Genomic DNA, 110,849 nt, shown 5'->3' with positions numbered 1-110,849 from the left:
GAATTCGGCAAAGGACAGGATCAGCACGAAAAACGCCATCAACAGCGTGGCGATATCGGCAAAGGTCGCCATCCACGCCGGTGCGCCCTTGGGTGGGCATTTCGGGCACTCGTCCTCGGGGGCCTCAATGGGCACAGGCAGGGGAATGGGTTTGCGCGCCATGAGTCAGAGCACCTTGCTTAGGCTGCGAGCAGCTTGGTCTGCAGCTTGGGCGGCAGGACAGCGACCATCTGCTCTTGCACGTTGCGCCCGGATTCACCCTTGGCGATATTGCGCAACCCCGCCAGAACCATATCCCGATACGCGGCCTCGCTGGCAGTATACCCCTCTAGCTTGGACAGGACCGGGCCAAAAATTACGTTCGCGACAAAGGCCCCATAAAGCGTGGTCAACAGCGCCACCGCCATCGCGGGGCCGATTGCCTTGGGGTCGGCCATGTTGCCCAGCATCTGCACCAGACCGATCAGCGTGCCGATCATGCCCATAGCGGGGGCGATGTCGATCCAGCCACGCAACGCCTCGTGAACCTCGCCGTGGCGTACTTTCATAGCCTTGATCTCATCAGAGAGTTGCTTGACCAGCTTGGATTCGTCCGCGCCGTCCACCAGCATCTGCAATCCCTTGGAAAAGAACTTGTCCGGCACTTCCTGATTCTCCAGCGCCATCAACCCGCTTTTACGGGCGATGTCCGACAACTCGACCATCTTGGTGATCAGGCCTTCAGGACTTGGGGCCTTGGGCATGAACGCCTTGCCCATGGCCCCAAAACTACGCAGGAAAACCGGCATGGTGCATTTGTACATGACGGCAAAGAACGTCCCGCCGAACACGATCAGGATCGAAGCCACGTCAATGAACGGCCCCAGACCGCCCGCTGCCAGCATCGATCCGATCACCATTCCCACTGCACCGATCAAGCCGATGAGCGAAGCAATATCCATTGACGGGACTCCCTGAAAAGCGTGGCAACTGGCACTCTGCCAAGTCTCGAGAGAGAAGGGGCAAGAACCATACCAAGCCGACAAGGGCTGAACGCAAAAGTATTAATGCTTTTGTTTACAGGTACTTGCAACGATTTTGAGAAATCTCACTAAACATTTTCTGCCGCCGCCGTTGCTCTTGTCAAGCGCTGGACAGCGTATCCAACCCAAGCGCTGCCCACCGTAGAAAGTCAACCCAGGAGACTGAAAATGACCACGATCAATACCAATATGAGCGCGATCACGGCACAGGCCAACATGACACGCGTCAACGACGACATGAACGCGGCCATGAGCCGCCTGTCCTCGGGTCTGCGCATCAACGCCGCCAAGGACGACGCCGCCGGCATGGCCATCGCGGAAAAGATGACCTCGCAGATCACCGGCCTCAACCAGGCCGTCCGCAACGCCACCGACGGCAAGAACCTGTTGGATACGACCGAAGGCGCGCATGTCGAGGTTTCCAACATGCTCCAGCGTCTGCGCGAACTGGCCGTCCAGTCGTCGAACGACACCAACACCGCCTCTGACCGTTCGAACCTCGGGGCCGAAGCCAAGCAGCTCGTGACCGAGATCAACCGCGTCGCCAAGGACACCACCTTTAACGGTATGAACATCCTTGACGGGTCTTTCGCCGGCAAGCAGTTCCAAATCGGCGCTGACTCGGGCCAGGTGCTCAACATCAGCGTGGACAGCGCCGCTGCCACCGACATTGGCGCGCATACCGTCACCTCGAACGTGTCGCTGGCCGCAGGTGCAGGCACCGCCGACACCGGCATTGCTGCCGCCACGACCATTAACATCACCGGTTTTGCCGGTAGCGCAGAGCTGACCACAACCGCTGGCCAATCGGCCGAGGAAATGGCCTCCGCAATCAATGACGTCAGCGCCTCGACCGGCGTGACCGCTTCGGCCACAACCAACCTCGAGCTGTCGGGCTTCTCGGCCGCTGACACCGTCACCTTTGACGTCAACGGCGTAAACATCGGCACGGTGGCTATCTCTGACACATCCGATCTGCGCGGCATTGCCACCGCGATCAACAACCAGTCTGGCCGGACCGGCGTGACCGCGACCATGGGCGATGACAATTCCAGCATCAAACTGACCGATGCCACCGGCGCCGACATCCTGATCACGGATTTCACAACCGGCACCGGCGCCTCGACAATGGATGTGACGGCGCAGAATGCGGACGGCACGGCCTCTGGCGCCACCGCGGGCACCCATACCGCAACGCTGGATGACACCGACAACGACGTCGCAGTCAGCGGCCAGGTGGAACTGAGCTCGACCAAGCAATTCTCTGTCGGGACCGATGTCGTCACCGCTGGGACCGTGTTCTTCGAGGCCGCAGCCAATACCTCGGAACTGAGTTCGGTTGCTGAAATCGACCTGACGACCCTCGAAGGGGCCGCCGACGCGCTCAAGGTGATCGACGTCGCCCTGCAAAAGGTCAGCCAGGCACGTTCCGACCTCGGTGCCGTGTCCAACCGTCTCGACAGCACGATCTCGAACCTGACCAACATCACGGTCAACGTTCAGGCCGCCCGTTCGGGAGTTATGGATGCCGACTTTGCCAAGGAATCATCCGAGATGGCACGCTCGCAGATTCTGTCTCAGGCCAGCACTGCAATGCTCGCTCAGGCCAACCAGTCGGCTCAGGGGATGCTCTCGCTGCTCCGGTAAACGTCGAAATCTCGACAGTATCGAAAGAACCCCAGCGGTATCGTTGGGGTTTTTTCAATTTAATCAAAGCGACTTAGTGGATTTTCTTGTTACCGGATCGACAAGGCCCTTAACGTCGAATTCCGAGTCTTCAGTCTAACGGCAGGCCAGCTAGGTATTTAAGCACGAGATTGGAGAAAAAACGATGAACCTGCAAATTTCTCAGCGCGCTGCCCAAACACAGGGCCTTGTGATGACCGGCCACATGCAACAGGCGATTGCCTTGTTGCAACTGTCCAACACCGACCTGCAACGCTATATTGAGCAGGAAGCCGAAGAGAACCCGTTTATCGAAGTGGCCCGCTCTGACCGTGCCCTGCCCAGCCTGCCGCATGTCGGCGGGAGGGGAACGGATGCCGACGACGCCACAGGCCGGATCGCCGATCACCCGCTCTCGCTCTATGCCCATGTCGCGGCTCAGTTCGATCTGATGTTTCATTCCCCTCAGGACCGTCTCATCGCCGACCGCTTCCTCGAAGCGCTCGATGAAAACGGCTGGTTGGGCGAACCTCTGGAAGAAATCGCCTTTGCCTGCGGTCTCGACATGACCGAGGCAGAGCACATGCTGCATGCGGTGCAAGCCGTCGAGCCTGCGGGTCTCTTTGCACGCACCCTCGCGGAGTGTTTGGCCCTTCAAGCCGAGGATCAGGGGTTGATGACGCCTCTTTTCCGCGCGGTTCTCAACAATCTGCCGCGTCTTGCGGCGGCCGATCTTACCGGGTTGGCCCGCGTTTGCGCCTGTAGCATGGACGATCTGCGCGCCACGCTGAAACAACTGCGCAGCCTCAATCCCAAGCCCGGCGCCGATTTCCACATCGCCAATCTGTCCGAACGTGAGCCCGATCTGATCGTCAGCCGTGGGGCAACGGGTTGGAAGGTGGAACTCAACCGCTCGACCCTGCCTGCCGTGCTGGTAGACGAGGAGAGCGCCGCCGTAGCAACACAGGACAAGCGCGCCCGAGAGTATGTCGGTGAGCGACTTGGCGTCGCCCGTTGGCTGCGCCGCGCGGTCGAGCATCGCAATCAGACCGCCCTTGCCGTGGGTGCCGAAATCGCGCGCCGTCAGGCGGCATTTCTCGAGCATGGCCCAGCCAAGATCGCGCCCATGACGCTGGCCGATGTGGCGCAGGCAATCGGCGTGCACGAAAGCACTGTAAGCCGCGTGACCACCGGCATCCTGATGGTTACACCGCAAGGCACCATGGGCCTCAAGCGGTTCTTTAGCACCGCGCTTGCCGGGGATGCGGATGGCGAAGGCGGGGCCTCTGCCGCAGCCGTCCGTTACCGCATTCAAAAGATGGTCGCCGGGGAAGATCCCGCCAATCCTCTCAGCGATGATGCCATCGCCCAAATGATCAGCGCCGATGGCCCTGTCCTGGCCCGCCGCACGGTCGCGAAATACCGCGACATGCTGCATATCCCCTCGTCCTTTCAGCGCAAGCGTCAGGGCAAACTGAACGGCATGTAAAGCGCGGTCGAGGCGTTAGCGCGCCACGACCCGCTCGGGCAGCGACCGCATCGGCGCGTGAACGAACCGCATATCCGGTGCCAGCGTGGTCATCTGTCGGTGCAAGTCCCTCTCTGACTTCGCGGCAACCACCCGCCAAAGGCGAAAGCCGCGCGCCGTACGATCCGCGCGCACCAGCATCGGCGCAGCGCGCCAGAAATAAACGCAGATAAGCACCTGAAGCGCGGCACCCGCAATCCACCCTAACGGTATTGAGACCAGCATCAACGCCGCCCATAGGATCAGCGGCGTCCAAAGCCGCATCTGGATCATGAAAAGCGGCGGTAAAAGCGCTATTGTCGATGGCGTCCGCGGTTGTGCATCATAGCTCTCATCCGGGCCGATCATAACCTCAAAATTCTGCCAGCGGTCCGCTGGGCGATGCTCGGGCAGAGCGGCGATGCCCTCAGGCTTTGGCGTTACGCGCCACCGCCCAAGAATGGCGCTGCGCCCCAGTATCGGCCACACCTGCCCGTCACGGCAGATCCAAATCAGGCGCGCACGCTCAGGCTGATCCTTGAACAGGGCCTGGATATCCTTGGTCTTGCCGTCAACCAACTGCCCGTCCACACGGAGCAGGATGTCGCCAGACCGCAGGCCCAGCGATTTGCCCTGTGGATTGACCGAGGTCAGCGCGAGCGCGGTGGCGCGCGTCGATGGATCAGCGGGGCTCATGCGCCCACCCTCCTAGGGGAAACCAAAAGGATTGGGCTCGGCGCGGGCCTGCGGCTTCTTTCGCGCCGGTGCCTTGGCAACCGGCTTGGGTGCGGACGCAGCAGTTTGTGGTGCGGCCTTGGCAAGCACCTCGGCCCGCTCTGCCAACATCTTTGTCATCGCGAGTTGCAAGTCCGACAGCCCCTTGGCAAAGGCATCGCGCGTCTCGGCATGGCTGGCCTCGACCCGGTCCACCAAACCGCGCAGCATTTGCGGTGCGGCGGGGTCCTCGGCGCCGGACATGGCCTCGGCCAGCCGCGCGGTCTCGGCAGTCATCGCCGCTTCTAGCCGCTCGATCCCGGCAGCTTGCGCCGTTTCGAGCGCCGCGACCCGTTCGGACATATCGCCCAACGCCTCTAACTGCGCCTGCAAATCGCCCACGGATTTGGAAAATACAGTCAGCGCCTCGATCTGCGTGGCTGTTGCGGTGCGCATATCCGACAGGGTGCGCAGGTAAACCAACCCGGCCAATGCCACACAAAGAACCGCTGCAGCGACGACACCAAGCAAAAGCGGTTTCATGCCCTTGGCGAATTTATCAAGCCGTGCGGCGGCGGCCAATGTCTCTGTCGATACGCGCGCCACGTCCTCGGCGCTGTCATTGGCGGCGGTTGCTGCCTCGAGCGCAAGTTGAATACTGTTTTCCAGCTCGGTCGGGGGGGTGCTCATACGGGAATCCTTTGGGTTTTGCGGATTGCCGGAAGGTCCGGCCTTGGCCCTAGCCTGCAGGGTTCATGCCAAGTGGACAGCTAACATTCCAGCCGGCTCTGTCGTTGACAAACGCAGACCCGGACCCAGGATAGAGACCGCATATGCACAGCCAGACATTCATGACCGACACCGTTATCGCCCACGCAGAGGGCCGCCCCCGCTGCGCGAGCCATGGGCATGTCTGTAGCGCCAGTGCCCCCTTTGCGTTGCTTTCGCTGGGCGCGCGCAGCTATGAAATCGCCGAGGCCACCGGTGAGGGCGAGCGCCTTGCGTTTCGGGCGCAGGGCCAGCAGGAATGGTGCGCACTTGACCGCCGCATCGCCGATGGCTGGATTGAGGTGGGGTCAGATATTCTTTTGCTTGATCCCGATGTCCTCTTTGATTTTCTGATGACCCATGCGGTGCGGACACAGACTTCGCAGCAACCGCCCTATGACATGGCCTTTGATACGCTCGGCGTCAAATGGTCGGCCCGGCTGTTGCAAGACCGCGATGGCGAAGTGTGTTTCAGTGATGGCACATGGCAGCATGCGCGGCTTGGCCTCAAGGCACCGCAGGACGGGCGCGAACGCGCGATCATGGTCCTGATCGCCGCCCTGCCCGATGCCCGCCAGCGATTCGAACCGCATATCACCAACTGGGCGCGCCGTATCGCCCAGGGTGTGCGCGTCATGCCGATCATGTGACGTTACGTCGACCGCTCAAGTCTTAGGCACGGAAGTAAATACAGGAATAAAACTCACGTTCATGTGAGCCCTCCCCTGAACAGTGTGTGCGTTGATTTCGCTACACTTTTGTCAGGCGTTAGTATCTTTAGATATATCGATACCTTTAGATAGCGTCCCCTAATCCGAAAACTCTGTTAGAACGCAGAAGGCGACCCAGCCCTGTTCCTGTATCCAAATGAGACATACAATGAATCGTAGATTTTTTCTGACCCTCGCTGCTCTTGGCCTCTCCCTTGCCCAGACCATCGCAAGCCCAGCTTTCGCCGATGAGGTCATCCTGACCGTAAACGATTTGCGCAGCGGTGCGACCACGACATTCACCGAGGCGGATCTTCTCGCCCTGCCGCAACAGAGCTTTGAGACAACGACCATCTGGACCGACACGACGCCCAAGACCTTTTCTGGCCCCTCTCTGAAAACCGTGCTCGAGGCCGCGGGCAGCACGCCGGGTTCCATGCGGGTCTATGCCATCAACGACTACAATGTGACCTTCCCAGAGGCGCGCATGGAAGAGAACGTGCCGATCCTCGCCATCCGGATTGACGATGCGGCTTTTTCGGTGCGCGAAAAGGGACCGCTCTGGATGGTGTTTCCGTATGACTCGGACACCCGCTATCAGAGCGAAGAGTATTTCACCCTCAGTGTCTGGCAGTTGAACAAGATCGACATTCTCGCGGAATGACCCGTGCTTCCCCCCCCCTCCAAAGGCGCTGGTCCGGACAAGGTCTTTAATACGACCAAGCGCCTTTCGGCGCAAATTCTGCTGTTCCTTATGCTTGTGGCAAGCATCGCGCTGCTAGTCAGCGCGATGGCCTTTCAGCAGCGCCTCGAAGACATCCGATCGGCCAACACCGACAATGGCGGCTGGGTCGTGGCACAACTCGAGGTGGACCATCTCGGGTTGATGCAGACACTCGACACAGCGGTTCTTGTAACACGACCCGACATCACGGCACCGCTCACAGCGGACACGCTGGCCATGGTCAAGCGCGAGTTTGATATTTTTTACAGCCGCGTGGACATCTTTAGCTCGACCCTGCAACGCATGGAGGTATCCGAGGAGCTGCTGAATAGGGTTGAGCGGCTCAAGGTCGCGCGAGAACGGCTGGCCAATCGGATCGACGCCATCAAAGGCGATGACCCGGCGGCACTCGAGGCTTTTCGCAGCGCCGTCGAAGCGACCTATCCGATGGTCCGCGATATCACCGTGGCCGGGCTTCAGGAAATCACCGTCGAAACCTCACGCGCGCGCGCTGAAGAACAGCGCCTCTTCGTGCGCTTTTTCATTCAGTCGCTGTTGCTCTTTTGTCTGATGGCCATCGGCGCGGTTCTGGCAGTGCGCCTGTGGCGCGAGTTGGAGCGCCGGACAGCCGAAACAGGGCGAATCGCGGCCATGCTCTCGACCGCGTTCAATTCGACCATGAACGCAGTGATCGTGACTGATCCGCAGTCGCGTATCCTCTACAGCAACGCCCGCGCGCAACGCCTGCTGGGCTATACCGCCGATGACCTGCAGACCATGCGCGCCGAGGATATTTTGATCTTCGATCCCTCCGTGCCGCGCGATGCGGTCGAGGGTCTGGCACCCCGGGAAAAGGCCCCGTTTGTCGCCGCTTGCCGCAGCGCCGTTGGGCGCGAGATCCCGGTAGATTTCGCGATGGTCGAGGATCACGACATTTCCGGCAATCCCATTGTCATTCTTTTCATCCGCGACATCTCGGTGCAGGTCGAGGCCGAAACCAACCTGCGCGCGGCGCTTGTTCAGGCCGAACAGGCCGCCCGCGCCAAAAGCATGTTTCTGGCGACCATGAGTCATGAGATGCGCACGCCGCTGCATGGGTTGATGGCCTCGTTGTCGTTGATTAACGAATCCGACATGTATCCCGAAAATCGCGCCTTGCTCAAAACTGCGCGCGATTGCAGCGCCCGCGCATTGGTCCAGGTGGATGATGTGCTGGAACTAACCCGGCTGGGCGAGAGCACAGAAACGCCCGTGCCATTCAGCCCCGCGCGCATCGCCGCCGACATCGTGGACGAATTGCAACCCCTTGCCAAGAAAGCCAAGAACCGGATCGAGTTGATCACCCAAGGCGATTTTGACAGTCACCGGCTTGAAGGACTGCCCAACGCCTTTTCACGGGCGCTCTACAATCTTGCAGGCAACGCTGCAAAATTCACCAAGAACGGCGTCATTTCCATCCGACTCAGCCTCGGCGGCCACGCACCCGACAATCTTGATCTGACCGTCGAGGTCGAGGATACCGGCGTCGGCATCGCCCTGGAAGATCAGAAGCGCATTTTCGAGAGTTTCGAGACTGTCGGCCGTAGCGAGGTGAATTCCGCAATGGGCACCGGCCTCGGCCTGCCCATCGCCAAGCTTGCCATCGAGCGGCAGGGCGGCGAATTGGGGCTCTTTAGCACGCCGGGCGTCGGCAGCCGCTTTTTCTTCACGATCCCGCTGCGGCTGTCGCAGGCCGATCAGAAAGAGACTGCGCCTGTGGTTTCAGCTCTCTCACGCGAAACATCCGTAGTTTCCAAGCGCATCCTCGTGGTCGATGACAACGATATCAACCTGACCTTGATGACCGAAATGGTCCGGCGCATGGGCCACAAGCCCGAGACCGCCACGAACGGTCAAGAAGCGCTGGACAAGGCCGGGACCGAAGCCTTTGACGTGATCTTGATGGATTTTTCGATGCCGGTGATGGACGGGCCGACCGCGGCCAAGATGATCCGCGCCTCCGGTGGGCCATCGGCACGGGCGGTGATCATCGGCGTGACCGCCCTTATTGGCGCGCATACCGGAGACGAACAAGCGGTGGCGATGGACAATATCCTGACCAAACCCGTGGGCCAAGAACACCTCGCCCGTGCCATCCGTGACACGCGGCGCGATGAGACCGCAGAGATCACGCTCGAGGATCAGGACGAGAACGACGACGAGGATCTTCTAACCGAGAGTCGCGATGCCGCGACCATGCTGCATGATCTGGGCGAGATGGTGGGCCACGACACCGCATTGCGGCTGGTCAGCACCACGCTCAGCGATGCCGAGGCCGCCTTTGCGGCCATGACCGATCCGATGCTCTCGCTCGACGACAAGGTGTTGATCATCCACAAGGCGGTGGGATCGACTGGCTTTATCGGGCTGGAGGAACTGACAGAAACCTTATCAGAAGCGGAAACCCTGGCACGGGCGGGCACAGACCCCGGCACGAGCGATCTTGTCCCTGCCGCGCGGGCACTATTACAAGAGGCACGCAACGATTTTGCGCCGCTTCTGTCTGCACAAAACAGCAACGACACGTCCTCAGAGGCCGTCTGATTCCAGCCCCAACTTCTGCATGCGGCTGATGAGTGTGGTCCGCTTGAGCCGCAGCATCTCTGCGGCGCGAGTGACACGCCCCTCGCTCAGTTCCAGCGCGGATTGAATCACCTTGACCTCGACCCGTTGCAACATGGTGCGCAGGTCGAGGGTTCCGCTTCCGGCCAGCATAGCCTTGAGATCGGTCACGCCCTCCGGCACCGCATCAACCACCGGCTCGGCGACCGCAGGGGCACCTCCAACAAAGCTCAGGCGCGGTGCCAAGGCGATCCGCGCCTCGTCTTCGGCAATGGTGCGATTGCGGAACAGGATCTGCGCCCGATCATGGAAATTGCGCAATTCGCGCACGTTGCCCGGCCACTCCTGCGCCATCAGCAACGCCAGCGCACAGGGGGTTAGCTGCAGCGTGCTGCCGCCCCGGCTGCCCTGCTCCATTGACCGCAGGATCTGCGGAATATCCTCGGCATGTTCGCAAAGGGCAGGCACACAGAGGCTGAACACCTCGATCCGGAACAACAGGTCCTCGCGGAACCGCTTTTGGGCCACTTCCTGCTGCAAATCGCGATGCGTAGCACTCAGCAGACGGAAATTGACCGGGATCGGCGCGCCGCCCCCGACCCGTTGAATGGTCTGGGTTTCCAACGCGCGCAGCAACTTGACCTGCACATGCAATGGCGTCTCGCCTATCTCGTCAAGAAAGAGCGTGCCGCCCTCGGCCTGTTCGATCAGTCCAATGCGCTGCGCCGTGGCACCGGTGAAAGAGCCCTTTTCATGGCCAAAAAGCTCGGATTCCAGCAGGTCGGCGGGAATGGCCCCGCAATTGACCGGGATCATCGGCCCCGTGCGCCCGGACATGAGGTGCATCGCATTGGCAACCACTTCCTTGCCCGCGCCGGTTGGTCCGTTGATCAGGACCGGCACATCGCTCGGCGCGATGATGCTGATCGCCTGTTTCAACCGCCGCATCACCGGCGTATCTCCGACCAGCACTGCATCCAGACGCAGGTCGATGGGAAACTGTTCCGTGATAGAAGAGGTGGGCCAATAACTCGTCATGCGCTGCAATCCGGTATGCTTAAGGATATACATCCTCAATAGCAGCATCTCGGACGTTACCTATGCGTGCAAAAGGAGTCCGCCGATTATCTAAAGATAAGCATCGGGCCCTTGGCAACCACTCAACGGCGTGTCTTGTCGGGGGCCTTGCGTGCAGGCATCTGCGGTACCGTGCCCTCTGGCAGGGCCGCAGTCTCCCAATAGCGCACCTGCTGCACCTGGCTCACAAGCGGCTCCGATCCGGCAAAGCGCCGATCCTCGCGCGGCGCCGGCTCGGCAAGACGCGGGGCCTCGCGCGGCGGGATCATCGGCCCCGTCATCCCCATCGCGGCCCGTGCAACCTCGGTCTCCTGCGCCATCTCGGGGGAGGTCCCGACCGGCCCCAGCCGCGCCATAGCCTGACGCACCCGGCCCAGATAGGCCGCACCGCGCCGTGGATCACGGGAATGGTAATAGCGGGTTGCGGCATCCCAGCTCCCTGTTTCCGCGCGCAACTCGCTCAGGTAACGGGCGGCATACTCAGTGTTGCGGGCCGGGTCGATCATCTCGTCCAGATTGGCGAAATTGTCGCCATGCCACCGATAATTGAGCTGCATACAGCCCACGTCGAAGCCGCGCACACCACGCGCCACCAATTGCCGCAAATGCGTCAACGCCTCTTGCTTGCCGGAATAGTAATAGCCCTTGCCCCGCACATTCGAGGTCCAGGCCCAGGCCTGAGCGCCCGCCTTCCCCTGTGCGCGCCCTGATTCCGTGCGTGCAATCGCGCGCAAGAGGCCTTTGGGCAGGCCATGACGCTCGGCGGCCTGCGCTGCCAATGCCTCGCAATTCGCGGAGCTGGAGAGAGCGAGGGACGGCACCCAGAATAGTGTCACACAAAGAAGGATAACATATTTCATGCCCCCTCTTTGCAAGCCTCGGGCCAAGTTTGACCCAAGGCCCGAAAACCTCAGCGCAGAAAATCAAAAAGGCTCTGCTGCGTGATCCTCACATAGGCCTGTTGGGTGGCATCCCGCGTCAGCATGGATTGCTGAAGTTTGGTCAGCGCATTGGCAAGGTCCAGGTCCTCCAGCCCCGACACCGCTTGGCTCATCGCGAGCTTGCGGTTGTCGATCAAGTCCGAATGCCGCGCGGCATCCGCAGACAAGGCCCCCAGCTGTGTGCGTTGGTCGATCAAATGCTCGGACGCCCCGCGCAGCCGGTCGATCACCGCATCTCGCGTGCGGCCTTGTGGCACCAGCGCCTGTGTGCTCCCTTCGGCATCGCGCGCCACCATCAGCACCCCGCCCGCATCTGGCTGACGGGCGACATTCGAAACCGTAACAGGGCCCTCGGCCGTCAGGATCAGACCGCCAGTTTCGGGGTCAAAGGCTGCGCTGATGCCGGTGGCCGTGGTCTGGGCATTAATCGCCTCGACTGCGCCCGACATGGCCCCTTCGGCGGCAACAAACGGCACCTTCGCCGTTCCCAATGGCCCTTCAAGTGTCATCGTCCACTCTGCGGGTGCTCGGGTCAACGCCGGATCAAGGCTCAGTTGCCCAGCCCCCGTGGCACTGGCGCGCGGCGCACTGCTGGCCGTGGACAGGCTGCCCAGAAAATCGTCGATCACGGCAAAGACATCACCGCCTTCTGCCCCCATGGCAAAGACCGCATCCCCGCTTAGGCCTGTGGGCAAGCTCAGGGATTCCGACACTTGCAACCGCGATTGCCCGCCATCGCCCTGATAGACCACGCCCCCTGGGCCATCAAGAAACGGATCGGATTGCGTGCCATAACCGCCGAACAGCGCGCGACCGCTCTCGTCACGGGCATTGGCAAGGCCCAAAAGACTGTCACGCAGCGCGCGGACCTCGGTGCTGATACTGTCGCGCTCTGTCGCCGTCGCCGTGTCAGAGGCCGCGCGCAGCGCTAATTCGCCAATCCGGCGCATGACATTTCCCGCCTCAGACAGAACCGTATCGGCCTGATCCAGCCGCGCGCCGGCCCGCTCAAGATTGTTTGAATAGCGATCTAGCGCCTCTTGCTGCTCTTTCGCCGCCGACAAGCGCAGCGCGCGCACCGGATCGGCAGAGGGGCGCGGATCGTTCACACCAGAGGAAATTTGCCCCTGAAGATCGGAAATCCGCTCATTCACCTGCGACAGATTGCGCGTGGTGACGTTGTGAAAAAAACTGGTGCCGATACTCATTCAGAGCCTCATATTGCTTGCAGCAGGGTGTCGAAGAGGGACCGCGCCACGGAAAGAACCTGCGCATTGGCCTGATAAGCCTGTTGCTGTTGCATCAATTGCGCCGCCTCGGCATCGAGATCGACACCGCCCAATTCGGATTCGGCGCGTGCCGCACTCTCGGCCTCGGCCTCGGCGGTGGCGACCCGGCTTTCGCTGGCCGTGACCTGCGCACCCGCCCGCTGTTGCAGGCTGGCAAAGCCGGTGGCATAGCCGCCCCGCCCGGTCAGCCCATCGCGCTGCCGCAGGTTGGCCAGCGTCTCGATGCTGCGTCCGTCCCCGGCCCCGCCGCTGCTGGGCGACAAGAGGTATCGGTCGCCTGTCACGCGCCCGCCCCCCAATGTCACCTCGATATCGCCGAAACGCGTGGTGCCTGACGCATCCAGCGTGCGCGACGCCAGATGTGCGCCGCTCTCGCTGTCAAAGAGGCCGACAAGACCGGTGGTGGCATCCAGAACCCGCAGTTCGCGTGCGCGCTCAGTGGCGGGGGCGTCGCTGATCTCACCGGCAAGCCGCAAGGCCCCCGTGCCGCCCATGACCACGATCAGATCCTCGTCGGGAATGTCGTTGAGGCGCAGCACAGAGCCACCGCCGCTTGCGACGCTGTCGACCGCCAATACCCGGTCATCCGTGGCCGTCAGACGCAGCGCGCCGCCCTCTGTGAGTTCGGCGCGCAGGCCCAAGGTCTCGAAGCCCGCCGCCGCAGCCCCCGGCTGCGCGTCAATCAGCATCTCGCCGTCAAGGGCGCTGAACTGGATTTCAACCCGGCCAAAGGCGGTGTTGATATGGCCCGTGCCGGGGAAGGTCGCGGGCAGCACGACCGCCCCTGCAGACACGCTGACAAAATGCTCTTGCCCGTTGAGCTTGATGGTGAAACTCGAGGGCAGGCTCCCGGCATCGAACGGCTGGCCAATGACAGTTGTCACCGGCGCATTGCCCACCCCCATGCCAAAGCGTGCCGACTCGCCCGCATCGCCAGGCAGGTGCAGCGCGGAACCGTCTAGCGTGCCACCCTCGGTCTCGAGAACAAGGCGGTTGTTTTCGTCAAACCGCGCGGTTACGCGACCCTCTTCAGGGCCGCTCACCACCGGCACACCACCACTCATGCGGATGCCATAATCCTGCGTCCCAAGGCTCACGCGCATCTGCGCGCCCTCGGGCGGCAACGCGGTGAGCGCCGCGCCAGTGATCCGGCTGGCAGGGGCCGTCGCGCGCAGATCAGCGGCCAGCGCCCGCGCCATGGCCGCCCCCGTGCCTAGCGCCGGATCGGCCTCGGCCGTCACCACGCGGCCATCGGCCCCGGTTAAGCTGATCCGCCGCAGGCTCTGATCCCCCGGTCCCGGCTCGGCCGGGGTCAGGGTCACTTGCGCCCCCGCCGCGCTGGTCTGCCGCGCAATAAGACCATTGGCAAATCCATCAGGCTCCGCCGTCTGCAAGATACCATTCTCGGTCACGCCAAAGCCGGCACTGCCGCTCAGGCGCACCGTGCCGGAAATCCGCGCCGCATCTGGCCCACCGGCCCCAAGGCTTGCCGTGCCCAACGCCGCGCCATCCGGTGCCAGCCGTGTGAGCGTCACGGGCTCGGTCCCGGAATGGGTCACGCGGCTTATCGATATATCCGCACCACTCGCCTCGACCAGCACCAGCCGCCCGCCATTGGGGGCAAGTTCAGCACGGATGCCGGTCGCCCCCGACTGTGCATTGATGGCCGCTTGCAGCCCTGCTGCACCGACCGCGCCCAGATCGGCCTCGATCGCCAAGGGTGTCAGGTTCTGCCCGGCAAGCTGAAAGGACAGCACGCCACTTGTGGGCACATCCAGCGACAGACGGGTTTCCGCCTCGGCGCGCACCGGCAAAGCGGTTGTCAGTTCCTGCGCCGCCCAGGCCGCATTGGCCCCTTCGGGCACGCGCAGCGTGCTGGATTGTGTGGCCCCCTCATAGCCGATCTCTACGCTCGGATTGGCCGGGGCCGGGGCGGTGCCAGTCCAGGTGGCAATCCCGCCCGCCTGCCCCAAGAGTGCCACGTGATCGCCACTGACCGATTGCCGCGTCAGGCTCAGCCCGCCATAGGGTGCGGCCCCGTCGAGGTAATCGGCATTATAGGACGCATCGGGGAAGAATCCGTTTTCCGGCGTCAGCAGCGCCGCAGCCGCGCTCGTGCCCAGAGGGGGACCAGAGAGTTGCCGCCCGTCGCGGGTAAAGACCGACAGCGCCGCCGCTGGCGCCGCATCCGCGACCACCACGCCCGCCAGGCTGCCCAGATCAGTCGCAAGGCTGGCCGAGAGGGGCAACGCCCCATCGCGCGCCAAAAGACTCAGCGTGTCGCCCGCGCCCTCAGCCATGAGCCCAAAGGCGCTCAGGCTCTCGCCCTCGATGGTTTGCACAGCACCGGTGTTGAGCGCCGCCGCCAGCGCGTCGCTCGTCAGACCCGCAGGCAGCGCGAATTGCGCCACACCTTCAGGCGTGGTCAGGCTCAACACCTGTGGCGTCGCCCCTGCAAACGGCCCAAGCTCCATCGCCGCAAGGCGCGGCTGCACTGACAAAGCGGCCTCAGCATGGCCCGCCGGGATCACCCCGACCACGCCCGCACTCAGGAATTCGACTGGCTCAGCGCTTAAAATCCCCGACAGATCACGCGGCCCAGCGACCTGTGTGCTCAGCGACGTGGCGCTCAACGTGGCCGTACCGCGATTGCCCGGTACGGCGCTGACCGTCAACGTGCCTGCGGCGGCAATCCCCTGCGGGTCGTCCAGCACCATGGTCATATGCCGCGCTGAGGCATCCTGCCGCGTCAGCGTGATCCGATCGCCATCCTGCGGCACGCCGCTCATTTCGATCCGCAATCCCGGCAGGCTGAGGGTCTGTTCGCCTGTCGCCAGAATCTGCCCGGCCGTATCGCGCGCCTGCCACAAACCAGTAGGCGCATCCTGCACCAAGGTCAGCGGCCCTTCGGGCATGATACCCGCATCCGTGATTGTCACACTGGCTGCGCCCGTGCCACGCATCAGCGCGCCCGGCGCAGCCTCCCATCCTGACACGGAAAAGAGCGCGCCGCCGCGCCCGCCCGTGGGCGTCAGGCCTTGGGAATGCACCGCGTTGATTTCCTCGGCCATCCGGCTGGCCCAGAGGTCAAGATCAGAGGCCGCCTGCGCCATGGCTCCTGCCGCATCCGCCAGCCCACCCAGCATCCCGCCGCGCAGGCTGGTCTGCACCTCGACCGCCTTGGTATCGGCGGACGTGACAATGTAGCGCCCCGCCGTGCCCTGCTCGATCCGCCCGGCGCGGCCGCGCTCCAGAACCATCGGCCCGCTGCCATCGGCCCCAAGCCGCACCGTCGCGCGGCCTGCGTCATCCAAGTCGACATTTATCGACACAAGTTCCGCCAAATTGACCAAGAGCCGGTCGCGCTGATCCAACAGAGGATTGCGCGCGCGCTCATCGGTCACTTGCGCCAATTGTTCCTGAACCTCGGCCAAACCGCTCAATACGGTGTTGGCCCGCTCCACGGTCTGAGCGGTCTCTTCGCGCACGTTGCGCGTCAGCACGTCGATCCCTTCGGCCAAATCGGCCACCCCCCCGGCCAGCGCTGTACTTGCACTCAAAACCGCTTGCCGCAGCCCTTGATCCTCAGGCACCTGTGACAACCCGTCGAGCGCATCGAAAAATCCGTCCAGCAGATCGGGCAAGCCACCCTCACCCGGCAAAAGCCGATCTTCCAGCGCCTGCACATGGCTCAGATGGGTCTCTGCCGCTCCCAACGTGCTCTGGGCATCGCGGCTGCGCGCGGCCACCAGCCCGTCAAAGGCGCGGCGGATGTCCACCACGTCCACGCCACCGCCCACGCCCACTTCCTGCATCACCGCATCGCGGCGGCGATAGCCGGCCGTGTCGACATTGGCGATATTCTCGCCAGTCACACCAAGAGCCGTACGATAGGCCAGAACCCCGCCGCGCCCGATGTCCATGAGGTCGACCATGGTTTACTCCTGTACCCCGCCCAGATGGGCAGAAAACTGGCGATAGATTGCCTCGGACAGGCCCAGACCCGCGCGCCCGGCCCCCACCTCGGTCAGCGTACTGTCGAGCAAGGATTGGGCTGTCTGGGTCGCAGAACTTTCCGTCAACGAGTCTCCAAACGACGCGGCGCGCCCCGATTGTAGGATCTGGTTGAGAAAAAGTGCCTCGAACCCCTCCGCCGCGCCGCGCAGCCGGTCCGCGTCGCGCGTGGCCTTGGTGGCAATCTTGTCGTCGGACAGGCTAGAAGCCTGACGCGCGTCAAACGCTGTGGCAAGCGGCGGCAAGGTCATGGCGATGCGCTCCTCAGATCACGATCAATTCGGCGCGCAGCGCACCCGCCCGGTGCAGCGCCTCGAGAATGGCCACCAGATCGGCGGCACTCGCCCCTACGGCATTGATCGCATCGACCAGCGAGGCCAACGACACACCCGGATCAAAGACGAAGGCGGGGTTGTTTTCCTGCTGCACGTCAATCTGCGTATCCGGTGTCACCACGGCATTGCCCGGCACCACCACGCCGCCATCCTGGCCATTGACGACCGTTGCGGCCTGATCGACATTGAAATCCTCGTTCACCCGCACCGTGAGCGAGCCATGCGAGACGGCAGCGGGCGTCACCCGCACCATGCCACCAATGACCACCGTGCCGGTACGCGCATTGATGATGACCTGCGCCGGCGGCGCAGCGGGATCGACATCGATATCCTGCAAGAGCCCCATGAACGGCACGCGTGCTGCCGGATCGGCGGGCGCACGCACCCGCACCGAACTGCCGTCAAAGGCAACGGCCACGCCCTGGCCAAACTGCGCATTGATCGCATCGGCCACATTGCTCGCGGTCGAAAAATCCGGGCGGTTGAGATTCAGCACAAAATATTCAGTTTCGAGAAAGGATGTCTCGACCATCCGCTCGACCGTTGCACCACGCGGTACGCGGCCCACGGTGGGCACATTGACCACCACAGATGAGCCGTCACCGCCCTGAACCCCCAGACCACCGACCACCAGATTGCCTTGGGCAATGGCATAGACCTCGCCATCCGCCCCCATCAGCGGCGTCATCAGAAGGGTGCCACCCTGCAACGACTTGGCCTTGCCAGCAGTCGAAACCGTGACATCCAAAACCTGACCGGGCTTGAGAAAGGGCGGCAATTCCGCCGTCACCATCACCGCCGCCGCGTTCTTGGCATCCAGATCATTGGTCCCCACCTCGAGCCCGAGACGCGAGATGATGGATTGCATGGATTGCCGCGTCAGCCCCGAATTGCCATCGCCCGAACCATTGAGGCCCACGACAAGGCCATAACCCACCAAAGGGTTTGACCGCACCCCGGCCACATCGGCCAGATCCTTGAGCCGGTCGGCCAGCGCCGCCCCTGGCACAAGGCAGACAAGCAACAGCAAAAAGCGCAACATACCCGCGCCCATCATAGCGGCGACACGGTTTCAAAGGCGCGGCGCAGCCAGCCTTGCTTGGCGGTATCAGCCACGTCACCGGCACCCACATATTTGATCTCGGCATGAGCGATCCGGTCAGACCGCACGACGTTGTCGGCGGAAATATCCGTGGGCCGCACCACGCCGCGCAGGCGGATGTATTCCTGACCATTATTGAGCGTGAGTTGCTTTTGCCCAACGATTTCCAAATTGCCGCCGGGCAGCACCCGCACAACGGAAACCGACACACGGCCCGTCAGAGAATTGGACTGCGTGGCATTGCCCCGTCCGGCATAACTGCGGGTGGTGCCACTGGTCAGCCGCCCATCGTCAAAGCCGAAAGACAGAACGTCCGGCAGGTCCAGCTCGAAGCTGTCGGTCTTGCTAGAACCCGCCGCCTGCGACTTGCTGGCGGCAAACCGCTCGGAGAATTCGACCGTGAGAATGTCACCCACGGACCGCGCGCGCCGGTCGGCGACGAAGAGACCGTTGGAGTATCCGGCATAGATCGAGCCTGTCGGCATCAGGCGCGATTGCTGCACCTCTTCGACCGGGTAAACCGGTGCATAAAGCTCCGACTCCGCCTCTTCGATCTGGGTGGAACACCCGGCCAGCGCAACAATCGTGACAGCGGTGCAAGTAAGACGGCGCATCAAGGTCCCCTTCAGAGGTTATTGGCGAGATAGCTCATCATCTCGTCCGAGGCCGAGATGGAGCGCGAGTTGATTTCATAGGCGCGCTGCGCTTCGATCATGTCGACCAGCTCCTGCACCACATTTACATTCGAGGTTTCCAGCGTGCCCTGAAGCAAGGCCCCCATGCCGTCCTCGACAGGATTGCCCACGACCGGCGCGCCGCTGGCGGTGCTCTCGACCACAAAGGTTTCGCCCACCGGCTCTAGCCCACGTGGGTTGGCGAATTGCGCAAGGGTCAACTGCCCCACCTCTTCGGCCTCGACCGCATCGGGCAAGGTCACGCTGATAATTCCATCGCGGGAAATGCTGATGCTGGTGGCCTCGGGGGGGATCTGGATTTCGGGCTGCACGACATAGCCGCTCGACGTGGTCAGGACACCATCGGCATTCTGCGAAAACGTGCCGTTGCGGGTGTAACCGATCCGCCCGTCGGGCATCAGCACCTGAAAGAACCCCTTGCCGTCAATCGCCAGATCAAGCGCGTTGTCGGTCGTGGTCAGGCTACCTTGGGTATACATCTTTTCGGTGCTGACCAGCCGCACACCCGTGCCCAGCGTGGTGGGGGCAGTCTGCTCGGTCGCCTCGGACGTCTGCGCGCCCGCAGGCCGCAGCGTCTGATAGAGCAGCGTTTCGAAGTTGGCGCGGTCGCGCTTGAATCCGGTGGTGTTGACGTTGGCCAGGTTGTTGGAAATCACCTGAATACGGGCTTGCTGCGCATTCAGCCCGGTTTTGGCCACATGCATCACGTTCGAGGACATCGGCGCTGCCTTTCCTGAGGTCTCTGTTCGATCTCAGTGTGCAAACCGCGTGCCAGCCCGATCGGGTCTTACGACCAATGCCCCGGCAATTTTAGCCCCATGCCCGAAAAAGGAGAGGGCTCACCGCCTCAAGTCGCGCGCGCAGGTCTCGGGGCGGGCGTTTTGGGGCATCGCTGCGCACCACTTGGCAAACTCTGCCGCCGCGCGCTCCTGTACCGCCAGCCGCGCCTTGGGCTCCAACTCGGCCATCGACACCTCGCGCAGCGCGAAAGCGCCAGGCTCCTCGAACGCGGCCCCAAGAGTGAACCACAGCGCGGCTTCGTCCATCTTGGCGGGCAGGCGCAACTGCGCCTCCACCCGGCCAATCGCCGCAAACTGTCCCGGCATGCCATCCTCGGCCCGCGCGCTCAGATCTGCCCGCAACCGATCCGCCAGTCGCGCCCGCGCGGCTTCTGTCAGACGCTCCAATAGCAGATCACTCACCGCGATTGCCCGCGTCTCGCCCGCCAGACGTGCGCGCCAGGCCCAATAGGTCGCCGCCTGATCGTCCTGCGGCACGCCCTGTCCGCGCGCCAGCATCACCGCCAGATTGACCTGCGCCGCGCGGTGCCCGGCCTGCGCCAGATCGGCAAAGATCGCCACAGCCGCCCCGGCCTGCCCATCTTGTGCCAGGGCCACGGCCCGGCCGAAATCCGGCGTGGACCCGGCCATCGCCGCCGCACCGCAAACCCAGACCGCAGAAGCCAGCAGAAACCGCCGCATCTATTTGCCCGCCATCATCACCAGTTGCAGATACATCATGCGCCGCCGCTCACCATCGGGGCGCTGCTCATAAACCACTAGGCGATGCCGCTGCGTCGGCGTCATCTCGACATCAATACTGACCGCCTCGGGCAAATGAATATCATGCTGCGCCAAGAGCGCCTTGGGATCGGCCAAGAGTGCGGTGCTGAAAGCGCGGTCGATCCAGCTCCGCGCCAAGGCCCGCCCAAGGATTTCCGGCAAATGCCGCTCGACCAGCGAGATATCGTGCAGATTGGTGCTCCGCCGCACCAGAGGAAAGGCGTCGGGGGTCTGACCCGGCGCGGCCTGTCCTGCAGCCCGGCGCAACATCCTGAATTTCGACAAGGCGCCCGCCACTCTGCCCACTCCTTCTGGTTTCTCTGCGTCGCGCAGGCGACACGGTTCCACACACGTACAACGGCAAAAAACCGTGTCAGTTTAGCGCCGCTTGGCGCGGTCCTTGCATTTTGCCCTGCATGACCCGGATTTCATCCCGCCAACCGCTCATCATCTTTGCCCTGACAGCAAGTCTCGGGCCAATAGCGCTTGGGGCCGCAAGCCTCTGGATCCTGCGTCAGGTCCCCGCTGTGCCGCAGCTATCGGCCTCGCCTGCGCCCACGTCAGAGGCCCCCGCCGGGCCCGAGCCGCGCCGCTATCTGCCGCTCAGCCTGCCGGTGACGGTGACGCTGCCCGACGGCGGCGGCACGCTCAGCATCGGTTTGGGCATTGCCCTGCGCGAGGCGGGTAGTCTCGAACTCATGGCCCGGCTGTCCGACCGCCAACTCGAGGCACAGGCAGAATTGGCCGAGGTCGTGCTGCGCGCTGCCGAGAGTTATCCCGCCGACACCCGCCTCGCGGCGCTACGCAACAGCCTGCCCGAGACACTGAAAGAGGCGATGAACGCCCGGCTGATCGCCATGAGCGAGGAGCCTGCCATTCTAGAGGTTCTGATACTCGACTGGGCCCATGCGCCCTGATTGGCAGGCTTCTTGCAGCCCCGAAACAAATGCTAAGCCCGTGAAAGGAAATCCCATGATCGCTATGCGCCAGACCTTCATCCCCGCCCCCGGCACCGATCCGCACAAGATGGGCGTTGAACTCGTGCTCTGCGACGAAAATGGCGAACCGCGGCGTCAACATGTCTGGGGTCTGGTGCGTTTGCTGCGCCGCCTCTGCTGAGGTGAAGCAGCCTAGTACCATCAGCGACGCTGCCGCATATGGTCACGAAACCGCAGACCAAAGCCCAAGCCGCCCACGGCACAAATTCCCCAACCGATCATCAGCGGTGCCGGCATCAGCCCCGCCACCGCCGTTGCCCATCCGGGTTGCAGGTAAATCCCTGCGATCAACCCGCCCGCGATCGTCAGAAACATCCGCAGCCGCAGGCAGGTGGCGCAGGTCTGTTCCTGCCTGCCCGCCATCAGCGCGGCCCAGCCTTGCGATCGCAGTTCAGATAGACAAGATTGGCCCGGCCCCGCCCCGCGCGCTGCGCCGCCTTGGCCGAAAGCATATCGGCGGTGCGCCGCACGGCATCGAGCGCCTCGGCGAGGATCGTGATGCGGTCCTGTGCGCCATCCTCAGACAAGGACGCACCACCCACCAGCGCAATAACCGCGCAGCGCAGGGCATGATCAGCGCGCGACACCGCCGCCTGATCCCCCGTCTCTGCGGCTTCGATGAGCGCCTTCGTCAAGCTCCGTATCTGATCGCCAAGAAGGCTATAGGTCATCTGTTGCACCACACGTGTCATACCGCCTGCGCCTTGACCTGCGACCCGATTTGCTGCCAAGCGTCCAGAATATCGCCCATTGCGGCGGCAGCCTCTGCCAGGCGCGCGCCCTCTTCACCGCGCAACCCCTTGAGCACGTGGAACCGCGCGAATTCATAAAGCTGGAAAAGATCCCCCGCCAAATCGCCGCCCGCCTCGAAATCGAGGCTCGATTGCAGGATATAGATCGCGGTCAGAACCCGGTTGACGTGATCCGACGGCAACGGGCGCGCCTCTTGTTGGGTGCGCGCCAAGACACCGAGCGAGCGGTTGAGTTCCCGAAGCGTGACAAAAACGATGTCATAGGGATCGGTGGCTGATTCCTGCACGAGGGTCTCGGCCTGACGGTAACGGGAACGGGCGAAGGCGAAACTCATCGAAACTTCCTTTGACATGATTGCCAGATGTGTTTTTCAAAACGGCAAATCACGTCAGGATGTTAGCCCCGGCAGTATTCCTGCCGGGGCCTGGCCTCAGGCCGCGACGCTGGCCTTGCGCTCATCACCCGAAACCAAGGCGCTGACGGCCACAACCATGCCCACCTCGCCCCCCGAGAGGACAGCGATACCGCTCATGTCGCGCATCCCGGACAAAACGCCCTGCAAGGGACGCAGCATCACAAGCTGCTGACCCAAGAGCTCATCAACCGGGATTGCGATGCGCGTCTCATTGCTGCTTACCACCACATAGAGTCGCGCGCCGCGCGCCACCTCTGCGGTCTCGGGCATCAACGGATGCACCGGTACCAACGCACCCTCATCGATATTGAGCATCCGTGTTGCCCCAGAGGCCGACACCGGCAAGATGCGGTCGGTCTGAAGGATACGGTGAATCGCATCCACGGGCAGCACATAGCGCACATGCCCCACCCGCACCACCATACCATCAAGCACAATCATATGCTGCGGCACCCGCAGATGGAATCGCACCCCAGCCCCGGCAGGTAGGCTGACACGGCGCAGCGCGCCCTTCTTGCGAACCATCTCATCGGCCAGCGCGGCATAGGCAGGGGAAGCCGGAGCCTCGGGACTGTTATCGGTCAGCTCGACCCGCACGTGATCGCTCTCGGCCTCGACCGATATATGGAACCGCGATGCGGGATATTCCCCAGTCAGCCGCAGATTGACCAGAGTCTTGAGCGGCCCGCGCAATTCCTCGATCAACATCTGGTCGAGCATCGCGTCGCCGCCGACATAGGTGACAGAAGCATCGACACCGATCTTGCGCGCGCGCGTGGCCACATAGGCCTTGAGCGGGCGCAACAGCACTTCGGCAGGGCGCGACCGTTGCGCCACGCTTTCCTGTTGCAGATGCGACAACTCTGCCGAAAGCTGCGCGCCCGACTCGCTGATTTCCTGAAGTCGCAGATGGTGCTGGTCCAGCCGGTCGCGCAGGACCGAGCGCACGCGCTGCTCCAATTCGCCCACCCCAGCGGCGCGCAGCGCCTCCATCACATCCTGCACCAGATCGACCGAAGCAAGCTGTGTCAGCTCATGCTCCAACTGCGCGTGGCTGGCGGAGATAGCCCCCACCGCCTCGAGCAAGGCCAGACTGTCGCCCACATCCGACATCGGGATGAGATCAAACGTGTCGGGCTCTGCCGCTGCGGCCTCTGGTGCTTCGCGCACCTTGAGAGCCTGCGCCATCATCAGCCGCGTGCCTGTCGGATCCAGCATCGCGAGCCGCTCGACCATCCGGTCCTCTTCGAGGCTTGACGCCACGAGGAAATCAAACAGCGTGGCCTTGTCCAGAAACACCGTGACGTTGGTGATCATCCGCACGACGCCCGTGGTGATCCACTCAAGGAACCCCTGCGCCAGTGCATCATCGTCATTCAGGTCAGCCCGCAGCACGTAGAAATGCATGCCCTCCTTGATCGCCTCATGGGCGGTCTTGACGCTCTCCGGTGACATCACCCGGTGGAATTCCGGCGGCAGGCCCAATCGCGATTCGATGCTCTTGGCGGTCATCACGCCGCTGGCCACGAAACAGGCGTTGGTCGCCTCTTCGAACATCTTTTCAATCCGCGAGGTATCGGGCGTATCCCCCTGATCCAGCGCATCGAACACCAGTTCCATCGTGTCGACAAACCCGCGCCCCATCTGAAGCAGGATCACATCCGGGGCCTTCTGGTCGACGCGCACCCGCGCGAAGAGGTCGATCAGCGCCATCGTAAGTTGCGAGGCCGTGTCGATCCGGTAATTCAGACAGGCGAAATGCACCTGCCGCATCAATGTGTCAAACGCCGGGAACCAGTTGGCCCCCGCCTCGACGCTGCGCGCCTCCATTCCCTTGCGCAGGCTTTGCAGCGTCTCAAAGATATGTTCAACGCACCAAGCGCCCAAGAGCTTGCTTGGTGGCATCATCTCGGTATCGAACACCGACGCGGGTAAACTGCGCTCGACGCTGACCAATTCCTCATACAACGCCAGTTCAGCAGCGCGATACGCATGGCCCGCCGGCTCTTGTGACAGCCTGTGGGCGCTGTCAACCAACCGCACGTATCCGCGCGGCGCAGCCAGATCGGCAATACGCTCGGCCAGGTCGCGCCGCTCGTCCATTGTGCAGGGCGTATCGCCCCCCATCCGCGTGCCCTGATCGGCAATCAGCGGGTAAAGCTCTGCGACAGCTTGGAAAAAAGCCCGGCCATCGGCGGCCGGATCAATTGGGCCGCGCGTTTGCACCGGGGCGGCGTCAGCGCCGCCAAAATCTTGCGCTGCGCGCGCGCGCAACGCCGCAACATGGCCTTTTGCCGCGGCGTGGCCAATGCCCTTGGCCTCGGCCATCGGATCGAGCAGCGCGACCCAACCGGCCAGATCAAGCTGTTGCGCGGCATAGCGCAGACCATCGGCCTCCTTGCGCAGGGCGGCGGGGCTGGAGTCCTCCGACCAATTCGCGCAGAGCGCGTCCAGTTTTTCAAGCGTCTTGGCCACCATATCGGCAAAGATCTGGTGATAGGTCTGATCGGCCCGTAGCTTGCCCTCCGTGACCTCGACCACGGGCTTGGGCCGCGCCGCTGCCTTCTTGACCGGCGCGGCTTTGGCTTCCGCTTCGGGTTTCGGTGCGGGTTCGGGCTCTGCAACCGGCTCTGGGACCACATCGGCGGCGGGCTCTGGCATCGGCTGTGGTTCGGGGGCGGGCTCTTCGGCAACCTCAGGCGCGGCGCTCTCCCCGCTCAACAGGCGGCGGATCGCGGCACTCAGGTCGCGCGTTGCGGCGAGGTCCGGCGCATCTCCGCTCAGGACCGGCTCCAACAAGGCCAGCCAATCGGCAAAGTTCAGTTGCCCGGCGGCATAATGCAGGTTGTCCGCCTGCTTGCGCGCGGCGCTCGGGCCGGAGTCATCGGCCCAATCCGCGACCAGCGCATCGAGCGCGGCGCAGGTCTTTTCGGCCATTTCGTTGAAAATCTTGTGATGCTCCGGGTCGGGTGCCAAGAGCTTGCCCTCTGTCACCTCGGCCACGGTCTTGACCTGCGGCGCGGGTTCGGGTTCTGGCCCCGCCTCCGGCTCAACTTCGGGCGCTGAGGCCTCTTCGACTTCAGGCTCGGCTTCAGGCTCTGACTCGTCCTCCGGCTCGAACTCCAGCTCGTCATCATCGCCTTCGAATTCGTCAAAATCCGCGCCGTCGCCTCCGTCCAACTGATCCAGCAAACCAGCCAGTCCCATGTCAAAGACGGGGGCCTTGGCTTTGGGGGCTGATGCCGGTTCAGGTTCAGGTTTCGGTGCGGGCACTTCTTCGGCGGCATCCACCTGTGGGACAACTTCGTCCTGCGGCGCGGGCGCGACCGCGTCGGCCTCTCCCCCTGTCAAACGCCCGATCATCGTGCGCAAATCCTGCTTGAGCCCAGCTGTCGGGCCCGGCTCCACATCGGCTCGGGTGTCGGCTGTCTCTTCGAGCATGCCGCGCAGCGCATCGCCGGTGCGCATCAGAATATCGGTGATCTCAGCACTCAGCGGCACACCTTCGTCACGCACCAGCCCGATCAGATCCTCGGCCAGATGTGCCAAACCCTCGACCTGCGCCAATCCCAGCACGCGAGAGTTGCCCTTGAAGGTATGGACGGCCCGGAACAGCGCGCCGATATGCGCGCCCATGTCGCCTTTGCCCCCTTCGAGGGCATCGAGCGCCGCTTCCATTGCGTCAAGGGACTGCGCGCCGTCATCGGCATACAGCATCCAGATTTCGTCCATCTCATCCATCATGGTGTCACCCGCCCAGTGGGTTGCATTGTGGCCCTCAGGCCCCGACCAGCGCCCGCATCACGCGCGTCAACTCGTCTCCGGTCTTTTCCTCTAGGTCATGCGACACCGTGCCGGAGGGCTTGGAAACCACCCCATCCGCACCCAGTTCGCGTGCCTTGGCCGCCAGGGGCGAGCCTTGCACTGTAACCGACGACAGCATGCAGATCTTGGCCCGCGTCTTGAGCTTGGCGTGACGCAGAAACTCAAGCCCGTCCATCACCGGCATCTCGATGTCGAGCAGGATCAGGTCGAGGTCCGGCAGATCTGGCAACTTGTCCAGCGCCTCTTGCCCATTGGCGGCCTGTGCCACCAGCTTGAAATCCTTGCGCGATTTCAGAAAGCTGGAGATGTAGAGCCGCATCATTGCGGCATCGTCCACCACCATCACATTGTAAACCATTGTCTTTTCTCCGAATTATCTGGAACTGAACGAGCAGAAAGCGGCACCGCGCCGCCCCTGCCCCGCCCCATCAGAAGCCGTTAAAGCCGCGTGCGTCGAGATCGAGCGATCCACCGCCGTTGACACGCCCGTTGGGCTTGCCGCTCATCATCGCCTGAATCTGCGCCAACATCTCAGGCGTGAGGCCATTGAACCCGCTCATCGGCATGGCCGTAGCTGTACGACGCAGCTTGAAGCGACCGATTTCCTCTTTCATCTGCTGGGTCGCCGCGCTCATCTCGGCGGCTCCGGCGGCGAGTTCGTCTGCCTGCTGGCTGGTATCCAGTGCAGATTTGGCGATTTCGGACATGGCCATCGAAATCTGCGCAACACCGCGCGATTGCTCGGCCCCAGAGCGGTCGATCTCTTCGACGATTTCCTTGACCTGCGTGATCTGTTGGGAAATGCCGGTAAAGGCTTCGGAGGTTTCATCGGCGATCCGCACACCTGCATTAACCCGGTTCGACGCGTCCTCGATCAGATCCGAAGTTTCGCGCGCCGCCTTGGCGGACCGTCCCGCAAGGTTGCGCACCTCTTGTGCCACCACGGCAAAGCCGCGCCCGTGCTGTCCCGCCCGCGCCGCCTCGACCGCCGCGTTCAGCGCCAGAAGGTTGGTCTGGAAAGCGATTTCGTCAATCACCTTGATGATCTTGGCGATGTCCTGTGACGAGGTCTTGATGCCATGCATGGCTGTGACCATGTCCTTGATCTTGGCGGCACCCTGATCGGCCAGCCCCACGGCGCTGTTCACGTATTTCGACGCATTCTGTGTCGACTCGGCATTTGCGCGCACCTGCTGGTCGGTCTGGTTGACCGACGCAGACACCTCTTCGACCGAAGCCGAGGCGACTTGAGAATTGGTCGAGAGGGTCTGGCTCGAATGGGCCACCTGATTGACCGTGGTTGCGACCTGATCCACCTGCTCAGCAATGACCGCGAAGGCGCTGTTGAGGCTGCCAAAGGCCTGCTCGAAGGACTCGATCACGCTGCGGTATTCCCCTTTGAACTTGGACAGATCCGCCTGCACGTCAAGATTACCCGCAACGATGGAGTCCGACAGCGTGCGAATTTCATTCACAACGCCACGGAAATTACCGCGCACCTTCTCTATGATATGGTTGAGAAACACCTTCTTGCCCGGCATCTGCGGGAAGGGCACATCGAAATTACCTTCGCCAAACTCCTCGACCACATTCATCGCCAGTTTCTTGGTGTCGATATGGGCCTTCACCATGGCGTTGATCAGATTGGCCGCCTCGTGCACCTCCGGAAGCTGAAACAGATCAGCCGCGATCTTGACCTCAATATCGCCCTTGTTGTGTTCTTCGGCCATATGGGCGATCTGAGTCAGCAGCGTTTGGAACTGGCTCATGATAAGGTTCTGTTCAGCCCCCAAGCGTTGCTGTTCGCTGCGGTCTTGCAACTCCACAAGGAACGCCTCGGTTTTACCGGTCGCGCCGACTATTGGGACCGCAGAGAGCGCAAGCATAACCTCTTTCATTTCAATCTTGGAGAACATCGGCTCTGTCAGCCGCGCCAGCATTTGGCGTTGATGGCTTGGCTTGGCGTGGAATTCGTCAACGCAGGTGCCAATAATCGAATTGGCCCGAAAGTTCGGCATTTGCTCACGTATGATAGGCTCTAACGCCTCAAATGCAGAGATTGCTGCGCCATTTGCATAATGGATCACCAAGTCCGAGTCCGCAATCATGACAGGGTTTGTCAGTTGGTCATAAAACGCGGCAGCGCTCTGCCAAAACGGGACATCATTCGTTGTTTTGTTCATCTGGTCATTCCTGAGTGTATCGCCGGTGGGCTGGTCCGGTGCGGGCTGGGGGGAAGGTGTCTCGGTCGTCGGCGTTGATGCCGACCGAGACGTGAAAACGGGTTCCTGATCAGTATTCCGGGGATTGGACTTTGGGGTAGCCATGGATCAGGCCTCGGCCATCATCGGCGGGATGAGGGCGTCATCCTCGACCAGAAGGTTGACATTGAGCAGGATCGCCACTCGCTCCTCCAGACGACCCAACCCCAACACAAGGCTGCGGCCCTCGGAGCCCGAGAAACTATGTGTCCGGTCAATCTGGCTCGCCGGAATGTCGAGCACCTCGTTGACGCCATCAACAATCAGACCCACCGGCGCATCGCTCACTTGCAGCACAATCACCACAGTGCGGTCATCATAGGTCTTGTCCGGCATGCCAAAGCGCAGCCGCACATCCATCAGCGGGATCACCTTGCCCCGCAGGTTGATCACACCCTTGATGTAATGCGGCACGTCCGGCACGCTCATGATCCGTTGCAACCCGACTATCTCGGTCACAACTCCGATCGACACCCCGTAGAGTTCGGACCCGATCGGAAAGGTCAGATACATGGTGTCGATGGAATCCGACGGCTCGGCCTGGAGCTCGTTCTGTGGTGTCTGCGTATCGGCTAACGCGGTTTTAGTCATGGTCAGACTCCTCTATGGGTCAGTCGGGGGGCCGGGGCGGCAGTTGCCCGCTGGGTTGCAGATGTCGTGCCAACCGAAGCCAGCAGTTTCTCCGCCATCTGGTCGAGCGGCACTTGTGCCAGCGCCGCCCCTCTCTCCCACGCGCGCGCAGGCATGCCGTAGACCAGCGATGTGGCCTCGTCCTGAACAAAGGTCTGCGCCCCGGCGAGTCGCGCGGCCAGCAGTCCGTTGGCACCGTCGCTGCCCATACCGGTCAGCACAGCGGCACTCAGGCGCGGCGCAGCAACTTTAGCGGCCGATGTCAGCAGAACGTCGATCGACGGCGTCGAATAACAAACCGGATTGCCTGCCGTCACCTCGACCGCCAAGCCACCCGCAGCGGCACGGCGCAGGCGCATATGCCGCTCACCTCCCGGCGCAATGAGGGCCAGACCGGGGCTGAGCCGGTCGCCCTGTCGCGCCTCGCGCACCTCGATGGCACAGGTCGCATTGAGCCGTCGGGCAAAAGCCTCGGTAAAGCCGGCGGGCATGTGCTGAACAATGACGACAGGCGGGCAATCGACAGGCAACGCCTGCAAGACGGTGCCCAGCGCCTGCACCCCGCCCGTCGAGGCCCCAAGCGCGATCACCCACTCACGCGACAGCACAGGTGTCGCAAGGACTTGCGACGACACTGGCGCGGCAACCGCGACCGAGGTCTGCATCCGCTGCATATCGACCTGCGCCACCGCCCGCACACGCGCAGCTATGGTTGCCAGTGCGATCGTGTCCATCATGCCCGGTGCCACGCCTTGCGGCTTGGGCATCACATCGACCGCCCCGGCCTCCAGCGCCTCGATACTGCGCCGCGCCCCAAGCTGGGTTGTCGAGGACACCACGATGGTCGGGATACGCAGCCGCGCCGTGGTCTGACGCAGGAATTCCATACCGCCAAGCCCCGGCATTTCCAGATCGAGCGTGATTACATCCGGGCGGCGCACCATGACAAAGTCATACGCCTCTTCGGCGCTCGCGGCCTCGCCGATCACCTCGATACCAGGATCAGCACCAAGGGTCCGGGTCAAGAAACGCCGGAAGAAACTTGAATCATCGACAACAAGCACCGTTACGGGTGCAGCAGAGCGGGTCATTATGACCTCCTTCGGTAAAGACCGGTGGCGACAGGCTCCCAGAGGGTGCCCAGTTGGCGCACGGACTCCGTCACAGAGGTGATCAGCCAGCCACCCGGCTCGACCACGTCATAGAGGGCATTCACCGTGGCAACCTGATCGGCCCGGTCGAAATAATAGAGCACGTTGCGGCAGAAGACGGCCTGAAACGGGCGGTTGAACGGATAGGGAGTCGCCTTGAGGTTCATGCGTCGAAAGGTGCAAGCCCGGCGCAATTCAGGTGCCACCCGATATTGATCCAGCCCCGCAGGCGTGAACCAGCGCTTCACCCGCGCAGGGTCGGTCTGCGAAAACTGACGGGCGGAATAGATGCCCAACTCGGCCCGCTCGACCACCGGCTCGCTGATATCGGTGCCCAGAATATGCGTGCGGTTGAGCACGCCAGACCCCAACCGCTCGGCCAGCATGATCCCGAGCGTATAGGCCTCCTCCCCACTGGAACAGGCAGCCGACCAGAACCGGAATTCGGGGCGCTCCTTGAGTTCGGGCAAGGCCAGATCCATAAAATTGTCCAATACCTCGATCTCGCGGAAGAAATAGGTATGGTTGATTGAGGCCGCATGCAGCACCGCAAGCTGAAGGTCCTGCGCGCCTGCGCGGTCCAATTCACGCGCCAGATGGTTCAGATCAGGCAGTCCGAACCGCCGCAAAACGCGCTCCATTCGCTGCCGCAGCAAATTGGCCTTGGACGGGCCAAAGGTGATCCCGCAGCGGCGGCTCAACCAATCGCGCAGCTGCTCGAATCCGGCCTGATCCGCATGGACCTGCATCAACGCCCGCCTCCGTTAGCCAGCCGCTCGCAATCAAGCACCATCGCCACCTCGCCCGAGGACAAGAGCGCAAAGCCCCAGCTCGCGCGCACCCGCGTCAGCGTGCCCTCAAGCGGCTTCATCACCACCTGCTGACGATCAAGAATTTCATCGACCGGCACGGCAATCGGTCCAGAGGTCGACTCGAACACGATGAAGACCATTTCCGACAACGGCGGCAGTTCACTGCGCATGCCGTCGAAAAATTTTTCCAACCGGCAGACCGGAATGAACCGATCCCGCTGCCGCAGCATTTCGCACCCACCCTCGGCGGCCAAGGCCAGATGATCCCCAAAGCCGGGTTTGACGATCTCGGCAATGTCGTCGATCGGCACGCAATAGAGCTGCGTGCCCAGCCGCAGGATCACGCTATCTAAAAACGCCAGCGACACCGGAATATGCAACGACACGGTTGTGCCTTTGCCTTCTTCGCTCTGCACCCCGATGCGCCCGCGCAGGTCCTTCATCGTGGTATTGAGCACATCCATACCCACGCCGCGCCCCGACAGGGTCGTCACCGACTCGGCGGTTGAAAAGCCAGGTTCGAAGATCGCCTTCCAGACGGCGGCATCTTCGGGCTCTTCGGTCGGGCCAAACAGACCCCGCTCGCGCGCCTTGGACAAGATTTTATCCCGGTTCAGCCCGCGACCGTCGTCGATCACCTGAATCCGCACTTCGCTGCCCACCTGCGCGGCCGACAGGACAATACGCCCCGCAGGCGATTTGCCCGCCGCCTCGCGCTCGGCCGGCGGCTCCAGCCCATGATCGGCGGAATTGCGCACCACATGCAGCAGCGGATCGTAAAGTCGATCCGCCACCAGCTTGTCGATTGATGTATCCTCGCCACGCATCACGAGGTCGATCTGTTTTCCGGTCTCGCGCTGCAATTCGCGCACCATGCGCTTGAGCCTGCGAAACACCTCATCCACCGGCACCAACCGCAGTTCACTCGCGGCGTCCTGCACCTCGCCTACGATCATCGACAGGCGGTGCGCGGCCGCCTCGAACCCCACAAGGTCGAGATTGGCCAGTTCCGGCGCGTTGATAGTTTCGGATACCGACAGCGACAACTCTCCCACGAGGTCCATCAAGCGCCCGATCTTATCTGACGAAACGCGCAACAACGCGCCGCCCGAGGCCTGCTCGGGCACCTGCTCTGCACGCGCCGTCATGCCTGCGGCCCTCGTTCAGGACACAGTTTGTTTGGGAACACACTCGCCATGTGATCAGGTCTTTCTCAAACTGTCGGCTTGATTGCCGGTGACATCTGCACGCAGGACTGCAACCGGCGTGCCAGACTACGAAGCGCCGTCAGGCGGCATCTTCGGCATTCCCATCGAAATTGAAAATACAGACGCCCTCGAATCCGGTAGATCGAAAGAGAAAGGTTTTCTTCATCGTCTGGATAAAGCCCCCGTGCTTCTTTTCGAAATTCTTGAGGTCCGCGATACTTGGAAAGAACAGGTTGACGGAAATGTCACCCTCTTTGCCAATCATGACGGTCAAGCCTGAGATACGGCATTCCGGAATCGCATTCCCCAGAATCTCCGTGATGAAAGGGGCCGCGATCTGTGCCGCATCGAGGCTTGGAAACTTGAGATGATACGTTTTCGATAACATTGTTGCCTACCAGTTGAGCTCTTCTGAGTTTCCAAACGGACCCTTGCTCAAAAATGTGAGCGCCCTGGCGACATATCTCCCGAGTATCTTTGGAGCGAAGATGATCGCTTTTGGCGAGAAACTGCGGTGAAAGTGTAAAGCGACCCAAAGGACAGCGTCGAACATCTCCCCGGGCGACGAAGCTTCGACAGACAACGGTCGACATTCCCCGTTTTCGTCGGATTTGCGACGTTTTCCCGGTTCTGAGAGCCAAATTTCCTCGCAATCCCACGCGATTGGCCAATTTTGCGGTCCAAATGGCCCCAAAGCCCGCATGGCATGATCCCTGCTTACAGATTTCATATCGCAATCAACGAGGTTTCCCATGGCCGACATCTGCATCACCGCCGCGAATTTCCCTCAAGCACAGGCCCTCAAGGCGCTGCTCGACGGGCGCCGTCTGAATGTCCGCATCGGCTATCAGCCCACCTGTCACACGCTCGTTCAGGGCGCACCCGTGACCGACCAGCGCGCGCTGGTGGAACTCGCCCGCAAGTTGGGGGCGAAACGCATCGTGGTGATCGAAGGTCAGGCCGCAGAATTTGCCCTGCGCGAGGATCTGGGCGGGCGCATGCTGACCGTATCGCTGCCCGATAGCGGCCTGCCCGCTCTGCGCGATGCAGCTCTGATGGCCGTGGCCGATCTCTTGGCAGCCCCTTTTGGCACTATGGTCGCCGCCGATCCGAACTCGGGCGCTCTCATCGACATGGCCCGCCGCGTTGCCCGCTTTGACGTCAGCGTCTTTATCAACGGCCCCACCGGCAGCGGCAAGGAAGTGCTGTCGCGCCTGATCCATGCGGCTTCGCCCCGCGCTGACAAGCCCTTTGTCGCCATCAACTGCGCCGCAATCCCCGAGAACATGCTCGAAGCCCTGCTCTTCGGCCATGAAAAAGGGGCCTTCACCGGTGCCAACACCGCCAACAAGGGCTATCTGCGCGCCGCAGATGGCGGCACGCTGCTCCTTGACGAGATTTCCGAAATGCCGATGGCGCTTCAGGCCAAACTCCTGCGCGTCATTCAGGAAAAGGTCGTGACCCCGCTCGGTAGCCAGACCGAAGCCGCGGTCGATGTCCGCATCCTCGCCACCTCCAACCGCGATATGGAGGCCGAAATCGCGCGCGGCACCTTCCGCGAAGACCTCTACTATCGCCTCAACGTGTTCCCGCTGGAAACGCTGGCCCTCTCTGCGCGTCCGCAGGACGTGCCGGTGCTGGCCCAAGCGATGCTGCTCCGCCACACACCCGAGGGCCTGCCCACGCCGCTTTTGTCACCCGAGGCTTGCGACATCCTTGCCGGTCATTCCTGGCCCGGCAATGTGCGCGAACTGGAAAACGTCATGCAGCGCGCGCTGGTTCTGGCCGATGGCATGGTGATTGCACCTGAACACATCATGCTTGTTGCCCGCCCCACCTCTCTGTCCGCCGCGTTCCCCACCGCAGTTTTCGCCTCTCTCGCCGCCTGATCCTGACCTGACATGAGCCTGACCGGCATCTCCTCTTCCGTCAGCATGATGCACGCCTCGCAGGCGGCATCTCGCCCTGACCCTATTCAGCGCCCGACCGCCATGGCCGACGCGCAGGGGCCGGGCTTTGCCGAACGGTTGGGCAAGGCGGTCGAGAGCGTGAATGCCCAACAGGGCAAGGCCGCACAGGTCGCCCGCGATTTTGAGACCGGGCGCACCGAGAACCTCGCTGCCGTGATGGTCGAACAACAGGTCGCGTCGCTTGGGTTCCAGATGACGATGCAGGTCCGCAACAAGGCGCTCACCGCCTATCGCGACATCATGAACATGCCGGTCTGAGCCTCAGACGAGAACCACGGAAGTAGAGACTATGGACGGACAGCAAACCACTCTCCCGGCTCAGGCTGGCGCCACGTCGCTTGTGCAGCGTGCGCGCCTCGCGCTCTCGGGCATGGATGGGTTCATGGCCCAGCCGGCCTTGCGCCGCGCCCTGCCCGCGATTGGCGTGCTGCTGGTCGTGACACTTGGGCTGGCGGCATGGCTGTTGCTGGCCCCTGCCGACCGCGTGACCCTGCACGCAGGTCTGCCCGAGGCCGAGAAATCCCGTGCTCTCGACGCGTTGACCGCCGCTGGTATGGACGCGCAGCTTGACCCCTCCTCTGGCGCTCTCACCGTGGCCGCCGATCAGTTTCACAGCGCCCGGATGCTCTTGGCCACCCAGGGCCTGCCCGCAGGGGCAACCGACGGCATGTCGGCAATTGACGAGATGCCCATGGGCACATCGCGCCAGATCGAATCCGCCCGCCTGCGCCGGATGCAGGAACTGGACCTTGCCCGCTCGATCCAGGAATTGCGCCCGGTGCGCGCTGCCCGCGTGCATCTGGCCTTGCCGGAACGCAGCGCCTTTGTCCGCGACAGTCAGCCGCCGCGCGCGTCCGTTTTCCTGGAACTTGCCCCCGGCATGACCCTCGATCAGTCACAGGTGCGTGCCATTGTCAGCCTTGTTGCCGCCGCCGTGCCCGACATGCCGCGCGGCAATGTCTCGGTCGTGGACCAGACAGGCACGCTTCTGACCAGCCCCGAAGAAGACCCGGTGCAGGCCGAAGCCGACCGCCAGATGCAGCATCAGCGAAGACTGGAAGCCGTTTACCGCGACCGGGTGCTGGCGCTCCTCACGCCCATCGTGGGCGCAGGCAATGCCGCCGTGGAGGTGACGCTGGATATGGATTTCACCCGCTCTGAAATCACCAGCGAAGAATACCTGCCCGACACCGCCCTACGCAGCGAGCAGAGCAGCAGCCAGCAAACCTCCGGCGCTCAAGCTGGCGGCATTCCCGGTGCTGTCGCCAACACGCCCCCCAATGAGGCGCAGATGGCCGACGCCGCCAGCCAAGCGGCCAAGAACGGCACCACCAACAGCGCCACTTCCTCGACCCGCAATTACGAGGTCAGCCGCCGGGTAGAAACCCGCCAGCCGCAGACCGCGCAGATCAACCGCGTGCATGCCGCCGTGCTCTTGCACCGCCTGCCCACGCCCGAAACCCCCGCCGACGGCGATGCCGCCCCTGCCCCCGAGGCCGTGCCGCTCGCGGAAATCGAGGCGTTGACCCGCTCCGCCATCGGCTTTGACGAGACCCGCGGCGATATCGTCACCGTGGCAAGTGCGCCCTTTGTCGTTGCCCCGTCGATGATCTCTGCCGAACGCTGGTACGACGCCGCCTGGCTGCCCACTTTGGGTCGAACCCTCGCACAACTGGCGCTCTTTGGCATCATCGTGCTGGGTGTTGTGCGTCCGATCCTCAACCGCCTGCTCCCGCCTGTCGGGGCCACCACCGCCACCACCGGCATGACCTATGGCGACGCCATCGAAGTACCCCGTGGCGAGAGCCTGTCTGCCCTGCGCCAGCGCCTTGAGACCGCAGCGCCCAACGCCGAAGATCTCAACGGGGCCATCACCTATGAGGAAAAGATCGACCTCCTGCGCCAGATGGCAGGGGCCGAGACCAACCGTATCGCAGGCGTCTTCAAATCCATGATAGCCCCCACTGGTGAGGACCGTCCATGACCCTCGCGCTGCCTGCCCCTGCCGGTGCCCGCCCCGGTGCCGACCTGACCCCGGTACAAAAAGCCGCCATTCTGATGATGGTCTTTGGCGAAGAGACCGCCGCCCAGATTCTGCGCGCCCTCTCCCCGTCCGAAGTGCAGGTGTTGGGCGAGGCGATGTTCACCGTGCAAGGCGTCGATCACGATACGGTCGATGCCGTGCTCAACGAATTTCTCGGACTGGTCAGCAATCAGACCGGAATCGGCATTGGCGCGGGTAATTATGTGCGGCAAGTGCTCGATCAGGCGCTTGGCGCGCACAAGGCGCAATCAGTGCTCTCGCGCATCGTGCCCTCCAACAGCGAACGCCCGATTGAAATTCTCGACTGGATGGACCCCTCTGCCGTAGCCGAACTGATCCAGGATGAACATCCCCAGATCATGGCGCTGGTCATCGCCTCGCTCGACTATGCCCAGGGGGCAGAAGTGCTCAAACTGCTGCCGCCCGAGGCCCAGCCCGAAATCATCCGCCGCATCGCCACGCTCAACACCGTGCAACCCGAGGCGCTGCGCGACCTCGAAGAGGTGATGCGCGCCAAGTTCAAGGCCAACACCACCCTGCGCGCCTCGCAGATCGGCGGCGTCAAGGCCGCTGCTCGGATCATGAACTTCACCCGTCAGGACATGGAAGAGCGGATCATGAAGGACATCCGCAAGGATGACAAAACGCTCTCCGAGGATATTCAGGACAACCTCTTTGTGTTCGATTACCTCATCAAATCCGACGAACGCGCCCTGCAAACCGTGCTGCGCGAGATCGAGAGCGACATTCTGATTCTCGCCCTCAAGGGGGCCAATCCCACCCTGCGCGACAAGCTTCTGGGCTGTGTTTCGGCCCGCGCCGCCGCCAATATCATGGACGAGATGGAGGCCATGGGCCCGGTGCGCCTGAGCCAGGTGCAAGAGGCCCAGAAGCAGGTCATCACCGTCGCCCGCCGCCTGTCGGACGAGGGCAAGATCACGCTCGCCGGACGCGGCGGCGAAAAGATGGTCTGAGACCATGACCGCCATGCCCGCCCCTGACCTCCCCCCTGAGCCCGGCGCGCTCACGCCTGAGGATCTGCTGACACTTGTGCGCCGCTCCTCTCAGCAATTCCAGCGCCGTGACCCCGCCAAGCCTGTGGCACAGTCCGAGAGCGGCTTTGCCCCGCAGGCCGTGGTGCGTCCCCTGCGCGCGCAGACGTCAGAGCCCGCAACCGCGCCCGTCGACACAGCGCCCGAACCCACCGCCGCCACCTTCACCCCCGCACCGCCACCGCCCACTTTCGACATCGAGGCCGAGCGCCGCGTCGCTTGGGCCGAAGGCCACGCTGCCGCGATGCAGGAGATCGAGGCCGCCCGCGCCAAAGCGCGCGCCGACGCCTTGGACGAGGCCCGCGCCACTGCGGCACAAGACATCGCCGAGGCGCGCGACGCCTTCACCGCCGCCGTCACCCGCCTCACCAGCGCGGAAAACGAGCGTCTCGCGGACCTGACCACAAAGCTGGAATTGGCCGTGCGCAACTTGGCCACCCAGCGCGCCGGGCAGAAGATTGACGAGGCTCCTCGTCCCTTTCTGCGCCGGATCGAAAAGATCACCCATCAGATCGCCGCCGGGGCCGAAGGAACCGTCGTGCTGATGAACCCCGCCGACCTCCTGGCGATCAAGCCGCACATCAAGGATTTCAGCCCACTGGCCAAAGGTCGGCTCTCGCCCGACACAACGCTCGGTCGCGGTGATTTACGCATCCGCATGGACGAGATCACCTTTTCCGACGCGATCGGCGAACGCAACGGGGGGCTGGCATGACCGACCTACTAGCACGTCTCACGCAGGCAACCGACGCCATGACCGAAGTACCGCCCCCCGGCTATTCGGGCCAGGTGCTGCGCTATGATGGTCTCATTCTCGAATGTGCTGGCTTTCCCGCCAGCCCCGGCACCCGCTGCCGGATAGATACCGAGGATGGCAAGGGTGCCACAGGTGAAATCGTGGGCTTTGCCAATGGCCGCAACCTGCTCTTTCTCGATCAACCCGGCGCGCGGATTACCCATGGCTGTCAGGTACATAAAATGCGCGGAGGCCATAATGCCGCCATGGGCGACGCCCTCTTGGGCCGCGTGCTCGACGCCGAAGGCGCGCCGCTCGACGGCTTTGGCCCGCCCGATTGCCCCGACACCCGCCCGCTCTCGGGGCGCGAACAGAACCCGCTCGCGCGGCAACCGGTCGATGCCCCCCTTGATGTAGGCGTGCGCGTGATCAACGCGGCCCTCACCGTGGGGCGCGGTCAGCGCGTTGGCATCATCGCAGGCTCTGGCGTGGGCAAATCCGTTCTGATCGAGATGATGACCCGCTATACCTCTGCCGATGTGATCGTCGTCGGGCTGATCGGCGAACGCGCCCGCGAAGTGGGTGATTTCGTCGCCAAGGTGATGACCGGCGAGAACCGCGCCAAGACCTGCGTCGTGGCCGTGCCCGCGGACCGCTCGCCGCTTCTGCGCCTGCGCGCGGCGCATCGCGCCACCGCAATTGCCGAATACTTCCGCGATCAGGGCAAACAGGTCATGCTGATCATGGACAGCCTTACCCGCGTGGCCCATGCCCGCCGCGAAATCGGTCTGGCGCTTGGCGAACAACCCACCGCCAAGGGCTATACGCCCTCGGTCATCTCGATGATTCCGGGCCTGATCGAGCGTGCCGGTCCCGGCCTGCCCGGTCAGGGCAGCATCACCGCATTCTATACCATTCTGGCCGATGGCGACGACACCACCAATGACCCCGTGGTCGACACCGCCCGCGCCATTCTCGACGGGCATTTCGTGCTCTCGCGCAATCAGGCGCAGATGGGCATCTATCCGGCCATCGACCTTACCCAATCGGTAAGCCGTGTGATGAAGGACATCGCCGAGAAACCCCACCACGCAGCCGCGCTGCGCCTGCGCCGCCTCATTGCCCTTTACATGGAGAACCGCGACATGATGCTGATGGGTGCCTATTCCCCCGGTCAGGACGCAACGCTTGACGAGGCCGTTGCCCTCTGGCCCCGGATCGAAAACTTCATCCGGCAGGACATCCACGAGCCCGCCAGCCTCGAGGACAGCATCAGCGCCCTTTGCGCCCTGACAGGGGGTGCCGCATGAGCGCGCGCCAACACCGCCTCCTGACTCTGATGGCGCGTCAGGAAAACCGCGAGTTGGGGCATCTCTCGATGCAGCTTGGCCATCTGCGCCAACAGGAAATGCAGCAATTCGACATGGCTGACCGTCTGGGTCAAATGCTCGATCAGAGTGCACAGGCCCCGGCCGAACCGATGACCCCCGGACAACTGAGCACCGCACATTTCATGGGCCGCACCCTCGTGCAACAGCTTGAGGCGACGCGCAGCCAGATGGCCCGCACACGTCAGGAACGCGCCGCGGTGGAACAGGACCTCTCGCAGCACCAGCGCCGCCAACAGATCCTGCAAGAGCGCGCCGACCTTAGCCGCCGCGCCCTGCATGTGGCCCGCGCCGAGGCAGAAGACAACGCCACCCTGCCCCGGCGCACGCGCTAGAGCGTGTTGCGCCCCATCGAAACCACGCCCGTCCCGGGCCTGACCCGGGACCTCGTCGAGGCAACTTGGAGGCCCCAGCTTGGGAGCCGGGGCGACGTAAACACGATCAGACGCATGGTGCCCTACCGCACCAACCCGTCGCGCACGCCGCGCAGATGCTCCGGAATGGCCCGCGCCGTAACGCCCGCCTCGCGGACCAGCCCGTCGAAATGCAGCGTCATTGCCTGTATCCGCTCAGTGTCGCGAAAGACCATGTAATTGCGCCCCAGATAAAGCACCGCCAACAGCGGCCCAAAGATCGTGATCGGTGCCGAATAAACCCGCCGCGCATCATAGAGGTAAAGCCGCAGACGCGGATAAAGCTGCGTCGTGGTGGCAATCAGATGATCCAACTGTGCCCGCCTGAGACCTGCGGACAATCCGCGATAATAGCCCTCGCCCCGCGCGAAACTCTCGATCTCATAGAGCGGCAAGGCGATCTCGTAATCCGACCGCGCCGCCCGCATCCAGGCCATGCGATCCTCGGACGCCCCGATCGCCTGATCGGTCGAGCGGCCCAGATGTGGCGCATATTCCCATTCCAGCATCGCGCGGGTCTTGAGCATATCCGGCAAGGCGGCCGGCACATGGCGGATCTTGTAGCCCGCCGCCTCCTTGTGCCAGGCGAAAATCTGTTCATCCACCAAGGCGCGCGGTGCCTCCGTCAGCGAGAGCGTGTTGGCCAACATGTCTGCGGCCGTCTCGGGCCGGTCGGTCAACCCCAAGAGCCAATCGGCCGACACGCCCAAGGCCGAGGCACATTCCCCTACTACCTGCGCATTGGGCAGACGCGCGGCATCTCCCTTGAGCAGTTGCGACACGGTCGAGCGATCCACGCCGATGGTCCGCGCCAGGACGCTCTGATTGCTGCCGCGCAGGCGCATCGCCTCAGCCAGCCGGGTGCGGAACAGGCTGGCGCGCAAGCGTTTGTCGATATTTTTTATCATATGATGATTTTTATCACAGATGCGGAGAAATGTTAACCATTTCCGAAATGGCGCGCTCAGGAAATAGAAACGAATGTCACGCCATATTACGTATCAAAAGGACACTGAATGCGCGCCCATTCGCAGCCCGCAGCTCTCACCGAAACCACCGGACTGCCACCCAAGACACGGCAGAACGTTCGCGTGGAATGGCCCACGCTCGGGCTCTTGGCGCTCTGCTATGCGACCTGGGTTTTTGGTACCACTGCGGCCTCCACCTTGGCGCTGCCACTTGGCATTGTCGTGACTGCCCTTGCCATCGCGCTCCATTCTTCGCTCTGCCACGAGGTGCTGCATGGACACCCCTTCCGCTCCCGCCCGCTGAATGAAACGCTGATCTTTCCCTGTCTTTGCCTCGTGATCCCCTATGTGCGCTTCCGCGACAGCCATCTTGCGCATCACCGCGAGGAATGCCTCACCGACCCCTATGACGACCCCGAGGCAAACTACCTGGATCCCGCCGTCTGGGCGCGCCTGCCGCGCGCGGTGCGGCTGGTCCTGCGGCTCAACAATACGCTGGCGGGGCGGATGTTGATCGGCCCGTTGGTGGCACAGGTGACGTTCCTACGTGCCGATTGGCAGGCGGTCCGTGCTGGTGACCGCGCGGTGCGCGACGCCTGGCTCTGGCATATTCCGGCGGTTGGCCTCGTGCTGCTGTGGCTCTGGTTCGCGCCGATGCCGGTCTGGGCCTATCTGCTGGCGGTCTGGCTTGGCGTGGCGGTGCTGAAAATCCGCACTTTTCTGGAGCATCGCGCCCATGAGCGCGCCAGTGGCCGCACCGTGGTGATCGAGGATCGCGGCCCGCTGGCATTGCTGTTCCTCAACAACAACCTGCATGTGGTGCATCACATGCACCCCGAGGTGCCATGGTATCAGTTGCCCGCCCTCTATGCGGCACGGCGTGATCATTACCTGCGCCGCAACGATGGCTATGTCTATCGCTCCTATGCGGAAATCTTCCGTGCCCATCTCTGGCGCGCCAAGGACCCGGTGCCGCACCCTCTGTGGCAAGGGCGGTCTCACGGCGACGCATAACGGGGCCGGGCTCTACCCCCGCAGCACCGCGCCTGGATTCATGATCCCCAGAGGGTCAAGCGCCGCCTTGATCGCGCGCATCGCGTCCAGCTTTACCGGATCGCCATAGCGCTCCAGGTCTTCGACCTTGAGCCGCCCGATACCATGTTCGGCGCTGACAGACCCGCCCATCTCATGCACCAGATCATGCACCGCGCGCTTGATCACGTCGCGTTCGGCCACGTGATCCGCGCGGCTGCGCCCCGGCATGGGAAAGACGTTGTAATGCAGGTTGCCATCGCCCAGATGCCCGAAACAGTTGATCCGGAACGCCCCGATCCGGGCAATCACTTTGGCGCCTTTTGCGATGAAATCCGGGATCTCTGACATCGGCAGCGAAATGTCATGTGAACTGATCGACCCGATACGGCGGTTCGCCTCGGGAATTTGCTCGCGCACCTCCCAGAACTGATGGCGCTGCGTCTCGGATTGCGCAACGATCCCATCGCTGACCAGCCCCGCCTCGAATGCCTCGGCGAATAGCCCCTCGAGCGCCAAGGCCGGATCAAGCCCACGGGCCAGCCCCACATCAATCAGCACGAACCATTCCGGCATCTCGGCAAAGGGCTGGCGGATGTCGGGCAAGGTCTCGGCCAGAAACTCCAGCCCGGCCCGATGCATGATCTCGAATGCGCTCACCCCCTCGCCCACCCGGTCGCGCGCCAGTGCCAAGAGGTCAAGCGCGGCGCGCGGGCTGTCCACCACCATGAGCGCCGTGCCCTCGCCCGCGGGGCGCGGAGACAGCTTGAGCGCTGCGGCGGTGATCACCCCGAGCGTGCCCTCGGAGCCGATCAGGAGATTACGCAGATCATAGCCGGTGTTGTCCTTGCGCAGGCGTTTGAGGCCATGCCAGATGCGCCCGTCGGGCATGACCGCCTCAAGCCCCAGACATAGATCGCGCGCATTGCCGTAGCGCAACACGTTTACGCCGCCCGCATTGGTGGCAAGGTTTCCGCCAATCCGCGCCGATCCCTGGGCAGCGATGCTGAGAGGAAAGAGCCGGTCCACCTTGGCGGCGGCCTCGTGAATATCTTGCAGGATCGCCCCTGCCTCGACCACGATCACGTTCTCGGCCGGATAAATACCCCGTACCGCGCGCATCCGCTCAAGGCTCAGGATCACGGGGCGCGGCCCCTCGGGTGCGATTTGCCCGCCGACAAGCCCCGTGCCCCCGCCATAGGGCACCACCGGCACCCGCGCCGCAGCGCAGGCACGCACGATCTCGGCCACCTCTTCGGTACTGCCGGGGGCCAGAACCACGCCCTGCCCCTGCCATCGTCCGCGCGGTTCCTCGAAATATCCGGGGGTTGCGTCGCGAAACGCGGGCGCAGGCAGGCGCGCGCGCAGCGCGTCGATGAATTCGGGGGTGGCGGGGTTCAGGCTCATGGAATTTACCTATCACGTTGCCTGTAGCGGTCCAGCCCTTTGTCGCGCGCGCAAGTGCGGCTTTCCCTCTTGCCTCCACGCGCCCCTCGGGCCATTTTGCGCGCCATGCAGATGATCCCCCGCGCCCCCCTGTTTCTTGGCCTTGCCGGTCTCTTGCCCTTCCTTTGGGGGGCCCTGACCGTGTTTCTGCCCGACCTCGGCCTCTACACGGCACAGACCATCGGGCCGCGCTTTGCCGGGCCCTATGTGATGCTCTTTTACGGCGCGGTGATCCTGTCGTTCATGTCGGGCGTGCTCTGGGGGTTCGCCACGCGGGCGACGGGCACGATGGCAGGTGTCTGCTACGGCCTCTCGGTCATCCCGGCCCTCTGGGCGTTTTTCATGACCGGCGGTGGGCCAACCTCGGCGGGAATGAGCCTTATCTTCGGGTTTGCAGGCCTCTTGGCGCTTGATTGGCAATTTTCGCGATGGGGCCTGACACCGCCGTGGTGGATGGCGCTGCGGGTGCTTCTGACGGCGGTGGTGATCGGTTGTCTTGCCGTGGGGGTGCTGCTCTGATGCCCGCGCTCTACGCCTATACCGACGGGGCCTGTTCCGGCAATCCCGGCCCCGGCGGCTGGGGCGTTCTGATGCGCGCCATGGAGGGCGATACCGTGCTCAAAGAGCGAGAGCTTTCCGGGGGCGAGGCCGACACAACCAACAACCGGATGGAGCTTTGCGCCGCCATTGCCGCGCTCGAGGCGCTCTCGCGCCCCTCGACCATCACCATTGTCACCGACAGCGCCTATGTCAAAAACGGCGTGACCGGCTGGATGCACGGATGGAAGCGCAACGGCTGGCGCACCGCCGACAAGAAGCCGGTCAAGAATGTCGAGCTATGGCAGCGTCTGGACGAGGCGCAGAAACGCCACACCGTCACATGGGAATGGGTCAAGGGCCACGCAGGACACCCCGAAAACGAGCGCGCCGATGAATTGGCCCGCGCCGGCATGGCCCCGTTCAAGCCGGGCAAGGCCAAGGGATGAGCGCGCTCTTTCTCCTTGATTACGCCTCGGTCTTGATCTTTGCGCTGACCGGCGCGCTTGTGGCCTCGCGCCAGCAACTCGACATCGTTGGATTTGCCTTCATCGCCTGCCTGACGGCAGTGGGCGGCGGCACGCTGCGCGATGTGCTTCTGGATCGCAACCCGGTCTTTTGGCTGGGCAATCCGGATTATATCCTGATCGCCTGCGGCGCGGCACTCCTGGTATTTTTCACTGCCCATCTGGTCGAAAGCCGCTATCGTCTCCTGCTCTGGCTCGACAGTTTCGCGCTTGCCGTGGCGGTGCCCGCGGGGGTGAGTGCCGCGATGGTCATGGGGCAAAGCCCCGTGATCGTGGTGCTGATGGGGATGGTCACGGGTTGCATGGGCGGGCTCATGCGCGATGTCGTCTGCAACGAGGTGCCCTTGGTGCTGAAGCAGGGAGAGCTTTACGTGACCGCCGCCTTTGCCGGGGCGCTCGGCGCTGTTCTGGTGGCGACGCTCACCAGCGATCCACTGCTTATCCTGAGCACCTGCGCCGCGCTCACTTGGGCGTTGCGCGCAGGGTCGCTTGTTCTTGGCTGGCGGTTGCCGGTCTATCGACCGCGTCCACCACGGGTTTAAGGCAGGACTTACGGGTGAGCGAAAAACTTGTATTGATGGCAGATCCTTCTTTTATGGTCTCAAACTGAGAACGAAAATGCGAACACCTGACAAAAAAGCAGCCGCAACACCCAGCGAGAGCCGCCCTCACAAGCGAATATATAAGAAGAATTTGATAATTTTTCTGCTGGTACTCGCAGCATGCGAAGCGAATCACGGCGCTGACTTGATCGAGCGCCAAAAGGCTGAGCTTGGCCGCTATCCAAGGTCCGTTTTTCAGGCCGCAGGACTCAGAGCCAGATATTCCGACTCCACACATCTGGACTATAGCACGCAACACGGAACCCAGATCGAGTACATGTCCTCAGGGGGACGCGCATACCTATGGTATCCAGGAAACACTCAGCTCGTCGTTGGCGAATGGAAGACCCAATCCGACCGCCAGAACGGAGGAGAAATCTGCTTTCGTTATCCGTCAGCCACGTTCAACCCGGCGACGCGAACGTTTGGCGGAAACTGGTCCTGCCAACGTGCTGCCGATTTCATCTGGGCCGAGGAACAATACACCAAAGGGGATCCCTATCGCTTGTCCACCGGTCAGATTCCCTTCGTGTTGCCCCGCGACGAAGAACTTGATTTTCGCTCTTTGCAACGCAAGACAGGTGTCGCAGTGCAGCCGCATCTATGATCGGCCAATCGCTTGCTCAATATGGAGTAGGTGCATTGCAAGTCAGACTGACATGCCAAGCATTCAAGCCCATGAGGGATTGATACTCCACTGGAGGAATCGGCTCGCCTGACAGGCCTGGCGGGACTCTCCCGCCAAGTATCCTGCCGCCATTCGCGTTCATGACCGCCTGTATATCCGATGCGCTTGTAAAGCTTCTACCTTTGCGATTCAGGCCGATCGAACCGGTCCGGCAATAGGTATTGCGCGCAACCGCAACACCGTATTTTTGAATCACAGGTTTGTCTGCGCGTGCCTCTTTCGCCAACTCTTGCTCCAGCTTCGCCCGGTCTGCCTCGGGCAAAGCCAGCCGTGGTATCGACCGATTACGACTCTGCGCAAAGCTGAACTCTACGGTCATTCGCTCAACGACGCCTCCCGTCAATACAGGTCTCAGATTAACAAGGATGTCTGCCTGACCGTGCGCAACAGGATTAGGATTCTCGATGATTAGAGAACTCGGGCCAATGCCGGGAACGGCTTCATTCGCATTCGGGGAACATCCCAGCAAAAAGACCAACGGAAGGTAAGCAAGAACGCGCATTGACTGACTCCAGATTCACATTTTTTTGATTTTTTATAAACACGCGCCTACTTGCGCCCCAGATAGGTCTGGTAGAGCCAGACAAGCAGCATCGCGCCCAGAACCGCACCGACAAGCCCGCCAAGAAAGCCGGTGATCATCAGCACCATGCGAATGACCACCGCCCCGATCAACGTGCCCGCTATCCCGATCAGGATGGTGGGTACCACGCCCATCTCGACCCGCATCAGCCGCGTCGCCAGAAAGCCCGCTGCAATCCCCACGATCAAGAGCCCGACAATGCCCATGCCTTACCTCCCCTTGCGCCAATGGGTCGGCACGATGATCAGCGCCCCCACCGAGGACAGGATCGCATCAATCCCCGGCGCGCCAAAGCGGATGCCGAACATGATCCGGACAAAGTAAAACAGAAATGCACCGCCGATGCAGATGATGATCGACGGCAAATAGCCGTTGCGGGTAAAGCCGGTTTTCTCGCTCGCATAGCCGACGATGCCCGCGATCACCACCGTGCCAAAGAGTTGCATGAACATCGCGTCACCCCAGCTGCGTGCCACGCGGCAAGGGCATGCCGCGCAGAAACTCATCCACATCCTGCGCCGCGCGCCCGGCGCGTTGCAAGCGCAAAAGCCGTACCGCGCCAGTGCCGCATCCCACAGTCAGCGCCGCATCGAGCACGGCACCGGGCGCGCCCTGCCCCTCAGCCACAGCCGAGCGAAGCAGCTTGATCCGCTCGCCACCCACCTCGCACCACGCCCCCGGAAAGGGTGAAAGCCCCCGGATCAGCCGGTCCACCTCTGCGGCGGGGCGCGCCCAATCCACCCGCGCCTCGGATTTGTCGATCTTGGCGGCATAGGTCACGCCCGCCTCGGGTTGCGGCTCTGGCGTCAAGGCGCCGAGCCGCTCCAATGCCTCGACGATCAACCGCGCACCAAGGGCAGACAATCGGTCATGCAAGTCCCCTGTGGTTTCCTGGGGGCCAATCGTCACCGCCTCGCGCAGCAGAACCGGCCCGGTATCCAGCCCTGCCTCCATCTGCATGATGCACACGCCAGTCTCTGCATCCCCGGCCATGATGGCGCGATGAATGGGGGCGGCCCCCCGCCACCGGGGCAAGAGGCTGGCGTGGATATTCAGACAGCCACGCGCGGGCGCATCCAGAACCGCCTGCGGCAGAATGAGGCCATAGGCCACCACCACCGCCACATCCGCCTTGAGCGCCACAAATTCCGCCTGCGCGCCCGTATCCCGCAAGCTCACCGGATGGCGCACCGGCAAGCCACGCGCCTCGGCTCGCGCCTGGACCGGGCTGGGGCGGTCCTTTTTGCCACGCCCCGCAGGGCGCGGCGGCTGGCAGTAAACGGCTGCCACCTCATGCCCCGCTGTCACCAGCGCGTCGAGCACCGGCACCGAGAAATCGGGCGTTCCCATGAAGATCACTCGCATGCCCGCGCCTTTCATTGTTCCCAAAATACTCTAATCCGATGCCGCCCGCGGCACCGCCTCAGCCGATCTTGCGCGCGCGTCGCAAGAGCATGTCGCGTTTGACCTTGCTGAGGTGATCGAAATACATCCGCCCCTGCAAATGGTCGATCTGATGCTGCACACTTGTGGCCCAGAGACCGACAAAATCGCGCTCTTCGACCTCTCCTGCCGCGTTCAGAAACCGCACTGTCACGGCGCGCGGCCGCTCGATCACCGCAGAGACACCGGGCAAGCAGGGGCTCGCCTCGTCGTGAGGGCGCAATTGCACGCTGGAATGCAGAATTTCGGGATTGGCCATGCGCACCGCCTGTCCCCGTGCCGTGCTGGCATCGACCACCGCAAGGGCCTGCATCTCGCCCAGTTGCGTGGCGGCAAGCCCCACACCCGGCATCGCCTCCATGACCGCGATCATCTCGTCCCAGAGGGCGCGCGTTGCATCCGTGATCTCCGAGACTGGCGCGGCAGGCTGACGCAACCGTTTGTCAGGCCAGCGCAGACAGGGGCGCGGCACCACCGCTTAGCCCCGCGCCAATTCGCGCTTGAGCTTTTGCATGCGCCGGGTGATGAGCTGGCGCTTCATCGCCCCCAGATAGTCGATGAAAAGCTTGCCATCGAGATGGTCGATCTCATGCTGCACACAGGTGGCCCAAAGACCGCCGAACCCTTCCTGATGTTCCACACCGTCGAGATCCAGCCACCGCACCTCGACCTCGGCTGGCCGCGTGACATCGGCGAACTGGTCGGGGATCGACAGGCAGCCTTCCTCATAGACGCTTTTCTCGTCGGAAAAGGCCGTGATTTCGGGGTTTAGCATCACGATGGGGCGCGGCGTGGCCCCTTCGTCCTTGACGCAATCCAGCACGATCAGCCGGTCCATCACCCCCACTTGCGGCGCGGCAAGGCCGATGCCCGGCGCGTCATACATGGTCTCGAACATATCCTGCGAGAGTTTGCGCAAGGCATCGGACACGTCCTTTACGGGCGTGCAGACCTTTCTCAGGCGCGGGTCGGGGTGGATCAGAATAGGCCGCTTCATAGCGGCTATTTAGGCGATGACCGGGGCTTCTGCAACGCCCCTTGCGCTTGGGCTGTGATCGTTTAGCCTGCGCCGCGATCACCACTCCGGAGAGCCCCATGAATTTTGACGAGATCATCGACCGCCGCGGCACCCATTCCGACAAATGGGACATGATGCAGGCAAAATATGGCGTCTCGCCGGAAGATGGGATTCCGATGTGGGTGGCGGATATGGATTTCCGCCCCCCCACCTGTGTCACAGAGGCGCTGATCGGTATGACGCAGCATGGTGTTTACGGCTATTACGGCGATGATGCCGCCTACCGCGCCGCGATCCAGTGGTGGATGCAGACCCGCCACGGCTGGACGGTCGAAACAGAGGCGATCTTTACCACCCATGGCCTCGTCAACGGCACGTCAATGTGCGTCGACACCTGGACCGCGCCAGGCGATGCGGTGTTACTCTTCACCCCGGTCTATCACGCCTTTGCCCGTGTGATCCGCGCCGCCGGGCGTGAGGTGCGCGAATGCCCGCTTGTGAATAATGCGGGCCGCTACGAGATGGATTTCGACGCCTATGACGCATTGATGACGGGCAATGAGAAGATGCTCATCCTCTGCTCGCCGCATAATCCCGGTGGTCGGGTCTGGACCAAGGCAGAGCTGGAGGGCGTGGCCGATTTCGCCCGGCGTCACAACCTCATTCTCGTGTCGGATGAAATCCACCATGATCTGGTCATGCCCGGACAGCGCCATATCGCCATGGCCCATATCGAGGGCATCGCCGACCGGCTGGTGATGATGACCGCCACCACCAAGACCTTCAACATCGCGGGCGCGCATCTGGGCAATGTGATCGTGCCCGATGTCAAACTGCGCGCGCAATTTGCCTCCCGCATGGGGGCGATGGGGATTTCGCCCAATTCCTTTGGTCTCTTCATGGCCGAGGCCGCTTATAGCCCCGAGGGTGCAGCATGGGTCGATGCGCTCTGCGCCTATCTGGATGGCAACCGGCAACTCTTTGAGAGCGGATTGCAGGACATTCCCGGCGTGCGCGCCATGCCACTCGAAGCGACCTATCTGACTTGGATCGACTTTTCCGGCACCGGCATGGCAGCGGAGGAATACACGGGCCGGGTCGAGCGGGATGCGCGGGTCGTGGCCAACCATGGCCCAACCTTTGGCACCGGCGGCGAGACCTTCCTTCGGTTCAACATCGCCACACCGCGCACCCGTGTTCAGGAGGCGGTCGCACGCATCCAGACCGCCTTTGCCGATCTGCAATGACCGTCACGGACGCGAGCGAATGACGCGGGTCTTCATCACCGGAACCGCCGGGTTTATCGGCTATCATCTGGCCGACCTTTTGCTCGATGAGGGCATGATCGTGCATGGCCTAGACGGCATGACCGACTATTACGACGTCAGCCTGAAACAGCGCCGCCACCAGATGCTGCTGCAAAAGCCGGGGTTCACCGCGACTGAGGCCATGCTCGAGGATCAGGCGGCGGTGGATGCCGCCATCGACGCCTGCGCACCCGACATCATCGTGCATCTCGCGGCACAGGCAGGCGTGCGCTACAGCCTCGAGAACCCGCGTGCCTATATCGACGCCAATATCGTCGGCACCTTCACCGTGATGGAGGCGGCCAAACGCCATGCGGTGCGCCATCTGCTCATGGCCTCCACCTCCTCTGTTTACGGTGCAAACACAGAGATGCCCTATGCCGAGACGATGAAGGCCGACAGCCCGATGACGATCTACGCCGCCACCAAGAAGGCGACCGAGGCAATGGGCCATGCCCATGCCCATCTGTGGAACCTGCCCACCACGATGTTTCGGTTCTTTACCGTCTATGGCCCCTGGGGCCGCCCCGACATGGCCTATTTCAAATTTGTCGAGGCGATTCTGGCAGGCCGCCCGATCGACATCTACAATCACGGCGAGATGTATCGCGATTTCACCTATGTGGGCGATCTGGTGCGCGGCATCCGCCTGTTGATGGACGCGGCCCCCGTGCGGCCCGATAGCCCCGAAACCATCGCCCCCGGTGACAGCCTCTCGCCCGTCGCCCCCTACCGGATCGTCAATATCGGCAATTCCGACAAGGTGCGCCTCTTGGATTTCGTGGCCGCCATCGAAGAGGCGCTGGAACGCCCCGCCATCCGCAACATGATGGAGATGCAAAAAGGCGATGTGCCCGCCACCTGGGCGGATGCCCGCCTGCTCGAAAGATTGACCGGATACCGCCCCCAAACCAGCGTGCGCGACGGGATTGCCCAATTCGTGCGCTGGTATCGCAGCTATTATCAAGTCTGAGCGGGAATGTGATGGCATAGGGCGGCAACAGCCATGGCGTCGGGCGACTTGCGCTGATAGCTTGCGGCTGAACCCGAGACACCCGCCGCTATGACGGAGGCAGCCCGCCCATGAGCAAGACCGGCAAACCGATCAATCTGGCGCTTCAGGGCGGCGGCGCGCATGGTGCCTTTAGCTGGGGCGTGCTGGATTACCTGCTTGAGGATGGGCGCCTGCGTATTGCCGGGGTGTCTGGCACTTCGGCCGGGGCAATGAACGCCGTGGCCTTGGCCGATGGCATGACCCGCGCCGGGGCCGACGGCGCTCGCGCGGCTCTGGACAACTTTTGGCGCTGCATGAGCGGCAGCGTCAAAAACTCCCCCATGCAGCGCACGCCGCTGGACCGGCTTACCGGCAACTGGGGGCTTGAAAACAACCCCTTTTACCATTTCATGAACGCGCTCACGGGTGTCGCGTCGCCCTATCAGCTCAACCCGATGAACATCAATCCCCTGCGCGATCTGGTGGAAGAGAGCATTGATTTCGACATGGTGCGCAAATGCACGGCGTTCGAGCTCTTTGTCTCGGCCACCAATGTCGAGACGGGCCGGGTCAAGGTCTTTGCCCGTGAGGAACTGACAGCGGATATGGTGATGGCCTCGGCCTGTCTGCCTCAGCTCTATCAAGCGGTCGAGATCGACGGGGTGCCCTATTGGGATGGTGGTTATATGGGCAACCCCGCGCTGTTCCCTCTTTATGGCAAGACCGGCACCGACGACATCGTGGTCATCCAGATCAACCCGATCGAACGCAAGGGCGCGCCGCGCTCGGCACAGGACATCCAGAACAGGATGAACGAAATCAGTTTCAACGCCAGCCTGCTCAAGGAATTGCGCGCAATTGATTTCGTCGATCGGCTGATTGCCCAAGACAAGCTGTCGACCGAACACTATCGCCCGGTCAAGGTGCATCTCATCGAGAATGAGGCCGCTCTGAAACCGATGGGGGCGTCGTCCAAGATGAATGTCGAATGGGCCTTTCTCACCCGGCTGCGCGACATCGGGCGCGACACGGCGGCAGCTTGGCTCGACGCCAATTACGACCGTATCGGCAAAGAGAGCACAATTGACCTACGCGCGATGTTTCAGGGAATCGGGGCCGAACACCAAGGCTGAGGGCTTGCCAATCGCCCCGCCAGCGGGAACACCGCCGCAATTGGGCGTTGAACGCAGATGGCATTTGCGCTTCCATTAGGATGTGGACTTCGAAGGAAACAAATCTTGCGCCGTATTTTTGAACGCCTGCGGAAACCCGAGAAACCCGCGCAAACGCCCCCTGCACCACCTCCGGCTGCCCGCACGCAAATAGGCCAGAACCCCTATGATGCCCTGCCAGCCGATCGATTCTGGCGCAGCGGCGTACAACAGTCCGACCCCGCCGTCATGCCCGGGATTCACAGCCCGAAATTCCTGATAACCGCTGACGACACCATCGTAACGATGGGCAGCTGCTTTGCCCAACACATCGCGAACTGGTTGCGCGCGCGCAATTTCAATGTGCCGTTTTACGACACCACCGACCATATCCGCGCAAAATCCTTTTCCGCGAATTACGGCAATGTCTACACGGTGCGCCAAGCCGTCCAACTGGTGCAAGAGGCGCGCGGGATGTGGCGCTGCTCCGAACCGGCCTGGCCTGTCGACGGCGGATTTGTCGATCCGTTGAGACCCGCACAATTCAACACGCCCTTTCCAAGCGAAGCCCGCCTGCAAGCCGCCCGGACAGATCACCTAAAGGCGGTTCACACCGCCCTTAGCCAGCTTGACGTGCTGGTCTTCACCCTCGGCCTGACCGAGGCTTGGCGCGTGATTGCCTGTGGCTGCATCCTGCCCGTGGCCCCTGGCGTGATCGCAGGACAGATTGACAACAATCGCCATGAATTCGTCAATTTCCGCTATAGTGAGGTTTTGGCCGATCTCTGCGCGCTCCACGAAGGTATTCTCGCGCTGCGCGGCGGGCGCGCCTTTCGCATGTTGCTGACCGTGTCGCCGGTGCCGCTGACCGCCACCGCGTCCCAAAACCACGTGCTCTCGGCCTCAACCTATTCCAAATCGGTGCTGCGCGCTGTGGCTGGTGATTTCTGCGCGGATCACCCTTTCGCGGATTACTTTCCCTCTTTCGAACTGGTCAACAACCCGGCGGCGAAATCGGCCCATTTCGAGGATAATCTTCGGTCCGTCAAACCCGACGCCGTGGCCATGGTCATGTCCTGCTTTGAACGCCTGTGCCTGCAATCCGCAGAGGACAGCGGCGTGACATCCGCAGGCATCGGCGATGTTGATTGCGAAGATGCCTTGCTTGACGCCTTCGCGACCCCTGCCGTCATATCCGGCAAGGCAGACAACACCCCCCTTCTGGTGGTGGGCAACAGCCATCTTGCCGGTGCACGAACTCATGCAGAGGGCAATCCCTTTGGGCAGACCGTGCAATTCGCCATGCTCAACTTCCTGAAACCAGACCCCTTTGCCACCATCAAACAACGGCGCTTTCGCGAGTTTTCGTTCCGCGCCGGGCTTGATGACAAGTTCGCCGATTTCACAGCCAAGGACGCCCGCACGCTGATCATCGTCGGCTGCGGCTTTATGGGGGATGGCATCGTGCGGGTTCACGGTGAATTGCGCGCCGGCGCACCCGGCTGCGACGGACGAAAGATTTCACCAACAATGCCGATTGTCAGTTCCGTTACCGACGCGCTGGTCAAGACCTACGCAAAAAGCGCCGGAGCCATCGTCCAATACGCGCGCAAGATCGAGGAATTTTGCGATTTCGATCAAGTGTTCTGGATTGCCTCACCCGACATGACCGAGGCCGTGGCCCGCTTCAGACTGGGCGATGAGTTTGTCGACTCTGCTGCCTTTCCGCATCATCGGGCGGCCTATCTTGCCGCCTTTCAAAAGGCACTCGGCACGGCCGGCAAGGTTAGGTTCGTCTGCCACCCAACCGACAGCCTGTCCGAAGCCAGCGGTTTCTCGAAGAATGTCTATGCCGCGCATCGCAACATCTGGGATATTCACTGCAACGCCAGCTATTTTGACGCAGCATTTGAACAGGTTTGGCGCGAACTCAGGGCCACGCCAGCACCGCGATAGGCCTGAACTTGCCGGTGCAGAGTGTCGTCAATCCGCCGTTGCCCCGAACCACGACATCCACGCCAAGCTGGCCTCTGTGCCCGAGTCGCCGGGGCGGTATTCTGCCCCGAACGGTCCCTGCCAGCCGAGCGCCGCAATCTGCGGCAATAGCCAGCGATAATCCACCTCGCCTTGGTCCGGCGCGCCACGGTCGGGCACGCCCGCGAATTGCACATGGCCGATGATGGGCTGATAGCGGGCAAAGCGGCGCAGCAAATCGCCCTCCATTATCTGCAAATGATAGCAGTCGAACATCATCCGCAAATTGCCCCGCCTGAGCGCCGCAATGACAGAGGCCGCATGGGCCGTAGACGACAGGTGATACCCCGGCACATCACGGGTATTGATCGGCTCGATCAGGATCGTCAGGCCCAACGGCGCGGCCAGATCACAGGCGTAGACCAGATTGGCGCGAAATACCGCCTCCGCCTCTGCCCCGCCATTGGTGCATCCGGCCATGACATGCACAGCCCCTGCGCCGATAGCCTGCGCATACTCCACCGCCTGTCGGATTACCGCGCGCGCCTCTTCTTCGCGGCCCGTCAGGGCGGCCAGCCCGAAATCGCCCGCCGCCCTGTCACCCGGCCATGTGTTCAGCCCCAGCATCGGCAGGTCGGTTTCCTCTAGCGCCGCGCGCACCTCTGCCGCAGCAAAATCGTAGGGAAAATGGCATTCCACCGCCGCAAATCCCGCCCGCGCTGCCGCGCGAATCGCGTCAGGCAAGGGCCTATCCGTGAAGAGAAAGCCTAGATTGGCCGAAAAAAGCATCAGTCCCAATCCACCTCGAACTTACGCACCACCTGCGCAATCTGCCCCGCATCCAAACGACGCGCCCCGGTGCCGCGCAAGATCAGCGCCAATTTCGCGGTCTCTTCCAGCTCTTCAATCGCGAAAACAGCCGCCTCCATATCCTTGCCTGCCACCACCGGGCCGTGATGGGCCAGCAACACCGAAGACCGCCGCCCCGCAAGCCCCCGGATCGCCTCGGCCATCGCCGCGTCACCGGGCACATAGAAGGGCAAGAGCGCCACTTTTCCCACCCGCATCACCGCATAGGCCGTGAGCGGCGGCACGGCATTGTCTGGGTCCGTGTCGGGCAGGATCGAGAGGGCGACGGAATGGGTGGAATGCAGATGCACCACCGCACCGGCACTCTGCCGCGTCTCATAGAACGCCGCGTGGAGCGGCATTTCCTTGGTCGGCGGATCGCCCGAAATCAGCCGCCCGCCCGCATCGAACCGGCTGAGCCGCGCCGGATCAAGCCGCCCCATGCTGACACCGGTGGGCGTGACCAACAGCCCGCCATCCTCGGTCCGAACCGAGATATTGCCAGACGCTCCGCCGGTCAGCCCCCGGTCAAACATCGACTTGGCCCAAAAGCACAGATCCTCACGCAGACGGCTTTCACTCATCGGACTGCTCCATCCTCTGCGCCGCTTCGACAAAGAAATCCGGCCCGCCGAAATTCCCTGACTTGAGGGCCAGAACAAGGTCATCGCCCGCGCGCATTACCGGTACGCCGGGGGCAATCTCTGGCCCGATCTCGAGCTGTGTCAGGCCCAGACCTTCGACCACCGCGCCCGAGGTCTCGCCACCCGCGCTGATCAGTCGCGTGACACCGCGCGCCACCAGCGCCCGCGCCAATTTCGCAAAGAGCGCCTCGATCGCCGCCGCGACCGCCCCGGCCCCGAACTGCGCCTGATCCTGCGCCACGCGGGCGGGATCAGCAGAGGAATAGATCATCGGAATGCCACCCTGCGCCAAGGCCCAATCCGCCAAATCCTCTGGCGCAACCCGGCCCTCCATAACGTCAGCCGCAGAGATTTCCCGCGCTGGATGAGAGACCGCATGCCGCGCCACCTGCCCGCGCGTGGCAACGGAACAGGACCCCGAGAGAACCACCGCCGGACCAGATTGCCCATGCCACGCGCCACCATGCCCTGCCAGTTCTCCACGCGCCCGGAAATTCTCGGGCAGGCCCATGGCAATCCCCGATCCCCCTGTAATCAGTGGCAAATCCGCCGCAGCATGGCCCAAGGCCACCAGATCGGCGTCATTGATCGCATCCGCCACGATCAACCGCGCCTCCTGCGCCGCCAGTGCCGCCCGGATCGCTGCTGGCCCCTGCCGCACGACCTGCGCGCCCAGATGACCGACCGATCCGCGCACCTGCAACCCCAGCCAACGGCGAATATCAGGGTCGGTCATCGGGGTCAGCGGATGATGCTGCATCCCGCTCTCGCTCAAGAGCCTGTCCTGCACAAATAGATGCCCCTGATAGACCGTCCGCCCCGCCCCCGGAAAGGCCGGGCAAACAATCACCTGCCGCGCGTCCAAGGCATCGGCCAAGGCCTCGGCCACCGGCCCGATATTGCCCTCGGGCGTTGAATCAAACGTAGAGCAATATTTGAACAGGAACTGCCGGCACCCCTGCGCGCGCAACCACTCAAGCGCCGCCAGCGATTGCGCCACCGCCTCGGCCACCGGGATCGACCGGGACTTGAGTGCGACGACACCCGCCTCCACACCCGCCTCGGCGGGCGCTTTGGGCACACCCACATATTGCACCGACCGCATGCCCGCCTTGGTCAGCGTATTGGCCAGATCGCTCGATCCGGTGAAATCATCGCCGATACAGCCCAAGAGCATCAGTCTTCCCCCGGCAACCGCAGACCTGCGCGCGCGGCGATATGCTTAGTGATAGCTGCGTCATCGGCGCGCCCCAGACCCGCCGCAGAGGCCGCGCGATACTCGGTCAGCGCCGCCTCGACCAGCGGCAGGGGCAGGGCCGCGCGTGCCGCAATATCCCTGACGATGCCTAGATCCTTGGGCCAGATGTCGATGGCCGAACGTGGGGCATAATCCGCCTCGATCACATGCGGCGCGCGGTTCTCGAACATCCACGAATTGCCCGCCGACACCTTGATCACCTCCAGCACACGGGCCAGATCAAGCCCCTGCGAGGTGGCAAAACACAGCGCCTCGCCCATCGCGGCGATATGCACACCTGCCAGCAATTGATTGACCGCCTTCATCGCCGATCCCGGCCCGGCGCAATCGCCCAAGCGATGCACCGTTTCCGCCAATGCCGCCAGCACTGCCTCTGCCCGCCCAAACGCCTCGGCCCGGCCCGATGCCATCACCGAAAGCCGCCCCTCCGCCGCCTTGACGGCCCCGCCAGAGATGGGCGCATCGAGATAGAGCAGCCCCCGGCGTGCTGCCTCTGCTTCCATCTCGCGGGCAAATTCCGGCGCGACCGTGGCACAGCCCAGAATGACACCGCCCGCTTGCACCCCTTCGGCCCAGCCTTGCGCCCCAAAGAGAGCATCGCGCGTCTGCGCGGCATTGAGCACAACACAGACAAGCACCTCCGCCTTGGGCGATGCCCGGTCCAGCAAGCGCCCACCCGCCGCAACCAGCAACTCCCGACGTCCCGCGTCCGGATCATGACCGTATGTCTCGAACCCGGCCCGCAGGGCCGATTGCGCCATGCCAAGGCCCATCGACCCCAGCCCCACGAAATGCACGATCTCTGTCATTGTCCCACCGAAAGAATGATCTGCATCGGCCAGAGCGTGATCGCCGGAATATAGGTGATCAGCATGAGCGCCCCGAACACGGTCAGCACGAACCAGAAAAGATGTGGAATGACCTTCTCAATCGAGAGATTGGCCACGGCACAGGCGGCGAAGAGATTGACCCCGAGTGGCGGCGTAATCATCCCAAGCGCCAGATTGACCACGAGGATCAGTCCGAAATGCACCGGATCAACCCCGTAAGACACCGCAATCGGGGCAAGAATTGGCGCTAGAACGAGGATCGCCGCCGAGGTCTCGATGAACATGCCCACCACCAGCAGCATCAGGTTCACGACCAGGAGAAACGCAAAGCGGCTCTCGAAAATATCCTTGAACCATGCCGCGATTTCATTGGGCAGGCCTGAGCGCGTGATCAGGAACGAGAAAAGCGCCGCCGCCGCAATGATGAGCATGATCGCCGCCGTCGCCAAAACCGTCTTTTTCAGGATTTCGGGCAGGTCCGCAAAGCGCAATTCCCGGTAGAACACCATGCCCACGACCACGGCTGCGGCCACGGCGGCCGCACTCGCTTCTGTGGGCGTGAAAACGCCCGAATAGATGCCGCCCAAGATCACTACAGGCACGATCAACGCGGGCAAGGCAGACCAGAGCGCCGGGCCTACCCTTGGCCGATCCCGCCCATCCTCAAGGCCAATGCCCCGCACCCGGCACAGGATCAGCACCAAGGCCATCAGCGACCCCGCCACCAGAAACCCCGGCCCAATCCCCGCAAGGAACAACTGGCCAATCGAAGTATCCGTAGAGACCCCGTAGAGGATCAGTGGGATCGACGGCGGAATAAGCACACCCAATTCGGCAGAGCTTGCCTGAACCGAGGCCGCCATCGGCGCGGGGTATCCGTGTTTCACCATCGCCGGAATGAGGATCGCGCCAATTGCAAAGGTCGTGGCCACCGACGATCCAGAAACCGAGGCAAACATCATGCAGGTCAGCACGCAGGAGGCGGCCAATCCCCCTTGGATGCCGCCGACAATGGATTTCGCGAGTTCGACCAAACGATGCGAAATGCCGCCCGCAGACATGAGATTGCCCGCCAGAATGAAGAGCGGAATTGCCATGAGCGGAAAACTGTCGATGCCCGTGAACATGCGCTGCGCCACCAGCAGCAACGGCAAGCGCCCATTGGCCTCGATCCCGATGACCGAAGCCAAACCAATCGCCACCGCAATCGGCACGCCAGCCAAAAAGAATATCGCAAGGGACAGCGCCAGTGCCGCGTTCATTGCAAACCCGCCGAGAACGCAACCGCGCCCTTTTGAACCGCCCGGATCATACAGCCCAAAATAGCCAGTAGGATAAAGACCGACCCCACAGGCAGCGCCGCGTAGACCCATGCGATAGAGATTTCCAGCGCCGCCAGCTTTTGCGACATGACCCGTTCGGTCATCGCCCAACCCTGCCAGAAGAGGATGCAGAAAAACACCGCCGACAGCCCCATCGACACAAGGTAAAGCGCAAAGCCAAGGCGCGGCGGCAAGATCTTTTGCACCACCTCAACGGCAATCATCGCCCCTTCACGGAACGCCGGGGCCACGGCCAGAAACACACACCAGATCATCGCCGAGCGGGTGATCACCTCGGACCATGTCGAGGGGTGCCCAAAGACAAAACGCGTCGTCACCTGATAGAGCGCAAGACCGACCGCAATCAGCAAAAAACCAATCGCCAACCGCAAGGCCAGTTGCGTGGTCATGGCCTCAAATCTCAGAAACAACGACATCTTTGCCCTTCCGTCAGCCCCCGGCGCGATCCCTGCGCCGGGGGCCGGTTTTTGCCTTGGATCACTCGACAGCCTTGATCCGCTCAATCATCTCGCCACCGTACTGGTCGGTGTAGACGGAATAAGACGCCTCTTCGGCAAGGGCCGCAAACGGGGCCTTGTCGATGTCGGTGATCACCTCCATGCCGTTTTCGCGCAAGAGGGCGACGCCCGCCTCTTCCAGACGGTTGACCTCGGCCCGCGTTGCCGCCGCCGATGCCTTGGCCGCCTCGGCAAACCAGCCGCGCTGCTCTTCGGTTAGACCGTCCAGCAGAACCGGCGAGGCCAGAACAGCGGCAGGCGAATAGACATGCCCAGTGAGCGAGACATATTTCTGCACCTCCCAGAATTTCGACGCGGTGATCACCGTGACCGGGTTCTCTTGCCCGTCGACCACACCCTGTTGCAGCGCCGAGAACAGCTCGGGGAAGGCCATCGGTGTTGGGGCGGCCCCCATACCCTCGAACGCCGCCATATGCACCTTGTTCTCCATGGTCCGCAACTTGAGCCCCGCCAGATCCTCGGGCGTGCGCACGGCGCGCTGCGAATTGGTCACGTGGCGAAACCCGTTCTCGGACCAGGCCAGCGCCACCAGATTGTTCTTGCTGATCTCGTCGAGCAATTCCTGTCCGATCTCGCCATCCAGCACCTTGCGGGCGTGGTCATAGTCCCGGAAGAGGAACGGCAGATCGAGCGCATAGACCTGCGGCACGAAATTGCCCAAGGGTCCCGTCGAGGTGATGACCACGTCGAGCGATCCGATCTGCAGCCCCTCGATCATGTCCCGCTCGCCGCCCAACTGTCCGGCCGGGGCCTGCTCTCCGGTAAAGGTACCACCGGACAATTCAGTCAGCGTGTCGATAAAGGCCTGCGCCCCCACCCCGTAATGCGACGTGGGCGACAGCGCGTGCCCCACCACGATATTCTGTTGCGCCCCGGCCGCCGTGGCCAGACCCAGCGCGGCAAGCGCACCCAGTGCAAAATGTCTCATGTGATCCTCCTCCTTGTTGATTGTTATTTCCGCCGTCCGGGGCCTCCCGTGCCCCGTTAGTCTGTCGTCAAACTCTCCATATATTCGCACACGATCTCGGAAAAATCCCGGTTGGGCGCAAATCCCAGCGCCTCGGCGCGTGGTGTGATGATCTGGCCCGGCCATGTGGTCACGATCCGCTCGATCGCGGCATCGGGCTGCTCTGTCACCCGCGCCGCCACCTCGGACCCGGCAAGCGCCTCCAGCGCCGTCAGCATCGCACCCACCGTCACCGAAATGCCCGGCAAGGTGACGGTGGTCTCCAACCCCAGATCGGATTGCGCCAGCGCAATGGCGGTCAACGTATAGTCGAGCGCCTTGGCAGGCGAGGCCAGATGCATCCGAAGATCGCGCCCCACCGGCAAATCCGCCGCCATCCCCGCCAGAGGCTCGCGGATGATCCCGCTGGCAAAACCCGATGCCGCGCGATTGGGCTTGCCCGCCCGCACCGCGATCGTCGGATAGCGCAGCGCGCGCCCCTTGATATACCCCTTGCGGCTGGCATCGCGCACCAGCAGTTCGCCCATCAGCTTTTGCGTGCCATAGGATGACAAGGGCGCGGGCAAGGTGTCTTCGGAAATCGTGTCATTGTCGGCGCAGGAAAACACCGCGACCGACGAGGAAAAGACAAGGACCGGCGGCTTGCGCAGGCTGCGGCAAGCGTCGATCAGGGCAATGGTGGATTGCAGGTTGACCGCCATGCCCAGCGCGTAATCTTCTTCCGCCTGCCCCGACACGACACCGGCCAGATGAATCACCAGTTCCGGCGCGTCCTCGACGATCCGCGCCAGTATCTCCGGGCGATCCAGCGGGCCCGGCACCGCATGCACCCGGCGGCAGGACTGTGCCAGATCATGCAACGGAGCCTCAGAAATATCGCTGGCAAGGATGGCCGCGATCCGGCGCTCTTGCCCATCCACGATCAGGCTGTCACGCTCCGACAGCGCGCGCACAACGCGCTGACCAATGAACCCCGCCGCTCCGGTAACTAGAATACGCACGCCAAATCCCCCTCGCCCCGGACTGAAGCAAGTAATGACAGCGCTGTCAATAAGGTTCTCCTCGAAGGGCCTCAGGGTAAAGGTGGCGCGTTAAAGCGCGCGTTTATGAGTTGGATAAGGTGTCTATCCCCTCACCTCGCGGCTTCGCGACCGCTCCCCCACAGATTTTCAATGACAGCGCCATCATTTTGCGCAATCTGAGAGTATGGACCAAAACGCCCCCGATCCCCCTTCTCGTCGTCCGACCCTCTCGCAGGTCGCCAAGGCCGCAGGTGTCAGCGAGATCACCGCCAGCCGTGCCCTGCGCGGCGGCAGCGCCGTCGCCAAGACCACCCGCCAAAAGGTCGAGCGCGCCGCGCAGGCCCTCAATTACGTGCCGAACCGTCTTGCCGGAACGCTCGCGGGTGGGGCCTCGCGTCAGGTCGCGGTGATCCTGCCCTCGCTCTCCAATATCGTCTTTGCCGATGTGCTCAAGGGGCTGGAAACCCGGCTCGAGGATGATGGCTATCATCCGATCCTCGGTATTTCGCATTATGACGCCACTCGTGAAGAACACCTCCTGCGCGATCTTCTGTCGTGGCGGCCTGCGGGCCTCGTGCTGGCCCCGACGTCTGGTAGTGCGGCCACGCGCGCATTGTTGCAGGCTGCCAAACTGCCGGTGGTCGAGGTGATGGACACCGATCCCGACGCCGCCGACATGGCTGTCGGCTTTTCGCACCGCGCCGCAGGCCGCGCCATGGCGCATTATCTCATTGGGCGCGGCTATCGCCGGATGGCCTATATAGGCCATGACATCGCCACCGATTTCCGCGCCCTTGCGCGACTCGACGGTTTCAAGGACGGGTTGACCGACGCAGGCCACATCCTGTCCGACACGCTGATTCTGGATGGCCCGTCCTCGGTTCCCTTGGGGCGGGAAGGGTTGGCACGGCTGCTGGACCGCACCACGCAACGACCCGAGGCGGTTTTCTTTTCCAACGACGATATGGCCGTGGGCGGGGTCTTCCATTGCCAGACCGCCGGTCTCACGCTGCCCCATGACATCGCCCTCGCGGGGTTCAACGGGCTTAGCATCGGGCAGGCGCTGCCAACGCCGCTGACCACCATCGCCTCGAACCGTGAACGCATCGGCTTTGTCGCCGCCGACCACATCTTGCGCCGTCTCAAGGGTGAACGCCCATCCCGGATCACGCAGATCGACTTTCGCCTCTTGCCCGGTGCCACGGCCTGAGGCTGGCAATCGCGCAGGCGCGCCCCATCTTGCCCCTCACCAACACGCAGCAGAGGCAGGCGGCATGAGCGATCCGACAGACCAGACCAGAACCGCCCCCGTGCCCGGCCACCGCCTTGGCCGCATGCTGCGTCTGGGCGGCATGACCACTGGCATCATGGGCGACATGCTCGCTGGTGGCCTGCGCCAGATGGCCCAAGGCCAGCGCCCGCACCTGCCCGGCCTGCTGCTGACCCCCGCCACCGCGCGGCGCGTAACCCGCGATCTGGGCCAGATGCGCGGCGCGGCGATGAAACTGGGGCAAATGCTCTCGATGGACACGGGCCTTGTCCTGCCGCCCGAGATGACCGCGATCATGGCCGCCCTGCGCGCCGAGGCGCCGCATATGCCACCCAAACAATTGCAATCGGTGCTCAATACTGCCTGGGGCACGGGCTGGTATGGGCGGTTTAAACGCTTTGATCTGCGCCCCTTTGCCGCCGCCTCGATCGGGCAGGTCCACCGCGCGCAGACGCCCGATGGCCGCGATCTGGCGATCAAGGTGCAATACCCCGGCGTGCGCGCCAGCATCGACAGCGACATCGACAATCTGGCGACCCTCCTGCGCGTGCCGGGCCTCATCCCGCGCGAAATGGATCTTGCCCCGATGCTGCACGAGGCCAAGGTGCAACTGCATCAAGAGGCGGATTATATCGCCGAGGCGCGCCACCTCAGCGCCTTCCGCCACCTGCTCGCCAGGTCAGAGGCGTTTCGCCTGCCCGCGTTGCATTCCGATCTCAGCACGCCCGAGGTGCTGGCCATGACCTATATCGACAGCCAACCGATTGACGCACTGATCGACGCGCCCCAAGAGCTGCGTGATCACGTGGCGCAGCATCTGATCGAGCTGACCTTGCGGGAACTCTTCACCTTTGGCCTGATGCAGACCGATCCCAACCTGGCCAACTACCGCTTTGATCCTGCGACAGGGCAAATCGTGCTCTTGGATTTCGGGGCGGTGATGGAGATTGACCCGGCGCTCACCTCTGATTTCCGCACCCTGCTCAACGCGGCGCTAGACGAGGATACCGCCGCCACCCGCGCCGCCATGCAGCGCATCGGCTATTTCAATGCCGCCACCACGCCCCGACATCAAGCGCTGATCCATCAGATGTTCGATACCGCCATGGTGCCGTTGCGCCAGAGCACGCCCTATGATTTCGGCAGTTCCGACATGGTCAAGACCCTGCGCGACATGGGGCTTGCCATGGGCTCCGAGCGGGAGCTGACCCATGTTCCGCCTCCCGCCACGCTGTTTTTGCACCGCAAGATCGGCGGAATTTACCTTTTGGCCAGCAAGCTGCGGGCGCGCGTCGCCTTGCGCCCGCTGCTCGAACGCTACCGCTGAAGGTTGGGCCTACTCGGCCGCCACCGGCAGGATTGCCGCCTCTTCCATCACCGGGCAGCGCCCCTCCAGATCGAGCAATCCGTAACCAAAGATCTCATCCGGCCCCGGCGCGCCCAGGTCGGCCGCGCTCTGGGTGAGGGCAGCGCGGATCTGCGCCGGAGTCATGACGGGATTGGCCTGTCGCCAGAGCGCCGCCGCCGCCGTGACATAGGGCGCGGCAAAGGAGGTGCCGGTTTTCCACCTTGCCCCCTCGACCGAGGCCGCGGTCCAGACCTCGACCCCCGGTGCTGCCAGATCTACATGCGGCCCCCGCCCGGCGCGACGATACACCCCGCCAGCCTTGTCCACTGCCGTCACGGCGATCACGCTGTCATAGGCGGCGGGATAGGCGGGCGGCGCGTTTGGCCCGCCATTGCCCGCCGCAGCCACCACAACGGCCGTCTCGGCCGCCTCGATGGCCGCCAGCGTATCCTCCAGCACCGTGTTTGGCGGCCCTGAAAGGCTTAGGTTGATCACCGTCGCCCCGGCACCGATCAACTGATCCAATCCCTGCACGAGCGTATAGACATCGGCGCGCTCATCGCCCGACGCCTTGTGAAACGCATCCACCGCCACCAGTGGCACCCCCGGCAAAAGCCCCGGCGTACGTGATCCTGCATCGCCCACCAAGATGGCAGCCACTGCCGTGCCGTGAATGGCACCCGACGCGCTGTAGTCCTCGGGCGCCACCCGCGTCAGCGTCATGTGCGCGGCGGCAAGAGCGGTGTGATCGGTGTTGATCCCTGTGTCGATCATTCCGATGGTCACAGGCGCACCGCATCCTTGCGGCCCAAGCAGATCTGGCCAGCCAATCTGCGCCCTCGCCGGGCAATGCAGCCCCTCGCAGGGGACCGTAGGGGCCGCATCCTCGGTCGCGTTGGCGATTTTCTCAGTCTCGGCACGGTAATAATGGTTGAAATCCGCTGTCTCGCCGGTGGGCAGCGCCTGCACCGCCGCGCGCGCCTCTGCCAGAGTTGTGCCTTCGGGCACCGAGAGGCGCTGAATATTCACACCGAGGCTGGCCAGATCAATCCGGTCGATCACGCCATAGCCCTGCGCCACCAATGCGGCAGCATCCGCATCATTCAGCCCGCGCGCGATGATTTCGCGGGGGGCTTCGGTTGGTCGCGGCGTGTCACGGGGGGCTGGCGCGCGGGCGCGGGCGGCAGGGCGCGCAGGTTCTGGCGGTGCCCCCTGAAAAAGAGCACGCAGATTGCGGCGGTACTCGCGAAACGTGGTCTCGCCACTGCCAATCCCGCCGGACCTGCCACCGCCTTGGTCGCTGCTACTGCTACTGCTGCTACTGCTACTGCTGCTGCCCCCGTCATCCCCCTCGCCGTCGCCCCCATCACCATCACCGCCGCCATCGCCATCTCCCGCCCAAGCCATGGGCGTCGAAACCACCCACTCAGGCCAAGGTCCAAGCGATACCAGCCCCAGTATGAGGACCCACACCCAAAAGCCTCTTAACACGCGCACGGAATTTTCTCCTCTTGCCGCCTTGCCTCAACATGCCATGTTACAGAAAACGCTGTAAGACCGGTTTTATTCCCGCCCCCGTTTCGAAGGCCAAGTATCAATGCCAGACAAGTTTACCGAGGACGTCGTGGTCTTGCTACCTGCTCTCAAACGCTTTGCCCTCTCGCTCTGCCGCCGGGGCGACCTGGCAGAGGACCTCGTGCAGATCACTGCCGAACGCGCGTTCCGCGCCCGCGACCGGTTCGACGCTGCAACTCATTTGCAACCTTGGCTCTTTCGCATCCTGCGCAATGCCTGGATCGACACGCTGCGCCGTGATGCTACGCGCGGCGAGGTGGTGGACATCCACGAAAGCCCGCAACCTGACCCCATCGACAGTGCCGCCCAGACCGATGACCGCTTGACGCTGAACGCGGTCTGCGCCGCCATGGGGCATTTGCCCGAGGATCAGCGCATGGTGCTGCATCTGGTCTGCATCGAGGGGCTCAGCTATGCGGAAACCGCCAGCACGCTCGACATTCCCCAAGGCACCGTGATGAGCCGCCTCAGCCGCGCCCGGCTCGCCCTTGCAAAATCTGTGGGAATAGACCGCGACACCAGCCGTTAACCCCGTGTCAGGGGAAGGATCACACCGATGCAGATGGACGACGAAAGATTGATGGCCCTCGCGGATGGCGAGATCACCGGACCCGAGGCCGAGGCGCTTCAGGCGCGCATTGCCGCCGATGTGGATTTGGCCGAACGCTACGCGCTTTTTGTCGAGACCGCAGATCTGGCGTGGCAGGCGATGCAGGATCTGCCAGAGGCGCATGTGTCCGACGCGCTGGTTGCGCGCATCCGCGCGATTGGCGAGGCCAGCGCGCCGCCAGAGATCACCAATGTCGTGCCCCTTCGCGCCGCCCCGGCCCCCGCCGAACAGAAACGCTGGCAGCCGATGGCGCTTGCCGCCAGTCTTGCGCTTGCCGTGGGTCTGGGCGCGGGGCTGATGCTGTCGGGCGGGGCCGAGGCCCCGCTTGGCGCACCATTCAATACGGCCATGACCGATGAGCTTGACAGCCTGCCGTCGGGCACGCCGGCGCAATTGTCGGATGGCACCGCCCTGACGGTGGTGGCGTCCTTTACTGATGCAGCCGGCCAGTTTTGCCGGGAATATGAGGCGTCAAACCCCGCAGGCGGCAGCTATGTCGCTGTGGCCTGTCGCGCGGAGGGCGATTGGCAGTTGCAGTTCGCCATGGCGCAGGCCGGTGAGACCGGAGCTGAGGCCGGATACACCCCCGCCTCATCCCTCGACACGCTCGACGCCTTTTACACCTCCACCCGCGCGGGCCAGCCAATGACACAGGAGGAAGAGCGCGCCTTTCTGCGGTAAGGGAGGTCGCGGGCCGCAAGGTCCCTATCCCGGAATCACAAACCGGCGATCAGGATGGTCCAGCCAATCCGCCGACCGTGCCCTGAGCGCCCCCACCAAGGGCGCGAACCAGTCCCAATTGGCCGCAGCACTGTCATTGACCACCAGCATCTTCTTGCGGCTATAGATCGGTGCCTCATGCAACTCAAAAAGTCGCCCCTCCGCCACCAATGGTGCCGCCAGAGCACGCGGCAAATACGCCGATCCTCCCCGCTCCAGCAGGAATTGCAGCGCCCAGAAGGAACTGTCGAAACTGACCCGCGCGATGCCTGCATCGTGGTAGGTCTCACCATGGGCGCGGCGATACTCCTCGCCATGATCCACGAAAATATACTTGGGATCAGCCCGGATCGAGGTCACTTCGCGGTCGGAATAAAGCACCAGTTCTTCCGGCGGCAACGCATAGACCGTCTGATTGCCCCGCGCCGAGGCCCCGTAGGTCAGGATCACATCCACCAACCCCGCCGCCAACCATTCCTCCAACTCGCGCCCGCCGCCCTGTTGCACCGAGACAGCCATATCGGGATGGCCCTGGACAACACCGTCGAAAAACGCCCGCCCCGGCCCGTGCCACAATTCACGATCACAGCCGAAGGTGCAGACCGAACTGAGACCCGCAGGCAACCCCGTCTCATAGCGCGCCTGCCGCCACAGCCCGGTCATGATCCGCGCATAGCGCAACAGCTTGGTGCCCGCCGGCGTCAGGGTTGTGCCCGATTTCTGCCTATTGAGAAGCTGCTGACCCAGCTCATCCTCCAGCGACTTGAGCCGCGCCGTGACCGTCGATTGCGTCACGTTCAACTTTTGCGAGGCGCGCACCAGATTGCCGGTGTCGACGATGGCAAGAAAGGTCTGCAAGACGGTGATGTTCATCGAGTCCTCTCAATTCGAATTTTCCGCATGTTTGCAGCAAAACAATTCGTTTTCAAGAATGCTGCAACTATGCCAATTTCCCCCGACCCGCCTCAGATAACCAAGGACAGCCCATGACCCTAGAGCTTCGCCGCAGCCTCACCCTCGTGCAACGCACCCACCGCGAAGGCGGCAAGGATGTGGCCGATCCCACGCTGCTCGTCGCCGCCATGGCGATCATCCGCAACCCGTGGTTCGGACGCGGCCATGTCGAGGATCTTGGCCCCGAAATCCGTGCACAAGGCCCGGTTCTGGGCCGCCTGCTGACCGACATGATCCTCGATGTCACCGGCGACCGTCTCGAAGGCTATGGCAAGGCCAGCGTCGTCGGCATGGGGGGCGAGCTGGAACATGCGATGGCGCTGACGCATACGCTCTGGTTCGGCAACCAGTTTCGCGATGCGGTCAAGGCCAAGACCTATCTCGCCTTCACCAATACGCGCGGTGCTGCGGGCACATCCCTGATGATCCCGCTGATGGACAAGGACGACGCCGGGCGACGCTCGCATTACCAGACGATCCATACCACCGTGCCGGACGCGCCCGCCGAGGATGAAATCATCCTGGCCCTGGGCGCATCGGTCGGGGGGCATCCGCATCACCGCATCGGCAACCGCTACGAGGACCTGCGCGAGATGGGCCATGACGTCGACAATCCGGCGGGCGTTTGAATGGCGCGGACACCCGAGGGCACGGCCTATGACCTGAGCGGCCCCGAGAAAGCCCCCGCCGTGGTGCTGATCCACGGTCTTGGCCTGTCGCGGCACAGCACATGGGGCGTGATCGCGCCGCTTCTGGCACGGCATTTCCGTGTGCTGTGCTACGATCTACCCGGACATGGCGCGAGCGCGCCGCATGTCGGCCCGCTCACCCTGACGACCCTGTCAGAGCAACTCGTCACCCTGATGGACCGGCTGGCGTTACCGCGCGCGGCCCTCGTCGGTTTTTCGCTGGGCGGCATGATCAACCGGCGCGCGGCGCTCGATCACCCGGCCCGTGTCTCGGCCTTGGCCATTCTCAACTCGCCCCATGAACGCGCGCCCGACCTTCAGGCGCGGGTTGCGGCGCAGGCCCGCGATGCCGCAGCGGGCGGCCCGGTTGCCACGATAGACGCTGCGCTAGAGCGGTGGTTCACCCCCGAGTTCCGCGCCTCAAGCCCCGAAAAGGTCGAGTCCATCCGCGAAACCGTCCTCGCCACCGACCCCGCCAGCTATGCGGCGCATCGGCTGGTATTGGCAGAGGGTGTGACCGAATTGATCCGGCCCAAGCCGCCCCTGACGCTGCCCGCCCTCGTGGTCACCTGCGAAAACGACAGCGGCTCTACCCCCGCCATGGCCCAGGCCATCGCCTCGGAAATCTCTGGCAGTCAATGCCACATCCAGCCCGACCTGCGCCACCTCGGCCTCATCGAGGCCTCGCAGGCCTTTGCCGGCAGGCTCACGCAGTTTCTAAGCCTGCACGCATGATCTTATGCGGGCGCATCGCCCAACCATTTATACATGACCCGCGCGTCCACCAACCCGGCCTGCGGATGGCGAAAGGCGCGCGGCAGATGTCCCACGGTTTCAAACCCAAGGCTCTGCCATAGCGCGATCGCCCCCCGGTTGGTCTCGACCACGAAATTGAACTGCATCGCAAGATAGCCCAATTCGCGCGCCTCGTCCTGCGAATGCAGGCACATGGCCCGCGCGATCCCCTGCCCGCGCGCGGCCTCGGCGACCATGTACCCGGCGTTGCACACATGCGCCCCACCCCCGGCCTGATTGGTCTTGAGATAGTAGGTGCCCAGAACCTCGCCGCCACGTTCGGCCACATAGGTGGCGCGCGGTGTTTCCATCCAGAGCGCGCGCACCGCCTCCCGGGTCAGCCCCGGCTCGATGGCATAGGTATCGCCCGCCCGGATCACATCGCGCACGATGGGCCAGAGCGTTGCGAAATCCGCCTCGCGCGCCAGCCTGATGGTGATACCCGCCTGTTCTGTCATAGCACACTCCCCCGCCAGCCATGGCTAGCGGGGGGCGCTGCCTTTGGCAAGTCTCAGGCGTTCAGATCGACCACAACCCGGCCTTTGACCTGTCCTTTGAGAATATCCGCGCCCAAGCGCGGCAAATCCTCCAGCTTGGCGGGTGTGATCATCGCCTCCAGCTTGTCCATCGGCAAATCCGTAGCAATACGTCCCCATGCGCGAAGCCGGTTGGCATAGGGCTGCATCACACTGTCGATCCCTAGGAGGTTGACACCGCGCAACAGGAACGGAATGACCGTGGCAGGCAGGTTCGCGCCACCCGCCAGGCCCACGGCTGCGACGCTTGCGCCGTATTTCATCTGGCCCAGCACCCGCGCCAGCATCGCGCCGCCAACAGCATCGACACAGCCTGTCCAGTTCTCGCTCTCGAGTGGTCGCTTGACCGTCTCGGCGAGATCCTCGCGCGGCACGATGCGGCTCGCCCCAAGCCCGCGCAGATACCCCTCCTGCTCGGGTCGCCCTGTCACGGCGGCCACCTCATGCCCCAGATGCGCCAGAATGGCCGTGGCTACTGATCCGACACCACCTGCAGCGCCCGTGACCAGCACCTCGCCATGCCCCGGTTTCAGCCCGTGATCCTCCAGCGCCATCACCGCCAGCATCGCGGTAAACCCGGCGGTGCCCACCGCCATCGCGGCCCGCGTATCCAGCCCCTCCGGCAAAGGCACCAACCAATCGGCTTTGACCCGCGCCTTCTGGGCATAGCCGCCCCAATGCGCCTCACCCACACGCCAGCCGGTCAAGACCACCTTGTCACCCGGCTTGTAGCGGGCATCATTGCTGGCCTCGACCGTGCCCGCGAAATCAATTCCCGGCACATGGGGATAGGTGCGCACCAGACCGCCACCCGGCCCGATGCAAAGGCCATCCTTGTAATTCACCGTGGAATATTCGACCGCTACCGTCACCTCGGCCTCGGGCAAATCGTCCAGCGTCATGGTCTTGACACCCGCCTGCGTCTTGCCGCTATCCGCGTCCTTCTCGACGACCAATGCCTTGAACATTTCTCTACTCCTCTTTCCTGCAGGACGCCCACGCCCCGCTTCATCTGGCCCAAAATACCTCGGGGGGGCCGCCCGGCACGGGCGGCGGGGGCAGCGCCCCCACGCTTCTCAGGCCCAGAACCCCGCCTGCACCACGCCGCGCCGCTCTCCCTCGGGCGTCACCACCCGCAACTGCGTGCCCGCATCCCAGTGGGTCATACGCACCATGCCAATGGCCACGTTGGTGGCGAAATCCGGCGACCATGTGGCCGAGCTCACCCTGCCGACGCGATCCCCCTTGTCGGACAGAACCGGCCACCACTCGCGACAGGGTGGCACCGCTGCCCCCTCGATGGCAATGGCGCGGATTTGCTGCACCGGCCCTTCCTTGGCCACACGGAGCAGCGCATCGCGCCCGATACAGCCAATCGCCGTGTGGGTGTTGCAAAACTTGCCCAAACCACATTCATGCGGCGTGTTGTCATCGGTCATGTCATTGCCATAGCTCAGCAATCCGCCCTCGATCCGCTCGATCAGATTGGGGCATCCTGCATGGACATCCATGCTCTTGCCGGCCTCCATCAGTGCATTCCAGAGCGGCATGCCGATTTCGCCACCCTCGACATAGATCTCGAACCCACCTTGCTTGGAATAGCCAGAGCGCGCAATCACCATATCCCGGCCTTGGAAATCAAAGTGCCCAAAGCGGAAGAACCGCACATCGCGCACCGCATCGCCAAAGACCGCCGCCATCAGGTCATCGGCGCGCGGACCTTGAATGGCCAGCGGGCTCACGTCCGGCTCATCCACCAGAACATCCAGGCGCCAGCCCTGAACGATGCCCTTGACCCAATAGAGCAGGTCACTATCGGCAATCGAAATCCACCAGCGATCCTCGGCCAGTTTTACCGCCACCGGATCGTTGAGCATGCCGCCTGTCTCATCGACGATGGGCACATAGAAACACTGGCCCGGCGTCATACCCCGCAGGTCTCGCGGCGTCAGCATCTGCATCAGCCGGCCTGCATCCGGACCGCGCAGTTCGACCTGCCGTTCGCAGGCCACGTCCCAGACCTGCACCGCCTCTTTCAGATGGCGATAATCCTCCTCGACCGAGCGGAATACGGTCGGCAAGAGCATGTGGTTATAGACCGTATAGGCCTTGACACCCGCCGCCTCGACCCCTTGGGAAAATGGCGTGCGGCGCAACCGGCGCGACGGGGACAGAAGCGGAGCGTTCATTGGGCCTCCTCAGGCATGAATACAAGGTCGGTGACAGGCGCCGACAGGCCTGCGCGCGTCAGCATCGCGTGGACCTGCCCCCGGTGATGGGTCTGGTGGTTGAAAAAATGGGTGACGCAAAGCGCCATCGGGCGGCTGACCTCCGCACCCTTGACGGCGGAAAACCATCTAAGCTCGCCGGTGAGGTCAATGCTGTGCAGATCGCGCGCCCAAAGGCGGAGCGCGCCATCGGTGGCGAACCGCTCCGCGCTCCACGCGGCCCCTGTTGGGGTGAGCGTGGTGCTCGCCTCCATGCTCCCCTCGGGGGTCGCCACCTTGGCCCCGAACCGATGAAGCCAGAGACGGTCGGCCCAAAGGATGTGATTGAGCGTGCCGAGGATCGAGCCGAAGAAGGCCCCGTGATCCTCGGTCAACAGCTTCAGGCTAACGCCGTCCATGGCGCGCATCACTTGCGCGTTCTGCCACGCATTATAGCGCGCCATCAGGCGCACATAATCCGCAGTGAGCATCATCAGCGCGGGCCTTTCCAGTCAATCTGGCAGATTTCCGCGCTGCGCCCGTCGAAATCCCACACCCGGCCAAAGGCGCGCACCCGGCCCTTGGTGGCGGTGGCAACGGTGATATCCGGCCCCATCCAGTATTCGGTATTGGTGACGACAATATCCTCGCCCTTGTGGCCCGGCACCGGCACCACCTCGCCTTGGATCTTCTTGCCCACCATCAGGCGGCGCGCGTTGCCTTCGGTCTCGAAAATGACCGGCGCGCGCTCTGCCCCCAGAAACTCGCTGACCAGAACGCCGAACAGGCCGGTCGTGCCGCGTGCCTTGCCCGAAAAGATATTGACCAGCGCCGCATAGGCATCCTCGCTCGCGCGCTCATCGATAAAGGCCGCCGCCTTCCAATTGCCGCGCGCCATCAGGCCGGGGATTTCCAGCATGAGACCGACGTTGAGACCGCTCAGGTCCTCGTCGCCATAATGGCCCTCGTCGATGCGCACGCCCGACCATGCCTGACAGTAACCCTCGGTGGGCGCATGTTTGCCCAAAGAGACCACGCAGGGGCAAAACACCGTGCAGTTGCAGTTGAGGATCAACTCCCCCTTGATCGCCCAGGGCACTGTGCCCAATGTATCCAGAGCCATGTTACGGCCTCCTCTCTCAGATTGACGTGAACAGAACCCAGACTGAAGCCACCATCAACACCGCCCCCAAGGGTCGGGTCAGATAACGGCCCAGATCAGGCAGTTTCTCCAGGACCATGATCACAGTCGCAAGCCCCATGAAGGCAAGGTTCATGACCCCGCCGACAAAGGCCAGCGCCATCAGCGCCCAACAGCAGCCAAGACAAACCAGCCCCAGCCGCGCGCCGTTACGCAGCGCACCTTTATCCCAATGCTGCATGAAGAACGACAGCGGGCGGCGGCATTTCGACAGGCATGCCTCCTTGACCGGGCTGAACTGATACGCCCCCGCCACGGCCAGCAACACCGCCGACAAAACGCCAGAGCGGCTATCGCCAAATGCCGTCAGCATCCCCGCCTGAAAGAGCGCCATTTGCGCCCCCGCCGCAAGGATCGAAAATCCGAGCCAGACCGTCAGATACCCCGCCACCAATGACCCGAAACGCGTCTCGCCAGTGTGGCTCAACTCCTCATAAGTGGCAAAGGCCGGAAGCGCCGTGGGGGCCATCATCGCCGCCGACATCAGCGCCCACATCAGGATGATCCGGCCAAATCCGGCCGCATCAGGGGTCACGATGCACAGGCTTTGCAGGAAATCGGCCCCAAAGATCACCGCGCCGTCCCGCAAATCTGCGGGCAAGGCCATCGCATAAAGCAGCGCCCAGGCCCCGAGAATAAGGCCGAACAGCACCAACCAGTGCCCCCCACCCATTCGCCTGACCTGTGCCGCAATCATCGCCTCATCCCCGCGACTCACCTCTTGCGTTTAAATTGTCAGACATTTAAATGTAAGACAAATGAAAATTGATCCGGATAACAAGGCCGATCTTTCGGCCCAGATAGCCGAGGCAATCCGCGACGCGATTGTCTCAGGCCAACTCATTGTCGATGAACGCCTGCCGTCTGAGGCGGAACTGGCGGATCACTTCGCGGTATCGCGCCCAACGGTGCGAGAGGCGCTGAAACGCCTTGCCGCGCAATCGCTCATCCGCACCCAGCGCGGGGCCTTTGGCGGGGCCTTCGTCAACCGCCTCAGCTATCCCGAGGCCTATGGCCAGCAGATCACCACCGCCACACTCCTCCTCAGCATGAACGCCATCAGCTTTGATGTCGCCTGCGAGGCGCGCTACGCGCTGGAACGCGCCTGCACGCCGCTTGCCGCCCTGCGCCGCACACCCGACACGCTGGCCACGATGCGCGCGGAGATCCATCGCCAGGGGCAACCGGGTCTGACGGACGAAAGCTTTTGCGCCTCCGACGTGGCCTTTCACCGGGCCTTGGTGGATAGCGCCGGCAACCCGGTGCTCAGCTATCAACTCGCGGGCGCGGTCGAGGCCATGCAGCCCTTGATGAACATGATCACTTTCACCGCCCGCTCGCGCGAGGCCATCGTGGGTTTTCACACCCGTATCGCCGATGCGCTTTCCAGCTCGGATGCGGAAGCCGCGCAAACCGCCCTGACCGAGCTGGAGGCTTACACGTTGACCCTCGGCCGCGATGTCATGGCTGCGCGTGCGCCGAAATAGCTGATCTCAGACACCCCAAGCCGCGCGCTTGCGGTCAATCGTCTTGCGCGCCACGCCCAGACGCCGCGCCGCTTCGGCCCGGTTGCCGCCACAGGCATCAAGCACCGCCATGATATGGCGCTGCTCCACATATTCGAGCGTCTCCAGTGCTGCCTCGCCTCCGCCCCGACCAGAGCCTGCGAATTCTTCTGGAAAGGCCCCAAGGATCACCGATCGTTCAATCAGATTGCGCAACTCCCGCACATTGCCGGGCCAGTCGTAGCGGCTCAGCTTGAGCAGGACATCCGCATCGAGATCCAGCGCGGGCATCCCCAACGCCCCGGCGAATTCGCTCATGAAGAGCGCCGCCAGTTCGACAATATCCTCCTGACGCTCCTTGAGATTGGGCATTTCCACGTTGACGATATTGATCCGGTGGTAGAGGTCAGCGCGGAACCGCCCCTCGCGCACCGCCGCCTTCAAATCGGCATTGGTGGCAAAGAGAAACCGCAGGTTCAGTGGGATTTCCCGTTCGGATCCGATAGGTCGAATGCGCTTGTCCTCCAACACGCGCAGCAGCGCCGCCTGCACATGCTCGGGCAGTTGCGCCACCTCGTCGAGCAAGAGCGTGCCGCCATCGGCATGCAGCAACAGCCCATCCTTTCGTGCGCGCCCATCCTCGACCACGCCAAACAATTCCTCGGCGATCCTATCCGCTGAAATCGCGGCGCAATTGACCGCGACAAAGGGTTTCTCAACCCGGTTCGACAGGCCATGCAGCGTGCGCGCGGCAATCTCTTTGCCGGTCCCGCTTGCCCCGGTGAACAGAACCGACGTGGGCGCAAGGGCCAGTTTGCCCAGCATCGCGCGCACGCTCTGGATTGCCGGGGAATGTCCCAACAACCGCCCGCGCGCCGCCTGCCCTCCCGCCGACAATTCATGCCGCAACAGGTAATTCTCGCGCGCCAGAAACTTGCGATCGAGCGCCCGCGCCACAGAATTGAGAATCTGATTGGCGCGAAACGGCTTGAGCACGAAATCCGTGACCCCCGCCCGCAGCGCCTTGATTGCAGTATCCAGATCGGCATAGGCGGTGATCAGGATCGTATCGGCAAAGAGGCCGACGCGCCGCTGCTCCTCCAGCCAATCGAGACCCGTCTTGCCCGGCATGATATTGTCAAGAATGACCAGATCGAAATGCACCTGATCGAGGATCATCGCCCCTTCTTCACAGGTGCGCGCCTGCTCAACATGACGGCACCGCGCGCCCAGCGTCTTGATGAGGAAATTGCGCATCCCCGGCTCATCGTCGATGATGAGCACCGACGCATGCGCGAGGTTCTGGCCATAGTCCTCAGCTGTCTCTTCGGGCGCGGGTTGCGGCGTCATTCGGCCGCGTCACCCAGCCGAACAGCATCACCCGCGCGCTTGGCCTCTGAGGTATAGCCCAACTCGTGCAGCACGGTGGGGGCGGCGGCGGCAATCACCGCACAGGCCAAAAAGGCCGCAATCATCGCTTTCATTCTCTCAGTTCCCTTCTGTTGCGGTGGCCCGGCGCAGATAGTCGATCATATCCTGCCGATCCTTTGCCGCTGTGATCCGTTGCATTGGCATCTTGGAGCCGGGGATGTAGTGATCCGGCCCAAGGTCGAAGAGCGCGTCAATCGTTGTGTCATTCCACACGATACCCGATCCATCGAGGATTTCGGAATAGGGATAGCCCGGCACCGTCCCCGCCTGACGCCCAAACAGCCCATGGAGCGTTGGTCCCGCCTTGCGCGAGGGCGGCGGGGTCAGCGCATGGCAGATCGAGCATTTGCGCATGAATTGCCGCTCGCCATTCTCCATCTCTTCGGGCGGGCGCAGGAAACTGTGCTCTGTCTCACCCGCCGGGTCATAGTCGCCCAGCATCTCGACCGGCCAGCCATAGACCACCTCGCTCAGCCCACCAGCGTAAATCATACGCCCGTCGGTCGAAAAATCCAACGCCCAGACCGGGCCGCGCGCCATGGCCTGAAAATCGCGGGTGATCCGCCACTCCTGCGTGTCGATCACCATGATATAGCCCTGCCCATCCCCTGCCGCCAACTGCGCGGTCTCCGCGTGATGAACCAGCGACAGCACCGGGCGGCGCTCCAGCGTGAAATCGGCAATCTGCCGACCGCTTGCCGGGTCAATCACCCGCGTCGCCCCATCGACCGCACCATAGGCGAGCCACGCATCCTCAGGCCCCAGCACAATCCGGTTTATGCCAAACCCCTGATTGAGCAATTCACGCGGCGGGGCATCCACCTCTTGCCAGCGCCATTCGCGCAATGTCCCATCTGCAGAGGAAGAATACAAAAGCGTGCCATCGTGGTTGAACGCAACATCGCTCACCGCCGCGTCATGGCCCGTCAAAAATCGCGCGGCCCCTCCCGCGACAGGCCAGATGCCAATCGACCCGTCCCAACTCGCTGACGCGATCCAGTCTCCATCCGGCGACACATCCAGCGCCGCAACCTTGCCTTTGTGTCCTTCGCGCCGCGTGCCCTGCCCGGTCGCGCGGTCCCAGACGATCAGCGCGAAATCATCGCCCCCCGACACCAGTCGCCCCTCGCCCAGCTCTGCAACCGCGATCACTGCGGCCGCATGCCCCTCAAACCAGCGTGGCATGCGCCCCTGCCAGACACCGACGGAATTGTCGAAACTGGCCGAAACCACCTCGCCACTCGTCTGCAGCACGCATAAGCCCATGACAGGCCCACCATGTCCCTTGAACGTGGTAAACTCTTGGGCCGCCAGCGGGCTTGTCCCCACCAGCGCCCAGAGCCAGAGACCAAAGGCACGCGCCCCCATGACTACTCCGCGGGATGCGCGGTCTTGCCCGGATCGGGTGCGTGGCCCTTTTCCTGCAACTCCTTGAGCCACAGGCCATGATGCTCGCGCGCCCATTGTTCTTCGACCTCGCCCGACCCCATAGCATCGAACGCACCTTCCATACCGACCGAGCCGATGTAGATATGCGCCAGAATGATTGCCGTCAGAACAAAGGCCATGATCGAATGCCAGAGCGTCGCCAGTTGCATTTCCTCATGTGGGGCCAGCATTACCGGCAACTCGCCAAACCCCACCGCCTGCGGCAATCCCGTCTGGTTGAGAATGGCAAAGGTCTTGGCGAACATCGGCAATTCGAACGGAAAGAGCAGCGACAGGCCCGAGGCCGAGATAGACGCACCAAACACGATCACCGACCAAAAGATCATCTTTTGCCCGGCGTTGAATTTCTTGGCAGGTGGATGCACGCCCTTGGTGAAAATTCCGCCCCCCACAGCCAGCCATTTCAGGTCCGTCCGATTGGGAATATTGTGCAGCACCCACATGAAGAACACCATCACAAGCCCCAGCATGAAGGCCCAAGAGATGTTGTTATGCACCCATTTCGAGGCGACAGCGATGGTCGAGAAGGCCTCGTGTCCCAGGAGCGGGATCACCACCATCCGGCCAAAGAGCACCACAAGCCCCGTGAGCGCCAGCACCACGAACGACCCCGCCATCAGCCAATGACCAAACCGCTCAACCGCTTGAAATCGTGTGACGGTGCGGCCTGTCTTGGCCCCGTCGATCCGGATCTTGCCCCGGATCAGGTAGAACAGCGCCAAGAGCGCCAGCGTGCCCCCCAACAGCCAGGCCCCGTAAGTGGCCAGCGGCCCCTTGCGGAACTCAAGCCAAGTCATGCCACCATCCTGAATGAGAACGCGCGCTTCCGGGCCTCCGGCAGAAACCTTTACATCGTCCAGCCCATAGCGCAGCGCGCGCCACACCTCGGCATCCGATGCCCCGCCCAGAGTGCCCAACTGTCCGGCCATGGCAGCGGCACCTTCCCCGTCCGAGGCGGCATCGCCGCCCTTTGGGGCAACGACTTCGCCGCGTTGCCGGGCCAGGATATCCTCCAATGTCTGCGCGCCACCTGTGGCAGAGCGGTCAATCCCGGCGGCCCCCGTGGCTTCTTGCGCCGCCAGGGGCGCTGCAAGGAACAAGGAAAGCAACAGCGTCATGATCATGCGGGGCATGGCGGTCATCCTGTCTGGAAAATGTCTATACGTCGCTGTGGGCGGCCTGTGAGCCGCCCACCTTGTGCGTTGCGCGGGTGTGATCCCCGCAGCGATCCGTAGGGTGGGTGTCACCCCACCCCGATCTCAGCCGCCGCTCTGCTGGCCGTAAGCAGAACCCCAGCCCCAAGCGCCCGAGCCAAAGCCGCGGGCCACAACGCGCTCGCGGTAGATGGCCGACACCACGTCGCCATCCCCCGCCAACAGCGCCTTGGTCGAGCACATTTCGGCGCAGATGGGCAGCTTGCCCTCTGCAATCCGGTTGCGCCCGTACTTCTGGAACTCGGCCTCCGAGTGGTTCTCTTCCGGACCACCGGCGCAGAAGGTGCACTTGTCCATCTTGCCCCGGCTGCCGAAATTGCCCGCCTGCGGGAATTGCGGCGCACCGAACGGGCACGCATAGAAGCAATAGCCACAACCGATGCACAGATCCTTGGAGTGCAACACGATGCCCTCCTCGTTCTGATAGAAGCAATCCACCGGACAGACCGCCATGCACGGCGCATCCGAACAATGCATGCAGGCCACCGAAATCGAGCGTTCACCGGGGCTGCCGTCGTTGATCGTCACCACCTTGCGGCGGTTGATCCCCCACGGCACCTCGTGCTCGTTCTTACAGGCCGTGACACAGGCGTTGCATTCGATGCAGCGCTCGGCGTCGCAGAGAAACTTTGCTCTTGCCATTCTCTTTCCTCCTTACGCTGGCATGATCTTGCAGAGAGTCGCCTTGGTCTCCTGCATCTGCGTGACCGAGTCATAGCCATAGGTCTGAGCGGTGTTCGTGCTCTCACCCAAGACATAGGGATCGGCCCCGGCGGGATAGTTCTCGCGCAGGTCTCGCCCCTCGAAATGACCGCCAAAGTGGAAGGGCATGAAGGCCACACCTTCCGCCACCCGCTCTGTCACCATCGCCATGACCTTGACCTTGCCACCCTCTGGGCCTTCGACCCAGACCTGAGCGCCATCCCGCACGCCGATGTTGTTGGCGTCACGCGGGTTGATCTCGACGAACATATCCTGCTGCAACTCGGCCAGCCAAGGGTTCGACCGGGTCTCGTCGCCGCCGCCCTCATATTCGACCAGACGGCCAGAGGTCAGGATGATCGGATAGTCCTGAGAAAAGTCATTCTTCTGGATCGAGGCATACATGGTCGGCAGACGCCAAGCCTTGCGGTCCTCGTAGGTCGGATAGTCCGCCACCAGATCACGACGGTTCGTATAGAGCGGCTCGCGGTGCAACGGAACCGGATCAGGGAAGGTCCACACGACAGCCCGCGCCTTGGCATTGCCGAAGGGCGCGCATTCGTGCTTGATCGCCACCCGCTGGATCCCGCCCGAAAGGTCGATCTTCCAGTTGGCCGCAGGACCGCCCACCGCGTCGATAGCGGCGCGCTCTTCTGCGGTCAGATCGCCATCCCAGCCCAGGTCCATCAGCATCTGCATGGTGAATTCCGGATAACCATCCTGAATTTCGGACCCCGCCGAATAGACACCCTCGGCCAAGAGATTGTCGCCATCCCGCTCCACGCCGAAACGCGCACGGAAGGTCAAGCCGCCCTTGGACACCGGCAAGGACATATCATAGAGATTGGCCGTTCCCGGATGGTTCATCTCGGCTGTTCCCCAGCAGGGCCAGGGCAGACCGTAGTAATCGCCATCGGCCGGACCGCCCTTGGCGCGCAGCGTGGTCTTGTCGAAGGTGTGCTGGTTCGCCATGTGCAGCTTGAGCCGTTCCGGGGACTGACCCGTATAGCCGATCGTCCACATGCCACGGTTGAACTCGCGAGTGATGTCTTCGACGTTGGGCTCGCCGCTTTCTTCAATCGCGATATTGCGGAAGATCCGGTCATGGAACCCGAACTTCTGCGCAAAGAGCGCGATGATTTCATGGTCGACTTTGGATTCAAAGAGCGGGTCCATGACCTTGTCGCGCCACTGCAACGACCGGTTCGAGGCGGTGACAGAGCCGCGCGTCTCGAATTGCGTCGTGGCAGGCAGCAGATACACGCCATCGGTGCGATCTTGCATGACGGCGGAAACCGTCGGGAACGGATCGACCACGACCAGCATGTCCAGCTTTTCCATCGCGGTTTTCATTTCCTTGCCGCGCGTCTGGCTGTTGGGCGCATGCCCCCAGAGAACCATGGCCCGCACATTATTGGGCTGATCCATGTTCTCGTTGTCCTCAAGCACACCGTCAATCCAACGCGACACGGTGATGCCGTTGAGGTTCATCATCTTGGTCTCGCCATAGGTGGCATCCGAGAACCGGCCCTTGAGCCAGTCCAGATCCTCGCCCCAGACGCGCGCCCAATGGGCCCAGGAGCCTTCCGCCAGACCGTAATAGCCGGGCAGCGTATCGGCCAGAACGCCAAGGTCGGTCGCCCCCTGCACGTTGTCATGGCCACGGAAGATGTTGGTGCCGCCACCGGCGGTGCCCATGTTGCCGAGCGCAAGTTGCAGGATGCAATAGGCACGGGTGTTGTTGTTGCCGTTGGTGTGCTGCGTGCCGCCCATGCACCAGATCACGGTGCCCGGACGATTATTGGCCAGCGTGCGCGCCACGCGACGCAGTTGCTCGCCCGGCACGCCGGTCACGCGCTCGGTCTCTTCCGGCGTCCACTTCTTCACCTCGTCCTTGATCTGGTCCATGCCCCAGACGCGAGTACGGATGAATTCCTTGTCCTCCCAGCCATTCTCGAAGATGTGCCACAGGATGCCCCAGACCAGCGCCACGTCCGAACCCGGACGGAAGCGCACGTATTCGTCGGCATGCGCTGCGGTACGGGTAAAGCGCGGGTCGCAAACGATCAGCGGCGCGTTGTTCTCTTCCTTGGCTTTCAACACATGCAGCAGCGACACGGGATGCGCCTCGGCGGGATTGCCGCCAATGATGAAAATCGCCTTGGAATTGTGAATGTCGTTGTAGCTGTTGGTCATGGCGCCGTAGCCCCATGTGTTCGCAACGCCCGCGACGGTGGTCGAGTGACAGATGCGCGCCTGATGGTCCACGTTGTTGCTGCCCCAATAGGCCGCGAACTTGCGGAACAGGTAGGCCTGTTCGTTACTGTGCTTGGCCGAGCCCAGCCAGTAGACGCTGTCAGGCCCACTTTCCTCGCGGATCTGCATCATGCCATCGCCGATCTCGTTGATCGCCTGCTCCCAGCTGATGCGCTTCCACTCGCCGCCCTCTTTCTTCATCGGGTATTTCAGGCGGCGCTCGCCATGGGCATGTTCGCGCACGGCGGCACCCTTGGCGCAATGCGAACCCAGGTTGAACGGGCTGTCCCAGCCGGGTTCCTGCCCCGTCCAGACACCGTTCTGCACCTCGGCCACGACCGTGCAACCGACCGAGCAATGCGTGCAGACAGATTTCACCGTCTGAACCGCCGCACTGGCCGCGCTCTGCGCATTGGCACGGGTGACCGTGCCACCCATGGCACCGATCGCGGCAAGGCCACCGATGGCCAGCCCGCTGCCGCGCAGGAACGCGCGACGGTCAACCGAGGTTCCGGCGACCTCGGACAGGATACTGGTCCGCTGGGGGCGACGTGCAACCCCGTTGGTCTTTTTCCTCAACATGTTTCTCTCTCCTCCCTGGGCCCTCTTGGGCTGGGTACTGCGATTGTCCCTGACATTGCGGGCACTATGCCCCGTGCCAGTGTTGACGGGCGTCCGGTCCTAGAAACGGGCGCTCTCGAAATAGGCGCGGGTATGCGCGGTGTCCTGCATCCGATCCGATGTCAGGTCAGGCTCTGCGGCCTGCGCGTCGCCAGCCGAGACCACGGTCGCGACCGCGACAGCGGGCGCACCGGTGGCGGCCAGTTTAAGGAAATCACGGCGGCTGCTGCCAGCCTCGGTCTTCCGGGTCATGAAGGTCTCCCTCCCCTCGTTGTGACGGATCGCTCCGCCGGTTGCGATACGGGCTTACGCCCCGCTCATTCGAAAGCCCTGCGCCTCGATCTCCATGAACACCCGACCGACCGCGCCGACCGAGGCATAGAGAACCGAACTGTTCGCAGCCTCCAAATCCGTGAAAAAGTGCCCGGCCCAGGGGCCGATATGCTTGCTGAAGAACGCCTGTTGTTCGACCAGCGACGCGGGCTTGCCAAAGCGCCCCCGGATCATCCCCGCCATCATTTCCATAAGCGAGGCGATGTTGTCTTCAGGCTCATAGACATTCTGCGCGCGGGTGATGCCGCGCGCGGCCATGTCGCGACGCAACCCCGCCAACGGTTTCTCGTTGAGAAAGCCGGTGAGGTAATAGCTCGCATAGGGCAGCAATTCGCCACGTCCCAGGCCGATAAAGAGCGCGTTGAACTCGCGCTCGACCGCAGCAGGCTTGCTCACCCCGGCCACGCGGGCCAGAGCAGTAACAGCCTCGCCCAATCGTGTGGCATCACCGCTCAGCGCAGCCGTTTGCGCCAAGAGCGCCTCGCCCGGCGGGCGAGCCAGAATGGCCGCGAGAAAATCATAGAGATCCGCGCGCAGCGCGTCCTCTGCGGCAATCTCGGGCAAGGCCGCCTCTTGGGTCATGAGCGCCTCAGATTGGGTCATGCGGATACTCCGGGCTGATCATCGAATTGGAACCGCATCCTGCGGCGCGGCGGTAGCGGGGTATCGTCCTGTGCCGTATCTGTCTCGACAGCGGCAACGGCCATATCCTGCGTGGCCTCTGCTTCAACCTCTGCGTTGTCGGGTTCTTCGACAACAGCTTCGGCCACAACCTCGGCCTCCTCGGGGGTCTTGGTCAGCGCTTCGGCCTGGCGTGCCATTTCCTGCACATGCGCGAGCATACCCTTGCCCACCTGATACGTGGTCTTCATGTCCGGCACGACCATGGCGGCATCGGTGTAATCATCGGCGTAATCGACCAGCCCGTCGAGATTGGCCAGAACCGGATTGCTGACCCAGAGCCGCCGCAGTGCCCGCCGCCGCAAACGCTCGGGCACGGCCTTGTCCATGAAGGCGCGAAAATCATCGCCCATCTGCAACGCGTCGGGATCAGGCAGACCCAGTTCCTCACACAACTCCGCGTCGGTCTTTTCCTCAAGCTCGGCGTCGCGGGCCGCAAGCGCGCGCTCTTGCTCGAGCCGCGCCTCTTCGCGCGCCTCCGCCTCGACCCGCGCTTTACGACGGGACCAGAAGTCTGCACCTCGGCTCAATTCAGCCTCCCCCTGCGCATCCGGTCGGGCGTGGCAAAGACATCGCGCGGCTGAACGATCCGCGCATCCCCGATCCCGTCTTGCGTCAGCTCTTCGGCTCGCTTGTCGCGGCGACGCTTGTGAAACACCTCTTCCTCGTGATGAGCCTCGACAAAATCGCGGACCAAGGCCACCAGCCCCTCGGGCATCGGCACCTTTTCCACGATGTCATCGCCGTTGTCCGCATAATCCTGCGCCTCGAATGGCGAGGCCGTGACCAGCACCACCTCATAGGGCGCGCGCTCTGCATCGGCATTGGGCCGGTTGCGCATGATCACGAACACGGATGGCACGCGCGCCGAAAGACCCTGCAAATATGCCTCTGTCTGGGTGTGGTGCAGATCGAGAAGCACAGTTGCCGCGTGAAAATCCACGGCCTCGCCCTCGCGTCGCAATTCACGCCAATCCGCCTGCGGAGCCCCGGGAAGAACGGCCACCGCCCGCCACGCCCAAGCCGCCCAGCGCGTCACGCCCGGCGTGCGGCGCACGACAATGCCCAAAGGCACAATCATCTGCTTGTCCAGCGTCTTTGGTTCGTGGCGATAGGTCACGCGGTGGTGCATCCTTTGCTGCGTAATGCCAGATTGGTTTGGTTTCCTGACCGCGCAAAGCCTTTTTGTGTGCAACCGTCCACATAAAGTCCGAACCGGACATTTTGAACCACCCTGAAACGCGCAAGCAGCCCCAACGGACAGAATGTCCACTTGGCCTTTTTCAATGCTGCACTGCCGCATGACAAGATACTGAAAACAAATAGAATCAATCGGGTTTAAATCCGCTCCGAAACGCCCCATCCTTGCGGGACAGACGATTCGAATAGCGGTTTACGGGGGCTTCGAATCATGCCTAATCTCTGACCAAACTGACCCGTGCGGTCCGCTTCCCAGACGTGTCAAACACCGGGGTACACATGCCTAAACACCTGATTTTGTGCGATTGTTCCGCAACCCAGACGCTCGACCCAGAGGGGCTCTCCAAGGCCACGGGCTTGGGCTGTTCGCGGCGGCATAGTGCGCTCTGCACCGATGAAATCGAGGCTGCGGCCAAGGCCATTGCTACCGGCGAGGCAATTATTTGCTGCACCCAAGAGGCCCGCATTTTCGAGGACCTGGCCGCCGATCTGGAGGTGGACAGCCCCCCCCTCATCGACCTGCGCGACAGGGCCGGTTGGTCGGATGATCCGGCCTCAAAACTACCCAAAATGGCCGCTCTCCTGGCCGAAGCCAGCCTGCCCACCCCGCCGCAAAAGACCGTGGATGTCATTTCCGAGGGACTGTGCCTGATCCTTGGGGCCTCGGATGTCGCGCTGCCTGCCGCCGAAAAACTGGCCCCACTCCTTGGGGTCACGGTGCTTTTGACGGACGAGACCGACCCGCCCGAGAGCCGCGATTTCGACGCGATCCGGGGCCGGATCACGCAGGCCAGCGGCACGCTCGGCCGGTTCGAGCTGCGCATCGACGCGCTGCAACAGGTCAATCCCGCCGGGCGCGGCGCGCTGCGTTGGACTGCGCCGCGCGATGGCGGGCAGACGCAATGCGACGTCCTGCTTGACCTGCGCGGCGGCACGCCGCTCTTTCCCGCCCCGGAAAAGCGCGAAGGCTACCTGCGTGCCGATCCCGGCAGCCTGCATGCGGTCTCCGACGCGGTATTTCAGGCCGCCCAGATGATCGGCACCTTCGAAAAGCCGCTCTATGTCGCGCTCGAACCGCTCATCTGCGCCCATTCCCGCGCGGAACAGACCGGATGTAGCAAATGCCTCGACATCTGTCCGACGGGGGCCATCTCGCCGGATGGCGATCACGTCAGCATTGATCCGATGGTATGCGCGGGCTGCGGGGCCTGCGCCGCACGCTGTCCTTCCGGTGCAATCAGCTATGACGCACCGCCGCCCGACATGACATTCCGCCGGATTCAGACTTTGGCACAGACCTATCGCAAGGCGGGCGGCACCGCCCCGCGCCTTCTGGTTCATGACGCCACTCACGGGGCCGAGATGATCCGCCTTGCCGCCCGCCACGGGCGCGGCTTGCCCGCCGATGTGATCCCGCTGGAGGTTTCGGCGCTTGCGGGCTTTGGCCACGCGGAAATTCTCGCGGCGCTCGCCTCGGGCTTTGCCGATGTGGCGATCCTGCTCGCCCCCACCACCGAACGCGACGCGCTCGATCAAGAGGTGCCGCTGGCACAGGCCATGTCAGGGGCGGACACTGTGCATCTTCTTGACCTCGGCGACCCCGACGCGCTCTGCGATGCGCTATACGGTGCCACACCACCCGCCCCCATCGCCAGCCCGGTCCTGCCGATGGGCAGCCGCAGGCAGGTGGCGCGCCTCGCCGCCAAATCCCTCAATCCCTCGGGCGGCACCCTGCCCCTTCCCGCCACCGCACCTTACGGCGCAGTGCTGGTCAATACCGACGCCTGCACGCTCTGCCTCTCTTGCGTCTCGCTCTGCCCCTCGGGCGCGTTGATGGACAACGAGGACAAACCGCAATTGCGCTTTCAAGAGGATGCCTGCCTGCAATGCGGCATCTGCGCCACGATCTGCCCGGAGAAGGCGATTACGCTGGAGCCGCGCATGAACCTCGACGACTCAGCCCTGACCCAAGTGGTGCTGAACGAGGAAGAGCCGTTTGCCTGCATCGAATGTGGCACGCTCTTTGGTTCCAAGGCCACGATTGACCGCATCACCGAGAAACTCGCAGGCAAGCACGCGATGTTCGCCTCCTCCGATGCCGCGCGCATGATCCAGATGTGCGAGGGTTGCCGCATCAACGCGCAATTCAACGCTGCAGACAATCCCTTTGCCTTGGGTCAGCGTCCGCGCGTGCGCCGCACCGAGGATTACTTGACCAAGCGCAAGGATCATTGAACTTGGATCGGCGCGCCCAGATCGGCGGGGGCCAGCCCCGCCACATAGGCGATGATCGCCTCCAACTCATCGAGCGTGACCTCGATGGGCGAAATCGGCGAGGGCAGATGGCTGGCAAAGGGCTGTGTCACACCGGACACTTGGGTAAAGGCAGGATGCGGCTTGAGCGCAAAAAAGCTCTGGAACCGCGCATCCCAATCGGCAAAGGTCCGCAACACGGCGAAGGACGGGGTCGAACCGATAGCCCCCATCCGGTGCGCGGGGTCCACCACGTGACAGCGCCCGCATTGCAACAAGGACACCCGCTTGCCCACGGCGGGATCGCCCTCAAAGACCACCGTCGCCTCGGCCTCTTCCACAACCTGCGGCAGGCGAAAGGGGGCCACACCGGCCACCTCATAGCTTGTCACCGTGCGCTGCCCGATCTCGGACGTCAGCCAATCAGCGAACCGGGCCGCCCCCGGATGCGTGCCGCTCACGCCCATGCGCCAGACCGCGCCCGCCCCTTCGAACACCGCGCGGCCCTCGTGTTGGCCCAACGTGATCTCGGCCTCGGCCCCCTCGTCCACCACCTCGACCCGCACCCCGACCTTGAGCGCAAAACGCGGCACGATATACTGCAAGAGCCCGCTCTGCACCAAGGCCTCGGGCGCGCTCAGGCGAAACCGCTTGTCATCGGCGCGGCCCATGCCGGGCAGCAGCAACAAGACCACCGCAAGCCACAGCATCGCGGTCCGGGACAGCCGATCGCAGAGGGTCATCAACAGGCGCATACCCAAGCCTAGAAAACCGCCTATATCGGCGTCAAGCATTCAGATCAGCAAAGGGAGAAACCGATGAGCGACGATTTCAACATGTCGATGCGCAAATTCCTCAAACAGGTGGGCGTCACCTCGCAACAGGCCATCGAAGACGGCCTGCGCAAGAAGGGGGCCACCGCCGGACAGGAATTCACCGCCAAGGTGGTTCTGACCGTCGAGGGGCTGGAGATCGAGCATACCGTGACCGGCATCATCAAAGGGCAGGACTGACGTGGCATTGACAAGAGAGAGCGTCCTTGAGGCGCTCAAAAATATCACCGATCCGGTGAGCGGCACGGACATCGTGGCCGCCGGTGTCATGCGCGCCCTCACCGTCGAGGGCGGCACCGTGCGCTTCGTGCTGGAAATCGACCCGGCCAAGGCGCAGGCCTATACCCCGGTGCGCGACGCCGCCGAGGCGGCGGTCAAGGCTCTAGCGGGGGCCGAAAGCGTCTCGGTCGTGCTGACCGGTCATTCGACCAAGGCGCCGCCCGATCTCAAACCCTCCCGCAAGGCAGAGCCGAAGGGGCCGGAAAAAGTGCCCGGCGTCAATCACCTGATCGCCATCGCCTCTGGCAAGGGCGGGGTCGGCAAATCTACCGTCTCTGCCAATCTCGCCTGTGCCCTTGCCGCTGAGGGGCGGCGCGTCGGCCTCTTGGATGCCGATGTCTATGGCCCCAGCCAGCCGCGCATGCTGGGCGTCTCGGGCCGCCCCGCCAGCCCCGACGGCAAGACCATCCTGCCCATGCGCAATCACGGCGTGACGATGATGTCTATCGGCCTTATGACCAACGAAGGTCAGGCCGTGGTCTGGCGCGGCCCGATGCTCATGGGCGCGCTGCAACAGATGCTGATGCAGGTGCAATGGGGCGCGCTCGATGTGCTCTTGGTGGACCTGCCGCCCGGCACCGGCGACGTGCAGATGACGCTGGCGCAAAAGGCGCAGGTGGATGGCGCGATCATCGTCTCGACACCGCAGGATGTGGCGCTCCTCGATGCCCGCAAGGGGATCGACATGTTCAACCAGCTTCATGTGCCGGTGCTGGGCATGATCGAGAACATGAGCACGCATATCTGCTCCAACTGCGGCCACGAAGAGCATGTCTTTGGCCATGGCGGCGTGCGGGCCGAGGCCGAGAAACTGGGCGTGCCGCTCTTGGCGGAAATTCCGCTCCATCTCGACATTCGCGTGGCTTCGGACGGCGGCGCGCCCATCGTGGTCTCGAAACCCGACAGCCCACAGGCGCAGGCCTTCCGCGAGGTGGCCCGCCACCTCATCAACGCAGGGCTGGCATGACCGCGCCCAGCTTTCCACCCCTGATGTCGGGGCGCGCCGTCACCGGCGCGACCCATCCCTTTGATGTGGCCCGCGATTTGGCCGCTGAGGGCTGCGACGCGGGCCTCATCGTGCATAATGTCACCGCCAATCACCTGATGGCCGCCATTGTCCTCGCCCCCGAGGTGCCGCTGGCCGAGGCGATGGTGATGCTGCCCACCTGTGGTGTCGGCTTTCAGAACGCCTTTGGTGCGCTCGCCCCGCCCGAGGTGGCGGTGCAACTGGAATGGTCGGGCGGCATTCGCCTCAACGGCGCCTCTTGCGGGCGGCTGCGCGTGGCCGCAGGCGGCACCGAACCCGAGGTCGAACCCGACTGGCTCGTGATCGGCCTCGATCTGCCCCTCCTGCAAATCACCGAGCGGCCCGGCGACCAACCCGACCAGACCACGCTCTATGACGAGGGCTGCGCCGAGGTGGACCCCGTGGAATTGTTAGAGGCCTGGGCGCGGCACAGCCTCGTCTGGATCAACACATGGGAAGACGCCGGCTCCCGCGCGCTCCATGCCGAATGGCGCGGACTTGCCTGGCGCATGGGCCAGGAGGTCACACAGCACGGGCTCACCGGCACGTTCCAGGGCGTGGACGAACGTTTTGGCATGCTCTTGCGCGGCCCCGACACCACCCATCTCATCCCGCTCACCACTTTGTTGGAGACTCAACCATGAAACTCGCCCGCGCCATCCATTTCGACGAGAGCGATCAGCGCGTCTACCACAGCCCCGCGCGCACCGGCGAATGGTGCATCTCGGGCGGGTTCGAGTTTTCCAACTGGTCCGAGGCGGACCTCACGGGTAAATCCCGGCAGGCGTTTTCCAACGGCTGGCTCGGGGTCGAAACCTTTGGCCGCGTGACCTTTGTCGCCGTGACCCAAGTCGAAGAGGCCGAAATTGCCACCCTGACACAGGCGCTGGCCCAACATTTCGTCGACATCTACGGCGCGCCGGACCTCGCCGCAGCCCTCCCCGTCGCGCGCGAGGAAGTGGCACAAATGGCCGACCTCTGCGAAGATCACAATCCCAACACCCTGCTCACCGTGATCCGCGAACTGACCGAGGCCGGCGTGCGCGAAACCTTTAGCGTGATCGAAGCGCAAGACGCTGGCTTAGAACAATTCGCCCTCCACGGCAGCCTCGATGACGATCACGGGCACGATCACGACCATGGGCATGGGGATGGGCACAACCACTGAGGCACGTTGAGAAAAGGCGAATTGGCTTTTGGGTTTGAGGTCGCGCGGGAACACGGCCTCAGACCCGCACTCCCTGACAAAAGGCGCGCAAGGGCTGGGGCGGTCCGGCTATAAGGACTGAGGTGAGGGACAAAGCGGACACGTGCCGCCATATACAGCAAGGTCTGCTATGCGGGACTTAGTTAGCTTTCGCTGCTGCTGCGCCAAAGTCGGCTTTCGATCAGAGCGGGGCTTGCCTTTGGCTGCCCAGGATTGTCTATCTTACTTTAATTGCGGGCTTACCAATTCTGCTTGTTGATCCGGTAAACTGCCGCAAAGGTTGATTGACAGGTAGGTGATTTGTCCAAGCGCATTCGAAAAATTCTAGCGATTTCACTGGTGCTCTTTTCGCCGGTCTTCCTAGTCGCAAGGTGTGTCCCTGAGAAAGCAGTAGACCTAGCCACCAAGATAACACCTGTGCAATGGATCAATGAAGATGAGCTGCTTGTGCGAATTCAAAACAAGTATTTTCTCTACGATCCGAACGGCAACCTAGTTCCCTCAGAGTTCGATGCAGCAGGGGCGACCGTAGAAAAGCCCTTGGGTATTCAAATGGCCCCCGGAAGCTCCAATCAGATTTGGTCTGAGGAGGTGCACAGCGGTGAAATACACCTGAGAACCGATCAGTATATCGAGATTGACGGAGACAAACACCGAGTGCGAAAGCCATGGTTGGGAGGGCGCTTTGTTGGTATCAATCAAGGATTTCCAAAGGGCGAATACCTTGATTTTTATACCTATTTTCATATGGGAAAGGTTGGGTTGGTGACTTTTGCGAATGCCTCTGTGCAAAAAATCGAGCTACCACTCCTGAATGGTGACAACTTATCATCGCCGGCTTTGAAGCGGAACAGTGTTACAGATAAGTTTTTGGCCTTCCAAACGATGTGCCTTCGTGACGATCCTGATGGCACGTGCACCCGAACGGCGTGGTGGTTGGATTCTGATTTGCAGGTGATTTCAAGTTTTCTCCTGCCGAATGATGATCCGCTGTTCACAGAGGAGAAATTTTCTTGTTTTTCATGCGGATGCGGGTGCTACACCCAAGAGGACATTTATGCTGTCAACGGTGAAGCGTTTTTTCTTTATTCTGGATTTCCGCTGACAGCATCACAGCGTGGTCTATACCGAGTAGCAAATCTTGGGTCGGGAAGAACAGAATGGATCCACGAGATTGAAGGACGTATTGAGCCGCCGCTAGCGTTCTCACCATCAGGGTGCAAAGTTGCGTACTTTCGTGTTTCGAGGCTTGGTGACAGCCTTCAGGTTAAGAACTTGTGCCAATGACCTAGCGGCTAGGAAGCGGAAATTGGTGCTCTTCGCAGCATTTTGTACTTTGAGCTCGTACTTGCAGTTCGCTGTATCAGGCACAAATGTCCCCTAAAGGCCACTCGCATTACCGCGACCCGTAACAGCCTTGCCTTGCGACCGGATGGCTGAACATCTTCCTTCCCTCCACCGCCTTCCTCCCGTATCCCCATCCCCAAAACCCAGACCGCAGGAGACACCATGCAGAAAAGACCCTTGGGCCGGACCGGGATCGAGGTGAGCGCGCTCTGTCTTGGCTCGATGACTTGGGGCTCTCAGAACACCCCGGCAGAGGGCCATGCCCAGATCGACCGCGCGCTGGAGCGGGGCGTGAACTTTATCGACACCGCCGAGATGTATCCCACCACCCCCATCAGCCCGGAAACCACCGGCCGCACCGAGGAAATCATCGGCGACTGGATCAAAGCCTCCGGTCGGCGCGCGAATGTGATCCTCGCCACCAAACATTCCGGCAAGGGCTTCAAACACGCCCGCGACGGCGCGCCGATCACGGCGGAGTCCATCCCGCAGGCCATTGAGGGATCGCTGCGCCGCCTCAAGACCGATCATATAGACCTCTACCAATTCCACTGGCCCAACCGGGGCAGCTATATGTTTCGCCAGAACTGGGCCTATGACCCCTCAGGCCAGAACCGCGCCGAGACAATCGCCCATATGCAAGAAACGCTAGAGGCCCTGCAACGCGAGGTGACGCGCGGCACCATCCGCGCCTTCGGCCTCTCGAACGAGAGCGCGTGGGGCATGGCGCAATGGCTGCGGCTCGTCGAAGAGGGGCACGGCCCCCGCGCCGCCTCGATCCAGAATGAATACTCGCTCATGTGCCGCCTCTATGACACGGACCTCGCCGAACTCAGCGTCAATGAGGATGTGGGCCTTCTGGCCTTTTCCCCCCTTGCGGCGGGGTTGCTCAGTGGCAAGTATCAGGACGGCGCGCTGCCCACCGGCTCGCGCATGGCGATCAACGGCGATCTGGGCGGGCGCAAGACCCCGCGCGCGTTCGAGGCCGTCGCGGCCTATCACGCGGTTGCGCGCAAACACGCTCTCGACCCCGTGCAAATGGCGCTCGCTTGGTGCCTCACGCGGCCTTTCCTCTGCTCCGCCATCTTTGGGGCCACCGACATGGCTCAACTCGATCTGGCGCTTGGCGCAGCGGACATCACGCTCAGCCCGGAGGTGCTGAGCGATCTCGACGCCACCCACAAGGCGCATCCGATGCCGTTCTGACCCTTACCGCTTTCGCCGCGCGCCGGGGGTCTTGGAATGAAATCCCGGCGGGCGCTGCGCCACCCAGGCGACGAATTTCGCCAGACGCGGATGCGCGCGCAGGGCCTCGATACTGGCATAATCGCGCGCCAGCTCACCCTCCGTCAGCGTCGCGTGGATCTCGTTGTGGCAAATCTGGTGCAGGCGCACCACCGGGCCTCCCTTGCCTCCCTTCAGCTTGGGGACAAGGTGATGCAGGCTCTGGCGCACCTCCGGCGGGATCGGGCGCTGGCAAAGCGGGCAAATTGGGTGTTCCGACAGTTTGACTTGATCCTTTTGCTGCCTGCGGGCAAGAGGATGACGCGAGCGGGTCAAAAGGCAAGGGGTGTGTGATGGACGGACAGCCAGAGATCATCGGACAGGCGCTGGGCTATGCAATGCAGGGCTGGGATCTGGCCAAGGGCTGGCTGCTCAGCCCCGCCGCTTGGTCGCAATTCGGCCTTCTGGTGACGGCGTGGCTCTTGGCTGTGATGATCACCCGTCGCATACGCCCGACCATTACCCGCGTGCTCACGCCCCCCGCCGACCAAGACAACATCCTAGCCTCGGCGCGGCGCTTCATCCTCATGTTCCTGCCGCTTCTGATGCCGCTGCTCGCCTATGGCCTCACCGGCATGGGCGAGAGCGTGACACGCTCGCTCTTTGGCTCGGGCGATGTCATCGCCTTCGGCAAGCGGCTGTTCCTGGTTCTCGCTGCCCGCCTGTTCGTGCGCGACATCTTGACCGATCCCTTCTTGCGGGTTCTGGGACGCTTCGTGCTCATGCCCGTGGCGCTGCTCTATCTCTTTGATCTTCTCGGTCTGGCCAACGAACGGCTTGCGGCGATTTCGGTCGATCTGGGCAATATCAGCTTCTCCGCCCTTGCCCTGCTTCGTGGCGCGGTCTCTGGCGCGCTTCTCTTCTGGCTCGGGCGCTGGTCCAACAGCCAATCCGAGGATTTCATCAAGCGCCGCGAGGAATTGCGCCCCGCCACCCGTGAACTCGCGATCAAGGCCAGCCAGATCGTGATCTTTGGCGCAGCCTTCCTGCTCTTGATGTCGATCATGGGGATCGACCTCACGGCGATTGCCGTTTTGGGCGGCGCGCTCGGCGTGGGCATCGGCCTTGGCCTGCAACAGATCGCGGCCAATTTCGTCTCGGGCGTGATCCTGCTCTTGGAGGGCCAGACAACCGTGGGCGATTACGTCGTGCTTGATGACGGCTCCGAGGGCACCATCGTCAAGATGACCGCCCGCGCCGCCATTCTGGAAACCGTGGATGGCCGCTGGATCGTGGTGCCCAATGAGGATTTCATCACCTCCCGCGTGGTGAACTATTCCGACGCAGGCAAGCGTCATCGCTATGAGGCCGCCTTCTCGGTCAGCTACGACACCGACATCAACCGGATTCCGGCCCTCGTGGAGCCCGCCGTCGCCGCCGTGCCCGAGGTGCTGCCTGACGGGAAATATGCCCCCGAATGCGAACTCAAGGCCTTTGGCGAGAGCAGCGTGGATTTCTCGGTCGAATACTGGGTCGATGGGATCGAGGACGTGACCGGCAAATATCAATCCGACGTCCTCGCGATCTGGAATGTGCTGCGCGCCGAGGGGATCGAAATGCCCTATCCGCAGCGCGTGCTCCATCACCGGGGGCTGACCGCCCCGGCAACCCCAGCGGCATGACCGACGCGCTCGTCATCGGGGCCGGGCCTGCGGGCCTCATGGCGGCGCGCGAACTCGCTCGGGCCGGGCTGCGCGTGCTGGTGGCAGAGGCCAAGCCCTCGGTCGGGCGCAAGTTCCTCATGGCGGGCAAATCCGGGTTGAACCTGACCAAGGTCGAACCGTTCGAGACCTTTCTGGCCGCCTATGGCCCCCGCGCCGACACCCTGCGCCCGATGCTCAGTGCCTTTGGCCCAGACGCGGTGCAGACATGGGCGCGCGACCTTGGGCAAGAGGTGTTCACCGGGTCAACCGGCCGGGTTTTTCCACGCGTGATGAAGGCCTCGCCCCTCCTGCGCAGTTTCCTGTCCGAATTGCACGGCTTGGGCGTCGAAATCCGCACCCGTTGGCGCTGGTGCGGCTGGGAGGGCGGAGCGCTGTTCGACACGCCCGAGGGCATGCAGTGCCTGCACCCCACCGTGACGGTTCTGGCCTGCGGCGGCGCAAGCTGGGCGCGACTTGGCGCGGACGGGGCATGGGCGGCACATCTCGACCCCGCCAGCTTGTCCCCCTTCCGCCCCGCCAACATGGGTTTTCTGGTCGATTGGTCGCCCCATATGACGGCGCAGTTCGGCCAGCCGGTCAAGGGCGTGGAACTGCACGCCGGGACCATGCGCTCGCGCGGGGAATTCATCATTTCCAACCAGGGGCTTGAGGGGGGCGGCCTCTATGAGGTCAGCGCAGCCTTGCGCGATGGTGCGCCTCTCAAGCTCGATCTCCTGCCCGACCTGAGCCTGTCCCAGGTCGCGAACCGCCTGCGCCAGACCAAAAGCAGCGACAGCCTCAAGAACCGCCTGCGCAAGGCGTTCCGCCTGGATCCCGTGAAACTGGCGCTGGTGATGGAATTTGGCCGAAGCACCACCGATCTGCCCGCCCTGCTCAAGAGCCTGCCGGTGCCCCTCAACGGGCCGCGCCCGATGGATCAGGCCATCTCAACTGCCGGTGGGCTGCGGTTCGAGGCGCTGGATGCGGGCCTCATGCTGCACGCCCGCCCCGGCGTGTTCGCCGCCGGGGAAATGCTCGATTGGGAGGCGACAACCGGCGGCTACCTGCTGACCGCCTGTCTTGCCACCGGGGTTTGGGCGGGGCAGCACGCCGCCGCTTACGCTCAGGGGAGTGCGGCAGCCCGCTGACAGGCCGGGCGCGCAAGCATCATCGCCACGTAATCATTGAGCTTTTCGCCCGCATCCGGGAACCCGGCCTTGCCCGCCCACATCAGGCAATGGGCCAGAAGAACATCCGCGATGGTCATGGTCTGCCCCTGCAGATAGGGGCCGGTCAGCGCCTCGGAAATCCGCGCGACATTACGCTCGTATTCCCATTTCAGCGACTCCTTGACCGCCGGCACGCGGTGCTCCTCGGGCAGCACGAAACTATGCCGCGCGGCCGTCCAGAGGGTGCCGTCGATCTCATCGAGAATCTGATGCGTCAACGCATCCTGACGCGCCCGTGCCACGGTGCCGGGGGCATGGGTGAACTGCCCATGCTTATCGGCAAGATAGGTCATGATCGCGGTGGAATCGGTCAACACCGCATCACCATCCCGCAGCGCCGGGATCTTGCCCGAGGGGTTGGCCGCAAGCGCCTCGGGCGAGCGGGGGGCAACAGCGAGGTGGTTGTACTCTACCCCAATTTCCTCGAGCAACCACAGCACCCGAAAGGCCCGGCTGGCCCTCGAACCGATGACATCATACATGGCGATTTCCCCCCTTTGATTTGTACTGCGGCACCATTGCCCAAAGGTCCGGTCAAGGCAACGGGGACAGCGACGACAAGCGGCTGGAGATCACGCGCTCGTGTTCGGGGGGAGAACGAACACAGTCGCCCCAGAGCTTCTCACCGCGCCCCGGCCAGCATCGCCAACCGGATCAGCGCCCGCTCGACCAGCGCCATCTCGGGGGCCCGCTGTCCGGCAGAGCGCAGCGTGAGGTCGGTATCGGTCAGGATCGTCAGCGCCTGTTGCAACCGCTCCGCGCCCCAGCCCTGCGCCTGCCGTAGCATCCGATCGCGGCGCGGCCCGAAAATGGGCGGGCGCATCCGTGCGATGCCCTGCGCCGCGCCTCCGGGATCCGACGCAGCAGTGTAAAGCGCCCGGAAATGCCGCGTGGCCCCGATGCACAGACCGACAGGCTGCGTGCCCTGCGCCTTCAACCGCCGCATCACCGGACCAATTTCAGCCGAGCGTCCTTCAGCCACGATATTGAGGATGTCGTCCAAGTCCGCCTCGGTCGAGGCAGGCGCACAGGCTGCGATGTCCGCGGCGCTCAGCGGCGTGGCATCTCCCAATTTATAGAGCGCCAGTTTCTCGATGGTCTGACGGAAATCGCCGGGATCGAGATCGCGCGCGAGCGCTGTGAGATCGGCCATGACCGGTCCCGGCACATCCCCCAGACCGGCGCGGACAAGCGTTGCTTCGATCTCTTCTCGACTGGGGGGATCATCATAGATTCCAACGGCATAGGCATTGGGATGACTCTCAAACGCCTTGCGAATCCGCGATGTCGGCTTGAGCGCGCCAGCGGTCACAACGATCTGGGCATCCCCCGCCTGCCAGTCGCTGAGTGCCGCCAGAATGGCGTCGGCGGCCGTGTCATTTGCGTCCTCGACAAAGGCCGCGCGCGGACCGGGGAAAAACCCTTGCGCCTTGACCGCATCCATCAGCGCGGCGGGGTCCTTGCGCAAATCGCCCGCGGGCATCCGGCTCAGGCGCATTTCTTCATCGGCTGTGGGGCCAAGCAACGCTGCCAGCAGTTCCTGACGCCGGAGCGCCACCCGCATCGCATCAGCACCATAGATCAAAATGCCCGTGCGCTGCGCCTCTGGCTTGGCAAAGTAGCGGACAGCATCGCGCGGCGAGAGCTTCATTCGGGCTTGGGCAGGTCTGCGGCCAGAAGGCGGATCAACAGTTGATCGGCGAGAATCGCCATTAGCCGCGCCTCGGCGTCGCGCTCTGCGGCCTGCACGGCCACTGTCGTGCCGGTCGCGGAATAGCCGGTAAAGCTGGTGACATCGCCCGAGGTGACAATCACCCCCGTCTCAAGATCACGCAAGCTATAAGCCACTGTTCCCAACAGGTTAAACCGCGACGCCACGTTGTTGCGGTTGATCGCCATGGCCTGCGTGTTCAGCGTGACGACCGGGATCAGCGCGTAACGTGGATTGGCGGGCCGACCCAACCGTGTCTCGATCTCTTGCGTCAAGAGATAGGTCGCGCGGGTATCGGGGGCCTCGACCGCCACCCGCCCCATCAGCGCCGATCCCGCCCCGCCCGGCGCATAGGCGGGCGCAAAGCCGCATCCCGCAACGAGAGCGAGCGCAGACAGCAAAAGAAACCGGCGGTTACACCACGACATTGACGATCCGTCCGGGGACGACGATGATCTTCTTGGGCTGGGCCCCCTCCAGCGCCTTGACCACAGCATTGTGGGCCAGCGCCAGTTTTTCAACCTCGGATTTCGGCATATCGGCGGGCACGCTGATTTCGCCCCGACGTTTGCCGTTGATCTGGATGGGCAGAATGACCGTGTCGTCAATCAGCATCTCGGGATCGGCCACAGGCCAAGGTGCGGTCGTAACCAGCCCCTCACCCCCCAACATGGTCCAAATATCCTCGGCCAGATGCGGAGTCATGGGCGACATGAGCTGCGCCAGTGTGCGCGCGGCGGTGGTCTTCGCCCCCGTCCCCGCCTGCGATTTGGCCAGCGTATTGGTAAAGGCATAGAGCCGCGCAATCGCGGCGTTAAAGCCGAAACTGTCGATGCCCTTGGTCACTTCGTCGATGCATTTGTGCATCTCACGCAAGAGCGTGTCATCTTCCGGCGTGGCGGGCGTGTCGCTCGCCGCGATCTCGGCGGCAATGCGCCAAACGCGGCTCAGATGCCGGTGCGCGGCCTCAGCACCCGAGGCGGTCCATTCCACATCCCGCTCAGGCGGGCTGTCAGACAGAACAAACCAGCGCGCGGTATCGGCCCCGTATTGCGCGATAATGGTCGAGGGATCGACCACGTTCTTCTTGGATTTCGACATCTTGGCGGAGGGGATGATTTCGACCTCCGTTCCATCCGAGAGTTTGCCGTCCGTCACCTCTTCCGGCAGGTGATAAACCGGCCGCCCCGCCCCGTCGCGGGTCTGGTAAATCTCATGCGTCACCATCCCCTGCGTGAAGAGCGCATCGAAGGGCTCGATCGCCTTGGCCGGCAAATGGCCGCAAATCTGCATCGCCCGTGCGAAGAAGCGGGAATAGAGCAGATGCAGGATCGCGTGCTCGATGCCGCCGATATACTGGTCCACGTTCATCCAATACTCGGCCTCGGCCATATCCGTGGGCGTGGCGGCATGGGGCGCGGTAAAGCGGGCGTAATACCAGCTTGAATCGACAAACGTGTCCATCGTGTCCGTCTCACGCCGTGCGGGCGCATTACAACGCGGGCAGGCGCAATCGCGCCATGTCGGATGCCGATCCAGCGGATTGCCCGGCGCATCAAAGCTCACGTCATCCGGCAGGCGGATGGGCAGGTTTTCCTTCTTCTCCGGCACCACGCCGCAGGTATCGCAATGCACCACCGGAATGGGGCAGCCCCAATAGCGTTGGCGGCTCAACCCCCAATCGCGCAGGCGGAACTTGGTCACGCCCTGTCCCACGCCATTGGCCTCGCAGAAATCAATCGCCGCGTTGACCCCCGCATCGCCGGTCTGCACCTCGTCCCCGGCCACCAGTCGCGTGTAACGCACGGATTCCGATTTGAGCGGCACATAGGGGGCCGCCTGAATGTCGTGATCGCCCTCGACCGGCAGAAAGGTATCGACGATGGGCAAATCATATTTGCGCGCGAAGTCATGGTCGCGCTGATCATGCCCCGGACAGCCGAAAATCGCGCCTGTGCCATAATCCATCAGGATGAAATTGGCGATATAGACGGGCAATTCCCATGCGGTATCAAAGGGATGGCGCACACGCAGCCCAGTGTCAAAACCCAGTTTCTCGGCCTTTTCAATCGCCTCGGCGGTGGTGCCGCCCTTGCGCGCTTCGGCACAGAACGCCGCCACATCGGCGCGCTCGCGCTCCAGCGTCTTGGCCAGCGGATGATCCGGCGAAATCCCGACGAACGACGCCCCCATCAAGGTATCCGGCCGCGTGGTGTAAACCTCTACCCGGTCATGCCCCTCAGGCCCATCAATCAGCCCAAAGGCGAATTGCAGCCCGCGCGATTTGCCGATCCAGTTTTCCTGCATCAGCCGCACCTTGGCGGGCCAGTTATCAAGACCGTCCAGCGCCTCGAGCAATTCCTCGGCGTGATCCGAAATGCGGAAGAACCACTGCGTCAACTCGCGCCGCTCCACATCCGCGCCGGAACGCCAGCCCTTGCCGTCGATCACCTGTTCATTGGCCAGAACCGTCATGTCGACCGGGTCCCAGTTCACCACCGCATTCTTGCGATACACCAGCCCGTGCTCGAGAAAATCGAGGAAAAGCGACTGTTGCTGGCCGTAGTATTCCGGATCACAGGTGGCAAATTCGCGGGACCAGTCGATGCTGAGGCCCAAGGGCTTCATCTGCGCGCGCATGTCCGCGATATTGGCATAGGTCCAATCCTTGGGATGGCCGCCGCTCGCCATGGCCGCATTCTCGGCGGGCATACCAAAGGCGTCCCAGCCCATCGGGTGCAGCACGTTATGCCCCGTCGCGATCTTGTAGCGCGCCACCACGTCGCCCATGGTGTAATTGCGCACATGGCCCATGTGGATGCGCCCCGACGGATAGGGGAACATTTCCAGCACGTAATATTTCGGGCGCGTCTCATCGCGCCGCGCCCGGAATATCCCGGCGGCGTCCCACTCGGTTTGCCATCTCTTTTCGACGTCACTGGCGGCATAGCGCGACATGCGGCGCACCTCTTGCTGATAGGGTTGTTGCAGGGGGTGATAGGCGGTTGGGCCGCGCGGGTCCAGTGGGCGCGCGCAAAAATGCAAGGGGTTTGCGCGGGCGGAACGTCTGATTATAACGGCACCTGACCTTTGACATGCGGATACCCATGAAAATCCTTTTCATTCATCAGAATTTCCCCGGCCAATACAAACATCTGGCGCCGCTTCTGGCAGGCCAGGGGCATCATTGCGTCGCCCTCACCCTGCGGGTCAAAGAGGCAACCAAATGGCAGGGCGTGCAGGTGATCCCCTATGCCCTGCCCAAGCGCGACGCGCAGAGCCTGCATCCCTGGCTGGTCGACCTCGATACCAAGGTCACGCGCGGCGAAGCGTGCTGGCGCGCGGCGGTGGCCCTGCGCGAACAGGGCTATACCCCCGATCTCATCCTTGCGCATCCGGGATGGGGCGAGTCGCTCTTCCTGCGCGACGTCTGGCCAAATGCGAAGCTGGGCCTCTATTGCGAGCTGTATCACCTCGCGGGCTATCCCCATCTCAACTTCGATCCCGAATTCGCGGCCAAGAACACCGAGGCCGAGGCGCTGCGCATCCGGATGAAGAACATCAACAACCATCTGCATTTCGAGACCGGACATGCCGGAATCAGCCCAACCCGCTTTCAGGCCGATACCTTTCCCCAGCCCTTCCGCGACCGGATCACGGTCAGCCACGATGGCATCGACACGGTTCAGGCCACCCCCCTGCCCGATGTGCGCCTGACCATCGAAGGCCTGTGCGATGTGACCCGCGCGGATGAGGTGATCACCTTCGTCAACCGCAACCTAGAGCCTTATCGCGGCTATCACGTCTTCATGCGCACGCTTCCCCGCCTTTTGCGCGAGCGTCCCAATGCCACGGTGTTGATCGTAGGTGGGGACGAAGTGAGCTATGGCGCACGCCCCCCCAAGGGGCAGACATGGAAACAGATTTTCATCGACGAGGTCCGCGGTCAGATTTCGGATGCCGATTGGGCGCGGGTGCGTTTCCTCGGGCGCATTCCCTATGATCAATTCCTGCGGCTCTTGCAGGTCAGCCGGGTGCACGTCTACCTGACTTATCCTTTTGTCCTCAGTTGGTCACTGATGGAGGCGATGTCCTGCGAGGCGGCGATTGTCGCGGGCGATACCGAACCTGTGCGCGAGGTCATCACCCAGAACGAAACCGGGCGGCTTGTGGATTTCTTCGACCGCACGGCCCTTGTGGACGAGATTTGCGCGCTGTTGGAGGATGAAGCCGAACGCGCAAGATTGGGCCGAAACGCCCGCGACCTGATCCGCGCACACTATGACCTGCGCAGCATATGCCTGCCGCGTCAGCTCAGCTGGGTCGAGGATTTGGCATCGGCCGGGTGATCCCGGCTGCACAGGTCGTGATCTGCTAAAGACGCCAGCACATAACAATCACGCGCCGCCCCGTCACCTGTGCACCCCTCCACGATGCGCGCCAACTCGGATTCGAGCGCGCGCAACCGGCGGATCTTCTCGCGCACGGCCCCAAGCTGGTCTTGCGCGATTCGGGTGGCGCTCGCGCAGGCGCGGTCCGGGTGATCCTGCAACTCGATCAGCGCGGCAATCGCCTCGAGCGAGAAGCCCAGATCGCGGGCATGGCGAATGAACCCCAGCCGCTCCAACTCTGCCCGCCCATATCGGCGTTGATTGCCCGCGCTGCGCACCGGGGCCGCAAGCAGGCCACGGGATTCGTAATAGCGGATGGTGGGCACCTTGACGCCCGTTCGGGTCGCCAGATCACCGATTGAGAGAAACATCGCCAAACCCTCTTGAACCTCTAGTGACTAGAGAGATTACATTGCCCCTGACGCAAATGCAAAGGAGGTGCGGCATGGCGGGATGTTGTGGTCATGAGGCCCGGTTCGATGGGCTTTCATCCGCCTACAAACGGCGGCTCTGGATGGTGATCGCCATCAACGCGGCCATGTTCGCGGTGGAAATGATCGCAGGCCAGACCGCACAATCGCAGGCGCTCAAGGCCGACGCCTTGGATTTTCTCGGCGATGCGCTGACCTATGGGCTCTCGCTTGCCGTGATCGGTGCAACCCTCCGCGTGCGCGCCACGGCGGCGCTGCTCAAGGGTATCAGCCTCATGGCGATGGGGCTATGGGTGCTGGGCAGCACGGTCTACCGGCTGTTCTATCTGGGCGTGCCCGAGGCCGGGATCATGGGGGCCATCGGCGTTCTGGCGCTGGCCGCCAATATGGCCAGCGTGCTTTTGCTCATGGGTTACAAGGACGGCGATGCCAATGTCCGCTCGGTCTGGCTCTGCTCTCGCAACGATGCCATCGGCAATGTTGCGGTGATGCTCGCCGCGCTCGCGGTTTGGGGCACGGACACGGGCTTGCCCGACTTGATCGTGGCCGGCCTCATGGCCGCACTTTTTGTCAATTCATCGCAACAGATCATCCGACAGGCGCTGCAAGAGCGCCGTCAGCCTGACGCGAGCCTCAGAACTTCGCCGCGTTGATCCGCAATTGCCGCGCGCGGTTGAGGATCGCATCCTCGACGGCGCGCTCGGTGGCGGCATCGACCGGGCCACCCCGGGTCTGCAACGCGACATTGAGGGCCCGCGCATCCAGCGCCGGATCGCTGATCAGAATCGTGGCGCGATACGCCTGACCACCCCCCGGCGGCGTGCCATAGCCAGTGGAAATCACGCCGGTAAAGGGATCTGCTGCCTCGATCGGCAGGAAATCCAGCACCTGAAGCGACGCCGTCCAGAGAAAGCGATTGACCTTGACCGTGTCCTTGGCCCCCCGAAACGCATCGAGCAAAGAGCCATCGTCGGCGGCAACCTGCCGCTCGCGCCCGCCCTTGACGCGCATCGCCTCGTCATCGAGCGTGGCGTTCTTGAACCCGCCGCACCCGCTCAGAAGCACGAGACAGGCCGCCGTCAGGCCGAAGATCTTGAAACGCGAAAGGGTCATGGCACCGTCCGGGATTGTTTCCATCTCTACTATCCAAGGCGGGGCCAAGGGGCAAGCCGTTTGACAGCCTGTCGCGCACTTGTGCCGGGGGCGGCCCCTGTGGCATGCAAGAGCCAAGGCAATGAAAGAGGACGGTCATGGGTCTGAGCGAAATCAGGGCACGGATGGACAAGGCCTGCGCCGCAGCAGGGCGCACGCTAGGGGATGTGGAATTGATCGCCGTCTCCAAGGTGCAACCCGAGGATCGCGTCGCCGCCGTTCTTGACCAAGGGCATCGGGTCTTTGGCGAAAACCGGGTGCAAGAGGCGGCCGGCCGCTGGCCCGCGTTGCAAGAGCGCTATTCCGGCATCATCCTGCACCTCATCGGCCCCCTGCAGAGCAACAAGGCCCGACAGGCGATGGAGATGTTTCAAGCCATCCATTCCGTCGACCGCCCCAAGATCGCTCAGGCCATCGCACGTCTGGCACAGGAAATGGGGCACTGTCCGGATCTCTTCGTGCAGGTCAACACCGGCGAAGAACCGCAAAAGGCGGGCGTTCTGCCCGGCGATGTGGATGGCTTCGTGGCGGATTGCCGCGCGCTCGATCTGCCGGTCAAGGGGCTGATGTGCATCCCCCCGGTCGAAGAAGAGCCCAGCCTTCATTTCGCGCTTCTGGCCAAAATGGCGGCACGCAACGGTCTCTCGGGCCTCTCGATGGGCATGAGTGGCGATTTTGAGCGCGCGATTGCCCAAGGTGCCACGCATATCCGCGTGGGCTCTGCCATTTTTGGCGAACGCGATTACGGCTGAGGCAACGACATTGGAAATTTGCCAGATTGGGTGAGTTCGTCTAGCATTTCAGACAGTCATCCATCTGGAGTGAAATTCATGCGCCTTTTCTCCCTGTCCCTTGCCGCTCTTGCCCTGTCCGCATCCACGGCTGCCGCAGAATTTACCATCTCGTTTGAGTGGGGCGACATTCCATCCTGCCGCACGGGCAATCCCAATACCGTCGGCAGCCCCGCCTTTGTTCTACGCGGCGTTCCCGCCGGCACCACCTCGATCGAATTCACCCTCAAGGATCGCGATGCGCCCAATTATAGCCACGGCGGTGGTCGCCTGAAGGTCGGGAGTGACGGAAAATTACCTTTCGGAGCCTTCAAATACAAAAGCCCCTGTCCGCCGGGCGGTGTGCACACCTATGTCTGGACCGCCACGGCCCGCGCCGACAGAAAAGTTCTGGCCCGCGCCACCGCAACGCGCAAATATCCCGAATAAGCCTCAGCGCGGCGGCACGATCAACCGCGCGCCATAGGTAATCTGGCGCGCGATATGCAGCAGATGATCGGGGCGCAGCCCGATACAGCCCGCCGTGGGATAGCCGGGCCGCCGCCAGCGGTGGACAAAGATGCACGATCCGCGCCCCCGCACCGCATGCGGCCAGTTCCAATCGGTGATCAACACCAGATCATAGAGCGGATCGGCGCGGCGCAGCACCTCATGGCTATGCGGATAGGGCGCGCGCACCATGAGATTGTAATCCTCATCGCCCGCGTCATCCGACCACAGATCACCGGGCCGGATCGGCACCGCCCAATCGGTGGGCCGCGCCATGCGGTCCGGACGATACAAGAGGCCCACGATGCGATGTTCGCCCTGCGGCGTTGCCCCATCCCCCTCTCGCTTGCGCGCCGACACCCCGCCACGCCCCAAGGTGCAGGGATAGCGCCGCCCGCGAAACCGCAGGCCAAGAGGGGTGAGAACCAGATCATCGGGCGTCATGCCCTCTTTTGCCCGATCCCGTTTCGCAGTCAAAGCGGGAAGTGCCGAACCTTGCCTTCTTCTTGGCAAAAATACTCAAAACCCCGCCCCTCCCCCATGCCACCGCAGAGAGTGGCAAGATGCGCGCCCCGTCTCTATATTAGGGCAAAGACAGGGGGAACGAACCGTGCGACATCTGATTGGCCTCATCGGGGCGCTTTTCATCATGGGCGCTCAGGGCACTGGCCCGGCCCAGGCCGAGCGCGCGGCGCTCTCAGCGCATGTGTTTGGCAATTCGCTGGTGCATCACCTCAGCGACGATCCGGCCACCAATGTGCCCTATTGGCTGGCGCGGCTGGCGCGGGCGGGCGGGCGCGATCTGGCGCTCTCGGGTCAATGGGGGTTCTTGCGGGATTTCGCGGCGCAGGGTGTGGCACCCAACTGGTCCTTCGAGGGCGTGACTGCGCGACGCGGCGCCGCCGATACCGTCCTCATCACGCCCGCGAATTTCATTCAGTATCAAGCGCCTGATGCGGCCTTTGAAGGCGATAATCCCACCAATGCCAGCCCGGTGTCGATGACACTCGACGTGATCGACGGAGCGATGACGGACTGGCCCGGCGCGCGTATCGTGATCTACGAAGGCTGGCCCGACATGGGCGGCTTTACCCGTGGATTTCCGCCCTCGAACCGCAACCTGCGGCGCTGGCATGGCTATGCCCTCAGCGATTATCACGACTGGTTCCGCGCCTATGTATCGGCGTTGCAGGCCGCGCGGCCGGATGTCGAGATCACGCTTTTGCCGGTGTCCTCTGTGCTCTCAGGCCTGCAAACCGGCCTTTTGGAGGAAATCCCCGTCGAGGCGCTCTATTCCGATGACGCGCCGCACGGCACGGCCACGCAGTATTTTCTGGCCGCTCTCGTCACCTATACCGCGCTCTACGAGACCCCCGCGCCGGCGGGGTTCGATCTGCCCGAAACCCTGCATCCGCTGGTGCGCGACCTCTACCCGCGCCTGGCCGAGGAAATCGCCCAGGCCCTCGGCCTGCGCGATACCGCAGCGGCGGCGGCCACGGCGCAAGAGGCCAAGGCAGAGGTCACGCCCCCCCCCGGCGCAGGCCTCGCCAATCCCAGCCTCGGCATGGGGCTGAACGGCATCGCGGACTGGTCGAGCCAGCACCCTTTCGTCGATGTGATGAAGACCGCGCGACCCTGGGTCGGTCACACCTCCGATCAATGGGGCGCGTTTTCGACCGAGGCGCTTCTGGCGGGCGGCTATCTCGACGAATACGGCTGGCCGCTCGCGCTGCCCGACGGGGCCAAGGCGCTCGAGGCGTTCATTCTCACCGATCAACCCGAGGGGGCCACCCATCTGAGGGGCCGCTATGTGCTGCGCTACACCGGCACCGGCGTGATCCGGGTGGTGGGACGGGCCGATAACGTGCGCTATGACTATGGCCAGCGCGAGGTGCGCTTTGATGTGACGCCGGGCGATGGCCCCGTTGCGCTTAGCCTCTTGGAAACCGATCCCGCCGATCCGCTTCGCAACATTACGGTCGTGCGCGAGGATCAATTGGCCCTGCATGAGCTTGGCGTGGTCTTCAACCCGCTCTGGATCGACAAAGTCGCAGACCTGCGCGTAATCCGCTTCATGGACTGGATGTTCACCAATGGCGCGCCGCAGGTCACTTGGCAGGATCGCCCCCTACCGCAGGATGCCACCTATGTCTGGCGCGGCGTGCCGGTCGAGGTGATGGCGGATCTCGCCAACCAGATCGGGGCCGACCCTTGGGTGAACATGCCGCATATGGCCGATGACGGATACATCCGCGCCTTTGCTACCTATATGCGCGACCATCTGGACCCCGCCCTCAAGGCGCATGTGGAATATTCCAACGAGTTGTGGAATTTCATGTTTCCCCAGACCGCTTGGGTCCGAGATCAGGCGCTGGCCCTCTGGGGCGATGACGCGAGCGATGACGCCTGGATGCAGTTCGCGGGCCTGCGCGCGGCGCAAATGGCCGACATCTGGCGCGCGGAATTCGCGGGGCAAGAGAACCGCTTGCAGATCGTGGTCGGCACCCATACCGGCTGGCCGGGGCTGGAAGAGCCGCTTTTGATGGCCCCTCTTGCGCTTGAGCACGGGCACCTGACCGCGCCGCCCGTCACCCGCTTTGATGCCTATGCCGTCACCGGCTATTTCGGCTATGAGTTGGGCGGCGAGGATCAGCAAGACACCGTCCTGGGCTGGATCGCCACGAGCGCGGCCATCGCCCGCGCCAAGGCGGCCGAAACCGGCGCGGACCCTGAAACATATCTTGCCGCGCATCGCTACGATCTGGCCTATGATCTGGCCGCCGAGGCGCTGCGACAGGGCTCTTTGGGCGAGTTGCTGCGCGACACCCTGCCCTATCACGCCGGAGTGGCGGACCGGCACGGGCTGCGGCTGGTGATGTATGAGGGCGGCACGCATGTGGTGGGTCAGGGCGCTGCGGTCGAGAATGACGCGCTGACAGAGTTCTTTGTCGGCTTCAACTACAGCCCGCAAATGGGCGCGCTCTATGACGAATTGCTGGAGGGGTGGACAGTGGCAGGCGGCACGCTCTTCAACGCGTTCGTTGATGTGGCTGTCCCTTCGAAATGGGGCAGTTGGGGCGCGCTCAGGCATCTCGACGACACGACCCCCCGCTGGGCCGCGTTGATACGCGCCAATGCGGTGGCGCCCCAGTGGGATACCGAGCGGCCAACGGATGCGTTCCTGCAGGGCGTGACGCGCACCGCCGGGCCGCAGGGCACACGGCTCGAGGGCACGGCCAAGGCCGATATCCTGCTGGGCGGTGCGGGCGATGATACGCTCGTGGGCCGCGGTGGCGCTGACCGCATACACGGCGGCGCGGGCCGCGATCTGGCCATTCTGCCGGGGGGGCGGGACGCATACGGGATCGGGCGCGAGGGCGCGCGGGTGATTCTTGAGGGACCGCAAGGCGCGGTCGTGCTGGTCGATGTCGAAGCGGTCGAATTCGCCGATGCGCCGGGTCAGGCTGTGGCGCTCAGTGATTTGATGTAGCCCCCGCGCGGCACAGGGCGCGGAGCGTCGCCGCGCGATTCATTGCCAGGTGTTAATCCTGCATCTCCCCAAGAAATCCCCGAATCTCCTCTGCAACCACCCGCGCGTGGCTGATCGGCCCCATGTGCCCCGCGCCCTGCACCACCACGCGCAGCACCTCGGGTATGCGCGCCGCCAGACCCGCATTGATCGCGGCAATGATCGCGGAGGACTCGCTCCCTTCCAGCAATACCACCGGCACGCCGATCCTCTCCAAAGCACCGCTCGACAGCATCCCGCCGGAATCCCCGTAGAGCGCATCGGTCGCGGCCTCGATCAACGGCATCTGCGCCGCCATTGCCATCCGCGCCCCTTCAGGCAACGCCGTCCAGCCGCGCCGGTCGCCCCAAACGCGGGTAAACCCTTCGGCCGCCCGCAGAAAATCCCCCGTCGCCATGCCTGCCGCATAGTCGGCCATCTCGGCCTCGTGACCTGTGCGCAAGGCCGGTTGATCATGCAAGGCCACGGCAAAGAACACCGGCTCGTAGAGAATCAGCGAGCGCACCAGATCGGGGTGCTCCACCGCCAGTCGCAACGCCACCGTCGCGCCGAACGAATGACCGATCACATCCGTGCGCCTATCGAGAAAATCCGCCGCCATTGCGGTGCTGACCGCCTGAATCTCGCCCGTGCCCGCCCATGCCCCGCTCTGCCCATGCCCCGGCAGATCGAACGCCGTCAGCCGCAGCGCGCCGCTCAATTCGCGCGCCAGCGGCCCCCAGCTGCCACCATGCGACAGTGAGCAGTGGATCGCCAAGGCGTGACGCGGCCCACTGCCCAACTCTGTCCAATGGGTCGGAAACCCGCCCCTCAGCCCCGCCGGCATGGGATCAGAGCTTGCCCGCCAGATGCAGGTCGAGATCCTCAAGCCGGTCCTGACCCCAGAAACTCTGACCGCTGTCCACCACATAGAAGGGCGAGCCAAAGACGCCCGCCGCGACCGCCTCTTCGAGATTGGCGGCATAGGTTTCCGCGCCGCTCAAAAGACCCTTGTCGGCCAGGGCGGGATCGAACCCGGCGCGGCTCAGGCAATCGCGGATCACCTCATCCTCGGCAATGTTGCGTTCTTCGGCCCAGCAGGCGCGCAGGATGGACTGCACCAGCCCTCCCAGATCACCACCCCCCGCGGCCTGCGCCGCGATAATGGCATAGGACGAGGGCGCAGGATTGGTGGGCCAGAAGGCGGGCTTGAGCGTCAGCGCCATGCCGCGCCGCTTGGCCTGACGCGGCAATTCCTGAGCGCGATAGGCAGTGCGCGCTGGATGCCGGTCCGCAGGTGCCGTCCCCCCCGTGCGCGCAAAAAGCGCCATGATATCGAGCGGTTTGTAGGTGATGCTGGCCCCATGCCGTGCCGAAATCTCCTCAAGCCCCGTGCCCGCCAGATAGGCGTAGGGGGAGAGGGTCGAAAAATAATAGTCGATATGAGCCATTTCGGCGCGTTCCTTTGCTGCATCGCTTTGCCTGAGCATGACCACATGCTAAGCGGTGTCAACATCACGAATCTGTCATATTGCACAGCCGGGGACCCCATCATGCCAGCCACATCGCAACCCAAGCTCATTTCGGGCAATGCCAACCTGCCGCTTGCCACGGCGATTGCCCGGCGGATGTCGATGCATCGCGGCGTCAATGTCGGTCTGGTCGACGCCCGGATCGAACGCTTCAACGATCAGGAAATCTTTGTCGAGGTCTACGAGAATGTGCGCGGCGAGGATATGTTCATCATCCAGCCCACGTCGAACCCGGCCAATGACAACCTGATGGAACTGCTCATTATGGCCGACGCGCTGCGCCGGTCGTCTGCGGCGCGCATCACCGCCGTGATCCCCTATTTCGGCTATGCCCGTCAGGATCGCCGCTCCAAGGCGCGCAC

115 protein-coding genes (1 of these 115 running past the window's edge) are annotated in these 110,849 nt (G+C 63.1%); 45 read left to right on the top strand and 70 right to left on the bottom strand.

Going from position 1 to position 110,849, the window contains the following annotated elements; translation table 11 throughout:
- Both AACZ65_RS03955 and AACZ65_RS03950 read right to left on the bottom strand, forming a co-directional pair.
- Positions 1 to 162: the beginning of a flagellar motor protein MotB gene (locus AACZ65_RS03955; RefSeq protein ID WP_339668226.1), read on the bottom strand. It extends 990 nt beyond the left edge of the window; the window shows 162 of its 1,152 coding nt (coding positions 1–162); the start codon lies at positions 160 to 162; its stop codon lies beyond the left edge, outside the window.
- 17 nt (positions 163 to 179) lie between these two features.
- Entirely contained in the window at positions 180 to 941 is a 762-nt protein-coding gene (locus tag AACZ65_RS03950; RefSeq protein ID WP_037273825.1) for a MotA/TolQ/ExbB proton channel family protein, read from the bottom strand.
- 249 nt (positions 942 to 1,190) lie between these two features.
- Here AACZ65_RS03950 and AACZ65_RS03945 point away from each other — a divergent pair, with 249 nt between their 5' ends.
- A complete protein-coding gene (locus AACZ65_RS03945) occupies positions 1,191 to 2,669 on the top strand; it encodes a flagellin (RefSeq protein ID WP_037273823.1) in 1,479 nt (492 codons plus the stop codon).
- Between the two features lie 184 nt (positions 2,670 to 2,853).
- Positions 2,854 to 4,176: an RNA polymerase factor sigma-54 gene (rpoN, locus tag AACZ65_RS03940; RefSeq protein WP_037273820.1), complete on the top strand. Its 1,323-nt coding sequence runs from the start codon at positions 2,854 to 2,856 to the stop codon at positions 4,174 to 4,176.
- A 15-nt stretch (positions 4,177 to 4,191) separates the two neighbouring features.
- Here the strand turns inward: rpoN and AACZ65_RS03935 are convergent, their stop codons facing one another.
- Entirely contained in the window at positions 4,192 to 4,890 is a 699-nt protein-coding gene (locus tag AACZ65_RS03935) for a hypothetical protein (protein WP_339668221.1), read from the bottom strand.
- 12 nt (positions 4,891 to 4,902) lie between these two features.
- A complete protein-coding gene (locus AACZ65_RS03930; protein ID WP_037273814.1) occupies positions 4,903 to 5,598 on the bottom strand; it encodes a hypothetical protein in 696 nt (231 codons plus the stop codon).
- A gap of 161 nt (positions 5,599 to 5,759) precedes the next feature.
- Between AACZ65_RS03930 and AACZ65_RS03925 the strand changes: the two genes are divergently transcribed.
- The 3 genes from AACZ65_RS03925 to AACZ65_RS03915 all read left to right on the top strand — a co-directional run bounded on the left by AACZ65_RS03925 (position 5,760) and on the right by AACZ65_RS03915 (position 9,693).
- On the top strand, positions 5,760 to 6,326 hold the full coding sequence (locus tag AACZ65_RS03925; protein WP_037273812.1) for a hypothetical protein: 567 nt from the start codon (positions 5,760 to 5,762) through the stop codon (positions 6,324 to 6,326).
- A 229-nt stretch (positions 6,327 to 6,555) separates the two neighbouring features.
- A complete protein-coding gene (locus AACZ65_RS03920; RefSeq protein WP_339668218.1) occupies positions 6,556 to 7,050 on the top strand; it encodes an oxidoreductase in 495 nt (164 codons plus the stop codon).
- Positions 7,051 to 7,053: 3 nt separating this feature from the next.
- Positions 7,054 to 9,693, top strand: coding sequence for an ATP-binding protein (locus AACZ65_RS03915; RefSeq protein ID WP_339668216.1), 2,640 nt, complete (start codon positions 7,054 to 7,056; stop codon positions 9,691 to 9,693).
- Here AACZ65_RS03915 and AACZ65_RS03910 read toward each other — a convergent pair.
- The 10 genes from AACZ65_RS03910 to AACZ65_RS03865 form a co-directional block, all read right to left on the bottom strand.
- Entirely contained in the window at positions 9,679 to 10,749 is a 1,071-nt protein-coding gene (locus AACZ65_RS03910) for a sigma-54 dependent transcriptional regulator (protein WP_339668215.1), read from the bottom strand. The two genes, AACZ65_RS03915 and AACZ65_RS03910, sit on opposite strands and share 15 nt — an antisense overlap.
- A gap of 122 nt (positions 10,750 to 10,871) precedes the next feature.
- Positions 10,872 to 11,648 (bottom strand): transglycosylase SLT domain-containing protein, encoded by a 777-nt coding sequence (locus AACZ65_RS03905; protein ID WP_339668214.1) that lies wholly within the window; start codon positions 11,646 to 11,648, stop codon positions 10,872 to 10,874.
- 50 nt (positions 11,649 to 11,698) lie between these two features.
- Positions 11,699 to 12,937, bottom strand: a complete 1,239-nt coding sequence (flgL, locus tag AACZ65_RS03900) for a flagellar hook-associated protein FlgL (protein WP_339668212.1) — start codon at positions 12,935 to 12,937, stop codon at positions 11,699 to 11,701.
- An 8-nt stretch (positions 12,938 to 12,945) separates the two neighbouring features.
- Complete coding sequence (gene flgK / locus AACZ65_RS03895; protein WP_339668210.1) at positions 12,946 to 16,953, bottom strand: flagellar hook-associated protein FlgK; 4,008 nt, start codon at positions 16,951 to 16,953, stop codon at positions 12,946 to 12,948.
- Positions 16,954 to 16,956: 3 nt separating this feature from the next.
- Positions 16,957 to 17,283: a rod-binding protein gene (locus tag AACZ65_RS03890; protein WP_052115349.1), complete on the bottom strand. Its 327-nt coding sequence runs from the start codon at positions 17,281 to 17,283 to the stop codon at positions 16,957 to 16,959.
- Positions 17,284 to 17,296: 13 nt separating this feature from the next.
- The gene (locus AACZ65_RS03885; RefSeq protein WP_339668205.1) at positions 17,297 to 18,409 is read right to left on the bottom strand and encodes a flagellar basal body P-ring protein FlgI; all 1,113 of its coding nucleotides are present in this window, start codon (positions 18,407 to 18,409) and stop codon (positions 17,297 to 17,299) included.
- An 11-nt stretch (positions 18,410 to 18,420) separates the two neighbouring features.
- The gene (locus AACZ65_RS03880; protein ID WP_245875178.1) at positions 18,421 to 19,083 is read right to left on the bottom strand and encodes a flagellar basal body L-ring protein FlgH; all 663 of its coding nucleotides are present in this window, start codon (positions 19,081 to 19,083) and stop codon (positions 18,421 to 18,423) included.
- Positions 19,084 to 19,094: 11 nt separating this feature from the next.
- Complete coding sequence (gene flgG / locus AACZ65_RS03875) at positions 19,095 to 19,883, bottom strand: flagellar basal-body rod protein FlgG (RefSeq protein ID WP_037273792.1); 789 nt, start codon at positions 19,881 to 19,883, stop codon at positions 19,095 to 19,097.
- 120 nt (positions 19,884 to 20,003) lie between these two features.
- The gene (locus AACZ65_RS03870) at positions 20,004 to 20,645 is read right to left on the bottom strand and encodes a sel1 repeat family protein (protein ID WP_339668202.1); all 642 of its coding nucleotides are present in this window, start codon (positions 20,643 to 20,645) and stop codon (positions 20,004 to 20,006) included.
- On the bottom strand, positions 20,646 to 21,023 hold the full coding sequence (locus AACZ65_RS03865) for a hypothetical protein (RefSeq protein ID WP_339668200.1): 378 nt from the start codon (positions 21,021 to 21,023) through the stop codon (positions 20,646 to 20,648).
- 119 nt (positions 21,024 to 21,142) lie between these two features.
- Between AACZ65_RS03865 and AACZ65_RS03860 the strand changes: the two genes are divergently transcribed.
- Both AACZ65_RS03860 and AACZ65_RS03855 read left to right on the top strand, forming a co-directional pair.
- Positions 21,143 to 21,643, top strand: a complete 501-nt coding sequence (locus AACZ65_RS03860; RefSeq protein WP_339668198.1) for a hypothetical protein — start codon at positions 21,143 to 21,145, stop codon at positions 21,641 to 21,643.
- A gap of 55 nt (positions 21,644 to 21,698) precedes the next feature.
- Entirely contained in the window at positions 21,699 to 21,845 is a 147-nt protein-coding gene (locus AACZ65_RS03855) for a hypothetical protein (RefSeq protein ID WP_170062569.1), read from the top strand.
- Positions 21,846 to 21,865: 20 nt separating this feature from the next.
- Here AACZ65_RS03855 and AACZ65_RS03850 read toward each other — a convergent pair whose 3' ends face one another.
- The 11 genes from AACZ65_RS03850 to AACZ65_RS03800 form a co-directional block, all read right to left on the bottom strand.
- Positions 21,866 to 22,087, bottom strand: coding sequence for a hypothetical protein (locus AACZ65_RS03850; protein ID WP_037273785.1), 222 nt, complete (start codon positions 22,085 to 22,087; stop codon positions 21,866 to 21,868).
- Complete coding sequence (locus AACZ65_RS03845) at positions 22,087 to 22,416, bottom strand: hypothetical protein (protein ID WP_339668194.1); 330 nt, start codon at positions 22,414 to 22,416, stop codon at positions 22,087 to 22,089. Before AACZ65_RS03845 ends, AACZ65_RS03850 begins: the two co-directional genes overlap by 1 nt.
- Positions 22,413 to 22,811 (bottom strand): flagellar protein FliS, encoded by a 399-nt coding sequence (locus AACZ65_RS03840; protein WP_037274128.1) that lies wholly within the window; start codon positions 22,809 to 22,811, stop codon positions 22,413 to 22,415. The genes AACZ65_RS03845 and AACZ65_RS03840 overlap by 4 nt, the downstream gene beginning before the upstream one ends.
- 96 nt (positions 22,812 to 22,907) lie before the next feature.
- On the bottom strand, positions 22,908 to 26,636 hold the full coding sequence (locus AACZ65_RS03835) for a chemotaxis protein CheW (protein WP_339668191.1): 3,729 nt from the start codon (positions 26,634 to 26,636) through the stop codon (positions 22,908 to 22,910).
- A 34-nt stretch (positions 26,637 to 26,670) separates the two neighbouring features.
- Positions 26,671 to 27,075, bottom strand: a complete 405-nt coding sequence (locus tag AACZ65_RS03830) for a response regulator (protein WP_037273780.1) — start codon at positions 27,073 to 27,075, stop codon at positions 26,671 to 26,673.
- Positions 27,076 to 27,145: 70 nt separating this feature from the next.
- Positions 27,146 to 28,804 carry a methyl-accepting chemotaxis protein gene (locus tag AACZ65_RS03825; RefSeq protein WP_339668189.1) on the bottom strand — a complete coding sequence of 553 codons (1,659 nt, stop codon included), beginning with the start codon at positions 28,802 to 28,804 and terminating at the stop codon, positions 27,146 to 27,148.
- A gap of 243 nt (positions 28,805 to 29,047) precedes the next feature.
- On the bottom strand, positions 29,048 to 29,569 hold the full coding sequence (locus AACZ65_RS03820; protein ID WP_339668187.1) for a chemotaxis protein CheW: 522 nt from the start codon (positions 29,567 to 29,569) through the stop codon (positions 29,048 to 29,050).
- Between the two features lie 2 nt (positions 29,570 to 29,571).
- Complete coding sequence (cheB, locus tag AACZ65_RS03815) at positions 29,572 to 30,699, bottom strand: chemotaxis-specific protein-glutamate methyltransferase CheB (RefSeq protein WP_339668185.1); 1,128 nt, start codon at positions 30,697 to 30,699, stop codon at positions 29,572 to 29,574.
- On the bottom strand, positions 30,699 to 31,508 hold the full coding sequence (locus tag AACZ65_RS03810; protein WP_339668183.1) for a protein-glutamate O-methyltransferase CheR: 810 nt from the start codon (positions 31,506 to 31,508) through the stop codon (positions 30,699 to 30,701). The genes cheB and AACZ65_RS03810 overlap by 1 nt, the downstream gene beginning before the upstream one ends.
- Complete coding sequence (locus AACZ65_RS03805) at positions 31,508 to 32,719, bottom strand: chemotaxis protein CheW (RefSeq protein ID WP_339668181.1); 1,212 nt, start codon at positions 32,717 to 32,719, stop codon at positions 31,508 to 31,510. The genes AACZ65_RS03810 and AACZ65_RS03805 overlap by 1 nt, the downstream gene beginning before the upstream one ends.
- Positions 32,720 to 32,858: 139 nt before the next feature.
- Entirely contained in the window at positions 32,859 to 33,167 is a 309-nt protein-coding gene (locus AACZ65_RS03800) for a hypothetical protein (RefSeq protein WP_008279897.1), read from the bottom strand.
- Positions 33,168 to 33,531: 364 nt separating this feature from the next.
- On the opposite strand from AACZ65_RS03800, the gene AACZ65_RS03795 reads away from it, so the two are divergent.
- Genes AACZ65_RS03795 through AACZ65_RS03765 form a run of 7 tightly spaced genes read left to right on the top strand, consistent with a single transcriptional unit; the run spans position 33,532 to position 40,304 of the window.
- Entirely contained in the window at positions 33,532 to 34,668 is a 1,137-nt protein-coding gene (locus AACZ65_RS03795) for a sigma-54 dependent transcriptional regulator (protein WP_339668174.1), read from the top strand.
- A gap of 12 nt (positions 34,669 to 34,680) precedes the next feature.
- Complete coding sequence (gene fliE, locus AACZ65_RS03790; protein ID WP_339668173.1) at positions 34,681 to 35,007, top strand: flagellar hook-basal body complex protein FliE; 327 nt, start codon at positions 34,681 to 34,683, stop codon at positions 35,005 to 35,007.
- A gap of 31 nt (positions 35,008 to 35,038) precedes the next feature.
- Positions 35,039 to 36,733: a flagellar basal-body MS-ring/collar protein FliF gene (fliF, locus tag AACZ65_RS03785; RefSeq protein ID WP_339668172.1), complete on the top strand. Its 1,695-nt coding sequence runs from the start codon at positions 35,039 to 35,041 to the stop codon at positions 36,731 to 36,733.
- Entirely contained in the window at positions 36,730 to 37,767 is a 1,038-nt protein-coding gene (gene fliG / locus AACZ65_RS03780) for a flagellar motor switch protein FliG (protein ID WP_339668170.1), read from the top strand. Before fliF ends, fliG begins: the two co-directional genes overlap by 4 nt.
- Positions 37,768 to 37,780: 13 nt before the next feature.
- Positions 37,781 to 38,560, top strand: a complete 780-nt coding sequence (locus AACZ65_RS03775; protein WP_339668168.1) for a FliH/SctL family protein — start codon at positions 37,781 to 37,783, stop codon at positions 38,558 to 38,560.
- A complete protein-coding gene (locus AACZ65_RS03770) occupies positions 38,557 to 39,891 on the top strand; it encodes a FliI/YscN family ATPase (protein ID WP_339668166.1) in 1,335 nt (444 codons plus the stop codon). The genes AACZ65_RS03775 and AACZ65_RS03770 overlap by 4 nt, the downstream gene beginning before the upstream one ends.
- On the top strand, positions 39,888 to 40,304 hold the full coding sequence (locus AACZ65_RS03765; protein WP_037273754.1) for a hypothetical protein: 417 nt from the start codon (positions 39,888 to 39,890) through the stop codon (positions 40,302 to 40,304). Before AACZ65_RS03770 ends, AACZ65_RS03765 begins: the two co-directional genes overlap by 4 nt.
- Before the next feature lie 122 nt (positions 40,305 to 40,426).
- Here AACZ65_RS03765 and AACZ65_RS03760 read toward each other — a convergent pair whose 3' ends face one another.
- Positions 40,427 to 41,290 (bottom strand): helix-turn-helix transcriptional regulator, encoded by an 864-nt coding sequence (locus AACZ65_RS03760; RefSeq protein ID WP_339668162.1) that lies wholly within the window; start codon positions 41,288 to 41,290, stop codon positions 40,427 to 40,429.
- A 108-nt stretch (positions 41,291 to 41,398) separates the two neighbouring features.
- On the opposite strand from AACZ65_RS03760, the gene AACZ65_RS03755 reads away from it, so the two are divergent.
- Positions 41,399 to 42,364: a fatty acid desaturase gene (locus AACZ65_RS03755; RefSeq protein WP_339668160.1), complete on the top strand. Its 966-nt coding sequence runs from the start codon at positions 41,399 to 41,401 to the stop codon at positions 42,362 to 42,364.
- Between the two features lie 12 nt (positions 42,365 to 42,376).
- Here the strand turns inward: AACZ65_RS03755 and AACZ65_RS03750 are convergent, their stop codons facing one another.
- Complete coding sequence (locus tag AACZ65_RS03750; RefSeq protein ID WP_339668158.1) at positions 42,377 to 43,789, bottom strand: FAD-binding oxidoreductase; 1,413 nt, start codon at positions 43,787 to 43,789, stop codon at positions 42,377 to 42,379.
- A 105-nt stretch (positions 43,790 to 43,894) separates the two neighbouring features.
- On the opposite strand from AACZ65_RS03750, the gene AACZ65_RS03745 reads away from it, so the two are divergent.
- The 4 genes from AACZ65_RS03745 (at position 43,895) to AACZ65_RS03730 (ending at position 46,101) form a co-directional block, all read left to right on the top strand.
- A complete protein-coding gene (locus AACZ65_RS03745) occupies positions 43,895 to 44,347 on the top strand; it encodes a DUF3429 domain-containing protein (protein ID WP_339668156.1) in 453 nt (150 codons plus the stop codon).
- Complete coding sequence (rnhA, locus tag AACZ65_RS03740; RefSeq protein WP_037273746.1) at positions 44,347 to 44,814, top strand: ribonuclease HI; 468 nt, start codon at positions 44,347 to 44,349, stop codon at positions 44,812 to 44,814. Before AACZ65_RS03745 ends, rnhA begins: the two co-directional genes overlap by 1 nt.
- On the top strand, positions 44,811 to 45,434 hold the full coding sequence (locus AACZ65_RS03735; RefSeq protein ID WP_339668152.1) for a trimeric intracellular cation channel family protein: 624 nt from the start codon (positions 44,811 to 44,813) through the stop codon (positions 45,432 to 45,434). The genes rnhA and AACZ65_RS03735 overlap by 4 nt, the downstream gene beginning before the upstream one ends.
- Positions 45,435 to 45,510: 76 nt before the next feature.
- A complete protein-coding gene (locus AACZ65_RS03730) occupies positions 45,511 to 46,101 on the top strand; it encodes a hypothetical protein (protein WP_339668150.1) in 591 nt (196 codons plus the stop codon).
- Positions 46,102 to 46,117: 16 nt separating this feature from the next.
- On the opposite strand, the gene AACZ65_RS03725 is transcribed toward AACZ65_RS03730, so the two are convergent.
- From AACZ65_RS03725 to def (AACZ65_RS03700), 6 genes are read right to left on the bottom strand one after another with little or no spacing between them, the layout of a single operon-like run.
- On the bottom strand, positions 46,118 to 46,684 hold the full coding sequence (locus tag AACZ65_RS03725; protein WP_339668148.1) for a hypothetical protein: 567 nt from the start codon (positions 46,682 to 46,684) through the stop codon (positions 46,118 to 46,120).
- Between the two features lie 47 nt (positions 46,685 to 46,731).
- A complete protein-coding gene (locus AACZ65_RS03720; protein WP_339668146.1) occupies positions 46,732 to 46,971 on the bottom strand; it encodes a GlsB/YeaQ/YmgE family stress response membrane protein in 240 nt (79 codons plus the stop codon).
- A gap of 3 nt (positions 46,972 to 46,974) precedes the next feature.
- A complete protein-coding gene (locus AACZ65_RS03715; protein ID WP_297540204.1) occupies positions 46,975 to 47,217 on the bottom strand; it encodes a hypothetical protein in 243 nt (80 codons plus the stop codon).
- Between the two features lie 4 nt (positions 47,218 to 47,221).
- Positions 47,222 to 48,130, bottom strand: coding sequence for a methionyl-tRNA formyltransferase (gene fmt, locus AACZ65_RS03710; RefSeq protein WP_339668144.1), 909 nt, complete (start codon positions 48,128 to 48,130; stop codon positions 47,222 to 47,224).
- Between the two features lie 58 nt (positions 48,131 to 48,188).
- Positions 48,189 to 48,683, bottom strand: a complete 495-nt coding sequence (gene def, locus AACZ65_RS03705) for a peptide deformylase (protein WP_297540145.1) — start codon at positions 48,681 to 48,683, stop codon at positions 48,189 to 48,191.
- Between the two features lie 3 nt (positions 48,684 to 48,686).
- Complete coding sequence (gene def, locus AACZ65_RS03700; RefSeq protein WP_339668141.1) at positions 48,687 to 49,205, bottom strand: peptide deformylase; 519 nt, start codon at positions 49,203 to 49,205, stop codon at positions 48,687 to 48,689.
- A 98-nt stretch (positions 49,206 to 49,303) separates the two neighbouring features.
- On the opposite strand from def (AACZ65_RS03700), the gene AACZ65_RS03695 reads away from it, so the two are divergent.
- The 4 genes from AACZ65_RS03695 (at position 49,304) to AACZ65_RS03680 (ending at position 54,634) form a co-directional block, all read left to right on the top strand.
- Positions 49,304 to 50,473: a MalY/PatB family protein gene (locus AACZ65_RS03695; RefSeq protein WP_339668139.1), complete on the top strand. Its 1,170-nt coding sequence runs from the start codon at positions 49,304 to 49,306 to the stop codon at positions 50,471 to 50,473.
- Positions 50,474 to 50,492: 19 nt separating this feature from the next.
- Entirely contained in the window at positions 50,493 to 51,506 is a 1,014-nt protein-coding gene (locus AACZ65_RS03690; RefSeq protein ID WP_339668137.1) for an NAD-dependent epimerase/dehydratase family protein, read from the top strand.
- Positions 51,507 to 51,616: 110 nt separating this feature from the next.
- Complete coding sequence (locus tag AACZ65_RS03685; protein WP_339668135.1) at positions 51,617 to 52,660, top strand: patatin-like phospholipase family protein; 1,044 nt, start codon at positions 51,617 to 51,619, stop codon at positions 52,658 to 52,660.
- A 267-nt stretch (positions 52,661 to 52,927) separates the two neighbouring features.
- Entirely contained in the window at positions 52,928 to 54,634 is a 1,707-nt protein-coding gene (locus AACZ65_RS03680) for a GSCFA domain-containing protein (protein WP_339668132.1), read from the top strand.
- A gap of 27 nt (positions 54,635 to 54,661) precedes the next feature.
- Here the strand turns inward: AACZ65_RS03680 and AACZ65_RS03675 are convergent, their stop codons facing one another.
- From AACZ65_RS03675 to denD, 8 genes are all read right to left on the bottom strand, one after another.
- On the bottom strand, positions 54,662 to 55,441 hold the full coding sequence (locus tag AACZ65_RS03675; protein WP_339668130.1) for a TIM barrel protein: 780 nt from the start codon (positions 55,439 to 55,441) through the stop codon (positions 54,662 to 54,664).
- Entirely contained in the window at positions 55,441 to 56,085 is a 645-nt protein-coding gene (gene otnC / locus AACZ65_RS03670) for a 3-oxo-tetronate 4-phosphate decarboxylase (RefSeq protein WP_339668128.1), read from the bottom strand. The genes AACZ65_RS03675 and otnC overlap by 1 nt, the downstream gene beginning before the upstream one ends.
- Complete coding sequence (otnK, locus tag AACZ65_RS03665; RefSeq protein WP_339668126.1) at positions 56,078 to 57,322, bottom strand: 3-oxo-tetronate kinase; 1,245 nt, start codon at positions 57,320 to 57,322, stop codon at positions 56,078 to 56,080. Before otnK ends, otnC begins: the two co-directional genes overlap by 8 nt.
- A complete protein-coding gene (ltnD, locus tag AACZ65_RS03660; RefSeq protein ID WP_339668124.1) occupies positions 57,322 to 58,212 on the bottom strand; it encodes an L-threonate dehydrogenase in 891 nt (296 codons plus the stop codon). The genes otnK and ltnD overlap by 1 nt, the downstream gene beginning before the upstream one ends.
- Positions 58,209 to 59,495, bottom strand: a complete 1,287-nt coding sequence (locus AACZ65_RS03655; protein WP_037273712.1) for a TRAP transporter large permease — start codon at positions 59,493 to 59,495, stop codon at positions 58,209 to 58,211. The genes ltnD and AACZ65_RS03655 overlap by 4 nt, the downstream gene beginning before the upstream one ends.
- Positions 59,492 to 59,965, bottom strand: a complete 474-nt coding sequence (locus AACZ65_RS03650) for a TRAP transporter small permease (protein WP_339668120.1) — start codon at positions 59,963 to 59,965, stop codon at positions 59,492 to 59,494. The genes AACZ65_RS03655 and AACZ65_RS03650 overlap by 4 nt, the downstream gene beginning before the upstream one ends.
- A gap of 88 nt (positions 59,966 to 60,053) precedes the next feature.
- Positions 60,054 to 61,022, bottom strand: a complete 969-nt coding sequence (locus AACZ65_RS03645; protein WP_339668118.1) for a TRAP transporter substrate-binding protein — start codon at positions 61,020 to 61,022, stop codon at positions 60,054 to 60,056.
- Between the two features lie 56 nt (positions 61,023 to 61,078).
- A complete protein-coding gene (gene denD, locus AACZ65_RS03640) occupies positions 61,079 to 62,062 on the bottom strand; it encodes a D-erythronate dehydrogenase (RefSeq protein ID WP_339668116.1) in 984 nt (327 codons plus the stop codon).
- Positions 62,063 to 62,267: 205 nt separating this feature from the next.
- Here denD and AACZ65_RS03635 point away from each other — a divergent pair, with 205 nt between their 5' ends.
- Positions 62,268 to 63,293, top strand: coding sequence for a LacI family DNA-binding transcriptional regulator (locus AACZ65_RS03635; protein ID WP_339668114.1), 1,026 nt, complete (start codon positions 62,268 to 62,270; stop codon positions 63,291 to 63,293).
- Between the two features lie 64 nt (positions 63,294 to 63,357).
- A complete protein-coding gene (locus AACZ65_RS03630) occupies positions 63,358 to 64,680 on the top strand; it encodes an AarF/ABC1/UbiB kinase family protein (RefSeq protein WP_339668113.1) in 1,323 nt (440 codons plus the stop codon).
- A gap of 9 nt (positions 64,681 to 64,689) precedes the next feature.
- Here the strand turns inward: AACZ65_RS03630 and AACZ65_RS03625 are convergent, their stop codons facing one another.
- Complete coding sequence (locus tag AACZ65_RS03625) at positions 64,690 to 66,108, bottom strand: S8 family serine peptidase (protein WP_339668112.1); 1,419 nt, start codon at positions 66,106 to 66,108, stop codon at positions 64,690 to 64,692.
- A gap of 190 nt (positions 66,109 to 66,298) precedes the next feature.
- Between AACZ65_RS03625 and AACZ65_RS03620 the strand changes: the two genes are divergently transcribed.
- Together AACZ65_RS03620 and AACZ65_RS03615 are read left to right on the top strand one after the other, a co-directional pair.
- The gene (locus tag AACZ65_RS03620) at positions 66,299 to 66,805 is read left to right on the top strand and encodes an RNA polymerase sigma factor (RefSeq protein WP_339668110.1); all 507 of its coding nucleotides are present in this window, start codon (positions 66,299 to 66,301) and stop codon (positions 66,803 to 66,805) included.
- A gap of 27 nt (positions 66,806 to 66,832) precedes the next feature.
- On the top strand, positions 66,833 to 67,567 hold the full coding sequence (locus AACZ65_RS03615) for a hypothetical protein (RefSeq protein ID WP_339668108.1): 735 nt from the start codon (positions 66,833 to 66,835) through the stop codon (positions 67,565 to 67,567).
- A 24-nt stretch (positions 67,568 to 67,591) separates the two neighbouring features.
- Here the strand turns inward: AACZ65_RS03615 and AACZ65_RS03610 are convergent, their stop codons facing one another.
- Complete coding sequence (locus AACZ65_RS03610) at positions 67,592 to 68,479, bottom strand: LysR family transcriptional regulator (RefSeq protein WP_339668106.1); 888 nt, start codon at positions 68,477 to 68,479, stop codon at positions 67,592 to 67,594.
- 113 nt (positions 68,480 to 68,592) lie between these two features.
- Between AACZ65_RS03610 and AACZ65_RS03605 the strand changes: the two genes are divergently transcribed.
- Together AACZ65_RS03605 and AACZ65_RS03600 are read left to right on the top strand one after the other, a co-directional pair.
- Positions 68,593 to 69,189 (top strand): amino acid synthesis family protein, encoded by a 597-nt coding sequence (locus tag AACZ65_RS03605; protein ID WP_297540181.1) that lies wholly within the window; start codon positions 68,593 to 68,595, stop codon positions 69,187 to 69,189.
- Positions 69,190 to 69,984, top strand: a complete 795-nt coding sequence (locus AACZ65_RS03600) for an alpha/beta fold hydrolase (RefSeq protein WP_339668103.1) — start codon at positions 69,190 to 69,192, stop codon at positions 69,982 to 69,984.
- A 2-nt stretch (positions 69,985 to 69,986) separates the two neighbouring features.
- On the opposite strand, the gene AACZ65_RS03595 is transcribed toward AACZ65_RS03600, so the two are convergent.
- The 6 genes from AACZ65_RS03595 to AACZ65_RS03570 form a co-directional block, all read right to left on the bottom strand.
- Entirely contained in the window at positions 69,987 to 70,502 is a 516-nt protein-coding gene (locus AACZ65_RS03595) for an N-acetyltransferase (protein ID WP_297540185.1), read from the bottom strand.
- A 53-nt stretch (positions 70,503 to 70,555) separates the two neighbouring features.
- The gene (gene acuI, locus AACZ65_RS03590) at positions 70,556 to 71,548 is read right to left on the bottom strand and encodes an acryloyl-CoA reductase (RefSeq protein WP_339668100.1); all 993 of its coding nucleotides are present in this window, start codon (positions 71,546 to 71,548) and stop codon (positions 70,556 to 70,558) included.
- Positions 71,549 to 71,656: 108 nt separating this feature from the next.
- Positions 71,657 to 72,769 (bottom strand): dimethylsulfoniopropionate demethylase, encoded by a 1,113-nt coding sequence (locus AACZ65_RS03585; protein ID WP_339668098.1) that lies wholly within the window; start codon positions 72,767 to 72,769, stop codon positions 71,657 to 71,659.
- On the bottom strand, positions 72,766 to 73,281 hold the full coding sequence (locus AACZ65_RS03580; RefSeq protein WP_339668097.1) for a DinB family protein: 516 nt from the start codon (positions 73,279 to 73,281) through the stop codon (positions 72,766 to 72,768). The genes AACZ65_RS03585 and AACZ65_RS03580 overlap by 4 nt, the downstream gene beginning before the upstream one ends.
- Positions 73,281 to 73,910 (bottom strand): DUF1326 domain-containing protein, encoded by a 630-nt coding sequence (locus AACZ65_RS03575; RefSeq protein WP_297540193.1) that lies wholly within the window; start codon positions 73,908 to 73,910, stop codon positions 73,281 to 73,283. The genes AACZ65_RS03580 and AACZ65_RS03575 overlap by 1 nt, the downstream gene beginning before the upstream one ends.
- 16 nt (positions 73,911 to 73,926) lie before the next feature.
- Positions 73,927 to 74,661: a DUF2182 domain-containing protein gene (locus AACZ65_RS03570; RefSeq protein WP_339668477.1), complete on the bottom strand. Its 735-nt coding sequence runs from the start codon at positions 74,659 to 74,661 to the stop codon at positions 73,927 to 73,929.
- 85 nt (positions 74,662 to 74,746) lie between these two features.
- Here AACZ65_RS03570 and AACZ65_RS03565 point away from each other — a divergent pair, with 85 nt between their 5' ends.
- A complete protein-coding gene (locus tag AACZ65_RS03565) occupies positions 74,747 to 75,475 on the top strand; it encodes a FadR/GntR family transcriptional regulator (protein ID WP_037273671.1) in 729 nt (242 codons plus the stop codon).
- Positions 75,476 to 75,481: 6 nt separating this feature from the next.
- Here the strand turns inward: AACZ65_RS03565 and AACZ65_RS03560 are convergent, their stop codons facing one another.
- The 10 genes from AACZ65_RS03560 to AACZ65_RS03515 form a co-directional block, all read right to left on the bottom strand.
- On the bottom strand, positions 75,482 to 76,843 hold the full coding sequence (locus AACZ65_RS03560) for a sigma-54 dependent transcriptional regulator (protein WP_339668094.1): 1,362 nt from the start codon (positions 76,841 to 76,843) through the stop codon (positions 75,482 to 75,484).
- A complete protein-coding gene (locus AACZ65_RS03555) occupies positions 76,840 to 76,977 on the bottom strand; it encodes a hypothetical protein (RefSeq protein WP_339668092.1) in 138 nt (45 codons plus the stop codon). The genes AACZ65_RS03560 and AACZ65_RS03555 overlap by 4 nt, the downstream gene beginning before the upstream one ends.
- Before the next feature lie 4 nt (positions 76,978 to 76,981).
- Positions 76,982 to 78,292, bottom strand: a complete 1,311-nt coding sequence (locus AACZ65_RS03550; protein ID WP_339668091.1) for a c-type cytochrome — start codon at positions 78,290 to 78,292, stop codon at positions 76,982 to 76,984.
- Between the two features lie 2 nt (positions 78,293 to 78,294).
- Positions 78,295 to 79,506, bottom strand: a complete 1,212-nt coding sequence (locus AACZ65_RS03545; protein ID WP_339668089.1) for a formate dehydrogenase subunit gamma — start codon at positions 79,504 to 79,506, stop codon at positions 78,295 to 78,297.
- A 126-nt stretch (positions 79,507 to 79,632) separates the two neighbouring features.
- A complete protein-coding gene (gene fdh3B / locus AACZ65_RS03540; protein WP_008279844.1) occupies positions 79,633 to 80,229 on the bottom strand; it encodes a formate dehydrogenase FDH3 subunit beta in 597 nt (198 codons plus the stop codon).
- 12 nt (positions 80,230 to 80,241) lie between these two features.
- Positions 80,242 to 83,127 carry a formate dehydrogenase subunit alpha gene (locus AACZ65_RS03535; protein WP_339668078.1) on the bottom strand — a complete coding sequence of 962 codons (2,886 nt, stop codon included), beginning with the start codon at positions 83,125 to 83,127 and terminating at the stop codon, positions 80,242 to 80,244.
- 99 nt (positions 83,128 to 83,226) lie between these two features.
- Positions 83,227 to 83,418, bottom strand: a complete 192-nt coding sequence (locus tag AACZ65_RS03530) for a ubiquinol-cytochrome c reductase iron-sulfur subunit N-terminal domain-containing protein (protein ID WP_037273661.1) — start codon at positions 83,416 to 83,418, stop codon at positions 83,227 to 83,229.
- A 54-nt stretch (positions 83,419 to 83,472) separates the two neighbouring features.
- The gene (locus AACZ65_RS03525) at positions 83,473 to 84,102 is read right to left on the bottom strand and encodes a molecular chaperone TorD family protein (RefSeq protein WP_339668075.1); all 630 of its coding nucleotides are present in this window, start codon (positions 84,100 to 84,102) and stop codon (positions 83,473 to 83,475) included.
- Positions 84,099 to 84,710 carry a DUF3306 domain-containing protein gene (locus AACZ65_RS03520; protein ID WP_339668073.1) on the bottom strand — a complete coding sequence of 204 codons (612 nt, stop codon included), beginning with the start codon at positions 84,708 to 84,710 and terminating at the stop codon, positions 84,099 to 84,101. Before AACZ65_RS03520 ends, AACZ65_RS03525 begins: the two co-directional genes overlap by 4 nt.
- A complete protein-coding gene (locus AACZ65_RS03515; protein ID WP_297543052.1) occupies positions 84,707 to 85,312 on the bottom strand; it encodes a DUF3305 domain-containing protein in 606 nt (201 codons plus the stop codon). Before AACZ65_RS03515 ends, AACZ65_RS03520 begins: the two co-directional genes overlap by 4 nt.
- A gap of 347 nt (positions 85,313 to 85,659) precedes the next feature.
- Between AACZ65_RS03515 and AACZ65_RS03510 the strand changes: the two genes are divergently transcribed.
- A complete protein-coding gene (locus AACZ65_RS03510) occupies positions 85,660 to 87,615 on the top strand; it encodes a 4Fe-4S binding protein (RefSeq protein ID WP_339668069.1) in 1,956 nt (651 codons plus the stop codon).
- Here AACZ65_RS03510 and AACZ65_RS03505 read toward each other — a convergent pair.
- Complete coding sequence (locus AACZ65_RS03505; protein ID WP_339668067.1) at positions 87,609 to 88,427, bottom strand: hypothetical protein; 819 nt, start codon at positions 88,425 to 88,427, stop codon at positions 87,609 to 87,611. The two genes, AACZ65_RS03510 and AACZ65_RS03505, sit on opposite strands and share 7 nt — an antisense overlap.
- Positions 88,428 to 88,451: 24 nt before the next feature.
- Here AACZ65_RS03505 and AACZ65_RS03500 point away from each other — a divergent pair, with 24 nt between their 5' ends.
- The 6 genes from AACZ65_RS03500 (at position 88,452) to AACZ65_RS03475 (ending at position 93,532) form a co-directional block, all read left to right on the top strand.
- Positions 88,452 to 88,646, top strand: coding sequence for a DUF6494 family protein (locus tag AACZ65_RS03500; protein ID WP_037273650.1), 195 nt, complete (start codon positions 88,452 to 88,454; stop codon positions 88,644 to 88,646).
- 1 nt (position 88,647) lies between these two features.
- Positions 88,648 to 89,712 carry an iron-sulfur cluster carrier protein ApbC gene (apbC, locus tag AACZ65_RS03495; RefSeq protein WP_339668064.1) on the top strand — a complete coding sequence of 355 codons (1,065 nt, stop codon included), beginning with the start codon at positions 88,648 to 88,650 and terminating at the stop codon, positions 89,710 to 89,712.
- Entirely contained in the window at positions 89,709 to 90,416 is a 708-nt protein-coding gene (locus tag AACZ65_RS03490) for a DUF4444 domain-containing protein (protein ID WP_339668062.1), read from the top strand. Before apbC ends, AACZ65_RS03490 begins: the two co-directional genes overlap by 4 nt.
- Positions 90,413 to 90,940, top strand: coding sequence for a DUF6505 family protein (locus AACZ65_RS03485; protein WP_339668060.1), 528 nt, complete (start codon positions 90,413 to 90,415; stop codon positions 90,938 to 90,940). Before AACZ65_RS03490 ends, AACZ65_RS03485 begins: the two co-directional genes overlap by 4 nt.
- A gap of 339 nt (positions 90,941 to 91,279) precedes the next feature.
- Positions 91,280 to 92,266 (top strand): hypothetical protein, encoded by a 987-nt coding sequence (locus AACZ65_RS03480; protein WP_339668058.1) that lies wholly within the window; start codon positions 91,280 to 91,282, stop codon positions 92,264 to 92,266.
- A 222-nt stretch (positions 92,267 to 92,488) separates the two neighbouring features.
- Complete coding sequence (locus tag AACZ65_RS03475) at positions 92,489 to 93,532, top strand: aldo/keto reductase (protein ID WP_339668056.1); 1,044 nt, start codon at positions 92,489 to 92,491, stop codon at positions 93,530 to 93,532.
- Between the two features lie 3 nt (positions 93,533 to 93,535).
- On the opposite strand, the gene AACZ65_RS03470 is transcribed toward AACZ65_RS03475, so the two are convergent.
- On the bottom strand, positions 93,536 to 93,781 hold the full coding sequence (locus AACZ65_RS03470) for an HNH endonuclease (protein ID WP_339668054.1): 246 nt from the start codon (positions 93,779 to 93,781) through the stop codon (positions 93,536 to 93,538).
- A 122-nt stretch (positions 93,782 to 93,903) separates the two neighbouring features.
- Here AACZ65_RS03470 and AACZ65_RS03465 point away from each other — a divergent pair, with 122 nt between their 5' ends.
- Both AACZ65_RS03465 and AACZ65_RS03460 read left to right on the top strand, forming a co-directional pair.
- Positions 93,904 to 95,232 (top strand): mechanosensitive ion channel domain-containing protein, encoded by a 1,329-nt coding sequence (locus tag AACZ65_RS03465; RefSeq protein WP_339668052.1) that lies wholly within the window; start codon positions 93,904 to 93,906, stop codon positions 95,230 to 95,232.
- Entirely contained in the window at positions 95,229 to 96,401 is a 1,173-nt protein-coding gene (locus tag AACZ65_RS03460; RefSeq protein ID WP_339668050.1) for a TIGR03862 family flavoprotein, read from the top strand. Before AACZ65_RS03465 ends, AACZ65_RS03460 begins: the two co-directional genes overlap by 4 nt.
- Here the strand turns inward: AACZ65_RS03460 and AACZ65_RS03455 are convergent.
- The 4 genes from AACZ65_RS03455 to leuS form a co-directional block, all read right to left on the bottom strand.
- The gene (locus AACZ65_RS03455; RefSeq protein ID WP_339668048.1) at positions 96,377 to 96,964 is read right to left on the bottom strand and encodes a glutathione S-transferase family protein; all 588 of its coding nucleotides are present in this window, start codon (positions 96,962 to 96,964) and stop codon (positions 96,377 to 96,379) included. The genes AACZ65_RS03460 and AACZ65_RS03455 overlap by 25 nt on opposite strands.
- A gap of 140 nt (positions 96,965 to 97,104) precedes the next feature.
- On the bottom strand, positions 97,105 to 98,133 hold the full coding sequence (locus tag AACZ65_RS03450; RefSeq protein WP_339668046.1) for a DNA polymerase III subunit delta: 1,029 nt from the start codon (positions 98,131 to 98,133) through the stop codon (positions 97,105 to 97,107).
- A complete protein-coding gene (gene lptE, locus AACZ65_RS03445) occupies positions 98,130 to 98,621 on the bottom strand; it encodes an LPS assembly lipoprotein LptE (protein WP_339668043.1) in 492 nt (163 codons plus the stop codon). Before lptE ends, AACZ65_RS03450 begins: the two co-directional genes overlap by 4 nt.
- Positions 98,608 to 101,151, bottom strand: coding sequence for a leucine--tRNA ligase (gene leuS / locus AACZ65_RS03440; RefSeq protein WP_339668041.1), 2,544 nt, complete (start codon positions 101,149 to 101,151; stop codon positions 98,608 to 98,610). The genes lptE and leuS overlap by 14 nt, the downstream gene beginning before the upstream one ends.
- Positions 101,152 to 101,300: 149 nt before the next feature.
- On the opposite strand from leuS, the gene AACZ65_RS03435 reads away from it, so the two are divergent.
- The gene (locus AACZ65_RS03435) at positions 101,301 to 102,542 is read left to right on the top strand and encodes a glycosyltransferase (protein ID WP_339668039.1); all 1,242 of its coding nucleotides are present in this window, start codon (positions 101,301 to 101,303) and stop codon (positions 102,540 to 102,542) included.
- Here AACZ65_RS03435 and AACZ65_RS03430 read toward each other — a convergent pair.
- Complete coding sequence (locus tag AACZ65_RS03430) at positions 102,503 to 102,955, bottom strand: helix-turn-helix domain-containing protein (RefSeq protein WP_339668038.1); 453 nt, start codon at positions 102,953 to 102,955, stop codon at positions 102,503 to 102,505. The genes AACZ65_RS03435 and AACZ65_RS03430 overlap by 40 nt on opposite strands.
- A gap of 74 nt (positions 102,956 to 103,029) precedes the next feature.
- On the opposite strand from AACZ65_RS03430, the gene AACZ65_RS03425 reads away from it, so the two are divergent.
- Positions 103,030 to 103,668: a cation transporter gene (locus AACZ65_RS03425; protein WP_339668036.1), complete on the top strand. Its 639-nt coding sequence runs from the start codon at positions 103,030 to 103,032 to the stop codon at positions 103,666 to 103,668.
- Here AACZ65_RS03425 and AACZ65_RS03420 read toward each other — a convergent pair.
- Complete coding sequence (locus AACZ65_RS03420; protein WP_037273620.1) at positions 103,649 to 104,152, bottom strand: DUF3576 domain-containing protein; 504 nt, start codon at positions 104,150 to 104,152, stop codon at positions 103,649 to 103,651. The two genes, AACZ65_RS03425 and AACZ65_RS03420, sit on opposite strands and share 20 nt — an antisense overlap.
- Positions 104,153 to 104,265: 113 nt before the next feature.
- Here AACZ65_RS03420 and AACZ65_RS03415 point away from each other — a divergent pair, with 113 nt between their 5' ends.
- Positions 104,266 to 104,919 carry a YggS family pyridoxal phosphate-dependent enzyme gene (locus AACZ65_RS03415; RefSeq protein ID WP_339668032.1) on the top strand — a complete coding sequence of 218 codons (654 nt, stop codon included), beginning with the start codon at positions 104,266 to 104,268 and terminating at the stop codon, positions 104,917 to 104,919.
- Positions 104,920 to 104,997: 78 nt separating this feature from the next.
- Positions 104,998 to 105,387, top strand: a complete 390-nt coding sequence (locus AACZ65_RS03410; RefSeq protein WP_339668030.1) for a hypothetical protein — start codon at positions 104,998 to 105,000, stop codon at positions 105,385 to 105,387.
- Between the two features lie 3 nt (positions 105,388 to 105,390).
- Here AACZ65_RS03410 and AACZ65_RS03405 read toward each other — a convergent pair whose 3' ends face one another.
- Positions 105,391 to 105,891 (bottom strand): L,D-transpeptidase family protein, encoded by a 501-nt coding sequence (locus AACZ65_RS03405; RefSeq protein WP_339668028.1) that lies wholly within the window; start codon positions 105,889 to 105,891, stop codon positions 105,391 to 105,393.
- Positions 105,892 to 106,057: 166 nt separating this feature from the next.
- Here AACZ65_RS03405 and AACZ65_RS03400 point away from each other — a divergent pair, with 166 nt between their 5' ends.
- On the top strand, positions 106,058 to 108,937 hold the full coding sequence (locus AACZ65_RS03400) for a calcium-binding protein (protein WP_339668026.1): 2,880 nt from the start codon (positions 106,058 to 106,060) through the stop codon (positions 108,935 to 108,937).
- A 52-nt stretch (positions 108,938 to 108,989) separates the two neighbouring features.
- Here the strand turns inward: AACZ65_RS03400 and AACZ65_RS03395 are convergent, their stop codons facing one another.
- Both AACZ65_RS03395 and AACZ65_RS03390 read right to left on the bottom strand, forming a co-directional pair.
- The gene (locus tag AACZ65_RS03395) at positions 108,990 to 109,844 is read right to left on the bottom strand and encodes an alpha/beta hydrolase (protein ID WP_339668024.1); all 855 of its coding nucleotides are present in this window, start codon (positions 109,842 to 109,844) and stop codon (positions 108,990 to 108,992) included.
- Positions 109,807 to 110,406, bottom strand: a complete 600-nt coding sequence (locus AACZ65_RS03390) for a 2-hydroxychromene-2-carboxylate isomerase (protein WP_339668022.1) — start codon at positions 110,404 to 110,406, stop codon at positions 109,807 to 109,809. The genes AACZ65_RS03395 and AACZ65_RS03390 overlap by 38 nt, the downstream gene beginning before the upstream one ends.
- A 102-nt stretch (positions 110,407 to 110,508) precedes the next feature.
- Between AACZ65_RS03390 and AACZ65_RS03385 the strand changes: the two genes are divergently transcribed.
- A partial coding sequence (locus tag AACZ65_RS03385; RefSeq protein ID WP_339668021.1) for a ribose-phosphate pyrophosphokinase-like domain-containing protein occupies positions 110,509 to 110,849 on the top strand: 341 nt, incomplete at its 3' end.

The sequence above is a fragment of the uncultured Roseovarius sp. genome, from assembly GCF_963972555.1.
Taxonomy (GTDB): Bacteria; Pseudomonadota; Alphaproteobacteria; order Rhodobacterales; family Rhodobacteraceae; genus Roseovarius; species Roseovarius mucosus.
Note: the sequence above shows the minus strand (reverse complement) of the source record. Positions and strands in the feature narration are given on the sequence as shown.

Bases quoted from the DNA above. Each gene is read 5' to 3' on its own strand.
- AACZ65_RS03950 (WP_037273825.1), bottom strand. From the start codon at position 941: ATGGATATTGCTTCGCTCATCGGCTTGATCGGTGCAGTGGGAATGGTG.
- AACZ65_RS03945 (WP_037273823.1), top strand. From the start codon at position 1,191: ATGACCACGATCAATACCAATATGAGCGCGATCACGGCACAGGCCAAC.
- rpoN (WP_037273820.1), top strand. From the start codon at position 2,854: ATGAACCTGCAAATTTCTCAGCGCGCTGCCCAAACACAGGGCCTTGTG.
- AACZ65_RS03935 (WP_339668221.1), bottom strand. From the start codon at position 4,890: ATGAGCCCCGCTGATCCATCGACGCGCGCCACCGCGCTCGCGCTGACC.
- AACZ65_RS03930 (WP_037273814.1), bottom strand. From the start codon at position 5,598: ATGAGCACCCCCCCGACCGAGCTGGAAAACAGTATTCAACTTGCGCTC.
- AACZ65_RS03925 (WP_037273812.1), top strand. From the start codon at position 5,760: ATGACCGACACCGTTATCGCCCACGCAGAGGGCCGCCCCCGCTGCGCG.
- AACZ65_RS03920 (WP_339668218.1), top strand. From the start codon at position 6,556: ATGAATCGTAGATTTTTTCTGACCCTCGCTGCTCTTGGCCTCTCCCTT.
- AACZ65_RS03910 (WP_339668215.1), bottom strand. From the start codon at position 10,749: ATGACGAGTTATTGGCCCACCTCTTCTATCACGGAACAGTTTCCCATC.
- AACZ65_RS03905 (WP_339668214.1), bottom strand. From the start codon at position 11,648: ATGAAATATGTTATCCTTCTTTGTGTGACACTATTCTGGGTGCCGTCC.
- flgL (WP_339668212.1), bottom strand. From the start codon at position 12,937: ATGAGTATCGGCACCAGTTTTTTTCACAACGTCACCACGCGCAATCTG.
- flgK (WP_339668210.1), bottom strand. From the start codon at position 16,953: ATGGTCGACCTCATGGACATCGGGCGCGGCGGGGTTCTGGCCTATCGT.
- AACZ65_RS03890 (WP_052115349.1), bottom strand. From the start codon at position 17,283: ATGACCTTGCCGCCGCTTGCCACAGCGTTTGACGCGCGTCAGGCTTCT.
- AACZ65_RS03885 (WP_339668205.1), bottom strand. From the start codon at position 18,409: ATGTTGCGCTTTTTGCTGTTGCTTGTCTGCCTTGTGCCAGGGGCGGCG.
- AACZ65_RS03880 (WP_245875178.1), bottom strand. From the start codon at position 19,083: ATGCGCCGTCTTACTTGCACCGCTGTCACGATTGTTGCGCTGGCCGGG.
- flgG (WP_037273792.1), bottom strand. From the start codon at position 19,883: ATGTCCTCGAACGTGATGCATGTGGCCAAAACCGGGCTGAATGCGCAG.
- AACZ65_RS03870 (WP_339668202.1), bottom strand. From the start codon at position 20,645: ATGCGGCGGTTTCTGCTGGCTTCTGCGGTCTGGGTTTGCGGTGCGGCG.
- AACZ65_RS03860 (WP_339668198.1), top strand. From the start codon at position 21,143: ATGACCCGGATTTCATCCCGCCAACCGCTCATCATCTTTGCCCTGACA.
- AACZ65_RS03855 (WP_170062569.1), top strand. From the start codon at position 21,699: ATGATCGCTATGCGCCAGACCTTCATCCCCGCCCCCGGCACCGATCCG.
- AACZ65_RS03850 (WP_037273785.1), bottom strand. From the start codon at position 22,087: ATGGCGGGCAGGCAGGAACAGACCTGCGCCACCTGCCTGCGGCTGCGG.
- AACZ65_RS03845 (WP_339668194.1), bottom strand. From the start codon at position 22,416: ATGACACGTGTGGTGCAACAGATGACCTATAGCCTTCTTGGCGATCAG.
- AACZ65_RS03840 (WP_037274128.1), bottom strand. From the start codon at position 22,811: ATGAGTTTCGCCTTCGCCCGTTCCCGTTACCGTCAGGCCGAGACCCTC.
- AACZ65_RS03835 (WP_339668191.1), bottom strand. From the start codon at position 26,636: ATGATGGATGAGATGGACGAAATCTGGATGCTGTATGCCGATGACGGC.
- AACZ65_RS03830 (WP_037273780.1), bottom strand. From the start codon at position 27,075: ATGGTTTACAATGTGATGGTGGTGGACGATGCCGCAATGATGCGGCTC.
- AACZ65_RS03820 (WP_339668187.1), bottom strand. From the start codon at position 29,569: ATGACTAAAACCGCGTTAGCCGATACGCAGACACCACAGAACGAGCTC.
- cheB (WP_339668185.1), bottom strand. From the start codon at position 30,699: ATGACCCGCTCTGCTGCACCCGTAACGGTGCTTGTTGTCGATGATTCA.
- AACZ65_RS03810 (WP_339668183.1), bottom strand. From the start codon at position 31,508: ATGCAGGTCCATGCGGATCAGGCCGGATTCGAGCAGCTGCGCGATTGG.
- AACZ65_RS03805 (WP_339668181.1), bottom strand. From the start codon at position 32,719: ATGACGGCGCGTGCAGAGCAGGTGCCCGAGCAGGCCTCGGGCGGCGCG.
- AACZ65_RS03800 (WP_008279897.1), bottom strand. From the start codon at position 33,167: ATGTTATCGAAAACGTATCATCTCAAGTTTCCAAGCCTCGATGCGGCA.
- AACZ65_RS03795 (WP_339668174.1), top strand. From the start codon at position 33,532: ATGGCCGACATCTGCATCACCGCCGCGAATTTCCCTCAAGCACAGGCC.
- fliE (WP_339668173.1), top strand. From the start codon at position 34,681: ATGAGCCTGACCGGCATCTCCTCTTCCGTCAGCATGATGCACGCCTCG.
- fliF (WP_339668172.1), top strand. From the start codon at position 35,039: ATGGACGGACAGCAAACCACTCTCCCGGCTCAGGCTGGCGCCACGTCG.
- fliG (WP_339668170.1), top strand. From the start codon at position 36,730: ATGACCCTCGCGCTGCCTGCCCCTGCCGGTGCCCGCCCCGGTGCCGAC.
- AACZ65_RS03775 (WP_339668168.1), top strand. From the start codon at position 37,781: ATGCCCGCCCCTGACCTCCCCCCTGAGCCCGGCGCGCTCACGCCTGAG.
- AACZ65_RS03770 (WP_339668166.1), top strand. From the start codon at position 38,557: ATGACCGACCTACTAGCACGTCTCACGCAGGCAACCGACGCCATGACC.
- AACZ65_RS03765 (WP_037273754.1), top strand. From the start codon at position 39,888: ATGAGCGCGCGCCAACACCGCCTCCTGACTCTGATGGCGCGTCAGGAA.
- AACZ65_RS03760 (WP_339668162.1), bottom strand. From the start codon at position 41,290: ATGATAAAAAATATCGACAAACGCTTGCGCGCCAGCCTGTTCCGCACC.
- AACZ65_RS03755 (WP_339668160.1), top strand. From the start codon at position 41,399: ATGCGCGCCCATTCGCAGCCCGCAGCTCTCACCGAAACCACCGGACTG.
- AACZ65_RS03750 (WP_339668158.1), bottom strand. From the start codon at position 43,789: ATGAGCCTGAACCCCGCCACCCCCGAATTCATCGACGCGCTGCGCGCG.
- AACZ65_RS03745 (WP_339668156.1), top strand. From the start codon at position 43,895: ATGCAGATGATCCCCCGCGCCCCCCTGTTTCTTGGCCTTGCCGGTCTC.
- rnhA (WP_037273746.1), top strand. From the start codon at position 44,347: ATGCCCGCGCTCTACGCCTATACCGACGGGGCCTGTTCCGGCAATCCC.
- AACZ65_RS03735 (WP_339668152.1), top strand. From the start codon at position 44,811: ATGAGCGCGCTCTTTCTCCTTGATTACGCCTCGGTCTTGATCTTTGCG.
- AACZ65_RS03730 (WP_339668150.1), top strand. From the start codon at position 45,511: ATGCGAACACCTGACAAAAAAGCAGCCGCAACACCCAGCGAGAGCCGC.
- AACZ65_RS03725 (WP_339668148.1), bottom strand. From the start codon at position 46,684: ATGCGCGTTCTTGCTTACCTTCCGTTGGTCTTTTTGCTGGGATGTTCC.
- AACZ65_RS03720 (WP_339668146.1), bottom strand. From the start codon at position 46,971: ATGGGCATTGTCGGGCTCTTGATCGTGGGGATTGCAGCGGGCTTTCTG.
- AACZ65_RS03715 (WP_297540204.1), bottom strand. From the start codon at position 47,217: ATGTTCATGCAACTCTTTGGCACGGTGGTGATCGCGGGCATCGTCGGC.
- fmt (WP_339668144.1), bottom strand. From the start codon at position 48,130: ATGCGAGTGATCTTCATGGGAACGCCCGATTTCTCGGTGCCGGTGCTC.
- def (WP_339668141.1), bottom strand. From the start codon at position 49,205: ATGAAGCGGCCTATTCTGATCCACCCCGACCCGCGCCTGAGAAAGGTC.
- AACZ65_RS03695 (WP_339668139.1), top strand. From the start codon at position 49,304: ATGAATTTTGACGAGATCATCGACCGCCGCGGCACCCATTCCGACAAA.
- AACZ65_RS03690 (WP_339668137.1), top strand. From the start codon at position 50,493: ATGACGCGGGTCTTCATCACCGGAACCGCCGGGTTTATCGGCTATCAT.
- AACZ65_RS03685 (WP_339668135.1), top strand. From the start codon at position 51,617: ATGAGCAAGACCGGCAAACCGATCAATCTGGCGCTTCAGGGCGGCGGC.
- AACZ65_RS03680 (WP_339668132.1), top strand. From the start codon at position 52,928: ATGCCCGGGATTCACAGCCCGAAATTCCTGATAACCGCTGACGACACC.
- AACZ65_RS03675 (WP_339668130.1), bottom strand. From the start codon at position 55,441: ATGCTTTTTTCGGCCAATCTAGGCTTTCTCTTCACGGATAGGCCCTTG.
- otnC (WP_339668128.1), bottom strand. From the start codon at position 56,085: ATGAGTGAAAGCCGTCTGCGTGAGGATCTGTGCTTTTGGGCCAAGTCG.
- otnK (WP_339668126.1), bottom strand. From the start codon at position 57,322: ATGCTCTTGGGCTGTATCGGCGATGATTTCACCGGATCGAGCGATCTG.
- ltnD (WP_339668124.1), bottom strand. From the start codon at position 58,212: ATGACAGAGATCGTGCATTTCGTGGGGCTGGGGTCGATGGGCCTTGGC.
- AACZ65_RS03655 (WP_037273712.1), bottom strand. From the start codon at position 59,495: ATGAACGCGGCACTGGCGCTGTCCCTTGCGATATTCTTTTTGGCTGGC.
- AACZ65_RS03650 (WP_339668120.1), bottom strand. From the start codon at position 59,965: ATGACCACGCAACTGGCCTTGCGGTTGGCGATTGGTTTTTTGCTGATT.
- AACZ65_RS03645 (WP_339668118.1), bottom strand. From the start codon at position 61,022: ATGAGACATTTTGCACTGGGTGCGCTTGCCGCGCTGGGTCTGGCCACG.
- AACZ65_RS03635 (WP_339668114.1), top strand. From the start codon at position 62,268: ATGGACCAAAACGCCCCCGATCCCCCTTCTCGTCGTCCGACCCTCTCG.
- AACZ65_RS03630 (WP_339668113.1), top strand. From the start codon at position 63,358: ATGAGCGATCCGACAGACCAGACCAGAACCGCCCCCGTGCCCGGCCAC.
- AACZ65_RS03625 (WP_339668112.1), bottom strand. From the start codon at position 66,108: ATGGCTTGGGCGGGAGATGGCGATGGCGGCGGTGATGGTGATGGGGGC.
- AACZ65_RS03620 (WP_339668110.1), top strand. From the start codon at position 66,299: ATGCCAGACAAGTTTACCGAGGACGTCGTGGTCTTGCTACCTGCTCTC.
- AACZ65_RS03615 (WP_339668108.1), top strand. From the start codon at position 66,833: ATGCAGATGGACGACGAAAGATTGATGGCCCTCGCGGATGGCGAGATC.
- AACZ65_RS03610 (WP_339668106.1), bottom strand. From the start codon at position 68,479: ATGAACATCACCGTCTTGCAGACCTTTCTTGCCATCGTCGACACCGGC.
- AACZ65_RS03605 (WP_297540181.1), top strand. From the start codon at position 68,593: ATGACCCTAGAGCTTCGCCGCAGCCTCACCCTCGTGCAACGCACCCAC.
- AACZ65_RS03600 (WP_339668103.1), top strand. From the start codon at position 69,190: ATGGCGCGGACACCCGAGGGCACGGCCTATGACCTGAGCGGCCCCGAG.
- AACZ65_RS03595 (WP_297540185.1), bottom strand. From the start codon at position 70,502: ATGACAGAACAGGCGGGTATCACCATCAGGCTGGCGCGCGAGGCGGAT.
- acuI (WP_339668100.1), bottom strand. From the start codon at position 71,548: ATGTTCAAGGCATTGGTCGTCGAGAAGGACGCGGATAGCGGCAAGACG.
- AACZ65_RS03585 (WP_339668098.1), bottom strand. From the start codon at position 72,769: ATGAACGCTCCGCTTCTGTCCCCGTCGCGCCGGTTGCGCCGCACGCCA.
- AACZ65_RS03580 (WP_339668097.1), bottom strand. From the start codon at position 73,281: ATGATGCTCACTGCGGATTATGTGCGCCTGATGGCGCGCTATAATGCG.
- AACZ65_RS03575 (WP_297540193.1), bottom strand. From the start codon at position 73,910: ATGGCTCTGGATACATTGGGCACAGTGCCCTGGGCGATCAAGGGGGAG.
- AACZ65_RS03570 (WP_339668477.1), bottom strand. From the start codon at position 74,661: ATGGGTGGGGGGCACTGGTTGGTGCTGTTCGGCCTTATTCTCGGGGCC.
- AACZ65_RS03565 (WP_037273671.1), top strand. From the start codon at position 74,747: ATGAAAATTGATCCGGATAACAAGGCCGATCTTTCGGCCCAGATAGCC.
- AACZ65_RS03560 (WP_339668094.1), bottom strand. From the start codon at position 76,843: ATGACGCCGCAACCCGCGCCCGAAGAGACAGCTGAGGACTATGGCCAG.
- AACZ65_RS03555 (WP_339668092.1), bottom strand. From the start codon at position 76,977: ATGAAAGCGATGATTGCGGCCTTTTTGGCCTGTGCGGTGATTGCCGCC.
- AACZ65_RS03550 (WP_339668091.1), bottom strand. From the start codon at position 78,292: ATGGGGGCGCGTGCCTTTGGTCTCTGGCTCTGGGCGCTGGTGGGGACA.
- AACZ65_RS03545 (WP_339668089.1), bottom strand. From the start codon at position 79,506: ATGCCCCGCATGATCATGACGCTGTTGCTTTCCTTGTTCCTTGCAGCG.
- fdh3B (WP_008279844.1), bottom strand. From the start codon at position 80,229: ATGGCAAGAGCAAAGTTTCTCTGCGACGCCGAGCGCTGCATCGAATGC.
- AACZ65_RS03535 (WP_339668078.1), bottom strand. From the start codon at position 83,127: ATGTTGAGGAAAAAGACCAACGGGGTTGCACGTCGCCCCCAGCGGACC.
- AACZ65_RS03530 (WP_037273661.1), bottom strand. From the start codon at position 83,418: ATGACCCGGAAGACCGAGGCTGGCAGCAGCCGCCGTGATTTCCTTAAA.
- AACZ65_RS03525 (WP_339668075.1), bottom strand. From the start codon at position 84,102: ATGACCCAATCTGAGGCGCTCATGACCCAAGAGGCGGCCTTGCCCGAG.
- AACZ65_RS03515 (WP_297543052.1), bottom strand. From the start codon at position 85,312: ATGCACCACCGCGTGACCTATCGCCACGAACCAAAGACGCTGGACAAG.
- AACZ65_RS03510 (WP_339668069.1), top strand. From the start codon at position 85,660: ATGCCTAAACACCTGATTTTGTGCGATTGTTCCGCAACCCAGACGCTC.
- AACZ65_RS03505 (WP_339668067.1), bottom strand. From the start codon at position 88,427: ATGCTTGACGCCGATATAGGCGGTTTTCTAGGCTTGGGTATGCGCCTG.
- AACZ65_RS03500 (WP_037273650.1), top strand. From the start codon at position 88,452: ATGAGCGACGATTTCAACATGTCGATGCGCAAATTCCTCAAACAGGTG.
- AACZ65_RS03490 (WP_339668062.1), top strand. From the start codon at position 89,709: ATGACCGCGCCCAGCTTTCCACCCCTGATGTCGGGGCGCGCCGTCACC.
- AACZ65_RS03485 (WP_339668060.1), top strand. From the start codon at position 90,413: ATGAAACTCGCCCGCGCCATCCATTTCGACGAGAGCGATCAGCGCGTC.
- AACZ65_RS03475 (WP_339668056.1), top strand. From the start codon at position 92,489: ATGCAGAAAAGACCCTTGGGCCGGACCGGGATCGAGGTGAGCGCGCTC.
- AACZ65_RS03465 (WP_339668052.1), top strand. From the start codon at position 93,904: ATGGACGGACAGCCAGAGATCATCGGACAGGCGCTGGGCTATGCAATG.
- AACZ65_RS03460 (WP_339668050.1), top strand. From the start codon at position 95,229: ATGACCGACGCGCTCGTCATCGGGGCCGGGCCTGCGGGCCTCATGGCG.
- AACZ65_RS03455 (WP_339668048.1), bottom strand. From the start codon at position 96,964: ATGTATGATGTCATCGGTTCGAGGGCCAGCCGGGCCTTTCGGGTGCTG.
- AACZ65_RS03450 (WP_339668046.1), bottom strand. From the start codon at position 98,133: ATGAAGCTCTCGCCGCGCGATGCTGTCCGCTACTTTGCCAAGCCAGAG.
- lptE (WP_339668043.1), bottom strand. From the start codon at position 98,621: ATGTCGTGGTGTAACCGCCGGTTTCTTTTGCTGTCTGCGCTCGCTCTC.
- leuS (WP_339668041.1), bottom strand. From the start codon at position 101,151: ATGTCGCGCTATGCCGCCAGTGACGTCGAAAAGAGATGGCAAACCGAG.
- AACZ65_RS03435 (WP_339668039.1), top strand. From the start codon at position 101,301: ATGAAAATCCTTTTCATTCATCAGAATTTCCCCGGCCAATACAAACAT.
- AACZ65_RS03430 (WP_339668038.1), bottom strand. From the start codon at position 102,955: ATGTTTCTCTCAATCGGTGATCTGGCGACCCGAACGGGCGTCAAGGTG.
- AACZ65_RS03425 (WP_339668036.1), top strand. From the start codon at position 103,030: ATGGCGGGATGTTGTGGTCATGAGGCCCGGTTCGATGGGCTTTCATCC.
- AACZ65_RS03420 (WP_037273620.1), bottom strand. From the start codon at position 104,152: ATGGAAACAATCCCGGACGGTGCCATGACCCTTTCGCGTTTCAAGATC.
- AACZ65_RS03415 (WP_339668032.1), top strand. From the start codon at position 104,266: ATGGGTCTGAGCGAAATCAGGGCACGGATGGACAAGGCCTGCGCCGCA.
- AACZ65_RS03410 (WP_339668030.1), top strand. From the start codon at position 104,998: ATGCGCCTTTTCTCCCTGTCCCTTGCCGCTCTTGCCCTGTCCGCATCC.
- AACZ65_RS03405 (WP_339668028.1), bottom strand. From the start codon at position 105,891: ATGACGCCCGATGATCTGGTTCTCACCCCTCTTGGCCTGCGGTTTCGC.
- AACZ65_RS03390 (WP_339668022.1), bottom strand. From the start codon at position 110,406: ATGGCTCATATCGACTATTATTTTTCGACCCTCTCCCCCTACGCCTAT.